This is a genomic window from Arthrobacter sp. Rue61a (genome assembly GCF_000294695.2).
GTDB classification, from domain to species: domain Bacteria; phylum Actinomycetota; class Actinomycetes; order Actinomycetales; family Micrococcaceae; genus Arthrobacter; species Arthrobacter aurescens_A.
Genome location: NC_018531.1, coordinates 906,850 through 1,022,192 on the forward strand (window position 1 = coordinate 906,850; position 115,343 = coordinate 1,022,192).

Here is a 115,343-nt window from a genome sequence, read left to right on the forward strand (position 1 = left end):
CCTCACAGTTACCCAAGGAAGCGCGCCAGACCCTTGCGCTGATTGCCCAAGGCGGCCCGTACCCGTACGACCGCGACGGTGTGAACTTCGGCAACTTCGAGGGATTGCTGCCTAAGAAGTCCGGTGGTTTCTACAAGGAGTACACCGTGCCCACACCGGGGGAGTCGGACCGCGGCGCGCGACGAGTCATCGTGGGCAAGGACTCGGCAAAGTACTACAGCCCGGACCATTACGAGTCGTTCAAATTCATTGTCGAAGACAAGTAGGAGCCCATGAAGATCTATTCCGCAGACACCTGGACGCTCGAAGAACTCCAGGAGCAGATCTCCGACGCGGGCCGGCGAACGCTTCTGGTCCCACCCGCAAGCACCAAGCAAGGGGTCCTTGAGGTCTTCGGCCAGGTCCTCGATTTCCCTGAGTACTATGGCGTGAACCTCGACGCCCTCAACGATTCCCTGCATGACTACGCCGATGCCCTCTCAGAGGACGACGGCAGCCCGGTCACCATGATCTGGCAGGTCCCCGCGGCCTACCGCACGGACCGTTCCTTCGGCGTGGTCTGCGAGATCCTCCAAGACGCAGAGCGCTACGCCGGCCGCGACCTCGCAGTCATTGCCGTCTTCCAAAACTAAATCGCGAACCGGCCACACCTAACGGCGCCCCAATGGGCCACCGTGACCCGGCAGCGCGCGTCAAAGCGACGAAGGAGCAGCGCGCAGAGGGTTACGGTCGCCCAGCGGGCGAAGCCAGGCTTAGGCGTTCGCGATCAACCCCAGTTCAGCTTTTGATGCCAGTGCGCTGTGCTTCGGGAACACCCGGACGGTGTAGCCGAAGGAGCCGGACCGGTTGATCACCAGTGAGCCGCTGAACAGGTGGCGTCCGCCGCCGAGGTCCTCCAGGGAATCCAGTTCGGCCACCACGATGTCTTCGAGCTCGTCGGATTCCTCGGCGCGGCCGAAGGCTACCTCCACGGAGACGTCGTCCGGGGTGAGGTTGTTGAGGGCCACGTAGGCGTTGACTTGGAGCGTGTCGCCCACTTGGGGTTCTTCGGAGACGCCAACGGAGTCTACGTGTTCCACTACAACCTCGGGCCACGCACTGCGAACCTTGGAGGTCCAAGCCGCGAGTTCCTTGGCTTCCTTGAACGACTCGGCAACAGCGCGGCGTCCGGACACAGCGGCCGGGCAGTAGAGGTTGTTGACGTAGTCGTGGAGCATGCGTTCTGCCGAAACGGCAGGGCCCAGGTTGGCAAGCGTGTGCTTGATCATGGACACCCAGTGTGTGGGTACGGTTTCACGGCTGGATTCGGACGGTCCTGCTGCTCCGGCGCCCTGGGCAACGGTGGTGCCGTAGAAGCGCGGGGCTACCTGGGTCTCCAGCAGCTCGTAGAGTGCTGAGGCCTCAATGTCGTCGCGTTCCTCGGAGGATGCGTTGTTGTTGGCTGTGGGGATTGCCCAGCCGTTTTCGCCGTCGTACATTTCGTCCCACCAGCCGTCCAGGACGGAGAGGTTGAGCGAGCCGTTGATGGCGGCCTTCATGCCGGAGGTGCCGCAGGCTTCCAGCGGGCGGAGCGGGTTGTTGAGCCAGACGTCGCAGCCGGGGAACAGTGTCCGTGCCATGGCGATGTCGTAGTTGGGCAGGAACACGATCCTGTGCCGGACTTGGGGGTCGTCCGTGAACTTGACCAGGTCCTGGATCATTTTCTTGCCGGCATCGTCTGCGGGGTGGGACTTGCCTGCGATGACCAGCTGGATGGGGTGTTTGGGGTCAAGCAGCAGGGCCTTCAAACGTGCAGGGTCGCGCAGCATGAGCGTGAGGCGCTTGTAGGTGGGCACGCGGCGTGCGAATCCGATGGTGAGGACGTCAGGGTCCAGGACGGAGTCGGTCCACCCGAGTTCGGCGTCGGCGGCGCCGCGTTTCTTCCACGAGGCCCGGAGCCGGCGTCGGACGTCGTCAATGAGTTGGGCGCGGAGTTCCCGCCGGAGGGCCCAGACGTCTTCGTCGCTGACGTTGTAGGCCAGGTCCCAGCGTCCGAGTGCTTCGGCCTCCGCGCCGAACTGGTTCCGGGCCAGGGACGAAATGCGGGGGTCCACCCAGGTGGGCACGTGGACGCCGTTGGTGACGGAGGTGATGGGGATTTCGGAATGGTCGAACCCTGGCCAGAGTCCGGCGAACATTTCGCGGGACACCACGCCGTGCAGCTTGGCCACACCGTTGGCACGTTGCGCCAGGCGCAGGCCCATCACCGCCATGTTGAACACGGAGGGGTTGCCGCCGTCGAAGTTTTCGCGGCCGAGTTCCAGGATGCGCTCGGTGGGCACAGCAGGTGCCAGCCCGGCTTCGAAGAAGTGCTTGATCTGCACGGTCTCGAAGCGGTCGATGCCGGCGGGGACGGGCGTGTGCGTGGTGAAGACGGTGGACGCGCGGCCGGCGGCGAGGGCCTCGTCCCAGCTGAGGGGCTCATGGGCGTCGGACATGGCTTCCTGGATGCGTTCGATCCCCAGGAACCCTGCGTGGCCTTCGTTGGTGTGGAACACTTCCGGCGCGGGTGTACCGGTGAGTTCCTGGTAGACGCGCAGCGCCTTGACGCCGCCCATGCCCAGGAGAAGTTCCTGCTGGAGCCGGTGGTCGCCGCCGCCTCCGTACAGGCGGTCGGTGATGCCGCGCGCGGCTTCGTCGTTGGAGGGGACGTTCGAGTCCAGCAGCAGCAGCGGAACGCGTCCGACGTCGGCACGCCACACGTGTGCGTGGAGCTCGCGGCCGTTGGGCAGCGGAAGGGAAATGTGGACCGGCTTGCCCTGGGCGCCATCCTTGGCAGGGTGGCGGAGCAGCGTGAGCGGCAGGCCGTCCGGATCCAGTACGGGGTAGGTTTCCTGCTGCCAGGCGTCGCGGGAGAGCGACTGCTTGAAGTATCCGGCCTGGTACAGAAGCCCGACGCCGATCAACGGCACGCCGAGGTCGGAGGCAGCCTTGAGGTGGTCACCGGCCAGGATGCCGAGGCCGCCGGAGTACTGCGGGAGTACTTCGGTGATACCGAATTCGGGCGAGAAGTACGCGATGCAGGCCGGAGCGTCTTCGCCGAGGCCTTGATACCAGCGCGGTTCGCTCAGGTATCGGTCCAGGTCTGCTGCGGCGCCCTGGACCCGGTTCACCAGCTCGCCGTCATTGGCCAGATCCTGTAACTGCTCGCGGCTGATCGACCCCAGCAGGGCTATGGGGTCGTGCTGCGATTCCTCCCAGAGAGCCGGGTTAAGGCTCGCAAAAAGTTCCCGTGTGGGCCGGTGCCAGGACCAGCGCAAATTGGTTGCCAGACGGGCCAGGGGCCTGATGGGCTCGGGGAGGACGGTACGGACTGTAAACCTTCGAATAGCCTTCACGAGCGCCACACTAACGGACTCGCATGGCAGCCGGAACTGGATTGGGTTTCTTTTAGGTAAAAGTCATCTTGCGTCAAGGAGATAGGTCGTGTGCTTAGCATTCTGTGATTTTTGTCGCTAACGTCGTGGTTGTGACGAAAACCGCGCGAACCATCACCGCTCTGAAATCCAAGACGACTACGGACATCACCGAGGGACTTCGCTTCGGCCGGTTCCCCATCACGGCCGTGCAGCCGGTGGTTGAGGGTGGCCGTTTCCCGGCGAAGGCTTTGCCAGGCGAGGACCTGGTTGTCGGCGCCACGGTCTTCCGTGAAGGCCATGACCAGCTGGGCGTCTCCGCTGTGCTGCTCGATCCCCGGGGCAAGGAGCGTCAGCGAGTACGCCTGACCCCGGCCCAGGGCGAGCAATGGAAGGGCCTGGATCGCTGGGAGGGCCTGATCACGCCCACCGGCACCGGTGCCTGGTCCTTCGTCATTGAGGCCTGGCATGACCGGTACGGCACTTGGCATCACAACGCCGAGGTCAAGGTAGGGGCCGGCATTGACGTCGAGCTGATGCTCGCCGAAGGCGCTGCCCTCCTCGCGGAAGCCGCTGACGACGACGCCGGGCGCAGCGCAGTGGAGAAGCGCACCTTGCGTGCCGCTTCCGTCGTGCTGGCCGACACCACCAAGACTGCCGAGGAGCGCCTTGGTGCCGGTTTCAGCCCCGAGGTGCTGGCCGCCGTCGGACGCGTTCCGATCCGTGAGTTGGTGACCGTTTCGGAACGTTTCCCGCTGCAGGTGGAACGCGACCTCGCAGGCCGCGGTTCTTGGTACGAGTTCTTCCCCCGTTCAGAGGGTGCCGTGTTGGATCACTCCACCGGCGTGTGGACCTCCGGCAACTTCCGCACGGCAGCCAGGAGGCTCGACGCCGTGGCGGACATGGGCTTCGACATCATTTACCTGCCGCCCATCCACCCGATCGGTTACCAGCACCGCAAGGGGCGCAACAACACGCTGACGCCGGGGCCGCAGGATCCAGGTTCGCCGTGGGCCATCGGTTCCAAGGACGGTGGACATGACGCCATCCATCCGGAACTGGGTACGTTTGAGGACTTTGATGCGTTCGTGGCGCGCGCTAACGAGCTGGGACTCGAAGTTGCCCTGGACCTGGCGTTGCAAGCAGCTCCGGACCACCCTTGGGTGACGTCCAACCCTGAATGGTTCACCACACGCGTGGACGGTTCCATCGCGTACGCAGAAAACCCGCCGAAGAAGTACCAGGATATTTATCCCCTGAACTTCGACAATGACCCGGCCGGCCTTTCCAAGGAAATCCTGCGGATCGTGCAACTGTGGATCAGCCACGGCGTCAAGGTCTTCCGCGTGGACAATCCCCACACCAAGCCTGTGTGGTTTTGGGAATGGCTGATCGGCAAGATCAACAAGAAGAACCCCGAGGTTGTCTTCCTGGCGGAGGCCTTCACACGCCCGCCAATGATGCATGCTTTGGGCCGCGCAGGATTCCAGCAGTCCTACACCTACTTCACCTGGCGGAACACCAAGACTGAGCTGGAGCAGTACTTCCACGAGGTCAGCCATGAGACCGCCGCGTTCTTCCGTCCGAACTTCTTCGTGAACACCCCGGACATCCTCACTGAGTACCTGCAGTACGGCGGCCCGGCAGCGTTCCGCATCCGGGCCGCGTTGGCCGCAACGGCCAGCCCGCTGTGGGGCGTCTACGCCGGTTATGAGTTGTACGAGCACGTGGCCCGTCCGGGAGCCGAGGAGTACATCGATAACGAGAAGTACGAGTACAAGGCGCGGGACTGGGAGGGCGCGGCTGAGTCGGGGCGGACCCTGGCGCCGTACATCACCAGGCTCAACACCATCCGGAAGAACCACCTGGCCCTGGGCGATCTGCAGAACCTGACGCTGCACAGCAGCACCGATGACGCCACGATCGTCTACTCCAAGCACAAAACGCTCCCGGACGGCACCAAGGACACCTTGATCATTGTGGTCAATCTGGATCCCCACAGCACCCGCGAAAGCACGGTGTCCCTGGACTTGGGGGCCCTGCAACTGGACCCCTCTGACTTCAACGAGGACGGCCGCTTCCGGGTGGACGATTTGATCAGTGGCCAGAGCTGGGAGTGGGGCGAGCACAACTACGTCAGGCTGGACGCCCACGTTGAACCGGCACACATACTGAGCATCCGGAGGCAGCCTTAGTGAGTTTTTCTCCGCAGAACCCCAGCCAGTACTTCACTCCGAAGAACACCTTCGAGTTGAACGCCCCAGGTCTCCAGCACGATCCGCACTGGTACCGCAAGGCAGTCTTCTATGAGGTACTGGTGCGGGCCTTTGCGGATGCCAACGGGGATGGTTCCGGCGACTTCCACGGCCTGATCGAGAAACTGGACTACCTCCAGTGGCTGGGTGTCGACTGCTTGTGGTTGCCCCCGTTCTTCCATTCCCCGTTGCGCGATGGCGGTTACGACATCGCGGACTACACGTCCGTGCTGGACGAGTTCGGCACCATCAGCGATTTCAAGCGACTGGTTGCCGAGGCCCACGCCCGTGGCGTCCGGGTGATCATCGATCTGCCGTTGAACCACACCTCGGACCAACATCCTTGGTTCCAGGAGTCGCGCAAGGATCCAACGGGTCCCTACGGCGATTTCTATGTGTGGAGCGATACGGATGAGAAGTACCAGGACGCGCGCATTATCTTCGTTGATACCGAGGAATCCAACTGGACGTTCGATCCCATCCGCCGCCAGTTCTTCTGGCACCGCTTTTTCAGTCACCAGCCAGACTTGAACTTCGAGAATCCCGCCGTCATCGAGGCGCTCTATGACGTAGTCCGCTTCTGGCTGGACCAAGGGATAGATGGCTTCCGCGCCGATGCCATCCCTTACCTGTTCGAAGAGGACGGCACCAACTGCGAGAACCTGCCGGCCACACACACCTTCCTTCAGGACCTTCGCCGGATGGTGGACTCCAACTATCCGGGCAGGGTGATCATTGCCGAGGCAAACCAACCTCCGCATGAGGTGGTGGAGTACTTTGGCACCGAGGAAGCCCCCGAATGCCACATGGCCTTCCACTTCCCCATCATGCCGCGGCTGTACTACGCCTTGCGGGACCAGAAGGCCGCCCCCATTATCGAGACGTTGCGGAACACCCCGGAGATCCCCAAGGGGGCGCAGTGGGGGACCTTCCTGAGGAACCACGACGAACTGACGCTGGAGATGGTGCCCGCGGAAGAGCGTGCCGCCATGCTCGGCTGGTACGCCCCGGATCCCCGGATGCGGGCCAACATTGGTATCCGACGACGTTTGGCGCCGCTGCTGGATAACTCCCGCTCCGAGATCGAGCTCATCAACGCCTTGCTGCTTTCCCTGCCGGGCAGTCCATTCCTGTACTACGGGGATGAGATCGGCATGGGAGACAACATCTGGCTCGATGACCGCGACGCCGTCCGTACCCCTATGCAGTGGAACCCCGATCGTAACGCGGGCTTCTCCGGGGCCGATCCGGGCAAGCTTTACCTTCCGGTCATACAGTCGCTGGTTTACAACTACAGCATGGCCAACGTTGAGGCCCAGGCCGCGCACTCAGGTTCGCTGCTGCGCTGGACCCGCCAGATCCTCAGCGTCCGGAAGAACCATCCGGTGTTTGGCCTGGGCGGCTTCCGGCACATCGAGGCGGACCATGAGGTGGTGCTGGCCTACGTCCGGGAACTGCCGACGGGCAACCCGGAAGGGGAGGACGCAGAAACCATTCTGTGCGTCTTCAACCTCTCACAGCACCCCGTGGCAGCCACGCTGGACGTACCTGAGTTTGCAGGCCGTGGCCTGCGCGATATTTTCGGCGGCCAGCCTTTCCCGGCGGTCGGCGACAACGGTCACTTGACCGTGATGCTGGGCAGCCACAGCTTCTATTGGCTGCGGGTCCGCTCGGCATTTTCCAACCCCTCGTCGCCTTTTACCCAGGCGATTCCCGTGGTGACCTCCAAAGGATGAGATGAGCAAGGCAAACTTGAACCCCTCCATTGAAGGACTTCTCCGGAACTGGCTGCCAGGCAAGCGCTGGTTCCCCGTCAAGAGCCCCGACTTCGCGCTCGAGCAGGTGGGCAGATTCAGCCTCCCGGGTACCGGCGCGGAGGCCGGATTGGAAGTTGTGCTGCTGGCGGTAACCCACCGAACTGCCGACGGCGGTTCGCGGACCGACGTCGTCCAGGTTCCGTTGAGTTACCGGAGCCAGCCGCTCACGGATGCTCCCAGTGCGTTGTTGGGCGAGTTCACGGATCCTGACCTTGGCCTGCGGCTGGTATACGACGCCGTCTACGATGCGGATTTTGTGACGGCGTGGCTGGAACTCATGCGCAGTGAAGGAACCGTGGCCGGCGCCCGGGGGCATCTCACCCGTGGCCGCGTCGCGCTTCCAAAAAATCCCACCTCGGTCAAGGTCCTGTCCGGCGAGCAGTCCAACACGTCCGTCATTATCGACGACGGCGATTCGGCAGCGATCGTCAAAATTTTCCGTGTGCTTGCGGCAGGTAAAAATCCCGAAGTCGAACTTGGTGCCGCCCTGACGGCGGCCGGGACTACCGAGGTTCCCGCGACGCTCGGTTGGATAACCGGCTCGTGGGACGGGCCGGCGTCGAACGGTTCCGCAGCGGCCACGGGTGAGCTGACCGTCGCCCACGAATTCCTTCTCGGAGGCCTCGATGCCTGGAGACGGGCAGTGGAGGCAGCCGCAGCCGGCAAGGATTTCACGGCAGAGGCCCGCGGGCTCGGGGCTGCTACTGCCACGGTTCACGCGAGGCTCGCGGAGACGTTCGGAACCCACGACGGCCAGGAACAGGGCCCGGACATCATCGCGACTGTGGCCCGGCGTGTCCGCGGCTCATGGGCCGAAGCCTCGGCCGCCGTCGGGCCCTACGACCACGAGCTCGATGAGCTGTTGTCGGCTCTGGATCCCCGGGACGTCGGCCAGTTGCAACGCGTTCACGGCGACCTCCACCTGGGACAGATCCTTCTGGTTCCCGGCGCTGAGGGGCAGCCGGGACGGTGGGCCATCCTCGACTTCGAGGGCGAGCCGCTCCGGACCATCGATGAACGTAACAGCCCCGATCTTCCCCTGCGGGATGTCACAGGCATGCTGCGGTCGTTCGACTATGCAGCGGGTGCCGCTACGCGCGAAAACGCCCACGCCAACGTGCCCGAGACCTGGGTGGATGATTGCGCCGCCGCGTTCCTTGAGGGTTACAGCGAAGTCACCCCGGGAACCATAGACCGCCGCTCGCCGCTCTTTGTGGCATTGTGGCTGGACAAGGCCTTATACGAGGTTGTTTACGAGTTGCGGAACCGGCCCGACTGGCTGTCAATTCCGGTGAATGCATCCCGACGAATCCTCGACAACACAAGCCGCGGCAAGCATGCGGCAGCTACAGCGGAAGGTAATGACATGACTGGCTCTGCACGCACCGAACGGCCCCGAGTACCCCTGCACGTGGACTCCGAGACCTTGGAACGCGTGGCGGCCGGCGCTTACCACGCGCCGCACTCAGTTCTTGGTGCCCACTTGGACGACCATGGCCACGTCACCATCCGCACCGTGAAGCACCTCGCGAAGTCCGTCGTTGTGGTGACGGAAGCCGGCCGTACTGACATGACCCATGAGGCCCACGGGGTCTGGGCAGCGGTCCTGGAACCGCTGCAGGCAGGCCATGTGCCGGACTACCGTTTGGAAGTGGTGTACGACGCCGAACCCGTCACCATCGATGACCCCTACCACTACCTGCCCACCGTGGGTGAGGTGGACCTGCACCTGATCGGCGAAGGACGCCACGAACGCCTCTGGGATGTCCTCGGCGCGCACGTCCAGCACTATCGCTCGGCCTTGAGCGAGGTGGACGGGGTCTCGTTCGCTGTTTGGGCTCCAAATGCTCAGGCTGTTCGCGTTAAGGGCGACTTCAACGGGTGGGATGGCCGCCAGCACGGGATGCGTTCCTTGGGCTCCTCCGGTGTGTGGGAACTCTTCATTCCCGGGGTTGTAGCAGGGGCGTGCTACAAATACGAGATCCTGACCAAGGCGGGTCAGTGGGTGGAGAAAGCCGACCCGATGGCCTTCGGCACCGAGGTCCCGCCGCTCACAGCCTCCCGTGTGGTGGACGCCAGTTACCGGTTCAAGGACGCGGAATGGATGAGTGCCCGTGCCCAGAGGGACCCGCACAACTCGCCCATGAGCGTTTACGAAGTCCATTTGGGCTCCTGGCGGTTGGGCCTTGGCTACAAGGAACTCGCCAAGGAACTTGTGGACTACGTGAAGTGGCTTGGGTTCTCCCATGTTGAGTTCATGCCGGTCGCGGAGCACCCCTTCGGTGGATCGTGGGGCTACCAAGTGACGTCCTACTTCGCCCCGACGTCGCGGTTCGGACACCCGGACGAGTTCCGGTTCCTGGTGGATTCACTGCACCAAGCGGGCATCGGCGTACTCCTCGACTGGGTCCCCGCACACTTCCCTAAGGATTCCTGGGCGCTGGCGCAGTTCGACGGCCAGCCTCTGTACGAGCACTCGGACCCCGCCCTGGGTGAGCACCCCGACTGGGGAACGCTGATCTTCGACTTCGGACGCAGCGAGGTCCGCAACTTCCTTGTTGCCAACGCGCTGTACTGGCTGGAGGAGTTCCACATCGATGGCCTGCGCGTGGATGCCGTGGCCTCCATGATCTACCTGGACTACTCCCGTGAGGAAGGACAGTGGAGGCCCAATAAGTTCGGCGGCCGCGAGAACCTTGAAGCCATCTCCTTCATGCAGGAAGTCAATGCCACCGTCTACAAGTCCCACCCCGGCGCCATCATCATCGCCGAGGAATCAACGGCATTCCCCGGTGTCACGGCGCCCACCAACCACGGCGGACTCGGCTTCGGTCTCAAGTGGAACATGGGCTGGATGCACGACTCGCTCAAGTACATCTCCGAAGACCCCATTAACCGCAAATGGCACCACGGCACCATCACGTTCTCCCTGGTCTACGCCTTCACGGAGAACTTCCTGCTGCCCATTAGCCACGACGAAGTAGTTCACGGCAAGGGATCCATGCTGCGCAAGATGCCCGGTGACCGCTGGCAGCAGCTGGCAAACCTGCGGGCGTTCTTTGCTTATCAGTGGGCGCATCCGGGCAAGCAGCTGATCTTCATGGGCACGGAGTTCGGTCAGGAAGCAGAGTGGTCCGAGCAATACGGACTGGACTGGTTCCTTGCTGAGATTCCTGCGCACCGCGGACTGCAACTCCTGGTCAAGGATCTTAACGAGCTATACACGTCGACGCCTGCCCTGTACCAGCGGGACAACGAGCCCGGCGGTTTCCAGTGGATCAATGGCGGAGATGCCGACCACAATGTTCTGACTTTCATCCGATGGGATGGCGATGGCAAGCCGTTGGTTTGCGCCGTGAACTTCTCGGGCGGTCCCCACAAGGACTACATCCTGGGTGTGCCCGCCGCAGGGGAGTGGACGGAAGTCCTGAACACCGATTCGGAGACATATGGCGGCTCGGGGGTCGGTAACCCGGGATCGTTGAAGGCTTCGACTCCCGGGACTGATGGCCAGCCTGCAGCGCTGACCGTCACGCTCCCTCCGCTCGGCGCTTCCTGGTTCGCGCCGGCTGAGTAACCACTGTGGACAGGAGGGTCCGGAGCCTTGGCTTCCGGGCCCTCTTCCCTTGGTTCCCGGGGATTTTGCCCGGGAGATGGACTGTGTCGCTGAAGGGTTTTGCCATCCCGGGGAAGTAGGGGTATAGTTAGTACCCGCGCTGCTCCACGAGTAGAGATCGCAAGCTGACAAGAAACCGCAAGGAAAAATCAAGTCACGCTTGCCGATTTGACTCGGAGGGAGACAGCCGGTAAGTTTGAAAAGTTGCTCCGGAGCGATCCTGGGCCCCTGTGTGGGGGCTTTGGTGGTGCCGGTTAGTGTCTGTTGTTTGAGAACTCAATAGTGTGCCAAGTTTGTTGATACCGATTGTTTTATCAATTGGTTGAATTTATGCCGGATTGTCATGCACCCCCGTGTGTGGTGGTCTGGTTTTCAGCTGGTTTCGAATTTTGTGCAGCCGTGTTCGCCGTTATTTCCGGTGGGTGTGGTTGTGTCTGTTTGATTTGTTTTTCTTCAACGGAGAGTTTGATCCTGGCTCAGGATGAACGCTGGCGGCGTGCTTAACACATGCAAGTCGAACGATGATCCCTGGCTTGCTGGGGGGATTAGTGGCGAACGGGTGAGTAACACGTGAGTAACCTGCCCTTGACTCTGGGATAAGCCTGGGAAACTGGGTCTAATACCGGATACGACCATCTGGCGCATGTCATGGTGGTGGAAAGCTTTTGTGGTTTTGGATGGACTCGCGGCCTATCAGCTTGTTGGTGGGGTAATGGCCTACCAAGGCGACGACGGGTAGCCGGCCTGAGAGGGTGACCGGCCACACTGGGACTGAGACACGGCCCAGACTCCTACGGGAGGCAGCAGTGGGGAATATTGCACAATGGGCGCAAGCCTGATGCAGCGACGCCGCGTGAGGGATGACGGCCTTCGGGTTGTAAACCTCTTTCAGTAGGGAAGAAGCGAAAGTGACGGTACCTGCAGAAGAAGCGCCGGCTAACTACGTGCCAGCAGCCGCGGTAATACGTAGGGCGCAAGCGTTATCCGGAATTATTGGGCGTAAAGAGCTCGTAGGCGGTTTGTCGCGTCTGCTGTGAAAGACCGGGGCTCAACTCCGGTTCTGCAGTGGGTACGGGCAGACTAGAGTGCAGTAGGGGAGACTGGAATTCCTGGTGTAGCGGTGAAATGCGCAGATATCAGGAGGAACACCGATGGCGAAGGCAGGTCTCTGGGCTGTAACTGACGCTGAGGAGCGAAAGCATGGGGAGCGAACAGGATTAGATACCCTGGTAGTCCATGCCGTAAACGTTGGGCACTAGGTGTGGGGGACATTCCACGTTTTCCGCGCCGTAGCTAACGCATTAAGTGCCCCGCCTGGGGAGTACGGCCGCAAGGCTAAAACTCAAAGGAATTGACGGGGGCCCGCACAAGCGGCGGAGCATGCGGATTAATTCGATGCAACGCGAAGAACCTTACCAAGGCTTGACATGAACCGGAAAGACCTGGAAACAGGTGCCCCGCTTGCGGTCGGTTTACAGGTGGTGCATGGTTGTCGTCAGCTCGTGTCGTGAGATGTTGGGTTAAGTCCCGCAACGAGCGCAACCCTCGTTCTATGTTGCCAGCGCGTTATGGCGGGGACTCATAGGAGACTGCCGGGGTCAACTCGGAGGAAGGTGGGGACGACGTCAAATCATCATGCCCCTTATGTCTTGGGCTTCACGCATGCTACAATGGCCGGTACAAAGGGTTGCGATACTGTGAGGTGGAGCTAATCCCAAAAAGCCGGTCTCAGTTCGGATTGGGGTCTGCAACTCGACCCCATGAAGTCGGAGTCGCTAGTAATCGCAGATCAGCAACGCTGCGGTGAATACGTTCCCGGGCCTTGTACACACCGCCCGTCAAGTCACGAAAGTTGGTAACACCCGAAGCCGGTGGCCTAACCCTTGTGGGGGGAGCCGTCGAAGGTGGGACCGGCGATTGGGACTAAGTCGTAACAAGGTAGCCGTACCGGAAGGTGCGGCTGGATCACCTCCTTTCTAAGGAGCTGCTAACAACTGGTTGCTGCGCCTGCATGGGTGTGGTGGTGGTTGTCAGTGTTGCCCATTGCGCAGGCGTCTGTTCTGCGGTGGGTGCTCATGGGTGGAATATCAACGAATCAAACTTGTTTGGCATGGCCTTCACCGGTTGTGTCCTGGTGCCAGTACGGCAACCTGTGCCCCTTGTGGGTGTGGTGTTGTTTGGAACGCTGCCGGGGTGCGGGTGTGTGGGGTTGTGTTTGGCGCACTGTTGGGTCCTGAGGCAACAGGACCTTTTTGCAGCAATGCATGGGGGCATCTTCTGGTGTTTCTTTTGTTCCTGCTTCCGGTAGCACTGTTCATCGTGCACGGCCCCGCTGTGGTGTGGGTTGTGGTGGGTGGTGGTCTGGTTGACGGGGTTGTTGTTTGAGAACTACATAGTGGACGCGAGCATCTAGAACACACACGCTTTGGTGTGTGTGTTCTTACAGCAATTTCTTATGAATGAACCTGGCCCTTGTGGTCATGGTTCTCTCGAATAGATGATGCATGATCGGATGAGAGTCCGGTCTGTGTGTGGTCAAGTTTTTAAGGGCACACGGTGGATGCCTTGGCATTAGGAGCCGAAGAAGGACGTAGGAATCTGCGATAAGCCTGGGGGAGTTGATAACCGAGCGTTGATCCCAGGATGTCCGAATGGGGAAACCCCGCACAACGCTGCAAGGTGATTGTGTGACCCGCATCTGAACACATAGGGTGCGTGGGGGGAACGCGGGGAAGTGAAACATCTCAGTACCCGCAGGAAGAGAAAACAATAGTGATTCCGTTAGTAGTGGCGAGCGAACGCGGATCAGGCTAAACCGTTTCCATGTGTGATAGCCGGCGGGCGTTGCATGGGCGGGGTTGTGGGACTTTCCGTTCTGGTTCTGCCGGACCAGTGAGGTGAGGTGCAGGCATAGGTGAACGGTCTTGAAAGGCCGGCCAGAGAGGGTGTGAGCCCCGTAACCGTAATGTTGTGCACGGCCTGGGGAGTTTCCCAAGTAGCACGGGGCCCGAGAAATCCCGTGCGAATCTGTCAGGACCACCTGATAAGCCTAAATACTTCCTAATGACCGATAGCGGACCAGTACCGTGAGGGAAAGGTGAAAAGTACCCCGGGAGGGGAGTGAAACAGTACCTGAAACCGTGTGCTTACAATCCGTCGGAGCCAGTCTGATTCTGGTGACGGCGTGCCTTTTGAAGAATGAGCCTGCGAGTTAGTGTTACGTCGCGAGGTTAACCCGTGTGGGGTAGCCGTAGCGAAAGCGAGTCTGAATAGGGCGAGTGTAGTGGCGTGATCTAGACCCGAAGCGGAGTGATCTACCCATGGCCAGGTTGAAGCGACGGTAAGACGTCGTGGAGGACCGAACCCACTTCAGTTGAAAATGGAGGGGATGAGCTGTGGGTAGGGGTGAAAGGCCAATCAAACTCCGTGATAGCTGGTTCTCCCCGAAATGCATTTAGGTGCAGCGTTGCGTGTTTCTTGCCGGAGGTAGAGCTACTGGATGGCCGATGGGCCCTACAAGGTTACTGACGTCAGCCAAACTCCGAATGCCGGTAAGTCAGAGCGCAGCAGTGAGACTGTGGGGGATAAGCTTCATAGTCGAGAGGGAAACAGCCCAGACCACCAACTAAGGCCCCTAAGCGTGTGCTAAGTGGGAAAGGATGTGGAGTTGCGAAGACAACCAGGAGGTTGGCTTAGAAGCAGCCATCCTTGAAAGAGTGCGTAATAGCTCACTGGTCAAGTGATTCCGCGCCGACAATGTAGCGGGGCTCAAGTACACCGCCGAAGTTGTGGATTTCACATAATGCCCTAGCCTTCGTGGTTCAGGGGTGTGGAGTGGTAGGGGAGCGTCGTGTGGGCAGTGAAGTCGCGGTGGAAACCAGCGGTGGAGCCTACACGAGTGAGAATGCAGGCATGAGTAGCGAAAGACGGGTGAGAAACCCGTCCGCCGAATGATCAAGGGTTCCAGGGTCAAGCTAATCTGCCCTGGGTAAGTCGGGACCTAAGGCGAGGCCGACAGGCGTAGTCGATGGACAACGGGTTGATATTCCCGTACCGGCGAAAAACCGCCCATGCCAAGCGGGGGATACTAACCGCCCGGAGCCTGCCCGCTCACCCTTGTGGTGTTGTGGGTTTTGGCCGAGCGCGGGACCTGATCCCGGGAGGTAAGCGTATTAACAGGTGTGACGCAGGAAGGTAGCCGGGCCGGGCGATGGTTGCCCCGGTCTAAGGATGTAGGGTCAGGGATAGGCAAATCCGTTCCTGTGTGCTTCGAGCACGATCCTGAGATCTGATGGGACCCCCGTTCGGGGGGATCCGGTGATCCTATGCTGCCAAGAAAAGCATCGACGCGAGGTTTTAGCCGCCCGTACCCCAAACCGACACAGGTGATCAGGTAGAGAATACCAAGGCGATCGAGAGAATTATGGTTAAGGAACTCGGCAAAATGCCCCCGTAACTTCGGGAGAAGGGGGGCCTGCCCCGTGATGGAGACTTGCTCTCCGTGAGCGGGTGTGGGCCGCAGAGACCAGGGGGAAGCGACTGTTTACTAAAAACACAGGTCCGTGCGAAGTCGCAAGACGATGTATACGGACTGACTCCTGCCCGGTGCTGGAAGGTTAAGAGGACCGGTTAGCCCTTACGGGCGAAGCTGAGAATTTAAGCCCCAGTAAACGGCGGTGGTAACTATAACCATCCTAAGGTAGCGAAATTCCTTGTCGGGTAAGTTCCGACCTGCACGAATGGAGTAACGACTTCCCCGCTGTCTCAACCATAAACTCGGCGAAATTGCAGTACGAGTAAAGATGCTCGTTACGCGCAGCAGGACGGAAAGACCCCGAGACCTTTACTATAGTTTGGTATTGGTGTTCGGAGTGGCTTGTGTAGGATAGGTGGGAGACGTTGAAACCCGGACGCCAGTTCGGGTGGAGTCATCGTTGAAATACCACTCTGGTCACTTTGGACATCTAACTTCGGCCCGTGATCCGGGTCAGGGACAGTGCCTGATGGGTAGTTTAACTGGGGCGGTTGCCTCCTAAAAAGTAACGGAGGCGCCCAAAGGTTCCCTCAGCCTGGTTGGCAATCAGGTGTCGAGTGTAAGTGCACAAGGGAGCTTGACTGTGAGAGAGACATCTCAAGCAGGGACGAAAGTCGGGACTAGTGATCCGGCGGTACATTGTGGAATGGCCGTCGCTCAACGGATAAAAGGTACCTCGGGGATAACAGGCTGATCTTGCCCAAGAGTCCATATCGACGGCATGGTTTGGCACCTCGATGTCGGCTCGTCGCATCCTGGGGCTGGAGTAGGTCCCAAGGGTTGGGCTGTTCGCCCATTAAAGCGGTACGCGAGCTGGGTTTAGAACGTCGTGAGACAGTTCGGTCCCTATCCGCTGCGCGCGCAGGAAATTTGAGAAGGGCTGTCCTTAGTACGAGAGGACCGGGACGGACGAACCTCTGGTGTGTCAGTTGTACTGCCAAGTGCATCGCTGATTAGCTACGTTCGGATGGGATAACCGCTGAAAGCATCTAAGCGGGAAGCTCGCTTCAAGATGAGATTTCCATACACATTATGTGTGAGAGGCCCCCAGCCAGACCACTGGGTTGATAGGCCGGATGTGGAAGCGAGGACTAAAGACTCGTGAAGCTGACCGGTACTAATAGGCCAACAACTTACACCACACAACACACTGCACGCGTCCACTATGTGGTTCCCGAACAACAACCGTTCCAGGAACCAACAACTAAATACACAACACCACAGTTGTAACCAAAGATTTCCCACCCCCACCCAGAACAACCTGGCACCGGGGGGACGGGTAACAGAGTTACGGCGGTCATAGCGTGGGGGAAACGCCCGGTCCCATTCCGAACCCGGAAGCTAAGACCCACAGCGCCGATGGTACTGCACCCGGGAGGGTGTGGGAGAGTAGGACACCGCCGGACACAAATTCAGAGGAGCCCCGACCACCAGGTCGGGGCTCTTCGCTTTTAACCCTGATTAACCCACGTGTGCGCCTGCTCCCGCCGGTAGAGTTGGTGGTCATGGAAAACCTCTTTAGCCACCCCGAGTCGGAGCCCGAGCCGTCCCAGCAGGACGGTGATGGTCTTGACCCCCTGATCATTACTGTCGTGGTTCCCACCAACGTGTCGCACGCCTTCCAGGGATTCACTGATCATCCACATCTGTGGTGGCCGCTGGAGCAAGAGAGCGTCTTCGGTGCGGGCTCGCATGTTGAGTTTGAAGAGAACCTGATCTTGGAGACCGCCGAGGACGGTCGTACCTCCGTGTGGGGAACCATCGACGATTGGCAGCCCCCGCTGTCCTTCCACGCCAGTTGGTACCCAGCGAGCACGCCCCTGTGGTCCACCGAGATCCGTGTGGCTTTCAGAGCCGTGGAGGAGGGCACTGAAGTTCGCTTGGTCCATGACGGCTGGGAGGGCGCCGAAGACCCTGCGGCTTCGCGCGCGTCCTACGCCGAAGGTTGGCCCCGTGTCTTGGAGCGCTACGTGAGGTTCATGGGCGGAGCAGTTGCCTAGGATCCGCAGGCTCCACGCGATTGACTGGCCCTTGTTGAGGGCCGTCCGCCTGGAGATGCTCACAGATACGCCCATGGCTTACGTGGAGAGCCTGGACGCCGCCCGCCGGCAAACAGACACCCAGTGGCAGGAACGTGCGGCAGCGATGTCCGGGGATGCCAGCATCACCTTGGTCGCTGACGCGGGTAGCGACGGCAGTAAGCTCTGCGGCCTGATGCGTGTGGTGGTCAAACACCCCCGGATCCCGGAGAAACCGCTGCAGGCCATGCTCATCAGCGTGTATGTCGCACCAGAGCACCGTGGGCTGGGATTAGCCGATGAACTCCTCCATGCAGCGTGCAAAGCCGCCGCTGGAGAACTCGCGGCCGAAAGCATCGAGCTTGGGGTGCACGAGGACAATTCAAGAGCACTTGCGTTCTACCGGCGCCACGGATTCGAGACCACCGGTGCCAGCCGGCCCTATCCGCAGGACACATCAAAACTTGAGCTCGTGATGGAACGGCGGCTGCCGTAGGCACACCTTAGGAGGTGCCGGCCCTCGGCACCGCGGTACTGGTGCGAACCACGAGCTTGGTGGGGTGTTGGGTATCGGCTGGTTCCAGGACCAACCCGTTGTTGATGGCGCCCAGCAGAGTCCGGACGGCCAACGCTCCCTGGCCCTTGGCATCCTGGTCGATGGTGGTCAGGCCAAGGACATTGCCAAGATCGTGCCCATCAATGCCCATGACGGACAGGTCGTCAGGGATGCGCAGGCCGAAGTCCCTGGCGGCGAGGATGGTGCCGATGGCCATTTCATCCGACGCCGCAAAAACAGCCGTGGGGCGCTCCGGTGCGCTGGCCAGGAGTTGCCGGGCCGACGCGTACGCGCCTTCTATGGTGAAGTCCGCGGACACGATCCATTCGGGCCTTACCGGGCAGCCAGCGTCGTTCATTGCTTTCTCGAAACCGCTGCGGCGGTTCCAGGCAGGTGGAAGTCTTGGTCATACGCCTCATGACCTGTGATGTGCGCGATCTTGGTATGCCCCAGGCCCAGCAGGTGGTTTGTGGCCTTCAATGCGATGCCGGCGTCATCGATCCTGATGGTTGAAGCTCCCGGCAACGGTCCGCCGATGCCCACGATGGGCCGGTGTACCGCGTGAAGCTGCTGGATCTCGTCTTCGCTGAGTTCCAGGGACACTGCAATGACTGCATCCACCCGTTTGCGCAGCAGGAAGTCGTTGAACACGCTCTGCCGGTGCGCGGGGTTTTCACCGATGTTGTAGAGGGTGAGGTCGTATCCGGCCTCGAGCAACGCCGCGGAGGCGCCCTCGATCACCGCTGAGAAGAACCAGCGGTGGACCGAGGGCACCACCAAACCAACGTTGTGCGTGCGCCCGGAGGCCAGGCTTGACGCATGGTAGGACAGCACGAATCCCAACTCGGCGGCTGCGGAGCGAGCACGTTCCCGGCTGCTGGGGGATACGTTGCCCTTTCCGCTCAGCGCCCGTGAGACCGTGGCAACGGACAGCCCTGCTCGCTCGGCTACGTCCTTGATGCCGGTCATGCTGCTCCTCGGAGGAAAAGTTAGCTGGCTGTTAGCCAGATTGTCTCCCCCGAGCCTAGTAGATCAGCGACCAGGAGATCTGCGCCGACTTCCGCCGCGGAGCTCCGCAGGATGGTTTCGCCTGCCGGGAGCGGCATTGCCTCGGCCCCGACGTTCAAAATCACCAGGGTGTTGCCGTTAAGGTAGGCGAGCGAGGTCTCGCTGCAGTAGTCCTCTACCCAGGCGAGGGAGCCTTCTCCGAGGCGGTGCGTGGTGCGGAGCTCGAGCATCCGGCGGTACAGGTTAAGGTGCGACGCCGGATCCGCCTCTTGCTTGTCCCTTGCCAAGGCGGGCCAGGACTCGGGCTGGGGCAGCCATGGGTCCAGGCCGCTGCCGAACCCTGAGTGGGGTTCGGACGAACGCCAGGGGAGCGGCACGCGGCAGCCGTCGCGGCCGATGCGGGCTCCGCCGGTGCGGGCGAACGTTGGATCTTGGCGCATGCTGCCGGGAATGCTGGAGGAATCCGGGAGCCCGAGCTCTTCGCCTTGGTAGAGGTAGGCGCCGCCGGGAAGGCCCAGCATGAACATGGTGGCCGCGGCAGCCCGTCGTCGCCCGAGGTGTTCGTTGGGTTGCACGTCGTCAGGGCCGATGCCGTCGCCGTCGCGGGGTCCTGGTCCGTCGTAGCCGAACCGTGAAACGTGCCGGACAACATCGTGGTTGGACAGCACCCAGGTGCTCGGGGCGCCCACGGCGTCCAAGGAGATCAGGGAGTCCGTGATGATGTGGCGCAGACGGTTCACGTCCAGTCCTGCGTGCAGGTAGGGGAAGTTGAAGGCCTGGTGCATTTCGTCGGGTCGGACCCACTGTGCCAGCCGGGGGAGCGGGTCCACATTGGCTTCAGCGCAGAGGATGCGGTCCGGTCCGTACTCTTCCAGAATGGAGCGCCAGCGACGGTAGATATCGTGCAGGGCGGGCTGGCCGAACATGGGAGCGTCCTGGCCCGGGAAGCCTTCGGAGCTGTTGCCATCTGCGCGGCCACCCCAGTCAGGGAGTCCGGCTGCCTTGACCAGGGCGTGCGCGACGTCCACCCGGAAGCCGGAGATGCCGCGGTCCAGCCAGAAGCGGAGGACGCGTTCAAACTCGGCATGGACGGCAGGGTTGTCCCAGTTGAAGTCCGGCTGCGAGGAATCGAAGAGGTGCAGGAACCATTGGCCGGGCTTGCCGCTCGGCTCGATGACGCGCGTCCATGCCGGTCCGCCGAAGTGCGATTGCCAGTTGTTGGGAGGCTCGTTGCCGTCGGGTCCTCGGCCGTCCCGGAAGATAAACATATCCCGCTCGGGGCTGTTGGCACCGGCAGTAAGCGCTGCTTGGAAGGCGACGTGCTGGTCGGAACAGTGGTTGGGGACGAGGTCCGCGATGACACGCAGGTTGAGCCTGTTGGCCTCTGCGATGAGGGCATCGAAGTCGGTCAGGGTGCCGAAGAGGGGATCGACGTCGCAGTAGTCGCTGACGTCGTATCCGGCGTCCCGCTGGGGTGAGCGGTAGAAGGGCGACAACCACACGGCGTCGACGCCCAACGTCGCCAACTGCGGAAGCTCGGCGGTGATACCCGCCAAGTCTCCGACGCCGTCGCCATTGAGGTCGCGGAAGGACCGCGGATAAATCTGGTAGATCACAGCGGACCGCCACCATCCGTGCGACGTCGAGGCGTCGTGGACGGGGGTCACGTGCGTGAAAGCTGCAGTGGGCTCGTGGGTCGCAACCGAGAGCAATGAGTCAACGGACATGAACACATCGTAGAAGAGATTCTGCAGAGTTGTAAACGCTTCCAGTCCTAAGGATGCTGTCTTTGCTTTGGTCACGAAGCGCGAGCTTTTCAAATTCGCATTCAGCACTGTAGTGTGTGGAAACGCTTGCAGTTTGTGAGCAATGTCACCGGCGATGCGACGGGTTTAGAGCCCTTGCCGTCGAAGCAAAGAAGAACGGAAGGGACACCAATGAAGGTGCACAATACCCTCGCGACTCAAACCACCCGGCGTGTTTTTGCCGCCGGGGCGATCTCCGTGGCCGCAGCCCTGGCGCTGACCGCCTGCGGTGGAAGCGCCTCCACCGCACCCAGTTCGGATGCTACAAAACCGGACCTCAAGGCTGCTGGAGCCGGTGCCATCACCATGTGGGTTGACGCCGAGCGCTCTCCGGCCCTGAAGGACATCACGGAGAAGTTCAAGTCCGATACCGGCATCGAAGTGAAGCTTGTGGTCAAGGACTTCGCCGCAGTGCGTGACGACTTCATCACCCAGGTACCCACCGGCCAGGGGCCGGACTTGATTGTTGGACCCCACGACTGGATTGGAAAGTTCGTCCAGAACGGTGTGATTGCTCCCGTCGAACTGGGCGACAAAGCCGCGCAGTTCCAGGATTCCTCCATCAAGGCCATGACCTACAACGGCGCCGTTTATGGTGTCCCGTACGCCATCGAGAACATCGCCTTGCTGCGCAACACCAGCATCGTGGACAGCAAGGCTGCCACGCTGGACGAAGTAGTGGCCAACGGCAAGAAGGCCGTTGCGGACGGCAAGGCCGCTTTCCCGTTCCTGGTGGGTATGGACCCGAAGCAGGGCGATCCGTACCACCTGTACCCGCTGCAGTCCTCCATGGGTTCACAGGTCTTCGGCAAGGGCGCCGATGGCGGATATGACGCAAAGCAGCTCCTCATCGGTGACGCTGCCGGCGTCGAATTCGCCAAGAAGCTGGCCGCTTGGGGCGACGCCGGTGAGAAGATCATCAACTCCAACATCACAGGTGACATTGCCAAGGAGAAGTTCCTGGCCGGGGAATCCCCGTACTTCCTGACGGGCCCATGGAACGTTCCTGACGTCCAGAAGAAGGGCATCAAGTTCGCCGTAGATGAGCTACCCACAGCCGGCGGCGAGCCTGCCCAGCCGTTCATCGGCGTCAACGGCTTCTTCATCAGCGCCAAGAGCGCCAACGCCTTGGCCACCAACGAGTTCGTCACCAACTACCTCACCTCCGAGTCGGCACAGGATTCCATGTATGCGGCAGGCGGACGCCCGCCGGCATTGAAAGCCTCGTTCGAGAAGGCCGCCAGCGATCCCGTTGTGGAGGCGTTCGGAAAGATCGGTGCCACGGGCATCCCCATGCCGGCAATCCCTGAAATGAGCGCGGTGTGGGCTGATTGGGGCGCCACCGAGTTGGCCATCATCAAGGGCCAGGGCGATCCGGCTGAGGCTTGGACCAAGATGGCCGACAGCATCAAGTCCAAGATCGGCGGCTAGCACCACAACCGGATAACTCCACCGGTCTGCCCCGGGCCGGGCGGCAATCCACCGCCCGGCCCTGCCTGCCGCCAACCGCTTCACCCAAGGATCCACAATGCCAAAACCAGACCTCCGCGAACTGCCAGCCACCCAAGGCCAACCGACCCCGGAACAGCCCGTCAGCAGCGGCGCCCGCCCCGGCAGCGGCGCCCGCCCCGCAGCCAAGCCCGCACGCCACCCGGATTCCCTCAAGGGCACCATCCTCAAGGTGGTCCTGCTGGGACTTGTGGACGCCTTTGCGGTGTACGTCCTGATGATGCTTTTCCTCAGCCAGTCCTGGGCCGCGCTGGCGGTATCGTCACTGGTGGTTCTGGCCATCAACTGGATCTACCTCCGCAAAGGTGGGCTACCGGCCAAGTACCTGGCTCCCGGTGTGCTGTTCCTGCTGGTGTTCCAGGTCCTGGTGGTGGTGTTTAGCGGTTACATCGCCTTCACCAACTACGGCGATGGGCACAACAGCACCAAAGACGATGCCATTTCGGCCATCCAGTTGACGGCCCAGAAGCGCGTCCCGGATTCGCCTGCATACAAGGCGTCCGTGCTCACCAAGGGCAACGGCTTCTATCTGCTGTTCACGGATCCGTCCGGTAAGGCGCAGCTCGGCAGCAGTGAGGATCCGCTCACCGAGGTCCCGGAGGCAGGCAAAGACTCAACGGGCAAGGCCAACTCCCTGCCGGGTTATGAGACGCTGAAGTTCCAGGAAATCGTGGCCAACCAGCAGGACATCCTGAAGATCACGGTCCCGGTTTCGGACGATCCCGCTGACGGCACCTTGCGCACAGCAGACGGAAGCACGGCGTACCAGTTCAAACCGGCGCTCGACTATGACGCCGCCACGGACACTTTCACGGATACCGAAACCGGCACGGAGTACCGCGATAACGGCAAGGGCGCTTTCGCCGACGCCAACGGCGAGACCCTGGCAACCGGCTGGAAGATCGACGTAGGCATGGACAACTTCGCCCGGGCCTTTACGGACCCCAGCCTTCGCGGGCCACTCCTGGGTGTGATCCTTTGGACGTTCACCTTCTCCATCGCATCCGTCGCGCTGACCTTCGTGATGGGCCTCTTCCTGGCCATCACCTTCAACCGTGAGGACCTCCGCGGCAAGAAGGCGTACAGGATCCTGATGATCCTGCCCTACGCGTTCCCCGCCTTCCTGTCCGGCTTGGTGTGGTCCGGCATCCTCAATCCCGAGTTCGGTTGGCTCAATCAAACACTGCTGGGCGGCGCGAACATCGGGTGGCTCACGGACCCTGTCCTGGCCAAGATCAGCGTGCTGGTGGTCAATGTGTGGCTCGGCTTCCCGTACATGTTCCTGGTCTGCACCGGCGCCCTGCAGTCGCTGCCGTCCGAAATCGATGAGGCCGCCCGCATGGATGGAGCCTCGGCGTGGCGGGTGTTCCGGTCCATCAAGTTGCCACTGCTCCTTGTGTCCGTGGCACCGCTGCTGATCTCTTCCTTTGCCTTCAACTTCAACAACTTCAACGTCATCTACATGCTGACCGGGGGCGGGCCGCGCTTTGCGGACACTGACCGCGATATCGGATCCACCGACATCCTGATCACGCTGGTGTACAAGGTGGCGTTCGGCCAAGGCACGGGGCGCGACTACGGCCTGGCCAGTGCGCTCGCCATCATCATTTTCATCATCGTGGCCACCATTTCGGCCATCAGCTTCAAGCAGACCAAAGCACTCGAGGACGTGAACTGATGAGCGTACGCACACTCGCCTCCAGCAAGGAAACAACGTTCGACGGCGGCCCATTGCCGCTGGCGCCTACACGACGTCCGTTCGGGGTCTGGTTCAAGGACAAAGGCTGGCGGCATGTGGTGGGCATCGTCACCACGATCTTCGCCGTGTTTCCGCTCCTGTATGTACTGTCCGCTGCCCTGGATTCCAACGGCACCCTGGTAGGTTCCAACGGCCTCTTCTCCAGGTTCGATACCGGCAACTTCGTGGCACTCTTCAGCGACCCCACCCGGCCTTTCGGCCGATGGTTCGTGAACACTTTGGTGATTGGTACGGTAACGTCCGCCGCCACCGTTTTCCTCGGCGCCATGGCCGCGTACGCGTTCTCCCGCATGCGCTTCAAAGGCCGCCGGATGGGACTGTTGACCCTCCTCTTGCTGCAGATGTTCCCGCAACTGTTGGCCGTCGTCGCGATCTTCCTGCTCCTGAGCGGCATCTCGCAAGTGATCCCCGCCCTGGGGTTGGGCAGCCAGCTGGGCCTCATCATGGTGTACCTCGGCGGTGCGCTGGGCGTGAACACGTATCTGATGTACGGGTTCTTCAATACAGTTCCTCAGTCCCTGGACGAAGCCGCGAAGATCGACGGTGCCAGCCACGTCCAGATCTTCTTCGGCATCATCCTGCGCCTGGTCACCCCGATCCTCGCTGTTGTGGGTCTCTTGGCGTTCATTGGCATCTCCAGCGAATTCGTCATCGCCAGCGTTGTCCTCACCGATCCTGACAGCCAGACACTCGCCGTCGGGCTCTACTCCTACGTAGCCCAGCAGCGCTCCGAAAATTGGGGCCTCTTCGCAGCAGGCGCCGTCATCGCGGCCATACCTGTCATGGCCTTGTTCCTCTTCCTGCAGAAGTACATCGTCAGCGGCCTCACCGCCGGCTCGGTGAAAGGCTGACCATGCCCATCGCCCTTCCGCACCATGACGGATCCGGACTTCATGCTCCCCACGCCGTGTCCCTTGGCGATACCGTCCGGCTCCGGGTGCGTGTCCCACGGGGGTGGGGTCCGGCGTCGAAGGTTTGGGTCCGGTCCGTCCAGGACGGCGAGCCGCGCTACGACGCTGCGATCCGGCTCGGTTCGGCTGATGGCTGGGACTGGTGGGAAGCGGCGATGCTCGTGGCAAACCCGGTGACCAAGTACCGCTTCTTGCTGGAAGTCACTGAAACGCACGACGACGATGCTGCCGCCACCGTGGCGAGTGGAAGCACCGTTGGGCGGCGCTACTGGAACCTCAACGCCCAAGGCCTGTTCCGACGGGACGTTTCCGACTCGGCGGACTTCAGGCTGACGGCGTTTGCCCCGGCTCCGGATTGGCTGCGTAAGGGCACCATGTACCAGGTGTTTCCTGACAGGTTTGCCCGTTCCGCCCAAGCGGGGGACCACCCCACGCCCGATTGGGCTATCGCATGTTCCTGGGACACTCCGGTGGTGGGGACGGGCGCGCAGGCACCCACCCAGTTCTATGGGGGAGACGTTCCCGGGATTACGGGCAAACTTGGCCACTTGCAGGACTTGGGCGTGGATATCCTCTACCTGACGCCTTTCTTCCCCGCACGCTCCAACCACCGCTACGATGCGTCCACCTTCGATTCCGTAGACCCGCTCCTGGGCGGAGACCAGGCCCTGGTGGACTTGGTAGAGGCCGCACACGCGCGCGGAATCAAAGTCATAGGGGACCTCACCGCGAACCACTCCGGCGACGCCCACGAGTGGTTCGTCAAGGCGCTCGTCGATCCCGGCTCGGAAGAAGCCGGCTACTACTACTTCAGCGCCGACCATTCCAGCTACGAGTCCTGGTGGGGCGTGCCGTCACTGCCCAAGTTCAACTGGTCCTCGGAGGCACTCCGCCGACGTTTCGTGACGGACGATGATTCCGTGGTGGCCCGCTGGCTTAAGCCGCCGTTCAACCTGGATGGCTGGAGGATCGACGTCGGCAACATGACCGGCCGTCTGGGCGCGGTGGACCTCAACCATGACGTGGCCCGGCTCATTGCGGACAGGGTGCGCGAGATAAACCCGAACGCTGCTTTGCTGGCGGAGTCCACCTCCGATGCCTCCCCGGACTTCACGGGCGAGCACTGGCAGGGAGCCATGACATACTCCCACCTGACCCGGCCGCTGTGGTCCTGGCTCGCGAAAGACGCGCCGAACGTCAACTTCTTTGGCTCACCCCAATCCGGTCCCAACAAGATCGATGCTGAGGACGTCCTCGCAACACATCAGGACCTCGCCGCGGGATTTAGCTGGGGTGTGCGACAAAACAACATGAACGCCCTCAACACGCACGACACTGCGCGGGCGGCAACGGTGATGATCGACGGCGGCCCTGCCGTGGGTGCCGCCTTCACCTTCTGCCTTCCAGGAGTTCCGGTCATGTTTGCCGGCGACGAGTTCGGATTCGAAGGCTTCAACGGCGAGGACTCCAGGACGCCCATGCCGTGGGCTGAGAGCAATCACGTGCTGACGGACATGCGATCCCTCTACGCCAACCTTGCGCGGCTGCGCAGGGAACTGCCGCCGCTGATCGAAGGCGGGGTGCGCTGGCTGCACGCCGAGGGCGACGCCATGGTTTTTGTCCGTGAAACGGCAGAGTCATCAGTGCTGGTGTTCGTCGCAAGGGACACGGCAGAGGTGGTCCTCGACAACTCAGTCCTCTCCAACGGGCAGCTGGAAGCGTTGCTTGCCTCGCCACTGCACCACTCCGGAACAGTGAGCTCCGCACCCGCCGGTCCATCCGGCGTCGACGGTGTTTGCCTACGAGCCGAAGGTACCTCCGCAGGAATCTGGGCGCTGCCGGGGACGGTGCTCCCCACCGGATAGCCGGCGGCTGTGGCCGTGCTCTGCCGTTCTGTGCTGGCTAGACTGTGAGCACTAAAACACTGCGAAGACTGCCGGTTTGGCGTGTCCGCGGTGCGTACGTGGAGGGACCACTGTGTCGGACGAAACGGCTATGGCCGGAACATCAGAGGAAAGCATCAACACCCGGACGGCGGGCCACCGTGAACCTTCACGGCCCTCGACAGGCCAACAAGTATTCCTGGCAGAGCTCGCGGCCGGACTTCGTGCCGGGCAGGTGGCCGACGATGAAGAAACCCTCACCGTGTACTCCGTGGATCAAGGACCGCTACTGGAGCGGCACCTGCCCCTCGCTGTGGTGTGGGCCGAGTCCGTGGAAGACGTGCAACACATCGTTCGGAGCTGCGCGGCCCACCAGGTGCCCATCGTCGCCCGGGGTGCCGGAACCGGCGTCTCCGGGGGAGCGCACGCCACCCAAGGCTGCATCGTCCTGGGCTTGGAACGGATGAACCGCATCCTGGACCTCAACCCCGACGACGAGACCGCCGTCGTCGAACCCGGCGTTATCAACGCCGACCTCAACACTGCCGCCGCCGAACACGGGCTCATGTACGCGCCCGACCCGGCCAGCTACAAAATGTCCACCATCGGCGGCAACGTGGCCACCAACGCCGGAGGACTTCGGTGCGCCAAATACGGCGTGACGCGCGACTCCGTGCTGGCCCTCGACGTCGTCATGGCCGACGGCTCACTGATGCACACGGGCCACCAAACCTTCAAAGGCGTCGCGGGCTACGACCTCACCGCGCTGCTGGTGGGCTCCGAAGGAACCCTGGGGATCGTGGTGGGAGTGACCGTTCGGCTCAAATACCTGCCGCGCGAAATTCACACGATTGCCGCGTTCTACCAAGACTTCCGCAGCGCCGCCGCCGGAGTGCTCGCAGTAGGCAAAGCCCGCGTTCAGCCCGCCATCATGGAACTCCTGGACAACGGCACCCTGGTGCAGCTCGACGAACTGAACGGCGGCGACCTCCAAAAGCGCGGCAAATCCCTGCTACTCATCCAGACCGACGGCTTCGGAGCGGCTGCAGAAGCCGACGTCGTCCGGCAAGTACTCGCCGACCGCGGCGCCACAGTCACCACGGAAGCCAGCGAAGAAGCCGAAATGCTGGTGGAACTCCGCAGAAACAGCCGCGGCGTCGAAGTGGACGACGAATTCCGGGTCGGCGAAGACATCGCCGTCCCACGCTCGCGCTTGGTGGACTTCGTGGCCGAACTCGAAGCCATGGCCGCCCGATTCCAGGTTCGGCTGAAAGTAGTGGCACACGCCGGCGACGGAAACCTGCACCCCACGTTCTGGATGGACCGCGTAGACCCCGCCACCGACGCCGACGCCCTCCAACGACTCAACGCAGCCCTGGACGAATCAATCCGCGTAGGCCTCGAAATGGGCGGCACCATCACAGGTGAGCACGGCGTGGGCCAATACAAGCTGCGTTGGCTCGGCCTGGAACAGCCCGGACCCGTGCGTGAGCTGCAGCGACGGATCAAGGAATTGTTCGACCCGCAGGGGATTCTGAACCCGGGGAAGGCTATCTAGATCCGTGGTCCGGCCACGCTCTCTCACATCCCTCGTGTTTGGCTGTGACGCTCTCTCACATCCAACCCTCCGGCGGACCACCTCAGCGCTTCTTGGTATTCCAGACGCGAAGTAGTCGTATTCCGACTCATAGCGCATCCAGCTTTTTGCCGCATTTACTTTCCACCGCTCTCCTCATAGTCTTACTTGGTATACCAAAGTTGCTATGAGGGGAATGACGTGCGCGAGAAGCGGCAGGCTGGATCTGGACTGAATCCGAGGCTGAGAGTGGGTTTGGTGTTGATCGCGCTTGTCATGGTGTCCGTCAATCTTCGGCCGGCCATTACTACCGTTGCCGGGGTGATGAATCAGGTGCCGGGGGTGTTGAGCCTGGATCCTGGGCTGCTTCCGCTGCTGGGGACGTTGCCGGTGTTGGCCTTCGGTATATCGGGACCTATTGGGCCATGGCTGGCTAGGCGACTCGGGACCGGTCGTGCCGTCGCGGTGGCGTTGCTGGTCCTGGCCGCGGCCTTGGTCGTTCGGGCGACCGTGCCTGCACTGCTGCTGCCCGGAACCTTCTTGGCGGGCATGGCGATCATGACAGCCAGCGTGCTGGTGCCCCAGATCGTCAAAGCAAACCGCGGCACCGGCTGGTGGACAGGACTGTGCACCATGGGATTCGGCCTCGGCGCTGCGCTGGGCGCCGGGCTGGTCCAGCCACTGCAGCAGGCCTTCGGCGGCAACCTGCCGTCAGCCCTGGCCGTGTGGGCGGTACCGGCGCTGATTGGCGCGTTCCTGATTCACCGATCCGGAGGACGCCCGACGGCGGCAGAGACTTCCGCGCGTGAAGCCGGGGCCGCGGCGGTTTCGTCGCTGACGCAGGACACGCCGTCGTCCTCTGTCTTACTGGCGCCCGTCAACCCGGGGGAAGTCACGCCGCTGCGCAAGCAGCGCACGGCGTGGGCGGTGACAGCCTTCTTCGGGCTTCAGGCCATGCTCTACTTTGCGATCACGTCATGGCTGGCTGTTTACCTCGTCTCCAAAGGGCTGTCATCGGCCGACGCTGCTGCGTTGCTGGCCTGGTTCAGCCTGGCCGGGCTCCCCGCAAGCCTGCTGGCTCCTGTGCTGGCCGGTCGTCCTGCCATTCTGCGGATCATGGCACCCGGCCTCGGACTGGCCGTGGCCCTCGCGCTTTTGGGAGTCCTCACGGCGCCAGCGGGTCTGCAGTTCGTCATGGTGGGGATCCTGGGAGTCGTCCAGAGTGCAGGCTTTGGCCTTGCCATGGCGTTGGTGGTGATCCGTTCGTTCGGTCCGCAGACAGCGGGAAAGCTCTCGGCCATGAGCCAAGGGCTGGGGTTCGCCCTTGCCTCGCTCGGTCCACTCATGGCCGGACTCCTCCATACCTGGACAGGAGGTTGGGAAGTTACGTTCTGGGCGCTCGCGGCCGAAGCGGTGATTCTGGCTGCTGCAGGCTTCCTGGCGATCCGTGGCCCCGTAGTCAACGTTGAGCCCGTGAGCCGAAATTCATCCCCCAACGGACTATTCACTCTCGCACGCGGGGGTGAATAGTCCGTTAGACGGTGTTCGGCCACTGTCGGCGGGCTATGCTCCGGCGTATCCTCGGCGATATGACGAACTCACCATCAGGGACTCAACAGCCGGAAACACCCGCCACGGAAATCCTGGAAACCAACGAATGCTGGGAGCTCCTCCGTGGCGTCTCGGTGGGCCGGCTTGCCGTGTGGGTGGACAATCACCCGGACATCTTTCCGGTGAATTACAAAGTGGATCACGGGACCATGGTGTTCCGGACGGGCGAAGGCACCAAACTTCACGCAGCCCTGGGCGACGCGCCCGTGGCCATCGAAGCCGACGGCGTCAACGCCGAAACAGGGGTGGCTTGGAGCGTGGTGGTCAAGGGCCAAGCGTCGGCCGTGAAGCTGACGCAGGACGTGCTGGATACCATCGGACTCCTGCTGTTCCCGTGGGAAGCCGGCCAGAAGGACCAGTTCATCCGTATCACGCCCAGCGAGGTGACGGGCCGTCGCTTCAAGGTAACGCCTCCTGTGACGTGGTGGTCGCCGCTGGATGACGCGCCCACGGCGCGAGGCGAGTAGCCCTCAGACCAGCTCCAACTGGTCAGCCACCACCTTGCCGGCATGGATGACGGTCCGGTCTTTACCACGGTCCATCACTGTGGAAGCCACAGTTTCGCCATCCACCAGCAACAGTTCCGCAGGATCGCCAACCTCGACGCCGGGACGATGGGCCGTGTCCTTCAGCCTGGTAGCGCTGGGGTCAAGGATGCTCGCACCACCGATCGTGGCGATGGCCAGGCAGTGCTCGATCAGCTCGTCCTTGCGGAAACCGTGGGTGAAGGCAAGCTGCCAGGTGCGGTCCAGCATGTCCGTGTTGCCGTACGGGGACCAGTAGTCACGTTGGCCGTCCTCGCCCAAGCCCAAACGAACGCCGGCTTCGGTGAGCAGGGGGATGGGCAGTTGGCCTGCAGCAGACGGAGCAACCGAGGCCAAGGACACGTCCAGTTCCGCGAAGGCATCAATGAGCCTGCGCGTTGTGGCCACATTAACGCTGCCCAATTGGTAGGCGTGGGACATGGTTACCTTTCCCTGCATCCCCAGCGCCCGGGTGCGCTCGAGCACCAGGTCGGTGCTGAAAACACCCAATTCGCCGGGCTCGTGGAGGTGGATGTCGATGGGAACCTGGTACTTCTCTGCCAGGGCAAACACGATGTCCAGGTGCTTGGCCGGATCGCGGTCAAGAGTGCAGGGATCGATGCCACCCATGACGTTGGCACCGGCTCTCAGTGCCTCCTCCATGAGCTCCACCGTCCCTTCCTCCAGCAACAATCCAGCCTGGGGGAAAGCGATGATGTCCACGGAAGCCTGGCCGGCGAATTTCTCCTTGGCGGCAGCAACGGCGTCGAAACGCTCGAGCCTGCAGTCCACGTCAACCTGCGCGTAGGAGCGGACCCGGGTGGTACCCCGGGCGATCATCCGGCCCAGGGTGTCGTTCACGCGATCCTGCAGGGGGACTTCCGCGTTGCGCCAGTTTTGACGGTCGTTCATCATCATGGTCCACACGCCCGGACCTCCGGTGTGCTCCCGGAACGGAAGGCCGATACGGGTGGAATCAAGGTGAACGTGGACGTCCGAGAAGGACGGGAGCAGCAAACGTCCGCGGCCATCCACCACCGTAACGCCATCTGGAAGCACACGGGCCGGATCATGCGGTTCGACGGCGACGATCTTGCCGCCTGCTTCGCCCGCCACCAGGGTGACGTCGCTGAGCGCTTGCCCCCAGGGGCGGACGGCGCGGATCAAGGTATTCAATGGTTACTCCTTCGATAGTGAATCTATTGCCTGCTTCTATTGCACGCCCGCCAGCACCGTCGCGGCTCTTCGACACGATGCGCAACGCCTACACGGTCCGGGATGCCCGGAACCGCCCGGCCGATGAGCTGTTTCCTCCCGTGTATGCTCGGTTGGAACGCTGACCGGCGCCGTCCGGCACTTGGAGCGGACGCTGGCATGAAGGGAAGTTTGACTGTGGCTGAAGCGATGCCGGAATCCGGTAATGGCCGCGATGAAGAGGCCCGCGCGGAGAACGTCTACCAACTGGTGTTGGAAGGCATCGTCACGGGAGCGTATGCCCAAGGAATGCGCCTGCGGGAACGTGAACTCTCGGAGCTTTACAACGTCTCCCGCATTCCCGTGCGCGAAGCCATTCAGCGCCTGGAGCAGGACGGGTTCGTGGCAACCTTCCCACGCCGCGGTGCCGTAGTACGGCAACTGACCCTCACGGATGTTAACGAGCTCTTCGATGTTCGCCTCTGCTTGGAGACGTTCGCCGCAAGGATGGCCGCTACCCGTGTAGCGGACGGCAGCGACGGCGGACGGCTGGAGGAACTCATGGAGGCCTCCAAGGCAGCCATTGACGAAGAACGGACCGACGACGTTGCTGTCATCAGCGCCGAGCTTCACGCCGAGATTGTGCGCCTGTCCGGCAACCGGCTGCTGATTGAATCGGTGAAACCGCTGTTCGGGCGGATGCGCTGGATCTTCGGGCTGGCCCATAACCGCAGCAACGAACTCCAGCGGGACGAACACACCGAGCTGTGCAACGCCATCCTGAGGGGTAAGCCGGACCTGGCCTACTCGCTGGCGTACTCGCACATCGAGTTGGGCCGCGAACCCGTCTTGGCAGGCCTCGCGGAAACGCTGGAACCCTAGGTTAAAGCTCGACGTCGGCACTCGCCTGAGTGCCGACGTCGAGTTCGTTTCAACGTGCGTTAGTCGTCCGCGTCCGGGTACTCGTCCTCGTCGTCGTACCGGCCGGATTCCTCCACTTCCACCTCAAGGATCTTGAGGAGCTCCGTATCCGGGTTCAGCATGATGGCGGCCTCGTCGCGGCGGTGCTGCAGCACCGTATCCAGGTAGGACTGCACGGTCTCCGCCAGGGGCACGTACCTGTCCTGCTTCTGGCTCATGTACCAGCGGTGCTCCAGAACCTCGTGCACCACTTCCGCGGGCTCCAGCTTTCCGGCCAAGTGGCGCGGAATGGAACGCACAATGGGCTCGAAGATCTGGCTGACCCAAATGTGGGCGCTGATTTCCTCGTCCAGATCAGGGTTGTTGTCCGCGCGGAACTGGTCCATGTCGTTGAGGAGCCTGCGGGCCTGGTTCTCCTGGGCGTCCAGGCCGGTGAGGCGCAGCAAACGACGCTGGTGGTGACCGGCGTCCACCACCTTGGGCTGGAGCTGGATGGTGGATCCGTCCGCCGTGGTCTTGATGGCGTACTCCTCCACATCGAAGCCCAGCTCGTTGAGGCGCCGGATTCGGGCGGCAACGCGCCACCGTTCGCCGAGCTCGAAGGACTCCTTCTCGGTCAGCTCGGTCCAGAGGCGTCGGTAGCTGTCCATGATCAGCTCACTGGTGGCTACGGGATCCACCTTCTCCTCGATGAGTCCGCCGTCCAGCAAATCCATCAGTTCGCCGGCGATGTTCACCCGGGCGATTTCGAGGTCGTATTCACGCTGGCCCATGGAGAGATCGGGGTAGAGCTCTCCCGTTTCAGCATCCACCAGGTACGCGGCAAAGGCGCCGGCGTCGCGGCGGAACAACGTGTTGGACAGTGAAACGTCACCCCAGTAGAAGCCCACAAGGTGCAGGCGTACCAGCAGCAGCGCCTGGGCGTCGATCAGGCGAGTCAAGGTGTCTTTGCGGAGCATCTGCGAGAACAGTGCGCGGTACGGCATGGAGAATTTCAGGTGCCGGGTGACCAGCACTGGATTCAGGGGCCTGCCGTCCGCTGTGGTCCTGCCCGTGATGACAGCCACCGGCTCCACGCAGGGCACGTCCAGCCGGGCCAGCTTCCGCAGCATGTGGTACTCGTGGCGGGCAACGTGCTCCGACGTTTCCTTGATGGCGATCACCGAGCCACCCAAGTGCGCGAAACGGACGATGTGCCGGGAAATGCCGCGGGGGAGAGCGGCCAGGTTCTCAGCCGGCCAGTCTTCCAAGGCAATATGCCAGGGGAGGTCCAGCAACTCCGGATCTGCCGCAGCGGCAGTAATGTTCAGGGAACCGATGACACTGGCCGGCGGTGCGGTGTCCTGCGCACTGGCGGCCTCGGTCCTGGGGAGCTTGCCGATCTGCCCGTAATCGGTGGGTTCGTCGTGCCACTGGGCTTCGTTTTGCTCGCTCATGCCTCAATTGTTCCGTACTTGGATGCGCTTCCGGCTATCGTGCCAGGAAAGGGATACTCCGGCTTCGCGGACCACTCGACGTCGGGCGCTTCTTGGAAGGCGACACCTTGCGTGGCGAGCCGCTCACCCAAGGCGCCCAAACGACGTCGGAAGTCACCCGGGTTGCGAACCTCCTGACCGGACCACGCGACTTCCGCCAAGGAGACCGCCCTCGGGTACAGGAGCCATTGGGCCTGCTGGTTGTTGCGAACGGTTTCGGTCCACAGCGGGCCTTCGACGCCGAGGATCTGCTGGTCCTGCAACCCGCCTTGGGCAGGGTCCCAGTTGTAGTACTCGGACCAGGTGAAAGGCCCGCCTTCCACCCATTCGAGGCCGACAGGGCTGTCCGACGCATACTTCTGGTCCAGGTAGGTGTTGGCCGCGGGGGACATGATCACCCGTGACCCGTTTTGTTCAGCCTGCCGCACAGTGGGTTCGAAATCGCCGTGCCAGTACTGAATGACGGAACCTTGCGGAAGCTCGACGGCGGCGAATTCGTTCCAGCCCACCACGGATTTGCCGGTCTCGGCGCCGATCCTCACGAACCGCTGCACCATGGAGACGTAGTCGTCATGTCTGGTGACGTGGGCTTCGTCTCCACCAATGTGAAGGTAAGGTCCCACGGTGATCGCGGCGAGCTGGCCGAGGACCTCGCGTACGAACTCGTAGGTTGCGGGCAAGTCTTCAGTGAGCGTTGACCAGCCCACCTCCGACGTAGTGCTCATCGGCTTGGCCTGGCCGTCGGGATTCAGCTGCGGGATCGCGGCGAGGGCGGCGTTGACGTGCCCGGGAAGATCGATCTCCGGTATGACCAGCACGTTCTTGGTGGCGGCGTAGGCCTGGATGTCCTTGAAATCCTGCTGGGTGTAGAAGCCGGAGTTGCCCCGGGGAGGCATTGCGGTGGAAACCTCCACCGCGCCCTGGCCGCCCACTTCGGTCAGCTTGGCGTAGGGCAAACCGGACGGGTTCTTTGCGGGCTCATGAAGCTCGATGCGCCATGCTTGATCGTCCGTGAGGTGCAGGTGCAGGGCATTGAACTTGAACTGCGTCATGACGTCGATCTGCTCCTTCACCTCCTGCACCGTGAAGAAGTTGCGGGCAACGTCCAGCATGAGGCCGCGGTACGCAAAGCGCGGAGCATCCGCAATCTCGACGGCGGGAATCACCCACGTGCCTGCCTGAGGATCAGTGCCCTCAATAGAAGCAGGAAAAAGCTGGCGGAGTGTCTGCACTCCGTTGAAGAGTCCCGCTGGAGTGGAGGCCGCGAGTACGACCCCACCCTCGGTGACGCTGAGCTCGTAAGCTTCCGGGCCGCCGTCGAATGTCTCCACCAACTCGAGGGAGATGTCACCGGGGCGGGTGTCCTCAACGGTGGGCAGGTCGAAACCAGTGCCGCGGCGCAGCAGCGAGGCAAGCTGCCTGGCTGCAGGGGTAGCTGCGCCGGAAGCGGCGATCCGTGCTGTGGGGGCGAGTGTGAAGGCCGGGCCGTTCAGGAGTGCGACGTGCGAGGGGCGGGGGATCAGGTTGTCCGTCGTGTTCATGCCGTTCTTTCGCAGGAGTTAGGTTAAAGCGAGAGCGGCCCGACCGGGTGGGGTCGGGCCGCTATCACAATGCGGATGTACTGGCCGGTGGGCGGACCCAGCCGGCGGTTGGCGGGATTAGTCGCCCAGGCGCAGGCCGGTCTTCGTGTCGAACAGGTGCACGTGGCCGGACTGCGGACGAACGAAGATGGACTCACCCTTCATCGGAGGGCGGCGACCGTCGACGCGAGCAACGATGTCGTGGCTCTTGCCGTCAAGGATGGTGTGGCCGTAGACGTAAGCGTCGGCGCCGAGTTCTTCCACGACGTCAACCTCAACCTGGAGGCCTTCGCCGTTGCCGACAGTCTCGAGGTCTTCCGGACGCGAACCAACGGTGACGGTCTGGCCGTGAGCCTCTTCGAGGATGTTGCGCGGCACGGGGTAAACCGTCCCACCGAACTGGACGCCGCCGTCGACGACCGGCAGTTCAAGCAGGTTCATGGCCGGGGAGCCGATGAATCCTGCAACGAAGACGTTCTGCGGGCGGTCGTAGAGGTTGCGCGGGGTGTCAACCTGCTGCAGGAGGCCGTCCTTCAGGACAGCAACGCGGTCACCCATGGTCATGGCCTCGACCTGGTCGTGCGTCACGTAAACCGTGGTGACGCCCAGGCGGCGGGTCAGGGATGCGATCTGCGTACGGGTCTGGACGCGGAGCTTGGCGTCAAGGTTGGAAAGCGGCTCATCCATGAGGAAGACCTGTGGGTTACGGACGATTGCACGGCCCATGGCAACACGCTGGCGCTGACCGCCGGAGAGTGCCTTCGGCTTTCGGTCCAGGTACTGCTCGAGGTCAAGAAGCTTGGCGGCTTCGCGGACACGCTCGGCGCGCTCTTCCTTGGAGATGCCGGCGATCTTCAGTGCGAAGCCCATGTTGTCCGCAACGGTCATGTGCGGGTAAAGGGCGTAGTTCTGGAAGACCATTGCAATGTCGCGGTCCTTCGGCGGAACGTCCGTGACGTCGCGGTCGCCGATCAGGATGCGGCCGGCGTTGACGTCCTCAAGGCCTGCGAGCATGCGCAGCGAGGTGGACTTACCGCAACCGGAGGGTCCAACGAGGACCAGGAATTCGCCATCGGCGATGTCGATGTTGAGCTTATCGACGGCGGGCTTATCTGTGCCCGGGTACAGACGCGTAGCGTTATCAAAAGTAACTGTAGCCACAGTTATCAATCCCTTCACCGGCAGGTACGTGCCGGACGATCCGTTGTGAATGGTTCATTTTCTTCAGTTGAACTCCCCGGCCAATGGCCGGGGAGGATCGTGTGACGTCGCACGGTACTGTGCGTCACATCACATCCAAGAGTATGTCAGACTTTTTGACTTACTACCTAAATGTTACGAACGTCACACGTTGCGCTCGTCACTCGCTAAGCATCGGTGGTGACCCTGCGCCGTTCCCGCAGCAACGCTTCCAGCAACTCCGCCACGTGCACAGGCGCCTCCACCCGATACTGGGCCTGGGTGAAATCCAAGCCCACCTTGATGCCGACGTCGTCGCCCATCAGCCGGCCCAACGCATCCTCATCGGTGACATCGTCACCAGCGAACAGGATGGCCGTCGCTCCGGTCGCCTGACGCAGGAACTCCACAGCCTCACCCTTGGAGGCATGGACCACGGACGTCTCCAGAACCCGCTTCCCCGTCTTCAGGTAGACACCGGGGTGCTCCCGGAGCACCCGCATCGCGGCCTCGACGGCGTCATCCGCAACGTCGTCGTCGGCCATCCTCGTGTGGAGGACGACGCCGGCGGGTTTGTCCTCGAGCAGCGTCCCCGGAGCGATGTTCACGATCTCCGAAAGAACCTCACGCACCGCGGCCAGCTTCAGGCGCTGATCTTCGTCCAGTTCCAGGCCCAAAGATCCCTCACCCAGCCAGACCTCGGCACCGTGGCTGCCGATCAGCAGCGTATCCGCCGGGGGCGAGGCGACCAGCCGCAGGCTGTCCAGTGCGCGGCCCGAGATGAGTGCCGTCGTCGTACGCGGAAGTTGGGCGAGGGCCTCCAGCGCCGCAGCGGACCGGGGCAGGGGGCGTGCGTCCTCCGCGCGGTCGACGATAGGGGACAGGGTGCCGTCGAAATCCAGGGCAACCAGAAGGTGCTCCGTGCCGGAAATGCGCCGGACGGCATCCAGCAGTTCCGGTGACAGGGAAAGGTTCTCAGCTGTCATCACGCACCACCTTTTCCTCCAAGGCAGCCAGGAACTCAGCTGACCAATGATCCACGTCGTGGTCCAGGATCTGCTTGCGCATCAGCTTCATGCGGCGGCGGGCTTCCTTGGGCGGGAGATTCACAGCGCGCAGGATGGCCGACTTCAGGCCGTCGATGTCGTGCGGGTTGATCAGGAGCGCTTGCTTGAGTTGGTCGGCGGCGCCGGCGAACTCGCTGAGAACCAACGCGCCATCGTCCTCCGAACGGGCCGTGACATACTCCTTAGCCACCAGGTTCATGCCATCACGCAGGGCCGTTACGAGCATAACATCCGCGGCGAGGTACAGCGCCACCATTTCCTCCACCGGATAGCTGTGGTGCAGGTAGCGGACGGCCGTGTTCTGGATGGTGTCGTACGTGCCGTTGATATGGCCAACAGTGCCTTCGATCTCCTCGCGCAGGAGCCTGTACTGTTCCACGCGTTCGCGGCTGGGGCTCGCCACCTGAATCAGGGTGGCGTCCTCTACCTTGATGCTGCCCTCGCGAAGAAGTTCCTCGAAGGCCTTGAGACGGTGGCCGATGCCCTTGGTGTAATCCAGTCGGTCAACACCCAGCAGGATGGTCTTGGGATCTCCCAGGTCCTTGCGGATCTGCTTGGCCCGCTCGATGATGTCCGGCCTGGCGGCCAGCTCGCGGATCTGGTCAACGTCGATGGAAATGGGAAAGGCCTGCGCCCGCGCGATGTGCGTAACTTCGCCATCCGGGCCCTTCACGTGAACCTGCTGCTGCTTGACGCTGGCACCCAGGAAGCGCCGGGCAGAGCGCATGAAGTTGCCGGCGTCGCTGGGGCGCTGGAAGCCCAGAAGGTCAGCGCCCAGCAAACCGTCAATGATCTCCCGGCGCCAAGGGAGCTGCGCGAAGATCTCCGGGGGAGGGAAGGGAATGTGGTTGAAGAAGCCGATCTTCAGGTCCGGTCTGGCCTCGCGGAGCATTCGCGGAACCAACTGGAGCTGGTAGTCCTGGACCCACACAGTGGCGCCTTCGGCGGCATGGCGAATGATGGCGTCGGCAAACTTCTTATTGACCTGGCGGTACGAATCCCACCACGTACGGTGGAACTCCGGCGGTGCGATCACGTCGTGGTAAAGCGGCCAGATGGTCGCGTTGGAGAAGCCCTCGTAGTACAGCTCCACTTCGTGGCTGCTGAGCTGGACCGGGACCAGGTCCATGCCTTCGTGGCTGAAGGGACGCACCGTCTCGTCGGGCGCTCCATGCCAACCCACCCACGCGCCGTCGGACTTTGTCATCATCGGCGCGAGCGCCGTGACCAGGCCCCCGGGTGAACGACGCCAGCCGTCGCCGCCGTCGTCGTTTCCGTCGCTGCTGCACCTGTCAACGGGCAGCCTGTTGGAAACCACCATGAAATCGAACTTGCTCGCCGTGGGCTTCTTTGTTGGAGAAGCCTTGGTGCCCTGTCCGGTACTGAGTTTTTCGCTTGCCGGTTCCTGCATTAACGCTCCCTGGGGTTGCTGTGACTCAACTCCCAGCCTACTAGCGGAATCTTCCTCGGCAGTTGATCGTTCAACAACCGGGTCAATGGGTATGGGAAAACCTTCAAGTTTGCTCCCGTAAACTGGGCCCGTTGCCCTAGCTATGCACTATGACGTCGAATACCCCGAGGAACTGATGAGCCCCGCAAACGAACCACGCCTGTCCAAGGCCGAAAAGACCGCCCAGGCGCGGGAGAAAGCGCGCGCAATCCGCGAAGAGCAGCTGAAGAAGGAGAAGCGCAACAAGCTTCTTGTCGGCTGGGGCATCGTGGTGGCCGTGGTGGTCATCATCGGGATAATCGCGGCTGTGGTTATTGGCAATCGTGAGGTCTCCGTGGCCGATCAGGGTCCGACGCCGGCCAACGGCAACGTGCACGGTGGCATAACGCTGCTGGCCAACACTGAAGTCCTGAAAACGGAACCTGCCACCGTCAACGTGGCTGACGTTCCGGCTCCTCCCGCCACCAAGCCGGCTACGGTAACGGTTCCGGCCGGCGAAGCCGAGGCCGGCAAGCCCGTCAAGGTTGTTGCCTACATCGACTTCATTTGCCCGGTCTGCAAGCAGTTCGAGAGCACTTACGGGGAGTCCCTCACCAGCCTCCGCAACGAAGGCAAGATTTCCGTCGAGTACCGCGCCCTGGGCTTCCTGGACCGCCAGTCCACCACCAACTACTCTTCCCGCGCAGCCAACGCTGCTGCCTGCGTAGTGAACTCATCCCCCGAGAAGTACGCGGAATTCTTCAACCTGCTCTTCGAACGCCAGCCGGCTGAAGGCGGAGCGGGCATCTCCGACAACGACCTCAAGAAAATGGCCACCGAAATCGGTGCGGCCAACATCGACTCCTGCATCGACAGCAAGCAGTTCCGTCCGTGGGTGAAGGTTGCCACGCAGGAAGCTGCAGCGATCGGCGTCACCGGTACGCCCACCGTGTTCATCGACGGCAAGCAGTGGGACGGCCGGACCGACCTGAACGCCGAGATCCAGACGGCAATTGACGCCAAGGGCTAACCTTCGCGGAATGCACGACGGCGGCCGGTCACCCCTGCGGGTGGCCGGCCGCTGTTGCTTTGGAGCGGCTAATTTCGTTGACGGGGATGGTCTGGGCTAACCTTATCTAGCGCTCTTTCGCGCTTTGCTTCGGGTAACCGGAGCGCGCCTCCTTAGCTCAGTTGGCCAGAGCACCGCTCTTGTAAAGCGGGGGTCGTCGGTTCGAATCCGACAGGGGGCTCCACCACCCCTCCCTTCCGGCGATTTTGTCCGGAGCGGAGGGGTTTTTCGTGTCGGAAATGCAGGGCACTACACGTTGACAACACGCTTTCAAGAAGCCAGACGACACCAGCGGGCTCCTGGGCTGCATAGAGGGAGCCATGCAGCCAGGCAACAAGACCTTGGGACTGCCATTGACCGGAACAACCCTGCCATGGGCACAACCGTGGTCGTTGTGACGATTCTCTGGCTTGTTCTGGGGCAGTTCATCGGACCAAAACTCCTGGCCCGGAGGACCGAGGTCCAGAACCCCGAAGCTTGAGCGCCTCTAACCGGCAATGGCTTCTGACTGGTCTTGCTCTCTCAGACGTCGATAATCAGCCTGCCATCCCGTTAGTGGGTCACTTTGCGGCGCTCCAAGCCCTTTGCCGCTTCGGCGACGTCGGCCAGCGCCCGATACCCGAGATTTGCTGCGTTGGACATGGAGATGACGTTGATGGTCTTCATCGAGCAGCTCTCGCCACGATGACTTTGCGGAGCTGGTCAGCTGCCTCTTGGATGTCGACAGCGTCCCCGGCCATGACGTCCCGGAGCGTGATCAGCGGGTCGGCCAAGGGGATCCCATCCGAGTGGTGCACCAGGGACGCGGTGGCCCACAGGGTGAAGTCTTCAGGGACGGTGGTGATAAGCGTTGCTTCCTCCGGAGTCGCGGGGGCGAAGCCGGCATCGGTGAAATCCACAGCTTCATGGACGTAGACGACGGCGCTGTCCGGCAACCGCCAGGGCGCGTAAAAGTCCGCCGCAGCGTCCCCGGAGACCAGAGGGGATGCGCCCAGCGCAGTGGCGTATTCGGCGGCCTTCTTGGCTTGCTCGGCAGCGGAATCCAGCCCATACCAATAAGACGTCACGCCCCGGGGCCCGGGGTAGCTGGCCAGCAACGATGTGATGATGGCGTCAACGTCGTGGGCGTGCCAGCCCCACTGATCGCGGTCGACAAAAGCCCCCAGCGTTTTCAGGTGCTTGTTCACCGCCGGCTGGCTAATGCCGGCCGCTGCTGCGAGCTCCTGCTGCGTTTGCGGCCCATCTGCGAGGGCCAAGGCGCGCAGCAATGCCCACCGGCCCCACGGCGCCCGCCCGTGGGTCTTCTCAACGGCTTCGGGCTTATGGCGTGGTTCCAGGCGCTGAACACCGCCAATGATGACTGAGACCGGAGCGATGGTAATCAGGTCAACCTTGTCCTGGAGAGCCGCTTCGGTGAGTCGCTGGGTTGGGCGGAACGTGACAATCAGCGTCCGAGTCTCCCGTTCAAGGATGGCCCGCAGCTTACTGGGCGTCGGGGGAGTGGCCGCCAGCTGCACCTTCACTTCCCGGACGCTGCTGTCCGGGAGCGTCAAAGACAGTGCATCGAGGTTGCCGCCCGTGATCCGCACGTCCGCTTCGCGCAACAGCAACATCGCCTGCGAGAGGATCAGGTCCCGTTCCATTTCGTTCATCCATAACCTAGGTTGCGTTGTCAAATAACAACAGCCGGGAAAACCTAACTTAGGTTATAAGCGTTCAAACAAAGCACGGCAATGCTGGCCTCTCTGGCCAGAGCATGGCGGGGCCGGCCACATGCAGCTCTTTTACCGGCACAACGTTCGGAACTACGCATGGTCAATGGTGAAGGGCTTGATGTGGCAGCATGCTGTCGGGGCGTTTAGCCTCGCCCGTTCAGAAGGGGCCCCATAATGTCACCGCATCAGACGCCGGCCCGAGTTCCCGATGCTGACCGCTATCAGGGGCGGGACAGCCATGCGCCGTACTGTGGGAGTCTCGCTCATGAGCTCAGCCTTGCTTGCCGTTCCCGAGGTAGCTGTGAGTTCAGGATGAACGAATGGGTTGGAGTTGCCACCCTTACTTGGGCGGCCCGGGCAACAATCGCCCCGTTTTGATCTGCCAATTCTGACGGCAATCCTGAAGCCAGGTCGCGCTGCATCGATGACGTCGTCGAAGGGTCGAAGACGTCAGTGTAGACCGAGAAGACTTCCTCCACGTCCTCCCTCGTAAACGTGACGCCGTAGGCATGAGCTACCGAGGCGACCTCAACGATGCCATCACGGACCATTGACCGGGTCTCGGGATGCGTGCGGGTCACCCCGACGGGGACTCCTGAGACGGCGCCTACCCCGCCATAGGAAGCGATCAGGGCGATCTTCTTCCAGAGCGCGCGTTGGACGTCCTGGGCAAGGGTCGCCGTGACGGAGCTTTCGTTGATGGCATCGACCACCCTCTCGGCGATGCCGGTGTCTGCGCCGACCTCATCGAAGAGTCCGGCGCTGAGGATGGCTTCTCCGCCGATAAGCTCAACAGCCAGTGGGGCCGTGCGCTTGACGATGACAACGCAGGTTGTGGCGATGACCGGGGAGGCAGGGAAGATGCGCCGGGCGACTTCGGGGGCCTCTATGCCGTTTTGAAGTGTGACCAGCGGGGTCCCGTTGCTGATCTTGCCCTGCAGCTCAAGAAGGGCGTCCTCGACCTGCCAGGCTTTGGTGGCAATCAGGACAACGTCGACATCCACCGGGTCTATCTCAGAAACCACACTTACCCCGGATATGGTTTCTGTTCGACCTCCGGTGAACAGGTGCAGTTTGGCGTCCTGGGTGGATGACCGGGCTTTCAGCACTACGCTGTGGCCGGCCTGGGCCAGGCGTGCGGAGAAGTACAAACCCATGCCTCCGGCGCCGTAAACGAGGATGTTCACGGCCTCAACCTCTCATGCTGGCCGGAGCGGATTTCAGTAGCTCCAGCCCCCTTCATGCAAAGCTCAAGCTTGTCGTCATTGCTGGCGCTGAAGGGGGCGCGTTCGCCGGCATCACGGATGGTTTCGTAGGAGCTGGCCTTGATCGAGAAGTCGTTGTACCGGGGTTTATGTGTGCTCGGAAACTGGAGCATGGGTCGCCTATCGCTCGAAGGAGAAAGGTGTGGCCTCGAGAGAAATCCGGCTATTTCGAAGCCCATGCCGATGTTTGCACGGCCCTCGTGGCTTATCAAGCCGGACGACCGGTTCTTGGACAGCTTTCGTGACTTCCTGCGGATTGCACGTCGGTCACAATCCGGCGGATGTCCAGGTGCCGTTCTTGCGCCTTCCGATTCCGCCTCTGGATCAAGGGGCGGGCAGCTTGCTATCGGACTCGAATGCCCACATGGGTTGCCTGCGGTCTGCCACTGACCGGTGGTGTGCTCGGCCCAGTGCGTGGCCCTGCGGACGGCTTCGGTCCCGAGCAGCCAGCACAGCACGGCGGCGGTCAGACAAATCACCACGACGCCAGCTCCGGTGATGCCCCGGAAGGTGTTGCGGGGCCGGGCGAGCACCGAGTAATCGGACACCAAGGCTGCCAATGCCGGCACGGCGACTGACACAGCCATGACCGTTCGGCGGAACGGGATCTGGTCCCTGTAGTACGCAGCGGAGTGCTGGCCGGCAGCAAGATAGCCGCCTAAGCACGGGTTAGTACCAGCACGATTATGGCGGCACCGATCAGAATGGCGCCGGCGCCAACTACCGCCAGCATTCCTTGGCTCGGTCGGGCCGCAACCCTGTGTCCTACCTTGCCGAAGGTGGATCGCTGCGCTCCGGACATGAACTTGGTCAGGGAGGCACGGTTGATGATCATCAGGACCCCGATGATCACTCCAATGCCTCCGACTACCCCAATCAGAATTTTCTCCACAGATCCTCTTACTCCCAGGGCGCACCAAGTGAAACACCACGAACCAACGAGCCTACGCAACAACTACCGCTGCTATGGCCTCCGTGCTATTTGCCAGCGAGTTCGGTGGGCCGGTGCGGTGGGTGTTGGTGATGGAGAGCTTGCTGTTTTCTACCCCCCCGGAGTCTCACGTTTCCCCTTGAAAGTTACGTTGTGATGGGCGACATTGCCCTCAGGCATCACGACGGTAGCCCGGGGAATTGACCAAGGACTTGAATTGAGATGAACAGGACGAATCGAAGCTGTCAGGGGGACAAATGATGCTGCGTGGCGGCCTCGTGCGCGATGAGTTCCGGCGTCGTCCATTGGTGGCGCTGACTGCGTTGATAGGTGTTGCTTGCATCATCGTGGCGCTGGTTTTGCCGTTTATTTGACGGACAGTTTTCCCTTCAGGCCGCTTTCGGTCAGCTTGGCGCTGGCCGGTGCGGGGGTCTTAGCGGACGACCTCTGCGCCAGCTGTTTTCTGGCAAGGGGAACGAGGCGTCGGGAGTTCACCTTCATCGGGTCCGGGATGCTGGGAATGGCCCATGTTGGTCATTGGAGCTCTGACGCTAATGGAGACCAACACTCCTGTGTAAACGCCCGCGACGGGTACATCACGCCACCGCGCGTCACGACTTGTCAGAGTAGCCAGAAGGACTGCACTGCCCCATGAGTGACGACCGCGAGGCGGAGGTGGCGCGGGGACAACGGCTCCGCAGATCCAAGACAAAGCAGTCCAGCTTGTGTTTTGCTTCTTGCGGACTTCGGCTCAGAGACCAGGAGAAGAGAAGATGGCAGAACCACAACCACTGAACATCGCCTTCGTCGCCCAGCTCGGCAAAGTCCGGCCTGGTGACACGTGGACTTGTGTCCAGCTACCCGATTCAGCGACGATCTTTGGAACCCGTGGACTGGTCAAAGTGTCCGGCACCGTAGACGGGCACCCGTTTACTGGAGCCTTCATGGCGCTGGGAGACGGCACGCACAAACTCCCGGTGGCTGCTCCTGTCCGCAAAGCCATCGGGAAGGACGACGGTGACACAGTAGAAGTTCACCTCACTCGGCGCCTGAACTGACAAGGTCATCCCGCGCAGATCAACTTCGGCAGACTCAACACAGACCATGCCGACCCTCGGCGACCGTACCTCTCTCTTAGAGATCCTTCAGCGGTCGCAGCTCCTTGTCCTTGAAGGTCTCAGGACGATCGCGCGGATTCGAGTCGGCGTCGAGGAACAGCCGGTAGTAACATACCCGAGCGCTGCCGTTGGCTTGGATGATGTTGATTCCGGCGAGGACCGCAGCGGCCGGTGCGACGTTCAGCAGAGCGCCGTGCGCGCGGCTATCCGCGGGGCACCACCCCGGCCTTCCGGCGCAGTTGCATCAGCCCGGCGACGGTCAGCCCGGCAGTGAGTGCAAGGGCGGCCACCCAGAGGGTGAGGCCTGCGAGGTCGTGGATGGCCATTTGGGGGAGCCTCCGATCAGGCACGGCCACGACGCCGATGAACGCGCCGACGAGTCCGAAGTAGCTGCCGGTCATGAAGCGCTGGTGGGCCTGGATGTTGCCCTTACTGACGGCCCACAAGCCCATCGTCAGGGTGCAGAACGTCAGAACGGAAAGCGCGTGGAGCCAATTGAACCCGCCATCGATGGTCCGGATCCCGAACGAGGTGACCACGACGACGTACATGGCAACCGCCCAGATGCGGCCCAGAATCTTGTGCGCTGCGCTCCCTTTATTGCGGCGGAGCAGGTTCACGGCGCCGAAGATCAGGGCGTAGCCCGCTGCGATGGCGTGCAGAGCGATGAGGAAGGTCCACGGCGAAGGCATACGGCCAGCGTACTGGGCGGTGGCTGCTTGTTTCCGTATGTGTCAGCTCCGGAACTGTGGCAGCAGCGACGAAGCGCTGATTTATTGCGGCGAGGAGTCAGCCTGCCTGGTTGACCTTGGATGCGGCAGCATTCGCTTTGACGTACATGCGCATCAGAAGTCCCACCAACATCGCCGTAAAGCCAAGGCCAATGAGGAAGATCCACGGCACGCTGGCACCTCGAATCTTCTCGTAGCACTCCTTAACCGCGGCGAATACGATCCCGTTTCAGAGCTTTTGGAAGAAATTAAGGTAGACAGAACAGCGGTGCGGACCCGACGGCTCTGAACCGACCGCACAATGACGCCGGACGTGGGTGGGCTAGCGGGTACTTTCCTTGCGCTTTTTGACCCTTCGAATGATGAGCCACACTAAGAGCGCAGCTAGTCCTGCATAAACGGCGTAGTTGAGAAATCGGGAGTACTGGTCCACCAAATGATATTGCTTGCCGAGCAGTGCGCCCGCTCCAATGAGCAGTGCGTTCCACAGACCGGTTCCCGCGACAGTGAAGACGCTGAAGGTCGCCAGGTTCATGCGTTCGGCACCTGCCGGGAGGGAAATGAGGCTGCGCACGCCGGGTAGCAGCCGACCGAAGAAGATCGCTGATTTGCCGTGACGTTCAAACCATTCGGCGGCCTTCTCGAAATCTTCCCGATCGACCAGCGGCAGCTTTGACAGTAGCTTTATTGACCGTTCCAAACCCACCTTGTATCCCAGCCAGTACAGGAGCATCGCTCCGGCGTAAGCCCCGAGCGTGCTGGTGACAAACACCAGGATCAGGTTCATGCTTCCCTGCTGGGTAAGGAATCCAGCCAGTGGGAGGATCACCTCGCTGGGTATGGGTGGGAATACAGTCTCCAGAAGCGTCAGCAAGCCCACGCCCCATTCACCGAGGGCTTCGATTACCTGCGCGGCGATACCGACAATCCCGGTCAATTCATCGGCTGCAGCAGTCGCCTTAAGAAAACGGATCAGGTCGATCTCCTTTCTTAAGCGACGCCCCACAGAGGCCTGAAGCGCAAGCTGCCGGTTCCAAAGGGAAGCCCAGTGATGGGGGACCACTGGGCTTCCACCTCAACGCTATTCCTATCCAAGCCCTCGGGCAACAAGCAATGACAACAGGTCTCTAGGCGGGCGAATGAACGGCAACGGAGCCGCGCTCAACCGCCGGGCAAGCGATCTTCACAGCGGACTCGAGAGGCGCGGCATCCAGGCCCAACAGCATCCGAACACCCGCAGCGCCTAGTTCGTAGTGGGGCAGTGACACTGTTGAAAGCGGCGGCCGGAGGTGGGCGGCGATGACTTCCTGGTTGTCGAAACCCACCACGGCCATGTCCTCCGGGATGGAGAGGCCGTTTTCCCGCAGGCCGTCGTAAAGCCCCATGGCCATACGGTCGTTGTAGCAGTACACGGCGCCAACCCCAAGCTCGAGCAAATCCTGCGTGGCGCCGTAGCCGCCTTCCTGATCCGGGTACGCTTCGAGCACCAAATCGGGATCAAAAGGTATTCCAGCGGCTTCGAGTGCGTCCTTATAGCCCTGGAGTCGACCGTCCTTGGCGGGTGCGGGGGTTGTGGTGTTGATGAACGCGATGCGCCGGTGGCCGCCGCGGAGCAGGATGTCCGTGGCGGACTGTCCACCTTGCGCTTCGTCCGGCACCACGGCGCGTGCCGTCCCGGCCTCGGGGGAGAAACAGTTCACCAGGACGAAATCCGCCTCGCGAAGGGTTTCCGGGACATCGGTGGGTCGGTGGAACCACGTTGAGTACAGGATGCCGCGGACCTTGTATTCCAGCATCATGGCGATCGCATCTTTTTCGAGGTCCTGATTGCCTTCGGTATTGGCGATCAGCAAGGCGTAACCGTGTTTCCACGCTTCGTCTTGCGCGCCATGGATGATCTGGCCTGCGAAGGGCGTGGTGGCGACGCCGTCGGCCACCAACCCGATGAACTTCGAGGTTCCACTGACCAGTGTTTTGGCCATGGCATTTGGACGGTAGCCCAGTTGAGCAATTGCCTCAGTGACCCGCTGACGTGTCTCGTCTGCAATGCGCGCGTTCTTCTTTTTGTTGATGACCAGGGAGACCGTGGCAGTGGAAACCCCCGCTAGTTCAGCGACTTCGCGGAGGGTCACCGGATGGGCGCGGCCCACTGCGGCATGAACGATGGGGGCGGCCGCGTTGCCCGAATTTTTCTCCTGCGAAATCATCTGTCCTCCTTCTGGAGTATATCCGCCTGCCATGGCGGTCATCCCTTCGTCGCCCCGCTTTCCAAGCCCTGGATCATGGCCTTGTTCAGAACCAGGAAGACCAGGAGCAGCGGAGTGATGGTCACGCACACGGCCGCAAAGGTGGCTGTCCAATCCACTTTGCCCATGGCCCCGATGTAGTTCTGCAGGCCCAAGGGAATCGTCTTCAAGTCCTCGGAGAGAACAAAAGTGTTGGCGAAGATGAAGTCGTTCCAAATGAAGATGCTGTTCACCAGGACAACGGTGACCACGGTGTTGAGTGAGAGCGGCAGGGTGATCAGACCAAAAATCCTGTAAGGTCCGGCGCCGTCCAAGGATGCGGCTTCGTAGGTTTCCCGCGGAATGTATTCGAAGAAGGAGGAGAACAGGTAAATGGACATGGGCAGGGCGAAACCGGCCAAGGGGATAATCATTGACTGATAGGTGTCCAGCAGGTTCACGGCGGAGTAGTCGATGAACAGCGGGACCAAAGCGATCTGAACCGGAACAATGATCCCGATCAGGAACAGGGCACGGACGAAGCGGCTCAGCCGGAATCCCAGAACCTGTATGGCGTATGCAGCCATCATGCCGAACAACACTATGAGGATGTTGGCCCCCATGGTGACAATGAAACTGTTCAGGATATTCCGGCCCAGGTCTCCCGTTTCGAAGGCTCTGGCATAGTTTTCCCACGTCAGCGAGCTCGGAAGAGCGAACGGATCGCCGGTTGCGAAGTCGTGTTCTGTCCGCAGGCTGGTAAGGAACAGCCAGGCGAGCGGGTAGACCTGGACGATGACGATGAGCATGATCAGTACCCGCGAGAGTGTCCGGTACAGGCTTGGCTTGCGCCGCCGTCGCTGACGAACCGGCGAGGGCGGAGTCGAAGCGCGCGGGGTAGACGGGGCTGTCTGGGTGATCATGAATCTGCCTTCCGCTTGAGCATGAACAAGATGAGGCCGACGGCGACGAGGCACTCGATCACGATGAAGACGGAGATGGTACTTGCGTAGCCGAAGTCCGTGCTGGTGAAGGCTGTCTTGTACATGTAGGTGGTGAGCAGCTCGGAGGACTGCCCAGGGCCACCGTTGGTCATGAGGTACGGGATATCGAAACCGCGCAAGCCGTAGGTGGTGGCCATGATGGTGGTAGTAATCCACACGGGACGTATATAAGGGAACCGGATCTTGGTGAAGAGGGTCCACTTCGAGGCGCCGTCCAGGACAGCTGCTTCTTCGAGTTCCTTGGGAACCGCGATCAGGGCGGCGTAAATGATGAGCATGTACAGCCCTGTAAACCGCCAGCCTTCGGGGGCGGATACGGCGGCCAGCACCGTGTTCACATCGGAGAGCCAGGCCCGTTCGAAGGAACCCAAACCTATCCAATGCAGCAGCTGGTTCAACAGGCCCACTGGGTCAATGGAGTAGATACGGACAAAGAGGAAAGCAATTGCCACGGTGGAGATCACAGCTGGCAGCAAGTAGAGGGTTTTGATGAGTTCCCGGCCCCGGCGAAGTGACGTGAGGAGACTGGCTACAACCAGTGCTCCGCCGAGCTGCAGCACCAGGCAGATGGCCAGGTAGAGGAGCGCGTTGAAGAAGGACCTCCAGAAAATGTCGTCCGCGGTGAGCATCCGGACATAGTTGGCGAGCCCTACGAACTCCATCTCGCTGATGCCGTTCCAGGAGAAGAAGCTCAGGAACAACGACTGAAGAATCGGGAAGAGTACGGCTGCGCAGTAGAGCAGCAGGGGTGGAAGCAGGAAAACCAGGACCGAGGTTCTTGACCTGTTGGGTAGCATGGTGGGCCTTTCGGGCGGGGGCCTTGGGAGCCCCCGCCGCTTCGGTTTACTTGAAGAACTTGGGGGCGTTCTGCTTGATGGCGTCGTCCATGGTCTTGGTGAACTGTTCGGGCGTAATGTTGCCCTGGACCAGTAGGACGAGTTCCTGTTGCAGCCGGCCGTTGGTGGTGGGGTCCAGCTGGGTATCCCACGGCATGGCTTGCTTGCCCCCAAGGGTGTTGGCCGTTTCGAGAGCCTTCTTGTACAGCGGAGTCGCGTTCGCCGGGATGGCCGTTTGTACGTTGGTGGTGGGAGAAAGGGCCCCGGTGGCAGCGTATTCAGCCGGGTACTTCTCCAAGGCGAACTTCAGGAAGTCGCTCACCAACGGATCGTAAGTCTTCGAATTCACTGCCATGCCAATGCCGGAGGGTGAGACGAACTCGTTGGCAGATGTCACCGAACCTTCAGTGGTGGGCAAGGTGAAGAAATCGATGTCGTCGCGGACGTCAGGATTGAGTTTGTCGGTGGCGAGGCTGGGAAGTTCCCACGTGCCGATGTTGTACATGGCGGCCTGTCCCGAGGTGAACTGGTTCTGCGCGTCAGAATATCCTTGGGCGGAGAAGCCCTCTTGGAAGCACTTCGCCTTGCCAAGGTCAGCCATCCAGTTCACAGTCTTCTGGCCGGCTTCATCCGAGAAGGATGCCTCGCCCTTCTTTAGCTTCTGGACGAAGTCGGGCCCCGCTTCACGGAACGGCTGGTACGCGACGTAGCGTTCCAGCGGCCACTGGTCCTGTCCGTCGATGGCGATCGGGGTGATCCCGGCATTCCGCAAGGCAGTGCACATGGCGGGGATGTCATCGAGAGACTTTGGCACGGAAACGCCGGCCTTTTCCATCAGGGCCTTGTTGTACCAGATGAACTCGAGTTCGAACTGGAACGGGATCATGTACAGGGAGCCGTCGTCGAAGCGCTGGTAGTCAAGTGCGCCGGGCCGGTAGTCGTCGTAGACGTTTAGTGATTTCAGGAGCTTGTCGGCGTCCACCATTTTGCCTTGCTTGGCCAGCTCCTGGGCGAAGGGGGTGGCATCCGTATCGAACAGTTCCGGCAACTTGTTGGCCGCGGCCAGGGTTTCGAGTTTTTGAATGTAGGAGGGCCGGTCCGGGGTGGTGATGAGATTCAGTGCGAAGCCAGGGTGGTCCTTGGCGTAGTCGTCTGCGAGCTTCTTCATGATGTTGATGACAGCTCCGTCGGCGGGCCTGGAGAGCAACCAGGAAATTTCGCGGGGCTTGATCTCTCCGGTGGGGCTGACGTTGGAGGGGTCGCTGGCGGCTCCTCCGCCGCCGCATGCTGTCAAAGCCAGGGCAGCTACGGCTGCGACGGCGGCAGCACGGAATAGTTTGTTCATTGCGGCAATCTCCCTTGATTGGAACAGAGGTTGGGGATGGGATGAATATTCAGTGGTCGGTGCGTTGACGTACTTCAAGTTCGGTGACAGTGGCTGATCCTTCGCCCGCGAAGAGGCCGATCCTCCCAGCTGTCAGGTCGTAGATCCTGGTGCTGAGCGCAACCTGACGGTCGACGACGGCGACGCAAATGTCGCCGTCGACGATGACCTCAAGCGTGTGCTCACCAGGGGTGAGGTCGCAGGGCCGCTCGAGTTCGACGTCGAACGGGACGTCCCCGGAGACGTGCCACTGCGCGTCGCCGGTGATGGTACGAGGCCAGCGGTCAAAGACGAGCCGTCCCCGCTTGGGTTCCAGGCGCAGGACGTAAGAATGGTCGCCGTCGTGGCTGGAGCGCAGCAGCAGCCCGCATTCGGTGGTGTCAGGGGCGATGTCCAGCACCGCTTTGGCGTAGAACTGCTGAGGCAACTCCTCGTCCGACACCAGCGCCGTGTACCCGTCCGGGACGTGGAGCCGAGCCGGCAACGAACCGGTCAGGGGCACGGAGACGTCGTCCCAGAAGCTCTCCACGAGCTCGTCTGCGAACGAGAACCCCAGCGTCCCGTCCGGATTTTGGCGCGCTTCCAGCACGGACATGGTTCCTGCCCATTGCCAAGCGCCCTGATCGGCGTTGCCTTCCTTGCTGGCAATCCATCCGAAGAAGAAGCGCCGCCCGTCACGTTCGGCGGTTTTTGAGGCATAGAAGGCGCGGCCGTCGATGCTGTCCAACGCCGGCACAGTCCAAGGCCCGTCGGGACTCTTGGCCATGCGGTATCGGGTGGTGAACGATTCCGAGAATTCGGAGTACACCATGTACCACCAGTCGCCCCATTGGAAGACGTCCGGGCATTCGTGGGTGATGTAGCGGCGTGGATCCCAGAAGGGTTCGGTGTGCTGCCAGGTCATCAGGTCAGTGGACACGCACTGTGCGATGACGCCGCGGCGCCGTTCCGGTCCTTCGGAGTGCCTGGCCGCGAGGAGCATTCTCCACTGGTTCTTGCTGTCATCCCAGAACACGAAGGGGTCGCGCCAGTCGCCGGATTCGTAGCCGTCCGGGGCGCCGAACGTGAGCTCCGGGTGTTTTTGCCAGGTTCGCATGCCATCCGTGCTCGTGGCATGCATGACCAATTGCCGGGGCATGCCGTCGGGGCCGACGTTTCGCGGGTTCTGGCCGGTGTAGAACAGGTGATGGACGCCGGCTGCGTCCGCAAGGACGCTGCCCGTGTAGGCGTTGAAGTCCAGGTCGCTTTCACTGCCGTGGCTCAACGAAACGCCGTGGTCCTCAAACTGCGTGAGGTCTTTTGTGGTGACGAGATTCCAGGAGGTGCCTGGTTTCGGGTCTGAGCGGTCTTCGTGAAGGTAGAAGAGCCAGAACTCCCCGTCCTTCTCGAAAGGGATAAGGTCGCCAACCCATCCGTGGGTGGGTTGGAAGAAGACTGAGCGTTTCATCGGCGCTGATGTCCATTCTGCTAAAGCGTTTGATCACTGAAAGTTAGCGTGTATTTCCGATTCATTCAAGCGTTTTAGCAAAATCTATTCCTCGTAATTTTGATGATGCTAAAACGCTTGACCAGCAAGACTTCGTGCCGCTAGGGTCCTGCATAGCTTCGGCTTCCCCCACTGAATGACCCTCGGCGCGCTGTTGCGCCGAACCTTGAGAGGAACGAATCAATGACGTACGACATCTCTCGACGCACTGCACTACAAGGTGCAAGCGCTGGCGCCATCGCGCTGTTCTTGTGCAACGCCGCTCCCGTAGCCGCGCACGCCCAGACATCACTTCGGGCCGTTTACCACATGACTCCGCCTTCCGGCTGGCTGTGTGATCCGCAACGTCCAGTCCATACCAACGGCGCGTACCAGCTCTACTACCTCCACTCCAGCCAGAACAACGGGCCGGGTGGATGGGATCACGCAACTACCGGTGACGGCGTCGCCTTCACTCATCACGGTGAGGTCATGCCCTTGCAGCCCGACTTCCCGGTGTGGTCGGGATCGGCGGTAGTGGACATCGCGAACACCGCTGGTTTCGGTGCCGGGACCGTAGTCGCACTGGCTACTCAGCCAACTGGCGGCATTCGAAAGTTCCAGGAGCAGTACCTGTACTGGTCAACCGACGGCGGTTACACGTTCTCCGCCCTCCCGGACCCGGTAATCGTGAACACAGACGGACGATCTGCCGCCACCCAGGCTGAGATTGAGAACGCAGAGTGGTTCCGAGACCCGAAGATCCACTGGGACGGAGCGCGTAATGAGTGGGTGTGTGTGATCGGACGGGCTCGGTACGCAGCGTTTTACACCTCCGCAAACCTGCGGGACTGGAACTGGAAATCCAACTTCGATTACCCGAACCACGCCCTGGGAGGCATTGAATGTCCTGATCTTTTTGAGATGACCGCAGGCGACGGCACGCGGCATTGGGTGTTTGGTGCGAGCATGGATGCATACGGCGTCGATCTGCCTATGACCTTTGCCTATTGGACGGGTACTTGGAACGGCGCGGCGTTCATTGCTGATGACTTAACTCCGCAGTGGCTCGATTGGGGATGGGACTGGTACGCCGCCGTGACTTGGCCCTCCGTCGAGGCCCCCGAAACGAAGCGTCTGGCGATCGCTTGGATGAACAACTGGAAGTACGCCGCCCGCGACGTACCCACAGATGCCTCCGACGGTTACAACGGGCAGAACTCCATGACGCGTGAACTTCGGTTGGAGCGTCAATCCGGAGGTTGGTACAGCTTGCTGAGCTCCCCGGTCGGCGCGCTGCAGGGTTATGTCACCGCCACTACGACCCTGCCCGACCGCACGGTTAACGGCAGTCTGGTACTGCCATGGAACGGGCGCGCTTACGAACTGGAGGTCCACATTTCATGGAACCTGGCCGCTAACGTCGGGGTATCTGTTGGCCGTTCCCCGGACGGATCCCGACATACCAATATCGGCAAATACGGCGATGAGTTATACGTCGACCGTGCGCCTTCAGACCAAGATGGGTACACCCTGGTGCCGTACACTCGGGCCGCAGCCCCTATCGACGCCAACGCGCGGTCAGTCCATCTACGCATCTTCGTGGACACGCAGAGCGTTGAGGTGTTTGTGAACTCGGGGCACACTGTGCTTTCACAGCAGGTTCACTTCGCGGACGGCGATAGCGGCATCTCACTCTATGCGGACGGTGGCCCTGCGAACTTCTCCGGAATCACCATCCGGGAGTTTGGCAATCCGCTGTAGCCGGGCTGTAGCCTGCGGCCGCATGGCTAAGCGCCGTGTGGCCGCGCGTGGGCGTGGTGCCCCGAGCGGACCTTCAGTGAGGATGGCCGAAACCGGTGGACGGCGCGCGGCTCACGCCTGGGGCGGCGGGGGTGGTGTGCTCTGGGCTTGTGCTCGTCCTCGGCGCGCGACGAGGGAAGGAGGGCCAAGGGCAGGATGGTGGCACCGAGCCAGACGACCACACCGATGAGCACTAAAAGGATGGCTGACGTGGGCTCCATGGAATAAGCATAGGCACAACTGCCACCGTTTATAAGTAGCCTGATTACCTTCTCTGGGGGCAGTATTCTTGACAACCCGGGCGTTGCCACCACACTGATCTCATGTACAGGAACAGCCGCGTTTCCGCCCAGTTTTCGGTGTCCCTCGATGGATTTATCGCCCGGGAAGACGACGGAATCGGGCCGTTGTTCGATTGGTATGAAGCCGGAAATGTTGAAACCTGGATGCCCGGCCATCCCGTGCCCTTTCACCTCAGCGAAGCTGATGCCGCCTACTGGAACTCGCTTCCAAGGGAGGGTGCATTCATCTCCGGCAGGCGTATCTTCGATATGACTAAGGGATGGGGCGGACATCCGCCCAATGAGTCACCCACCGTTGTCCTGACGCACCGGGAACCCCCGGCGGATTGGCCACCGGTCCGGCGGGACGGCAAGCCGGTGCCGTTCGAATTCGTCGGAGACCTGGACTCAGCTCTGGAACGCGCGGCCGACCTCGCGGAGGGCAAGGAGATAGGCGTCGCGGGCGCGGACGTTGTGCAGCAGTGCTTGCGCCGCGGTGTGATTGACGAACTCCGTGTAGACCTGGTGCCTGTCCTCCTCGGAAGCGGTATTCGCTGGTTCGAGCACCTGGAAACGGTCATCGTGCTGGACGATCCCGTGATCGTTCCGGGAACACGCGTCACCCACCTGAGCTATCAGGTGCGGTCCCGGGATCCGCGCTAACTTCACCCGGGGTTATCCACAACCGGGCAAACAGCGTACGACGGCGGAGCCTCGCCCGCGCTAGGCTGGTCACCTCGGCTGATGCAAGTGGCCGCAGGAACCACAACGCGGAGCCACACTTTAATGTCCGATGACCTTGCCCTGACCGCCCTGGCGGCCTCTTCCTTTTCCTTGCCTGAGCTACGAGAGGGCCAACTCGCTGGCATGACCGCCCTCGTCGAGAGGCGTGATGTCCTGGCCGTTATGCCCACCGGTTACGGAAAATCTGCTACCTACCAAGTCGCAGCGCTGTACCTTCACAACAAAACGGGCCGACCCGCCGTCGTGGTTTCTCCTCTTATTGCCTTGCAGGAAGATCAACTGGACGGGTTGGCAGAGCACCTGGGTGAGGGAGCCGCCGTCGCCATCAATTCTTCCCGCAGCGATGCGGAGGTGGAGGCAGCCTGGCAGGCCGTAGAGTCCGGCCAAGCAGCTTTCCTGTTCCTCGCCCCCGAGCAACTGTCCAAGCGGGAAACAGTGGAGCGCATCGCCAAGCTGGACATCACCATGTTCGTAGTGGACGAGGCACATTGCGTATCTTCCTGGGGCCATGACTTCCGCCCGGATTACCTCGAGCTGGGCCACGTCCGCGAACACCTGGGTAACCCGCCGGTCATAGCCCTGACCGCAACCGCGTCCCCACCAGTGCGTGACGAAATCGTGAAGCGGCTGGGCATGACGGAACCGGTGGTTCTGGTTCGTGGCTTCGATCGCCCGAACATCAGCCTCGATGTTGTCCGGCATCAGGAGGACAAAGGCAAGCGAAAAGCTGTGATGGAACAGGTAGTCGCGCTTGCCAAGGCGGAGGGACTGGGGCTGCTGTATGCCGCTACCCGCAAGGACACCGAAAAATACGCGGCCAAACTGACCGAGCATGGTCTCCGAGCCGAGGCCTACCACGCGGGGCGGGCGGACTCTGACCGGGAAAGTATCCACGAGAGATTCCTGGACGATCAACTGGACGTCGTGGTTGCCACTACAGCCTTTGGTATGGGCATAGACAAGCCCAATGTCCGCTTCGTGGTGCATGCGGATATCCCGGAGTCATTGGACTCCTACTATCAGGAAATCGGCCGCGCGGGCCGCGACGGCGAACCGGCCACTGCGATACTCCATTACCGTGCCGAAGACCTGGGGTTGCGTAAGTTCTTCGCCACCCATTCCCCGGACGCGGAGGCGCTCACAGCGGTGCTGAAAGTCATCAAGAACGCGGGCGCACCCGTCCCGAAAACCGCTTTGGTGGAGCTCACCGGCTTCCCCGCCCGCCGCGTCACCGCGCTGGTGAACCAGTTGGAGGAAGCCGGTGCCGTCACAACAGGCAAGCGCGGCACCCGGCTCAGTTCCAAAGCCAAGCTGACCACGCTGGTGGACCGCGCCGTCGAGCTGGCTGAGGCCCGGCAACGCGTTGACCAGTCCCGGCTCACCATGATGCGCGCGTACGCCGAGACGGATGCTTGCCGCCGTCAGTTCCTGCTTGGCTACTTTGGGGAGGACCTGCCGGAACCTTGCGGAAACTGTGATGCGTGCGCTGAAAATCACGACGACGCGGGGTCGGGTTCCGCCGGTCACCTCACCTCAACTGCCGAGAACCTGTTCCCGTTGCAGTCCACCGTGATCCACAAAGAGTGGGGTCCGGGTCTGGTGATGCGGCACGAGGACGACGTCATGACTGTTCTGTTCGAACAGGAGGGCTATAAGACGCTGTCCCGTGCCGCCGTCGTGGAGCATGAATTGCTGAAGCCCGCTTAGGTTCCCGTCGCGAACCGCGCCCGTCAGGTATTGAGTTCCAGCATGAGGGCGGGCAGTTCGTCGGCGAGCTCGCGGGCCAGGAATCCGAGCGGGCCGAGCTTGCTGGCCAGGCGGTCGGCAGCGGCGGCGTGAAGGTGCGTGCCCCAGCAAGCAGCTTGAGCGTCGCTGGTACCGCGCGCGCGGAGCCCCGCAATGGCGCCTGCCAAAACATCGCCGCTGCCGGACGTTCCCAGCCCGCCATAGCCGGTGGTGATCTTCCACAGCGTCGAGTCGTCTGCTGTTTCGGCGCCGGGTCCGGCGATGTATCCCTGACAACTCACCACCGCATCGAACCTGCGAGCGACCTCAGCTACATCAGCTCCAAGATCCCCTACATCCCTGCCCAGGAGTATTCCGGTCTCTGTGGGGTTCGGCGTGAGGATCAGCCGGCCACGCCACGGTTCCAGTACATCCTCAACCTTAACCAGTCCGCCCAAGGCAAAAGCGTCAAGAACGACGGCGGGACCTCCTTCAGTGCCGGGGGCAGCGTGGGACTCCTCCCGCTCCAACAGCGTTCGCAGCAGCGATTCCGCCAGTTCCAGATCGTCCAAGCCTGGCCCGATCAGCATGGCATCGGCGCGCTCCAGGTAGGACGAGATCCGGTCCAACCCCTCACCGGTTAGGGACCCGCTGGCGTTCTCGGGCAGTCCAAGTGCGCCGCACTCCGGCAACGCGACTCCCACCTGCACTGCCACGGATTCGGCAACGGCCAAGGTAATTTTCCCGGCTCCTGCGCGAAGGGCTGAGATTCCGGCCAGCAAAGCCGCGCCAGGGGTCACACGTGCTCCACCGATGACCAGCACGGCACCGCGCGAGTACTTGTCATCTCCCGGTGCCGGCAGCGGCCAGTCACGCAGAAGCGACGGTGTCACCAGCGTGGGTGTGGTGGAGTCACTGGGGGTGGACACTGGCGTCCCCGGCGTGCTCGGTGACAGTGACACCTTGTTCGGTGAGGTGGTCAGCCACGTTGAAGCTTTCCAGTTCCCAAGGCCCCGCACCCGAAGGGCGCACGTACCTTGTGATCGATGCATTCAGCACAGACGTTGTGGCTGCCAAGTCAAGAATTTCCTCCTCGGACATTCCTTCCAAGACGTAACGGACCAGCAGGATGACGGCGTCGTGGCAGACCAGCATCACCCGCTGCCCTGTTCCCAAAGTGTTGAGCTCATCCAGGATTGAGCGTATGCGGAGTGCAACATCGGCCCACGATTCGCCGCCAGGTGGCCGGTAGTACAGCTTGCCCAGCCATAGCCGCCTCTCGGCCTCGTCCGGATATCGGGTCTCCACACCCAAGCGTGTCAACCGGTCCAAGATGCCCAGTTCGCGGTCGCGGAGACGCTCATCGGTGAGAACCTTCACGGGCCAGCCTGCCGTCTCAACTGCGATTTCCGCCGTCTGCAGGGCCCTCGCATAGGGGGAGGAAACAACAGCATCCGGCCGGAGTTCATCGGCGATCCGGGCCAGCGCCGTCCCCAATGCTTTGGCTTGGTCCTGTCCAGTGCCGGAGAGATTTACGTCAGGATCCCTGGCCGGAACATCTATGACCTCGGCTCCAGCCAAACGTGCCTCCGTTGCGGCCACGTTGCCTTCGCTCTCGCCGTGCCGGATCAGGAGCAGCTCGACGGCTCCCGCTTCCTGCACTGCGTCCGTCAGCCCGTCCTCGTTCACAAAGATCACCCTTCCGCGTGCGTTGCCGAATGCAGAACACTACCCACTGCGTACCCACAGGGCCAGAGGATAAACACTCGACGGCAATCGCGAACCCCTGTTGCCCGGACTTGGAGTGAAGTAAGTTGCTCGCATGGAGGACTCATACCCAGTCATCATTGTCGGTGCCGGTTTCGCAGGCGTGGCAGCAGCCAAGGAGCTCGGGCGCAAGGGCGTTCGCGTCTTGCTGATCGATGCGAACAACTACCACCAGTTCCAGCCGCTCCTCTATCAAGTAGCAACATCGCAAATCGGAGTGTCAGCCATTGCCCGGCCACTGCGTTCCGTTTTCCGCCGCTTCAAAACGGTCAAGGTTCTGACGTCGAAGGTGGACTCCGTCAGCGCCGCCGAGCGAGCGGTCAGGACTGCTGATGGGCGAACCTTGCGGGCGGATATCCTGGTCATCGCGGTTGGGGCGGTCCCGAACTTCTTCAACACACCCGGTGCGGAAGATCATGCGTTCCCGCTGTATTCCGTCACGGATGCGACGAGGCTTGGGACCGGCCTCACACGGTTGTTGGACCAGGCCGACAGAAACCCCGACGGGTCAGTGGATGTCGTGGTGGTAGGCGGCGGACCTACCGGAGTTGAAACGGCTGGAGCGATGGCCGAAAACGTCAAATACGTTGTGAGTAAGTACTTCTCGCGCGAGCTGGCAGCACGCTGCCGTGTGCATCTGGTGGATATGGTTCCCAGCGTCCTCAACATGTTTTCCAAGAAGTCCCAGAGCTATGCCACTGAGCACTTGAAGAAGGTGGGAGTTCAACTGCACATGGGTGTGGGCGTGACTGAGGTCCGGCACAACGGAGTGACTTTGGCCGACGGGAGCTCCGTGCCCGGACATATCGTGGTGTGGGCCGGGGGACTCAAAGCGGGCGACCTCATTTCCGGATCCGGCCTTGCCCAGGGGAGAGGCGGACGAATAGATGTCCGTCCGGACCTGACTGCCCCGGACGCGGATGGCGTCTACGTCATTGGAGATGCAGCCAACATCACGGATTCAACGGGGGCAAAACTACCGCAGCTGGGTTCGGTGGCCCAACAGGCCGGGAAATGGGCGGCGAAGAACATTCTTGCGGACCTCAGCGGGGGCAGTCGAACGCCCTTCCGTTATGTGGACAAGGGCTACATGGCGATGGTGGGGCGTGGTGCCGCGGTGGCAGAGTTGGGTCGCAAGAGAATCCAGTTGCAGGGCATCCTTGCCTTCCTGTCCTGGCTGTTGGTACACCTCGCTCTATTGTCAGGGCTCCAGCAAAAAATCCGTGCCCTGTTCTCCTGGCTTAACGGCTACCTCCTCCACAGCCCTGCGCAGGTAGTGGTCAGCGGGCCGATGGAGAGGGAACCGACGGAACAGGAACCGCCGGGGGCGTTGCCTTCAAAGGAGTCTTGACGAGGACTCGTTTTTGTATTTCCTGTGAGCCAACAATGCGTGTGCAACAAGAAGCATGCCGGCGAGGGCAAACGGAAATACGTTGAAGGGGATGGCTAGCAGGATCAACAGCACTCCGACGGCGGCAGTCACGACGTCGCGGATACGGGGGTGAACAGGACCGCGTACAGGAACTCCGGATTCCAGTTGCCGAGCCAAGTCAGGGTCTTGGATGAAGAGCTCGCGCTCAAGCTGCTGAAGTACCTTGCGCTCCCTTTCTGAAAGTGGCATGGGAGTTCCTCCTAAGCGCTGCGGCTCCTTGATGCGGTTAGCGGGTCAACTGGTTCTCAGATGAACCTGATGTCCAGCGACTCGATAAGCTAAGCATGCTTAGTATTCAGGTCGCAAGGAGAATTTTTGCTGCAGCAATGAGCTTCGTATTGCCGTCAGCTTGGATTCCTTCTGGGAGCACGAGCGTGTCCTCAAGGCCGATTCTGGTGTCCAATCCCCACCGGGCCGCAAGCTGCAGCGCAGCCCAGGCTGATCGGTCCTCACCATGGAGCAGGGCGGGCGGCTGGACGGCATGCTGGCTATCGGATTGTGCCTGGTCAGTCACCAGATCCAGGAGGCTCTTGGCTTCCGTTTCCACATTCTCGGCCGGAATGTCTTGAATTTCCACCAGCACCCTCAAACATTTGCCCCGCAGCGGAGAGGAGGCCCACTCACGTGCCGCGTCGGCGTGCCAAATTCCGGCCTCTACGCCGATGCCGCGGGCGTGAAGGGCTTCAGCGACTTCCTCTGCGCCCTCCTCGTGCCAATTTACGGATGCGAAATCAGGAAGCTCGTGCCAGGACTCAATCATCCTCAACCGGGTTGGTGCATCCGGGGAGCTCCAAGCACCTGTTGTCACGCCCAATGGAGTGGCTGGGCAGGCCTTACGGAGAGCAGTCAGCCATGAGGCCAGGCAGTGAGGTTCCAGGGTGTCCTCACCCAGCGGATTCTTGGGGTGGAAGTGCAGAGTGTGGGCGCCGGCAGCCACCGACGCCGCTGCCTCTCGGGCAATGGCGGCCGGATTAGCTGTCAACCGATGGTGCTGTGAGACCTCTCGAGCCCCGTTGATACAAGCCTGTAGCATCACACGGCCCATGTTATGGCTTGCTCCCGGTGCGGCGGGAGACCCGGGGTGACTACCCAAGCTGGGAAGATAGCAGGAAGACCCCGAACAAGGAGCAACATCATGACACTCAAAGAACGCTTGAAAGCCGACGTCGTAGACCACATGAAAGCCGGCAACAAGATTGCCCTCACCACTGTCCGCAACGTGTTGGGCGAGATAACTACCCGCGAGAAGTCCGGAAAGACTCCCGTTGAGCTGGACGACGCCCAGGTGACATCGCTGCTCCAAAAGGAAGCTGCGAAGCGCCGGGACACAGCCCGCATTTACACGGAGGCCGGAGAAACAGACCGTGCAGCGGCCGAAGTCGCTGAGGCGGAGATCATCGAGGCCTACCTGCCAAAGGCCCTCACCCGCGAAGAAGTAGAGGCAATCGTGGACGAGGCAATTGAGGCCCTGAAGGCTGACGGGCAGGAACTTTCCATGCGCTCCATCGGAGCGGTCATGAAGCCCGTCACGGCCAGGGTTGCAGGACGTTTTGACGGCAAGACCGTCAGTGAGATCGTGCGCGGACGCCTGGCCTAGAGGCGCCCGCCATCCAAGCTTGGGGATCAGCGAGCTCAGCTGACCCCAAGCAGCCACCGCAAAGTGTCAGCATTCCGCACGGCGTTACCGCCGCCGTCGTTGTTGAAGTAGGCATAGACATCCTTGCCGGAATCGTCCCACTCCCGAATCCTGTCCGCCCACCATCGGAGATCGTCATCGGAGTATGAGCCACCGTAGAGGTGCTCGTGGTCCGGGCCGTGCAGGCGAATGTACACGAACGGTGCGGTGGCCCGGAGGATGCACGGCAGGTTGGCGCCACTCATAATGCAGTAGGCGGCTCCGTGGCGTTCAAGCAAGGCGTAGACGCCCGGGTGGTCCCAACTGTCGTGCCGAAACTCGACGGCTATGCGGATCCACTGCGGAAACGCGGACAGGAAATAGTCGAGTCGGGCGTCGTCCCGTTCAAATCCTGGTGGCAGCTGGACCAACAGGACCGCTCTTTTGTCGCCTAGTTCGTGCCAGCACCGGACGATCCGTTCCACCCAAACTTCCGGACCGTAGAGTTTCTTGCCGTGCGTGAGGCCCCGCGGTGCTTTCACCGACATGGCAAAGCCAGCCGGAAGCCGTACCCTCCAACTCGCGAACGACGTGTCGCGAGGCCAACGGTAGAAACTCGCATTCAGTTCCACCGTATTGAATCGTGCCGTGTAATGGGCCAGGCGCTTGGACGCCGGAAGGCCCGGGGGATACAGCACGTTCTCCCAATGGTCGTAGCTCCAGCCCGAGGTGCCGATGTGGATGCCCATGGTGTGGATACTAACGGGTTCCGGCGTGGGCTCTACGCCGGCTCCTCGAAGAATTCAGAATTTAATGAAAGAGCTGTGCCTTATATCTGTTTCACTTTCAGTGAGTAAGTGATGGCCCCTCTACTGCCCATATCGTGTACTTGAGCGAGCATGCCGTTGGCGGTCTTTCGTACGGTTACATCGCTCGATGCCGGCAGTGGGCGTTTGATGCTGTCTGCCCAGTACGAAATAATTCCAATTTCCGGTTCGCCGAATGGTTGTTCAATAGCATCAATAATTTCTTCCGTTAACGCGGCAAACCATGTAGCATTCCAGAGTTCTCCGATTTCCTCGACGAGGTAGGACAAGCCGGAACTCGAAGGCATGAAGTCGTCATCCCGAGGGAGAAAGCAATTTCCAACGAGTTCCCTAGGCGAGTATCGGCACCAACTGTGCCAGTCACGGATACCTGCTTGGCGTCGTCCTTCTGAAGAAACGGCTTCAAGCCTGGTCAGGAGGGTGACGAGGCTTCCGAGTGGCGGGAGTTGGCCGAACACCATTGACTGCTATCGGTAGGCTATGCTCCGAACAGTTTCTTGCTGATCCTGGCAAAGACGCCTGGTTCGTCCGAAGAAACGATGACTGCAGGATCCCTGGAAAAATCCGTACCGGAGTCGCTAACTGGTAGGCGCTTGTTGTTCCATTCAACGGTACCCTGCTCCCGGTTATAGAGCGGTGGAGACATGTGGGCGGTCTCTAGAATAGACAGCATCCAAGCGGGGATGTTTTCTAGCGTCCGCGGAAATGCCAATAACTCGGAGGAGATGACTTCCGCCGTACCTTTGCGTCCTGAAGTTGCCGTTGGCGGTTGAACTTCTTCATCAAAGACTCGAATGGAGCCGGAAGCTTGGGGGAATAGATGTACTTGAGCAGTCACCCAGCTTCCGAGTCCTGGCTGGTAAGCATCCTTCTTTAGCTCTTTCAACCACATCAGGGCAGATCGGCTAATGCGCTGGTTCGTAGTAAACGTCCATTGTCCAGCAATACGTACATCAACATACCGGTGTGAATAACCAGCAAAGATATACTGGGTAATTAGCACTTCGTCAACATCAGTAAAGTCACCGCCTGAACCCATGCAAACTTTATGAAGATTCAGCAAAGCTTCCTGAACTTTGGTGCTGTTAGTCGAGTTGCTGAAATCAGGCACTTACATATCTCCCTGGACGAGGTTGTCGAATTCTGCAAACTCCGCTCGCCCACCGGCGAATCTGTAATCGACCGTCAGCGAGCTCGGAAGCCCTGGCTTGGGACCCGGGACGGCTTCCACTTCCATATGCAAGTCTATGGTTTGTCCGGCATTGAAGCGTTCTTGGGCCTGGGAGAACAGATCTCTCTCGAGTTGGTAGAACGCCAAGGCGTTGGCATCACTGTTCGGATTGCCGTGGCCTCTGTTCTGGAACATGTGCTGAGCGAGTAGATTGGCGCTCTCACCCGGACCACCAAAAAGCGACGCGATCAAGTGTCCGCCATCATAGGCGGAACCGCCAACCCTCCTGCCCGCTAACAGCTGCTGCCAGGCATTACGATTCATGTCACCCTTGAGGGTTCCAGTGATATGTGCCCCAATGAATTTTGGCTTTGCGAAATCGTCCGTGATAAGCGTGAACGTGTTCTGTAGTCCGCCGTCGACTTGGGCGATGACGTTGTAGGTGACGTTGGGCATGGGTTTGTTCAGTTCGGGGGGGCCACGCGCCCTTGACGCCTGCGTATGTGTCTACGCGCGTGACTGTGCCGGTGTCGTCGGTGTAGTACTTCTCTACCGTGTTTTCCGTGAGCGCACCTGTGCTGTCCCCCATCACGCTGCGGTGTTCGATGATGTATTCGGTGTTTGGTTTGAGAGTGGTGCGTGCGGCGAAGTTCTCTTTGCGGTGGATCGGGAACGCGCTGTCGCCGTGCCGATAGACGACGGTGTTGGTGACGTTGTCCGGTTTCGCGAAGCACGTTACTTCCAGGGTGCCGGGAGAGGGCTCGGTGACTGGCGTCTGCAGGCGGAAGCGGGCGTAGCTTTCGACGGCGCGGCGGTGGTCCTCGATCATGCCGCCCGCAACAGCCTCCATGAGCCGCATCTGGAAAGTAAGGGCCGATGGCGGCCCCAACTCCAGACTGCCGTGGTGGTAGGCGACTACGGCCATGGAGCCCCCGCCGATATAGGCCTGGCGTCAGACAAGTTCACAAGTCACCTGAGAGCGGCTGTGGACAAGTCAGAGTTCCCTCGAAATCAGTGCCTGCCGATGGTCCTCGCCATCAAAGCTTGGAGGTCTTCGGCCACCTTGGCTACCTCGCGCTGCCTGGCGGACCGGCTTGGCTTTGAACCATGAGTGGCTTGGCGGGGCGGCCGGTTGGTGGTGCGGGCTTGGCGGTGGATCTGGGGATCACGCACGGGGGCGTCGGCAGTGACGGCACCCTGCAGGGGATCGTGGAAAAGTGGGAAGTTCATAGTTTCCGATCCTGACAGAAGCGCCCGCATGCCGATATGGACAGGTGCATACGCTAGTCGGGCGCTGCTGTGCAGATGTCCATCGCTGGCTAGGACCGGGCTGGCGCCGAGCCTAGCCCCACAACGCCTTCTTGAGCAGCGTCCTCAATTGCACGTTCTCTTCCTCACTCAGCGCCGCGAGCTGGGTCTGCTCGCATACTTCCAGCGCCGCCCGCGCCTTGTTGTGGATCCGCCGGCCCTCAGTTGTGGAGACGATGATCTTGGCCCGACGGTCCTGCTTGCCTTGGGCTCGTTTGACGAGCCCGCGGTGCTCGAGGTCGTCCACAAGGCTGACCACTTGGCTGGGGTCCAGGCTGAGGAAATCGGCGAGCTCACGTTGCGTGGGTTCCAAGCCGCTGCACGCGAGGGTTAGCACGGAAAATGACCGTTCCCGGAGTCCATAATCAGCCAAGGCCTTGTTGTTGAGGAGTGAACCTGTGGCGTGAAGTTTGGCCAGTAACAGGCCCATATCGCTGCCGATTTTTGCTGCCGCCAGGCGCGGGGTTTCCACTTCGGTGCTTTGCGGGCCCATGACAACTCCAATAGTAATGAAAAACAATCGTTGACTTTTTCAATGATCCGTATTCTCATTGATCATGACAAGGATCTCACGATGCAGTGGGATCGGCCTCACCGGCTCCAGCCGGTTACTGCATGCGAAGGAGCACGCCATGAGCTTGAACGGCAAGGTTGCAATCGTCACCGGGAGTGGACAGGGTCTTGGACTCGCTTACGCGAAGGAACTCGCCCGGTGGGGTGCCGCCGTCGTGATCAACGACGTGAACGCTGAGACCGCTGCGGAAGCCGTTGCGCAGATTGAGGCCGACGGCGGCCGGGCCACCGCCGTGGTGGTTCCAGTGGGCACCACGGACGCCGCCAAAGCGCTGGTTGCGGGCGCTGTTGAAGCCTTCGGCCGGCTGGACATCCTGGTCACCAACGCCGGGATCCTGCGGGACAAGAGCCTGTTGAAGATGACGGACGAGGATTTTGACCTGGTGATCAACGTGCACCTCAAGGGTACGTTCACCTGTGTGCGTGAGGCGTTCGCGTACTTCAAGGAAAACAACATCGCGGGTCGGATCATCACCATCGGGTCACCGACGGGCCAGCGCGGAAACTTCGGGCAGAGCAACTACGCAGCGGCGAAGGCCGGCATCGTGGGCATGGTCCGAACCTGGGCGCTGGAGATGAAGAAGGCCGGCGTGACGGTCAATTCGGTGATTCCGGTGGCGGCGACAGCGATGACCAAGACGGTCCCGTACTTCCAGAAGGCCGTAGAAGCCGAGGAACGCGGCGAGGCCATGCCGTCCTTCTTCCGCCACGACCTCGGCTTCGGAACGGCCGACGACGTTGCCGGGCTAATCGCGTTCCTTGCCTCTGACGCGGCTGCGGGAGTGACCGGCCAAGCGATCGGTGCCGGCGGTGACCGGCTTCAGGTCTGGACGCACCCGACGGCGGCCACCACCGAATACCGCGACGGCGGCTGGAGCTATGAAGCACTGCAGGAAAGCGCCGGCTCGCTCTTTGGCGCGGAGGCGCTGCAGAGCTTCGGCGAGGAATTCCTGCCGCTTCCCGAGGAACTCCGGCCCGAGCCAGCCAAATCTGAAGCGGTACAGGCGCGCTGATCATGGCCGACCATTATGAACTGGGCATCGACGCATCGGCGTTGGATGCGATCGACATGCACGTCCACCTCGAAGTGGACAGCTGCGGGCACGGCTCGCTCCCGGACGCGCTGACGGAAGCCTCGGCGAAGTACTTCAAGTCCGAGGACCGCACCCCGTCCCTGGACAGGATCGCCGAGGTGTACCGGGAACTGAACATGGCCGCCGTCGTCTTTACTGTCGATGCCCGCACGCAGCTCAAGCATGAGCCCAACAGCATCCCTGAGCTGATTGCCGGAGCTGCGCGAAACAATGATGTGCTCATTCCGTTCGGCAGTGTTGACCCCAGGACCGGGGAGGACGCGATCGCCGGGGCCAAGCACCAGGCTGTTGAGCTCGGCGCCCGGGGTTTCAAGTTCCACCCCTCGCTGCAGGGCTTCGACCCGTCCAACGAGCAGTTCTACCCGCTCTGGGAAACGCTCCAGGAACTCGGGCTGCCGTGTATTTTCCACACGGGCCAGAACGGTATGGGTGCCGGGCTTCCCGGCGGGTACGGCATCAAGCTGGCGTACTCGAACCCGCTCCTGCTCGACGCCGTGGCGGCTGATTTCCCGGGGCTGCAGATCATCATGGCCCACCCGTCAGTGCCGTGGCAGGACGAAGCGAACTCCATCGCGACCCACAAATCCAACGTATTCATCGACCTGTCAGGCTGGTCGCCCAAGTACTTCCCGGAATCGCTGGTTCGGCTGTCCAACTCCGTGCTGCAGGACAAGGTGTTGTTCGGCACCGACTTCCCGCTGATTACCCCGCAGAAGTGGTTGGGTGCGTTCGCGGACCTGCCGCTGAAGGACGAGGTTCGGCCGAAGATCCTCAAGGACAACGCCGTCCGGCTGCTGGGACTGGGCGGTTGAGATGAGCACGACTGCGACACCGGGGACGGATCAGAGGCTGTATTCCGTGGCGGATTGGTACGACGCTGAGGCGCTGCTGAGCACCGAAGAACGCCAGGTGTTGGGCCGCTTGAGGGCCTTCCTGGAGACCGAAGCGAAACCTCTGTTGGCCGAATACTGGGAGAGGGGCGAATTCCCCGAGCAGCTCGCGAGGCCGCTGATCGACCTTGACGTGATGGAACCGGCCGATCTCACCTTTGAGGCCCCCGCGCGGGGAATCTTCCACGGTTTCCGAATCTTCGAACTTGCCCGCACGGACGCTTCCCTGGCTACTTGGTACACCGCTCAAGCTGGACTGTTCCGCACCGCAATCCGGGTGGGTGCCTCCGAAGATCAGCAAAAGGAGTGGATGCCCAAGGTCATCGATTTCTCCCTCAAGGGCGTCTTCTCGTTGACAGAACCGGAGCACGGTTCGGACATCGCGGGAGGGCTTTCCACCACGGCCCGGTTCGAAGCAAACCTCGACGGCGGAACTTGGGTTTTGGATGGCGCGAAGCGGTGGATCGGGGGAGCCTCAACGGCGGATGTGCTGTGCGTTTTCGCCCGCGACGTCGCCGACGGACAGGTCAAATCATTCCTCGTGGACCGCACCGCCGCCGGAGTAACCTTGGAGAAAATCCACGGGAAGACCTCGCTGCGGATGATGCAGAACGCCCACATCACCCTGGACAATGTGCGGGTCCCCGAGGCCATGCGGCTGCACAACGTGAACTCGTTCAAGGACGTTGCCGCGATGCTCAGGGCCATGCGCTCGGATGTTGCCTGGATCGCCACCGGTATCCAGGCCGGCGCCTTCGAAGCCGGCCTGGCCTACGTCAAGGAACGTCAACAGTTCGGCCGGTCCCTGGGCTCTTATCAGCTGGTCCAGGAAAAGCTGGCACGGATGCTCGGCAACATCACGGCATCCCTCTCTCTGGTGGTCCGGCTCACCGAACAGCAGGCATGGGGTATCTACCGGGACCAGGATTCTGCCCTGGCCAAGATGCAGACCAGCCTCATGATGCGCGAAACCGTCGCCCTGGCCCGCGAAGTGGTGGGCGGCAACGGCATAACGCTCGCGGCCGACGTCGCGCGTTTCCATGCCGACGCGGAAGCCGTCTATTCCTACGAAGGCACCCACGAAATCAACGCCCTCATCGTCGGGCGCGTCCTGACGGGCGAGAGTGCTTTCATCCACTGAACAACGCACACCAAAACACAACAACCAGGAGGCAAAGATGCCCAATCTCCTCGTCGATTTCGACACCCTGCTCACCATGTCCGGCAAGGACCTCGGGACCACCGACTACCGCGAAATCACCCAGCAGCAGATCAACCTGTTCGCCGACGCCACCGATGACCAGCAGTGGATCCACACGGACCCCGAGCGCGCCAAGGACGGCCCCTTCGGCGCCCCCATCGCACACGGATTCCTCACCCTGTCCCTGATCATCCCGTTCTGGGGCGAACTGTTCGACGTCGAAGGCGTCACCACCAAGGTCAACTACGGCCTGGACAAAGTCCGTTTCACCTCCCCGGTCAAAGTCGGCTCCAAGGTCCGCATGCACGGCACCATTGCCGAGGTCACCGAGGTCAAAGGCGGAGCCCAGATCAAGGTCAACGCCACCATCGAGATCGAAGGCCAGGAACGCCCCGCCGTCGTGGCCGAATTCCTCGCCCGTTTCTACAAGTAAGAAGCGTTTTTACAAGTAAAGATCCCACCCCTTTTCCCTCCTCTCCCAAGGAACAGCCATGTCAGGACACACTGCGCTCGCACAGTCGAGCACGGCCGCTAAGCGCAAAGAGGCGCGCACGGTCATCATGTCCAGCTATCTGGGCAGCACCATCGAGTTCTACGACTTCCTGCTGTACGCAACGGCCGCCGCGGTTGCCTTCCCCAAGGTGTTCTTCGCCGGTACTGACGAGTGGGTCGGCGTGGTCGCCGCGTATGCCACCTTCGCGGCGGGCTATGTTGCCCGGCCTTTGGGCGGCATCATCTTCGGGCACTTCGGTGACCGCATCGGCCGAAAGGGCATGCTGATCGTCTCCATGGCGATGATGGGCATCGCCTCCACGTTGATTGGACTGATTCCTGGCGCCAACATCATCGGACCGTGGGGTGCCGTGATTCTGGTGGTCCTGCGTGTATGCCAGGGCATCGCCGTCGGCGGTGAATGGGGTGGGGCCGCCCTCATGGCTTTGGAGCATTCGGACCCCAAGAGGCGCGGGTTTGCGGCGTCGTTCGTGAACGCCGGTGCCCCAACGGGCGCAGTTCTGGGCACCGTGGTCATGGGCATCTTCTCTGCCCTTCCCCAGGACGCGTTCCTGGCCTGGGGTTGGCGTGTGCCGTTCCTTTTGTCCTTCGTCCTCTTGATCGTAGGGATGTTCGTCCGGCTCCGGGTCTCCGAGAGCCCGATCTTCGCCGAAGCCGTGGCCAAGGAAAGCGCCCAGGGCTACAAACGCAAGATCCCGCTGCTGGAAGTTCTGAAGCGTCCCAAAGCGCTGATCATGATCATGTTTGCCGGTGCTGCCGGCTTCGGCCTCCAAGTAGTACTGCCCACGTTCTCCGTAACCTATGCAGTATCCAAGGGCGCACCACAGCAGGGCGTACTGTATGCCTTCGCAGGTGCCTCGGCCATCTCCATCCTGTTCGTGCTCCTGGGCGGCCGGTTGTCCGATCGCTTCGGCCGACGTCCGGTCATGGTCACGGGCCTGGCCCTGTTCATCCTGTACCTGTTCCCGATGTTCGGGATGCTCAGCTCCGGCAACATCGCCTTGGTCTTCCTGGCCTTCACGGTGGCGCTGATTCTGCATTCGTCCCTCTACGGGCCCCTTGCAGCGTTCGTTTCCGAGCAGTTCGGCACCACTAACCGCTATACCGGCGCGGCCGTCGGCTACCAGCTGGCAACCTTGATCGGCGCTGGTTTCACCCCGGGAATCGTCGCCGGACTCTACAAGGACGCCGGCCAGAGTATCGTCCCCGTGGTGGTGTTCCTGTCCGTCATGTCGCTGGTATCGATTGTCTTCATCCTGCTGACGCGGGAGTCTAAGAACAACGACCTCTCTACGGTCAGTTAGGAGTACCGGACCATGGACAACAACGGAGTTGGATCCTGGCTGCACCGGCGCCGGATCAAGTCCGGGACCAAAGCGGCCGTTATTTCCGGCGGGCACACTGTGACCTACGCGGAACTCTCAGACAGGACCGACCGCCTGGCCGACGCGCTCAAGGGCAGGGGAGTGGCCAAGGGGGACAGGGTGGCTTACCTCGGTGAGAATCACCCGTCTTTCGTGGAGACATTCTTCGCCTGTGGGCTTCTGGGCGCGATCTTCGTCCCGCTGAATACCCGCCTGGCGGCCCCGGAACTGCAGTTTCAACTACAGGATTCGGGGGCACGGCTCTTGATCGGCGCAGCAACTTTGGAGGTCATAGCCGCCGCCGCAGTGGCGGATACGGAAGTATCCCACCGGCTTGTAGTGGCGCCCGACGACGGCACTGACGGTTCCGTTGTTAAGCTGCCATCCGGCGTCGAGCACTATGGTGAAGTGCTTGACGCGGCACCGGCGACGCCGCTGGACGAGTCCGTGACCTTGGACGATGCCGCCATGATCCTTTACACGTCCGGCACTACCGGCAAGCCCAAAGGGGCGCTGCTGACGCACGGCAACATCACATGGAACTGCATCAACACGGTGGTGGACATGGACCTGAGCCGCAACGACGTAGCCCTCATGATCTCACCGCTGTTCCATGTGGCGTCCCTGGACATGGGATTGCTGCCCATGCTGCTCAAAGGCGCCACGGTGGTGCTTGAATCCAAGTTCGACGCCGGTCGTGCACTGCAGCTGGTGGCACAGCACAAGGTCACCACGCTCAACGGCGTCCCCACCACTTTTCAAATGCTCTGTGACCACCCCGGATGGTCGACGGCGGACCTCACGTCCCTGGAAAAGCTCACCTGCGGAGGTTCCGCGGTTCCGGGCCGGGTTTTGGAGGCGTATGAGCAGCGCGGCATTGGATTCACCAGCTGCTACGGCATGACCGAAACCGCTCCCGGCACCACGATGCTGCCGGTATCGAGGTCCAAAGAGAAGGCCGGGTCTGCGGGATTGCCGCACTTCTTCACGGACGTGCGGATTGCGGATCCACTGGGCGGGATCGCTGCCCTTGGCGAGGTGGGGGAAATCCAGATCTCCGGGCCCAACGTGATCAAGGAATACTGGAACCGGCCGGAGGCCACCGCGGAAAGCTACTCTGATTCGTCGTGGTTCCGCTCCGGCGACATGGGCTACCAAGACGGCGACGGTTTCCTGTTCGTCTCGGACCGCATCAAGGACATGATCATTTCCGGCGGCGAAAACATCTACCCGGCCGAAGTGGAAGCTGCCATTGCGGAGTTGCCGGCGGTGGGGAGCGTGGCCGTGATCGGAGTCGATGACCAGAAGTGGGGTGAGGTGCCCCGGGCGATCGTTACGTTGCGGGAGAACGCTTCTCTCACCGAAGAACAACTGCGCTCGCATCTTGAGGGCCGGTTGGCGCGGTACAAGATTCCCAAGTCCGTAGTGTTCGTGGAGGAAATGCCTCGGACGGCCAGCGGCAAAATCCGGAAGATGGATCTCCGAAAGCAATACGCACAGTGACCGCATTTCCGGAGTCGCCTGCGTTGACGTTCCTCGCGACGTTGAGCGTTGACGTGGGCTCGCCGGTTGACGTGGGGCCAACGCCCGAGGGGCACCGCCGGATCATTCCAATTGTTGGTGGGACTGTCGCCGGCCCCGGACTCAACGGGCGGGGGCTTTCCTGCGACATATTCCGTTATCAGGCTAAATCCGGGTTAATTTCGTCCATCGAACTGCGTAATTCGCTGCTGGGGCATTACGATAGGCACGACTCATCACTGAGTACGACTCATCGCAATGATTCACACCTAGCCCGGGGGAAATACCAATGACCAGCTACCCGCAACAACCTCAGCAAACCGAGCAGTACGGCGTCCAGGCCGGCGAGCCCCCGCTGTGGGCTCCCTACTACGGCGCTCCCATCGGCGCAGCTATAAGGCGTTTCTTCAAGAAGTACACCGCATTCAGTGGCCGCGCGAGCCGCAGTGAGTACTGGTGGGTCGCCCTCGCATTGGGCGTCATCGGGATCGTCCTACAGATCCTCACCGGCATTCTCGGTGCAGCTGGATCCACGACTACCAGCAGCGGAACGGTTCCCGGTCCGGGGGCCGTCGTCGGCCTCATCCTGATTTTCGTTTTCTACCTGGCGGTCCTTATCCCCTCCATCGCACTGCTGGTTCGTCGTCTTCACGATGGCAACTTCAGTGGCTGGCTGGCCCTCCTCGGACTTATCCCGTTCGTGGGTGGACTTGCCATCCTGGTCTTCGCGCTCCTGCCGTCCAACCCGGCCGGCCAGCGTTTTGACCAGCCGACTGCATAGTTTTTCCGCATCAAGTAAAGGGGCGGCACGCAATGTGCCGCCCCTTTTGCGTGCCGTTGTGCTGTTTCGCCTTGGTTGCCGTGAAATGCTGTGACTGACACGGGCCGACCCCAAAGACGAGGAGTGCCATGCCCCACCCTCCACACACGAGAACCATCAAGCGGTGCGCCGTGGTCGGCGGCGGGATCATCGGCATTGCGGTGGCCAGGGAACTCACCAACAGACTCCACGACGTCCAAGTCACCGTGTACGAAAAGGAAGACCGGCTCGCAGCCCACCAGACCGGGCATAACTCAGGTGTGGTCCACGCAGGCCTTTACTACGAACCCGGCGGCCTGAAGGCAAAGCTGTGCCGCAGGGGTGTGGAGTTGCTGCAGGAGTTCTGCACCGCGAAGAACCTTCCCTATGAAGCGTGCGGCAAGTTGGTCATCGCCCAGACACCCGAGGAATCCCAGCGCTTGGACAATATCTTCGCCCGCGCCACAGCTAACGGCGTCCCGGGCGTAAGGATGCTTCGGGGCGAGCAGATACGCGAGGTGGAGCCGAACGCCGTCGGGCTTTCTGCTTTGCATTCGCCGGAAACGGCGATCGTTGACTACACGGCCATCACCAACGCGCTTGCCGACGACGTTCGCGGCTCGGGCGGGGCCATCCGCCTTGGGCAGGAGGTCACGTCTCTCGCGCAGCAGGGCAGTGGAGTAGTGGTCACCACCAAGGACGGAGGCGAACACTATGACCTGGTTGTGGTTTGCGCGGGGCTCCAATCTGACCGGGTGGCCGAGGCGACCGGCGAGCCGGCAACGCCACGGATCGTGCCGTTCTTCGGGCAGTACTTCCTGTTGGGCAAGGAAGCCCGGGACCACGTGCGTGGCCTCATTTACCCCGTCCCGGACCCTAAACACCCGTTCCTTGGCGTCCATCTCACCAAACGTATTGACGGCGAGATGATGCTCGGCCCGAATGCGTTTATCTCATTCGGCCGTGAGTCTTACGCATGGAACGAAGTGAATGTTCGCGACATCCTGAACTACACGCTCTTTCCGGGCTTCTGGAATTTTGCCCGTCAGAATGTGCCGTCAGCTGTTCGCGAATTTCAAACCGTCGTGAGCAAGAAGAGGTTCATCCGCGAGGCTGTTCGTTTTGTGCCGTCATTGGAGGGCGCCACGGTACTTCCCGGGACCCGTGGCGTGCGCGCCCAGGCCATGAACGGTGACGGTTCACTGGTGGACGACTTTGTGATCGCACGACGCCGGGACGCGGTCCTGGTGCGCAACGCCCCCTCTCCGGGGGCTACTTCGTCTATGGCCATCGCGGAGTACATCGTGGAACGGGCTTTGCGGGAGTAGCTAATTTCGCGCAGCCGACAAGATGATAAGCAGCACCAGAGCGTTGTTGACGGAGTGTAAGAGTACGGGCGCCCAGAGGTTCTGATGGAATCTTTTCAGCAGCGCCAACGCGACGCCCAGCACCAAGAGATAGGCAAAGCTCAACGGGACAAGGTGGACAGCTGCAAAGATTGCCGCTGAGATCGCCACGGCGGCAAACGGTCCGCAACGTCGCGACAATCCGCTGAGAAAGGCTCCTCTAAAGAGGACTTCTTCCCAGAGGGGAGTCAACACAGCAACTATCAGGACGGTCAGAGCAATCAGCGGCGCCGGGAGTGTGGCAACCCGGCCCAACGCGCCGTTTGAGGAGTTTTCCGCAGCACCATCTACTCCCAAGAGGCCGAGACCTGCCAAGAAGAGACCTTGGGCGCAGGCGGAAGCCACTATCGCAGCCGGGATCTGCCAGAGTAAGTGCAGCGTGCGCGCGTCCGCCTGTCGGAACCCGAGCATGACGGGAGTGAGCTGGTTTCTGCGAATCAAATGTACGTATGTTGCCAGCATTGCGGCTGCAGTTGCCCCTCCGAGGATAACTGGAACAGCCACTTCGGCGGTGACATGAACCAGGCCGGACAACCCCGCTGCAACTGCTGCCAAGGCCACTGCGGCAACGTAGACAACAACCCACATCAGGGCCCATAAAGCCTGTTTCAGTGACACCGCCGGGGGCGGTTGGGACGTTGCTCCCGCATGGTTAATAGCGTCAGTTGCCAACAGCATCCCCCGAGTTTTCATCATGTGAGCCTAGCGGAGTAGTTAACAAGCTCGTGACGCGGCGGAAACGGCCCCCAAACCCGGGGTGGATACGGTTGCGGCATGATCGCTTCACTGGCCACGCTGGCAACCCGTATCGGCTCCACTCTGGGAGCATGGATTGAGGCAGCCTACGTCCTGGACTGCAGTGTCCCTGAGGAGGACGCAGGGCACGGAACCGTGAGCGAAGTGCTGTGGCTTCCTGCCCTCAGCGGCGTCACGGTCGCCAGTGCGCGGGCCATGCAATCGCATGCTGTGAAGGTGCGTAAAGAGCCTTAGAGCCCGCCCGGATTGCTGCCAAATGTTGCGTTGGGCACACTATTCGTTTATCGCGTGTGATATGCCCTAAACTGCTTCACTGAGGTGCCGGAATGGGCACTATGCAGCAACGAAAGCGAACCTCAATGGCTACTGATTACGATGCCCCGCGCAAGACAGAAGAAGAGTCTCCCGCCGAATCGCTTGAGGCCCTTCAGGCATCCCGTGGGAACACTGCGCAGACTGCGGTCATCGACGTCGAGGAAAACGATACGGCCGAAGGAATCGACCTTCCCGGCGCGGATCTTTCCGGTGAAGAACTGACCGTCATTGTGGTCCCTGAGCAGTCCGACGAATTCACGTGTGGCTCCTGCTTCCTGGTCCGCCACAGGTCCCAGATTGCGCTGGAAAAGAACGGTCTTAAGTACTGCAAGGACTGCGAAGGCTAAATAACGCCCCGGTCACGTTATCTTCGATCACGAACATGTGCGCGAAGACCTTAAAAACGACCGGAAAATGCGGTTGGAAGGGGTCTCCGATGACCCTCCCGTGACCACCCGGCGGCCCTTTTAACGGTTATGTGCCGAAGCGGCCACAACCCACCCAAAGCCCCTGCTGCGCTCCTACTGTTGAAGTATCAACTTCGCCTGAAGGGGGCACAAAAAATGAGGAAATTTGGAGCGGGTTTGGCAGCTGTCCTTGCGGCTGCCGGGCTCGGTCTGGTGGCACCGGGGCCAGCCTCGGCAGCAACTTATTGCGGCATCTCGTGGGGTTCGATGGCCAAAGCCGACCTCGACTGGAGCGCCGCCAATGTCACCAACGTTCGCACGGGCCAACAGCCCTGCTACGACCGTCTGGTGATTGATATGACCGGCAAGGTGGCCGGCTATGTGGTTCAGTATGTTCCGGTGGTGACCCAGGATGCCACCGGCTACCCCATCCCTGTGCTGGGGGATGCTGATCTGCAAGTGATGGTCACGGCGCCGTCGTACAACCAGTACAGCCAGCCGACCTACGAGCCGGCGGCCAAGGCGGAACTGTCCAACGTCTCCGGGTACCAGACGTTCCGGCAAGTCGTTTACGCGGGCAGCTTTGAGGGCACCACGAGCATCGGTCTGGGAGTCCGGGCGCGGCTTCCGTTCCGGGTCTTCACCTTGGACGGACCCGGCGGCGGTTCCCGCCTTGTGGTGGATGTAGCCCACCGCTGGTAGGGGCTTCCCGGAAACGCGGGATTGCGGCCAGAACATACGAAAGCTGCCAGTTCGCCGGAAGAAATCGGGCGAACTGGCAGCTTTCCAGCGTTTTCGAGGCTCTATGGCGAGTTACTCAGGTACCACCAAGGCCGGCGTATCCTTCCGGATGGTCTCGCCGCGGAAGAACCCGGGCCGAACACGGGACATGATCAGCATGACCACAGCGCCCAAGGCCAGGATCCCGATGCCCAGAACGAACACGAGGCCCACTCCGAAGATCTCCGAGCCGCTGCCAAACTCCGGAGCCCAGCTGTCCACGGCGGTCTGCAGGAACACCACGAACAGGCCTACACCACCGAACAGCGGGCATACGAGCCGCAGGAAGAAGTTCCTGGCGCTGGAGAACACGCTGTTACGGAAGTACCAGACGCAGGCGATGGCCGTGAGTCCGTAGTAGAAGCAGATCATCAGGCCCAGGGCCAGGATGGTGTCGTTCAGGACGTTCTCGCTGATCACGTGCATCACCGCGTAGAAGCCCGCGGACAGCACACCCGCCGCAATGGTGGCGAAGCCCGGCGTCGAGAATTTCTTGCTCATGTGGCTGAAGCGCTCAGGCAGGGCGCCGTAGTGCGCCATGGCAAGCAGGCTGCGCGACGGCGAGGTGAACGTGGACTGCAAGGATGCCGCAGAGCTGGACAGCACTGCCAGGGACATGAGGATGGCGAACGGTCCCATCACGGGTGATGCAAGGGCCGTGAACACGTTGGCGTGGTTGTCGGCGTTGTTCAGGCCGATTCCGGTGTCTCCCACGCCGGCGAACATCATGGTGGCGATGGTGACCAGCAGGTAGATGCCCAACACGATGACCGCTGTCAGCGTGCCTGCGAGGCCTGCGGTCTTCTTGCCGTTGGCGGTCTCCTCGTTGACTGTGAGGCAGACGTCCCAGCCCCAGTAGACGAAGATCGACAACGAGATGCCGGCCGCGATCTGCCCGAAGGTTTCGATCTTGGTGACGTCGAACCAATCCCAGCTGAAAGGAACGGCGGTTTCGGACGTGGACCAGTTGGCGAACGCCATACCTACGAACAAACCCAGTACCAACAGCTGGAATCCCACCAGGCCGTACTGGACGATCTTGGTGGTGTGCAGGCCGCGGTAGCTGATCCACACGGCCAGCGCCACGAAGACGAAGCAGGTGGCAACGTTGAGCAGCTTGTTCGAGGCAAGGTCGGCGAGCTCGGGTGAGCCCGTGGCCTGCGCCAGGAACAAGTAGAAGAAGTCCACTGCGACGCCTGCCAGGTTGGACAAGACGATGATGTTGGCCGCGAGCAAGCCCCAGCCACCCATCCAGCCCACCCACGGTCCGAACGCTTTAGTGACCCAGGTGAATGTGGTGCCGCTGTCCGGTGAGTCTGCGTTGAGCTCCCGGTAGGCCAGCGATACCAGAATCATCGGGATGAAACCGATCAGGAAAATGACGGGCAATTGCAGCCCGACTTCGTTGACGGTTGGACCGAGCGCACCGGTGAGTGTGTACGCCGGGGCGATGGTTGAGATGCCAAGAACGACGACGGCGAGGAGCCCCAGCTGCCCCGTCTTCAGTCCCTTGCCGCTGATGTCATGCGACTCTGCAGCTTCATTGCCGCTGCGGCGGATTGTCTGGCTCATGTAAGGCCCTTTCTAGATGGCCGAAGGCTGCTGCTGCGTGATGCAGTGGATACCGCCGCCCCGTGCGAAAAGTTCGCGTGCGTCAACACCGATCACGCGGCGTCCGGGGTAGGCGTCGGCGAGAATGCGGAGTGCTTTCTCGTCCATGGGGTCGTTGAAAGTGCAGGCGATAACCCCGCCGTTGACCACAAGGTGGTTGATGTAGCTGTAGTCCACAAACCCCTCATCGTCGGTAAGAGTTTCCGGGGCGGGAACTTCGATGATGTTCCAGTCCCGGCCAGCTGCGTCATGGGTGGTGCGCAGGAAGTCGATGACCTCGCGGGAGACCGTGTAGTCGGGGTGCTCGGGGTTTTGCTGGGAGTGGACCAGCAGAGTGCCCGGGCTGGGAATCACGGCCACGATGTCCACGTGTCCGCGGGTGCCGAACTTTTCGGAGTCGCGAGTGAGGCCGCGAGGAAGCCACACCACGTGGGTGGCGCCGATGGTGCGGGCAAGTTCCTGCTCGATGTCAGCCTTGGTCAGGCCTGGATTGCGACCCTGATCGAGCTGCACAGTCTCGGTGACCAGGACGGTACCTTCGCCATCAACGTGTATGCCTCCGCCCTCGTTGACGATTCCCGAGGGGAGGTGCCGGGCGTTGGCGCGGCCGCTGACGTACTCGGCAATGAGCGAGTCCTTGTCCCATGCAGCCCAGTCCTGACCGCCCCAGCCGTTGAAGATCCAGTCCACGGCGCCCAGTTGCTTATTGGAATCCAGAACGAACGATGGTCCGATGTCCCGCATCCAGGCATCGTTGAGGTCAGCTGTAATGACCTCAACGCGCGGATCCAGATAGCGCGCGGCGGTCTCGACGTCGTCGGGCGCTACCACCATGGTGACCGGCTCAAAATCAAGGATGGCGTTAGCGACGGCGGCCCATGTGGAACGTGCTGCGTGCGCCTCCTGTTCGGTGTCACCCAAGGTGTAGCCGCCGGTGGGGAATGCCATCCACACGCGGTCCTGCGGGGCCGTCTCGGACGGCATGCGCCAGGCGCTCACGCGGTGACTGCCTGGAGTGACTGGGCGTCGAGGTCCGGGTGGTCGGGTTCCGGGCTCGGTGCGAGCCAACTGGTTTCAATCATGGGGCTTGTACTCCGTGAGACGACGATCACTAAATGAATTGCGTTCATTTAGTATGGCGGGAGTCACCTCCTGATGCAAGGGGTGAAACAGGTGCCCCGTATTTGTGACCGTTATGGGGGACCGCGATGGGTGGGTCGGGCAGGGCTAATGAGGGGCGACGTCTCGGCTCTTTGCGAAGCGACCTGGCGCTCGCAGACGCTCCTCTGGGGCCCGGTTTTCCACATAGAAAGGTTGGGGTCTGATAGTGCTCCGTGATGGCTGGAAGGGTTGAGTCATGGAGCAGATTCGGGGCAGCCAAGCGGGCGCGGGGGTCGTGCCTGCCCCCGTTCCGGGGCCTCGGTCGCGTGATACAACGCCCCGGGTTTCGGATCTCATCACGCTCCTGAGCGCGGTCCGGCTGGGCACGGAGAGTGGAGAGCTGATCGATCAGATCCGCGGGTTGGAGAATCTGAAGTCCGCCATCACCGGCCTCCAGGCCCGGATCGCTGTGGCCTTTGACCTTATGCAGAGACAGGAACAGGCAGAGGCTGGCGTTCCCGCGTCCGAACGCGGCCAGGGTGTTGGGACCCAGATAGCGTTGGCCAGGCGTGAGTCCCCGAACCGCGGGTCCCTGTTCCTCGGCTTTGCGAAGGCTTTGGTGACGGAGATGCCGCGGACCTTGACCGCGTTGGAGTCGGGCCAGCTCAATGAGTGGCGTGCCTCCCTGCTGGTGAAGGAGACTGCGTGTTTGTCTGTGGAAGACCGGTGCGCGGTGGATGAAGAACTTGCAGCCGATACCGGGACGTTCGAGGGGAAACGCGACCGGGCGGTCATCGCCGCAGCGAAAGCCGCTGCATATCGGCGGGATCCCCGTTCGGTTGCCAGACGTGCCAGCCGTGCAGTCGCCGAGCGGACCGTGAGCCTGCGTCCTGCCCCGGATGCCATGACCTACCTGACCGCCCTGCTGCCCGTCGCCCAAGGTGTGGCCGCCTATGCTGCACTCACCAGGGCTGCTGATTCGGCCCGTGCCCGTGAAGACGCGGGGTCGGGCGGCGATGCCCGGAACCGGGGCCAGGTCATGGCCGACACCTTGGTCGAACGCATCACCGGCAAGCGTGGCGGGGTCAGTGGCGTCGATCTTCAACTGGTCATGGCCGACCGAGCTCTTCTTCAGGGCGACAGCGAGCCGGCCCGGCTCGCGGGCTACGGAATCGTCCCTGCGGAATGGGCCAGGAAGATGCTGGCTGAGGGGCATGATCGGATCGAAGATCAGGAGCGGCGGGAGGAATCGTCGGATCGCTTCGACTTCAAGGTACTACTCCGCCGGCTCTACACCGCACCGGGCACCGGTGAGCTGCTGGCCATGGACTCCAAAGCCCGGTTCTTCCCGCCACGGCTCAGACGGTTCATTGAAACCCGGGACGACACCTGCCGCACCCCGTACTGCGACGCGCCCATCCGGCATATCGACCACATCATCCCCTGGCATGCCGGCGGGGCCACCACTCTGGAGAACGGTGCCGGGCTCTGCGAAGCCTGCAACCACACCAAAGAAAAACCCGGCTGGAACAGCAAAACCGTGCAAACGGACGGGCAGGGTATGCACACAGTGGAAATCAGCACACCCACAGGGCACACGTACAGTTCCACCGCACCGGCGCCGCCGGGGTATGTCCGGGCCAAGCCGTCACCACCCACGCCGTCTGTAGCTACGTCGAGTGAGTCTGCTGCGGATGTGGCTAACTCGTCGGTTCAGCTGCCGGAGCCTTACCCTCCGGAAGATGCGGAGTTTCGGCCCGGGGACCAGCATCAACGGCGCATGGCGGAGGTTTAACCTTGGTCCGCGTCTAGCCAGCCAGCGTGGGCAGGGTCAGAATTTCGGCGCCGTCATTGGTGATGGCAATGGTGTGCTCACTGTGGGCCGTCCGGCAACCTGTGACGCTACGGAGCGTCCAGCCGTCGGCGTCGGTGACAAGCTGGGCGGTATCGGCCATGACCCAGGGCTCCAAGGCGAGCAGCAATCCCGGGCGCAGCTTGTAACCGCGGCCGGGGCGTCCCATGTTCGGGACGTGCGGATCCTGATGCATGGTGGAGCCGATACCGTGGCCTCCGAACTCGGTGTTGACGGGGTAGCCGGCATCGCTGAGGACCGAGCCGATGGCGTAGGAGAGGTCGCCGATGCGGGCGCCGGGCCGGGCGGCCTCTATGCCTGCGCGCAATGCTCGTTCGGTCGCATCGATCATCGCGACACTCTCCGCCGGCTTAGACTCGCCCACGATGAAGCTGATGGCCGAGTCTGCTGCGATTCCGTCTTTCAAGACGGCCAGGTCCAGGGTCAGCAGATCGCCGTCGGCCAAGGTGTAGTCCCTGGGCAATCCGTGCAGGACGGCGTCGTTGACGCCGGTGCAGATGTAGTGGCCGAATGGCCCGCGTCCGAAGGAAGGGGCGTAGTCGACGTAACAGGAGACACCGCCGGCTTCGAGGATCATGCTCTTTGCCCACCGGTCTATGTCCAGAAGGTTTGTGCCCACAGTTACGCGGCCCTTCAGGGTGTGCAGAATGTTGGCGACCAGGGCGCCAGCTTCCTTGGCACGGCCGAGTTCTGCGCGGCTCAGGATCTCAATCATGCGGGGCCTTTCTAGTGACAACCAATAACTATCCCGGCCATATTATCCCGGTATTACAATTGGAGCCATGGTCAGGTTGCCACTTACACCCGCAGAGGCCGAGCGCGGACAGCGTCTCGGTGCTCTGTTGCGTCGTGCCCGGGGTGACCGCTCCATGCTGGAGACCGCCCTCGACGCCCGGGTCTCACCCGAAACGCTTCGTAAGATCGAGTCCGGCCGGGTGGCGACGCCCGCTTTCCCTACTGTTGCTGCAATTGCCGATGTACTTGGACTTTCCCTCGATGAGGTGTGGGCCGAGATCAACCTGCCTGACCCTGGTGTTGAGTCAGGCGGCTCGCGTCGGAACGCGCGTGAATGGTTGGCTTCGTAGCGTCAGCGCTTGGGCCGTGCCCGCACGTGGAGGCGTTCGCCCTGCTGCCCGAAGAGGGTTAGAAGCTCCACCGGGTCTGACGTGGCACTCGCGAACCAGTGGGGCGTCCGGGTATCAAACTCCGCCACCTCGCCCGGTTTCAGGACAAAGTCATTCTCGCCCAGGACCAGCCGCAGCTTGCCGTTGAGGACATACACCCAGTCGTAGCCCTCGTGTGATTGCGGCGTTGGAGTCTGCCTGCCTGAGCCGCCCTTGAGGACCATTTTGAAGGCCTGGATTCCGCCGGGGCGGCGCGTCAGGGGAACGGCAGTTCCCCATTCGTGGATGTGTGGCTTGAGGTGGATTCGCGGGTCGCCGGTTTCCGGGGCATCGATCAACTCTTCGAGCGGGACTTGGTGCAGCCGGGCTATGGGGAGGAGTAGCTCGAGCGTTGGTTTGCGCTGACCTGATTCCAGCCTTGAGAGCGTGCTGACGGAAATCCCTGTCGCTTCCGAGGCCTCTGCAAGGGTCACGTTGCGTTGGGTTCGCATGGCACGGAGCCTTGGCCCCACGGCGTCAAGCATTGTGCTGAAGTCGGTTGTCATGTATCCAGCTTGCCATATTGGCAAACTTCCTTGCTGATCTGCTGGACTCTGCCCAACCATGGAATGAGCGGCGCAACGCCGCCAGATATGCGTGGAGGTACAGTGAGTCAAGAATCAGTGAACAACCGGATGGGCGCGGAATACGACGTCGTTGTTGTCGGTGGTGGCGCAGCTGGGTTAAGTGCTGCGGTCACGCTGGGACGGGCCTTGAGATCCGTCCTGGTCATCGATGCCGGGGAGCCGCGGAATGCTCCTGCCGCAGGCGTGCATGGCTTCCTGTCGCGGGACGGGATCAATCCCAAGGAACTGCTGGCACTCGGACGCGCGGAGGCGAACCAGTATGGGGCAGCCATCGTGGAGGGCGTCGCCGTTACGGCGCGTTCGACGACGGGCCTCACGGAGGGTTCCGTGCTCGCCTTTGAGGTGGACCTGGCCGACGGCCAAACGGCGAGAGCGCGGCGCTTGCTGGTCACCACCGGACTGGTGGACCTGCTGCCGGACGTTCAAGGTCTTGGTGAACGGTGGGGCAAAGACGTCCTGCACTGCCCCTATTGCCACGGCTGGGAAGTGCGGAGAAAGCAGATCGGCATCATAGGCTCGGGACCAATGGCGTTGCATCAGGCGATGCTGTTCCGCCAATGGAGCTCCGACATCACGTTGTTCCTGAATGACGTGGTGGAACCGACGGACGAACAGTGGGAGCAGTTGGCTGCCCGTTCCATCACCGTCGTGGACGGGCGTGTCCAAGCATTGGAAGTCACTCATGACGTCCTGACCGGTGTTGTGCTGGCCTCCGGCACTGTGATTCCTGTGGAAGCCGTCGTCACTGGCTCCCGCATGGAGGCACGGAGCGGCGTGCTGGAATCCCTGGGCGTTCCCTCGGTGGAGCACCCTATGGGGGTTGGAAGCCACGTTGAAGTCAATCCCATGGGCGGTGCAACGTCAGTGCCGGGTGTCTACGCTGCCGGAAACGTCACCGACCTCATGGGACAGGTCATGGCCTCCGCAGCCGCAGGTGTCATGGCCGGGGCAGCTATCAATGCCGACCTCATCGCCGAGGAGACGAGGCTTGCCGTGGAAGCAGCGCGGTCTTCAACCGTGTCACGTTAGGGGCTCGCCGGACCGCAGCTCAGCGCCGTGAGGCGACGCATGGGCTGCCGTCCAGCTGGCCAGGAACCCGGTGAGTTCGATTTCTCCCGCCAACGCGTTTCGCAACGTCTTCCTGGCGGTCCTGTGGAAATGGACGTTATGGCGTGCCCAGCGGGTGGACTCGACCTCCATCTTCGCGTTGCGGACATACGCAGGAGTGCCGGTCATGCCGGAGAGTATTCGTTCGATGAGCTCGTTGGGCGCGCGCCAGTACAACTCAGCGCCGATACAGCTGAAGGCTGGCGAAAACAGTCGACTTGTCGCTTTGACGGGAGGACGATTAAGGGACAGCCACTAAGGAGGTTGGTCATGTGCTACGCGCACTATGACGACTTCGAGCGGCGCACGAAGAAGGACTCCGTGCGCAAGCCTGAAGCACGCACGTCTGAGGCACCCAAGGACCAGGAACCTGCACAGAGCCGTCCACGGACGGAAGGAACGCTATTTACCTTCCTGGCCCGCCGTCGCAGGGAATCCGAGGTTTCCGAACCGAGGATCCACCGCATCCACGAGAAAGTCTAGGGATCCCTTGACCCGATCGAAGAAGCTGGACTGATTTAAGAATTAAGCAAAGGTAAGGCGCTGCGCTCGCAGCGCCTTACCTTTTGCGGCCTTGCTGCAGAAGGCTGGGCCTTACGACTCAGCGGCCAAGAATTCCCGCGCAGCCGTCACCAGAGCTTCAGTTCCGCGTGCCAGCGTCGGCTGGATTATGGGCGCAAAGTAGGGCGAGTGATTCGACGGAATGTCCTCGGGAAGGCGACCCGTTGTTGCCCACTCCTTGAACAAGGAAGGCTCGGCCCCTCCTAGGAACCAGAAAACCAGGGGAGCGCCGGCAGCTTTCGCCAAGGCTCCAACGTCTTCGCTGCCGGACACGGGACCGGGGTCGATGATCTGCGTTTCGCCAAATTTTGCCGTGAAAGCTGCCGACACCCTCGCAGTGGCAGCTGCATCGTTGACGGTCAGCGGGAAGTGCTCTTCGAAATGAATCTCCGGTTCCTTGGGAGCACCTGATGCTGTGGCTTCGCCCTGGGCAATGCGCTCAATTGAACCGAGGATCTTATCCCTGGTGGCATCGCTGAATGACCGGACGCTGAGGCCCAACGTTGCCGTTTCCGGAATGATGTTGTTCTTGGTCCCGGAGTGAATCTGCCCAACTGTCACCACCGCGGAGTCACTGGCGGCGAGCTCACGCGACACAATTCCCTGGAGCCGGACAGTGGTTGCAGCCGCCATCAGCACCGGATCAACAGTGGTCTCGGGGCGTGATCCGTGCCCGCCCCGACCATGCAAGGTGATGTTGAGCGAATCGGCGGACGCCATGGTGACGCCGGGACGGACACCGAACCATCCGGCGGGGAAGGGGGCCACATGTTGGCCCAGGACGACGTCCGGTTTCGGCACAGTGTCGTACAAGCCATCGGCCACCATGGTTTCCGCCCCGCCGCCCCATTCCTCGGCCGGCTGGAACACGGCGATCAGTGTGCCTTGCCACTCATCACGTTGCGCGGCCAGAACCTCCACCGCGCCAACAAGGCAGGTCACGTGCACGTCATGGCCGCAAGCGTGCATGACCGGCATGTCCTTGCCTTCGTGATCAACACCCATCGCCGTGCTTGCGTACTCCAGGCCCGTTGCTTCCTTTACGGGCAAGCCGTCCAAGTCTGCCCTGAGCATCACCGCCGGTCCGGGCCCATTGTCCAGAACGCCAACAACCCCGGTCTTTCCGATGTTGCGATGAACGGTGAAGCCAAGTTCTTCGAGGTAACCCGCGGCGATCCCGGCAGTTCGGGTCTCTTGGAAGGACAACTCAGGATGGGAGTGCAGGTCCTTGTAAAGCTCTTCGAGGTCAATGGTCATGAGTCTGCCCTTTTCATTCGACGCCTAGGTCTGGCCAGTGTATCCAGCCCGAAGCTGCAAAGGCGGGGAAGCCCCGGCACACTGGATGGCATGAACGATTCTGAATCAGTCACGACGCAGATATCCACAGTTGATGAGTGGACCAAAGCCTTGGCGGAGTCCACCGGATCGCCGGGCGGGGGTGCAGGGACGGGGTCATGCTCTCCATCGCGGCCTCGTTGACGTCCATGGTGGCCGGATATACCGAGGCGGAGGAGGCCCAGCGCGAACAGCTGAACGGCATCCACTCCCGGGCGCACGAACTCCGACGAATTGCCCTTCAACTAGCCGACGACGACGCGTCCGCCTCCAACGCCTTCGGCGCTGCCTTCCGTCTCGACCCCGGTCCGGAACGCGACGAAGCAATACATCAAGCGTCCGTCCATGCTGCCAAGGCATCAGCGGTTCTGGGGGAGCGGGCCATCGACGCCATTGAAGATCTCGGCTGGCTCGCTTCCAACGGCAATCCTGCGCTTATTGCAGATGTCGTGGTCGGGTTCGGAGCCCTCCGCGCAGCCATAGCCGGAGCACGAACCAACGTGAGCTTCGACCTCGCATCCCTGACCTCCGCGGGCACCGCACTGGAGGAAATTAGGAAACAGCATCCAGAACTATGGAATACAGTCACCCGACTCAGCGACGCCCTCGACAGAATTGATGGACTGACGGCCGGCGTAGACAAAAAAGCAGCGCCGACCGAAGCTGTCTAGCTTCAGTCGATGTGCGTCTTTGCATCACGATCCGTCTTTCCCCGCTACTTAACTACCGACTAAGAACACGAAGTGAGGAAAGGACAGGTTGACGTGATCTTCAGGAAAAGGGCAGCACCTTTGACGCCGATTCCGGAGCCGCCGTCGGGTCTCTCCACATTCAGGGTGCAGGTTGGTGCGATCACGGTGGAAGGTCTGGCCCGGGAGGACTGCGGTTCTGCCGTGGAGGTCATTCTAGGAGCGGTTTCCATGGCTGATCCAAAGGATCTGGTCGATGGTCTCCGGTATTCACACGGCTCCTGGTACTTCAATCTGCACCAGACCGCCCGAAAGAGTTTCCGTGTCAGCGCTGTGGACCTTTCCGGCCCGGGTCTTGAGTCTTCTACCTGGGATCTGAGCTACGCCGCTACGTTGTTGGCAGTTCAGTCGACGTGGAGCAAGTCCGTGAGTGAGACGGCCTGGTCGCCTGTGAAGTTGGGGCAGACGTTACGTGTGTCCCCGTCGGCATTGGACATGCCGCGAGTCACCCTAAGGCGGGAGGAACCCACAGAGCCAAATGATTCGGGCTGGGTAGTGGGACCAGGGGCAGCTGCAGATCAGGAAGTGTTGCCCGTGCACGACGTTATCAGGCGCAGGGGAAATTTGGCTCGAGCCTTGACGTTGCCGGTAGGTGCCCGAGTAGAGACATCAGGGAAGAAGCTTGTCAGTATTTACGCCGCCTCTGACCGATTCTGCTGGGGAGTTCGCGATGGGTTGATCGGCATGGAAATCCCTACCCCGAAATCGTTGGCCCGTCGGTGGGCAGTAGTGTCGGCCGTTAAGACGGCCCTTGGGTACGGTGACTCCTGCAACGGCTCCCAGAACCATATGTATCATGACGACGGCGGAGGCAACTGGGTGGCCATGGACGTCCTCGATGACCAAAGGGCATTGCTCTACGGCCACGACCACGAGGCCAGCGAAAACGTGCTCAGCGGCACCGGCGGGGACTCGGACGTTGAAATGAACTTGCTGGCCAAAACCCCGGACTGGTGGAACGCTGGCCTTCCGCGGGAGGGCGTTCCGATCGGTTTCGTCTTTGGGTTTGAAGGAGGATCCTGGGCCCGCGCCGAATACGACCACGCGGACGGCTTCCTTTCAGTCGGCTTCCCGATGAAATCCGACGAGGCCCTTGCCGAGGAGATTGTTGACTGGATCGGTGACGCCAGCCGAAGGTCAGGCACGCGTCACATTCCCGCACCCGCGGACCTGATGGCAGCCATCAGTGAAGGGGCCAACATCACTGTGGAAGTACTCGGGGCCATTTGTGGTCCGGGTATCGGGGACCTCGAAGCCGGGGTGGCCGCAGCCCGGAACTTCTTGGAGCCGAAGAACAGCAGTGCGGACTGACAGCCGGCGTAGACAAAAAGCAGCGCCGACCGAAGCTGTCTAGCTTCAGTCGGCGCTGTGCCTTTACTGCGCCTTCGGCACACGCCGGAGCACGACGGCGGCGAGCACTGCCGCGCCAGCCATCAGTACCAGCCCAATCGCCGCAGTGATGTGAACACCGGACTCGAAAGCTGTCCGGGCGGCATGTGTCAATGCCTCTGACAACGGGGCCGGAAGTGCGGCCGCCGCATCAACAGCGCCGGCCAGCGTTTCCGTGGAATTCCCGGCAGCCTGCTCCGAGATGCCGTCCGGAATGATCAGGTTGTGCTGGTAGGACGCCGTGAGGATGGAGCCGAGTACAGCGGTTCCCAGGAGCGATCCCAGCTCGTAGCCGGTCTCGGAGATGGCCGAGGCCGCTCCGGATTTGTCGGCCGGCACTGAGGCCAGGATCAGGTCGTTGGAGATGGTCTCCGCGGCACCCACACCAACTGCGAGGACAGTCAGGGCTGACAACAGGAACACGGGTCCGCTGCCGTGGTCGCCCACAACCACAATCAAGTAGCCCACGGCGCTGAGCGTCAGGCCCGCGGCCACAACGAATCCAGGCCGCACGCGCTTGACCAGCGGCACCACCAGCAAGCCGGCGACAACCGTAGCCAGGAGGGCGGGGATCATCGCGATGCCTGCCTCCATGGGGGACTGGCCCTCAACAAGTTGCAAGTGCTGGGCGAAGAAGTAGATGAAGCCCGTCATGGAGAACAGGGACAGGACATTCGCCACGATTGCCGTGCTGAACACCTTGTTCTTGAACAAGGCAACGTCCAACATGGGGTTCTCGATCCGCTGCTGACGACGGACGAAAAGAATGCCCATCACCACGCCGAGGCCCATGAAAGCAGCTGCGGACGCCCCAAAACCGTGAACCGCGAATTCCTTGATGCCGTAAACGAACGGCGCCATGGTGACTACGGACAGGAAGATGCTGGGCACGTCAACACGGCCGGGATTGGCGTCCCTGGACTCGGGAATCAGGACCCGGCCGAAAGCCAGGAGCGGGAGGAGCAGGAAAGCTGCCACAAGGAAGACGGCACCCCACCAGAAGTGTTCAACCAGCCAACCGCCGAAGATCGGACCGAGGGCGGCACCGCCGGAGAAGCCGGCAGCCCAGACAGCGATCGCTAGCCGGCGACGGTTCGGGTCGGTAAAGATGTTCCGGATCAGGGAGAGCGTGGAGGGCATCAGCATGGCGCCGAAGACGCCAAGGCCGGCGCGTCCGGCAATCAGCCATTCCGCGGTCGGTGCGAATGCCGTAGCAGCCGACACCGCAGCGAAGCCTGTGCTGCCGATCAGCAGCAACCGGCGTCGTCCGATCCTGTCGCCCAAGTTGCCCATGGACACCAACAACGCGGCCAGGACCAGGGGATAGGCGTCCACGATCCAGAGAAGTTGGACGCCGCCAACCTCCAGGGATCGGGCAATCTCGGGCAGGGCAAAGGTGAGCGCGGTGTTGTCGACGGCCACCAGCAGTACCGGGAACATCAGGAGCGCCAGAGCCGTCCAATCGCGCCACGGTGCTGCCTGGCCCTTAACGGGACGAGCGGAACGGGGTGCTTGGGTTGAGGACGGCGAGTACATGTCACTTACTGTACCGTCCAGACGGTACAGTTTCAAATGGAACCCCCCAAGCCTTTAGGGAATGATGTACCTATGCCACGAAAACCAGTTGCCCGGGATGCCGTCCTGGATGCCTACGAAGCCCTCCTTATTGAGGTAGGGGAGCGGGCTGCCACTCTCGATGCGGTTGCCAAGCGCGCAGGGGTGTCCAAAGGTGGGCTGCTGTACCACTTTCCCAATAAGGAAGCGCTGACCACGGCCCTTTTGGAGCGCCTGGACCTGCTCGCCGATGAAGATACCGAACTGATGAAGGCAGCACCGGATGGTTCGGCTGCCTACTTCATCAGGTCCTCGCTCTGGGCAGATACGCCCATGGATCGGGCCTTCGTCGCCGCTACCAGGCTGGCTGAGGTGGCTCACGAGGAAACCCGCCGCAGGTTTGCTGCTATCCAGCAACGGTGGCTGGACGTGCTGGCGGAGGATGTTGGACCCGAGGTTGCCAAAGCTGTGAGTTACATGGGCGACGGCCTCTATTTCAATGCGATTTTTGAAGGCGGGCAGGAGGGCGGAAACGCCGGGCGGGAGGCCGACGTTGAAATCCTGCTGGGAGTCCTCGAACGGCTACGGAAGTAGCGATTCATCCATTTGCTGCAGCGCCCCGGACGTAGGACAATTAACCCTTGTGGCGTGCCCAACGCGGTGCCCACACACAACTGAACATGCCTTTGATCTGCGGCGGGAGAGTCCTGCAAGCAAGTGATGCAGGCGCCGTAGGAGCAAACCCTCCCCAGGAATCTCTCAGGCCCACGCACCGCCGCGGCGAGGCAACTCTGGAAAGCAGCAGGCACGGAACCCACCTCAGGGTGAAAGTGCTGTGCTCACCGACGGTGCAAGCGATGGTTGTTCACGCAACGCGCGGAAACTCTCAGGTCCAATACAGAGCGGGGAGGAACCCAGCCGCTGTGGCGTACCCAAACGCTGCCCAAGTAATGGAGTTCCTTCGTGACGGTTAGTTCTGCCTCCACCACCTTCGTCGATCGGCATATCGGCGCCCGCCGCCAGGCCGACATTGAGACCATGCTCAAGTCCGTCGGCTACGACACCGTCGATTCGCTGGTCGACACCGCCGTCCCGAACGACATCCGCCAGGATGTCGCCCTCACCCTTCAGGACGCACTGAGTGAAGTTGAAGTTCTGGCTGAGCTGCGCAAGCTCGCTTCCAAGAACAAGACCGCCGTTCAGATGATCGGCCAGGGCTACTACGACACCGTGACGCCCCCGGTGATCCGCCGCAACATCCTCGAGTCCCCAGCCTGGTACACCGCCTACACCCCCTACCAGCCGGAAATCTCGCAGGGCCGCCTCGAAGCGCTGCTCAATTTCCAGACCATGGTCCAGGACCTGGTGGGCCTGCCGATCGCCAACGCCTCCCTCCTGGACGAAGCAACGGCTGTGGCCGAGGCCGTCCTCATGATGCGCCGCGCCAACAAGAACAAGGCCGTTCAGGATGGCAAGACCGTCCTCGACGCAGACTGCCTCCCGCAGACCATCGCCATCGTCAAGGGCCGCGCCGAAGCGCTCGGCTTCGAGGTTGAGGTCGCTGACCTTTCCCTTGGCCTCCCGGAAGGTGCCATCAACGGCGTCGTCCTCCAGCAGCCCGGCGTGTCCGGCCGCGTGTTCGACCACTCCGCCGTGATCGCTGACGCCAAGGAACGCGGCGCGCTGGTGACCGTCGCTGCCGACCTCCTCTCACTGACCCTCATCACCCCTCCAGGTGAGCAGGGCGCCGACATCGCCGTTGGTTCCGCACAGCGCCTGGGCGTTCCGCTCTTCTTCGGCGGCCCGCACGCCGCGTACATGGCCGTCCAAAAGGGCCTGGAGCGTTCCATGCCCGGCCGTCTGGTGGGCGTTTCCAAGGACGACGCCGGTGTCCCCGCCTACCGCTTGGCGCTGCAGACCCGCGAGCAGCACATCCGCCGCGAGAAGGCCACGTCCAACATCTGTACCGCGCAAGCGCTGCTCGCCATCGTGGCCTCAATGTATGCCGTCTACCACGGCCCCGAGGGCTTGAAGGCGATCGCCGAAACCGCTCACGGTCACGCCCGTACCCTTGCAGCGTCCCTGAAGGCTGCCGGCGTCGAGGTCCTTCACGGTTCCTTCTTCGACACCATCACCGTCCGCGTCCCCGGTAAGGCTGCCGAGATCATCGCCGCAGCGGAGGCCAAGGGCATCAACCTGCGCGGCATCGACGCTGACACTCTGGGAATTTCCGTCGATGAGACCACTACATCTGAAATTGTCGGCGGTCTCCTTGATGTCTTCGGCGCTTCGGTCACTGAAGCCGCTGAAGGCTTTGCGCTTGAAGGTTCCGTTGAGCGTACGAGCGACTTCATGCAGCACCCCGTGTTCAACACGCACCGCTCCGAAACCCAGCTCCTGCGCTACATCCGCAAGCTCTCGGACCGCGACCTCGCGCTGGATCGCACCATGATCCCGCTGGGATCGTGCACCATGAAGCTGAACGCCACAGCCGAGATGGAAGCCATCTCCTGGCCGGAGTTCGCCTCCATCCACCCGTTCGCTCCGGATTCCCAGACTGAGGGCTGGCGTGAACTCATCACCGACCTCGAAGCACAGCTGACCGAAATCACCGGCTACGACCAAGTCTCCATCCAGCCGAACGCCGGTTCCCAAGGTGAGCTCGCCGGACTGCTGGCCATCCGCGGCTATCACCTGTCCCGTGGCGACGAACAGCGCAACGTCTGCCTCATCCCCGCCTCAGCCCACGGCACCAACGCAGCGTCGGCAGTCCTGGCCGGCATGAAGGTGGTTGTGGTTGCCACGGCACCCGATGGCACCATCGATCACGTTGACCTCAAGAACAAGATCGAAGCTAACCGGGACGCCCTCTCGGCCATCATGATCACCTACCCGTCCACGCACGGTGTGTACGACGCCGACGTCCGGGAAGTCTGCGACGCCATCCACGAGGCCGGCGGCCAGGTGTACATCGACGGCGCCAACCTCAACGCACTGGTTGGCTTGGCCCAGCCGGGCAAGTTCGGCGGCGACGTGTCCCACCTGAACCTGCACAAGACCTTCTGCATCCCCCACGGCGGCGGCGGACCCGGCGTTGGCCCCGTAGCTGCAAAGGCACACCTCGCACCGTTCATGCCCGGCGATGCAGCCTCCTGGACCGAAGGCAACGACGTCCCGATTTCGGCTTCCCGTTTCGGTTCCGCCGGTGTCCTTCCAATCTCCTGGGCTTACGTGAAGCTCATGGGCGGCCAGGGACTCACCGAGGCAACCAAGTCCGCGCTGCTTGCCGCGAACTACATCGCATCCCGCCTCAACGACCACTTCCCGGTCCTGTACACCGGCGAAGGCGGACTCGTGGCCCACGAGTGCATCCTGGACCTGCGTGAACTGACGGCAAAGACCGGGGTCACCGCTGAGGACGTTGCCAAGCGCCTCATCGACTTCGGCTTCCACGCGCCTACCCTGGCCTTCCCGGTGGCGGGCACGCTCATGGTGGAGCCCACCGAATCGGAAGACCTCGTGGAGATCGACCGCTTCATCGAAGCCATGATCACCATCCGCAAGGAAATCGACCAGGTTGCTGCCGGTGACTTCTCCGTGCAGGATTCCCCGCTTCGCCGCGCGCCGCACACAGCCGCCGCCGTCGTAAGTTCTGACTGGGACCGTGCGTACCCGCGCGAGCAGGCCGCCTTCCCGGTCCACCACCTCAAGCAGGACAAGTACTTCCCGCCCGTTGGCCGCATTGACGGCGCAGCCGGAGACCGCAACCTGGTCTGCTCCTGCCCGCCGATCGAAGACTTCGAGAACTAGGACGGTCCCACAAAATGACTGAGAACTACACAGCTCTCTACGAAGAGCACAAGAAGCTCGGCGCGTCCTTCACCGACTTCGGCGGCTGGCAGATGCCGCTCAAGTACTCGTCCGAGTTGGCCGAGCACCACGCAGTCCGCAAGTCCGCCGGCCTGTTCGACCTCTCCCACATGGGTGAAGTCTGGGTCACCGGTCCCGAGGCAGCCGCGTTCCTCGACTACGCCTTGGTGGGCAAGATCTCCGCCATGGCCGACGGTAAAGCAAAGTACTCGCTGATCTGCCAGGAAGACGGCGGCATCATCGATGACCTCATCACCTACCGCCGCGGCTCCGAGAAGTTCCTGGTGGTCCCGAACGCGGGCAACGCGAAGGTTGTGGCCACGGCGTTACTGGAGCGGGCGGCCGGGTTCGACGTCGAGGTCCAGGACGCATCCGCTGAAACCTCGCTGATCGCGGTGCAGGGTCCCCTCGCCGAAGCGATCCTCCTCCGCTTGGTGCCCGTCGAGCAGCATGCGCTGGTCACCGAACTCAAGTACTACGCGGCGGTCGAAGTACCGTTCACGTTCGACGGCGGCACGCAAGACTTGCTGCTCGCCCGCACCGGTTACACCGGGGAAGACGGCTTCGAGATCTTCGTAGCCAACGACTCCGCTGCAGCCCTCTGGCAGGCCATCGCCGGCGCCGCTGAAGAAGGCGAACTGACCCCCGCCGGCCTGGCTTCACGCGACTCCCTGCGTCTCGAAGCCGGGATGCCCCTCTACGGCAACGAACTCTCCCGTGAAGGCAACCCCTTCGCGGCAGGACTCGGACCCGTAGTGGCACTGTCCAAGGAAGGTGACTTCGTCGGCAAGGACGCACTCGCTGCCCTCAAAGCTGACGGTGCCGGCTCCACCAGCGGACGCAAGCTCGTTGGCCTCAAAGGCCTGGGCCGCAGGGCCGGTCGCGGCCACTACCCGGTCCTCAAAGACGGCGCCGTGGTTGGCGAAGTCACCTCCGGTCAGCCCAGCCCCACGCTCGGCTACCCGGTAGCGTTGGCGTATGTCGACGTCGAACACTCAGAGCTTGGTACCGCACTGGACATCGACCTGCGCGGTAAGAGTGAGCCGTTCGAAGTCGTCGCACTGCCGTTCTACAAGCGGGTTCGCTGAGTCAGTCGCCTTCGGCCGGCGGGTCCGACCTCCTCTGCATGCTCGGTCGCATGTGCGCCCGCCGAGGAATTCGGTGCCCCACCATCCCAGCCATAGTTTTTGACCAACCATAGTAAGGAATCAGAATGCCCAAAGTAGCGCCCGAACTTCAGTACTCCGACGAGCACGAGTGGGTTTCTCGCGGGGACGGGAACTCAGTGTCCGTTGGTATCTCCGAGGTCGCCACCGACGCACTGGGTGACATTGTGTACGTTGACCTTCCCGAGGTCGGTTCGACTGTTACTGCAGGCGAGACCTGTGGCGAGGTTGAATCCACCAAGTCGGTATCGGACCTGTACTCGCCGGTCACCGGTGAGGTCACCGAGATCAACGACGCCGTTGTATCCGACCCCGCCCTGATCAACAACGATCCTTACGGCGCCGGTTGGTTGTTCAAGGTCGCCGCTGAGTCCGACGGCCCCCTGCTCTCAGCCGAGGAGTACGCCTCCAAGAACGGCGGAGACCTCTCCTAACTTCCCATCGCCAGTCCGATTCGGGGGTTGGCTGCGGGATGTGCCGTGCGCCCGGCATGTTCGGCAGCTTAGCCCCGTATTGGACGACCGAGCCCGCGGAGGACGTCGTCCCCGACGGGCCACCACCACCGGCCCACTGTGGCGTAGCGTGGGATTGTAGAACTGAATAAAATTGCGACGCCGGGTTGCCGCCTTTGGGGGCCATCCGGCGTCGTGCTTCGGTCGTCTGCCGCCACAAGTGGGGGCGACCCTCCGGCAGGACCATCTGCCGGACCGTTTTCAAGCTTTGTTAAGGGATCCCAGCCATGGCTGTTGGTGTTTTTGATTTGTTCTCTGTGGGTATTGGCCCGTCGAGTTCTCATACTGTGGGGCCGATGCGGGCTGGGGCGGTGTTCGCTGGCGAACTCAAGGACGCCGGTGTCCTGGGCTCGGTGGCGTCGCTGCGGGTTGATCTGTATGGTTCGTTGGCTGCGACGGGTCGTGGGCACGGCACTATGACGGCCACGCTGCTGGGCTTGGAGGGCTTTCACCCCGAGTTGATCCTGCCTGACGAGGTGGAGGAGCGGCTGGCGACGATCGCGGAGACGGGTGTGCTGAATCTGGGTGGTGCGTCCGGGGGCGGTGTGGAGCTGCCGTATGCGGTGGAGGATATGGTGTTGCATCCGTTGACGGTGTTGCCGCGGCATACGAATGGGATGAAGTTCCAGGTGTCTGATGCCCAGGGCAATGTGCTGCGGGAGGCGACGTTCTTTTCGGTGGGTGGCGGGTTCATTGTCCGTGAGGGTGAGGAGGACGCTGCCCGGGCCGAGTTGGAGGAGACGAAGGCGGAGTTGCCGTTGCCGTTCAGGACGGCGGCGGAGTTGATGGGCCGGTGTTCGTCCAAGGGGTTGGGGATCAGCGACATCATGTTCATCAATGAGCGTGCGTCCCGGAGTGAGGAGGAGATCCGGGAGGGTCTTTTGCATATCTGGTCCGTGATGGAGGCGTGTGTTGAAACGTCGTTGAAGCGTGAGGGTGTGCTGCCCGGGGGGTTGAAGGTCCGGCGTCGGTCTCCTGACTGGTTGGAGCGGCTGCTGAAGGAGGACAAGGACCGGAATGATCCGAAGTATTGGCAGGAGTGGGTGAACCTGATCGCCTTGGCGGTGAACGAGGAGAACGCTTCGGGTGGCCGGGTGGTGACGGCGCCGACCAATGGTGCGGCGGGGATCATTCCGGCGGTGTTGTATTACGCGTTGAATTACGCGCCGGGCATGGACAAGGCCAGCCAGGCCGATAAGGACGATGTGGTGGTGAAGTTCCTGCTCGCCGCGGGTGCGGTGGGTGTGTTGTATAAGGAGCAGGCGTCCATTTCGGGGGCTGAGGTGGGGTGCCAGGGTGAGGTGGGCTCGGCGTCGTCGATGGCTGCTGCGGGGTTGGCTGAGGTGATGGGTGGTTCGCCGGGTCAGGTGGAGAACGCTGCGGAGATCGCGATGGAACATAATCTGGGGTTGACGTGTGATCCGATCGGGGGTTTGGTGCAGATCCCGTGTATTGAGCGGAACGCGATCGCGGCGGCGAAGGCGATCAACGCCGCGAAGATGGCGTTGTGGGGGGACGGGACGCACCGGGTGTCTTTGGATGAGGTGATCGTGACCATGCGTGAAACGGGCAAGGACATGTCCTCCAAGTACAAGGAAACAGCGATGGGCGGCCTCGCCGTCAACGTCGTCGAATGCTGATTCTGTAGGCTGTGACTTCACAACCGTCTCTGGGGGGACCGTATGAATGATCAACTAAATCCCATTGTTCCCACGGCGTGGGAGGCCGCGGTAGCGGGGGCCGGGGCAGTGTCACTGCTTCTGTTTGTGGCTGCCCTGATCCTGGTACTTCGCACTGGGTCCTTCTCGCCGGGAGTTCGGTTCGCGTTGGCGCTATTGGCGTTTGCAGTCCCTGTCGCCGGCCCAGTGGCGGGCATCGTGGTGGCACTTCTTGAGCAGCGAAGGGCTCGGCGCCGCATTACTGTCAGCCCCTGATGCAATGCTGTATCCATGACCGGGGGATACAGCAGGGACTTTTTGCGGACACGGCTTGAACTGCCCAGTCCGTCGGCTACTACGACACTTTTGGACTACACCCACTTTTCTGTTCGCTTCCGGGCTGCCCGGAAGCTCGCAGCGATTGTGGGTGTGAACATCAACGGCAAGGAACTGGTACCCCTGGCCCGCGAGGGTTCGTGGCATTTCGATGACAGGATCCCCCGGGAGCAGCAGGCCGGCCAGGATCTGTACAAGGGCAACGCCTTTGATCGCGGGCACTTGGTCCGCCGCTTGGATCCGGTGTGGGGTGATGCAACGACGGCGAAGAAAGCCAACCAGGACACCTTTAGCTATACCAACGCGGCACCACAGATTGATGACTTCAATCAGGGCAAGGAGCTGTGGGTGGGGCTGGAAGATCACGTTCTGGGTCACGCAGACGCCCACGAAGCAAAACTGAGCGTCTTCACGGGACCTGTGTTCAGGGATGACGATCCTGTGTATAGGGGAGTTCAGATCCCTCGAAAGTTCTGGAAGATCGCGGCATGGACCAACGATGCCAAGCTGGCCGCTGTCGGCTTTGTCCTGGATCAGTCGCCGATGCTGGGGAAAGTGGAGCTAAAGAAGGCCATCAGCCAACGGCTCCTTGAAGGTGAGCCACCGCCGCTTGGACCATTCCGGACGTTCCAAGTACCCATCGGTCAGATCGCGGACCTCACCGGGCTCAGCCTCGGCAGACTCATCAATGCTGACCGCCTTGTCAGGGGTCAACGGGAATCCGGCATTGAACCGCGGGCGATCAGGCTGGAGAAGGCAGAACAGATCAGGCTCTGAGCCCTTGTAACCAGCAGAATCGGGGGATATCCACATACCCCGATAGACTTGGGGCTGCATGTCCGCATGCGCACTACGCTTTTGAACACTGCACCAAAACCCTGAGATTGGACACGGCCACCTTGCGAGAATTTACCGCCCGCTTTGCCACCGCCGAGGAAATCGATAACTGGGACAAGCACGTCACAGCGAATCCGAACGGCGGCAACATGCTGCAGTCGGACGCCTACGCGGCAGTCAAGGACGGCAACGGCTGGCTGGTCCGCCGTCTTGTGGTGGAGACCGCTGATTACTCCAGCTACAACCTGCTCTTGGAGAAGAAGTTCCCTGTGATGGGGCGGCTCTGGTACCTGATCAAGGGACCGGACGTCGTAGATGTCAGCGACGTCCAGCCCGCCCTGAAAGCAGTAGCCGCCTTGGCCCGTGAGAAGAAGATGAACGTCTTCACCATCAAGATCGAGCCGGATGTGGTGGAGTCCGCCGAGGCGACTACCCAGCTCAAGGCTGCGGGTCTGGTGAAAGCTCCAAATATCCAATCCAACGACTCCACAGCGCTGCTGGACATATCAGCACCCGCAAATGAAGTCCTCCGCAGCATTTCCTCGCGTGCCCGCAACGCGGTCCGCAGGGCGGAGCGCGAGGGGTGCGAGGTCCTGCCGGCCGAGCCGGGCGAGGATACCTACCGCAAGCTCTACGCCCTGATGCAGAACACCGTAAACGCTAAAGGTGCCATGCCGCTGCGGAGCTACGAGTACTACTCCAGGTTCTGGGAAGAATTCTGCAGCCGCGGCCAGGGGCATTTCTTCTTCGTGTACGAGGACGGCGCACCCAGTGTTGGTGCTTTCGTCATCAATTACGGCTCCAAAGCGACGTACAAGGACGGCGGCTCCACCCAGAACCGCAAGCAGTATGGCGACTCCCATCTGGCACAGTGGGCGGCGATCCAGCGCATGCAGGAACTCGGGTGTGTGGAGTACGACTTCTGTGGCACGCCCCCTGCTGCGAGGATCAAGGACAAGACCCACCCTCTCTACGGCATGGGATTGTTCAAGACCAGCTTCACCAAGACGGTCACGGACTTCGTGGGTTGCTATGACCTCGTCCTGGGGCCTGTCCGCCACAAGCTGTGGCTCAAGGGTGCAGAACGCATCTTCCGTCGACTCGAAACCATGCGTACCGGTGGCCAGTTCTACTGACGGCCACTCGCAGCCAGCACGCCAACTTCAGGCCCGCCCCGGCCACCAACGGGTGCAAATCTACTTTTAGGTGAGGTAATTTCTTTGACTCCGATTGAGGCTGGAACCGACATGGAATTCGTGATTCTCAGTGACGCTGATTTCGAGACGTTCGCCAAGGGACACCCTCAAGGCAGCTTTATCCAGTCCATGGACCTCACGCGCTTCCAGCGTGCCCGTGGCCAGGAGGTTGAACTCTTCGGTGTGACGCGCGGCGGAAGCCTGATCGCGGCCGGAAAGCTCGTGTACACGTCCAACCGTGTGGGGTACAAAACCGCCGACTGCGCCAAGGGACCCCTGATGGACTACAGCGACCCCACCGTGGTGAGCTTCGTCGTCGAGCAGTTGAAAAAGCATGCGGCCTCGAAGAAGGCCGCCGAGCTGTGCATCTCACCCAACATCCGGTACATCGCGCGGGACGAAGAAGGCGCTGAGCACCCCGAAGTTGAGGACAACCGTCCGTTGCTGAAGGAGCTCGAAGGCTTGGGCTTCAAGCACCAGGGCTTCGACATGAACTTCGCCAACATCAACTGGATGTTCATCAAGCAGCTCAACGGGATCGCTGACTCCGAAGAACTGATCATGGGGATGAACTACCGCACCCGCAAGGCCATCCGGAAAGCCGAAAAGAACGGCGTCTACCTGGAACAGGCCACGCTGGAGACACTGGACGAGTTCTACAACGCGCTGAGCACCGCTGGCGATGAGAAGGGCTTCACGTACCGCGAACGCGAGTACTACGAGCAACTCCTCCGGAACACCTCCGATGAGTTCACCAAGCTCATGATGGCCAAGATCAACATTCCCGAATACCGGGCCTCCATTACGGAGCGCTTGGATGCCGAATCCAAGACCCTGGCAGAGCTCAAGCGCGAGGTCGAGGAGACCGGCAGCAAGAAGAAGGCCAACCGCGTCAAAGTGGTCCAGGACCTCGTGGACAGCTACGAGCGCAGCCTCAAGGACATTGAACGCTTCCCCGATTCCGTGGGCGTGGCTACGGTGGCGGCCATCCACTTTGCGTGCTCCGGCGACGAACTGGTGTGCGTCATCGGCGGTACGGTGCAGGACTACATCTACTTCAACGGCGCGACCTCCCTCTACTGGGGAATGATGCTGCACGCCCTGAACAATGGGTACTCCCGCTACAACTTCTACGGCACGTTCGGAATCCAGGGCCAAGATGAGACCGGCCACGGCGGGTACGAATTCAAGAAGGGCTTCGGTGGCGAGGTAGTCCAGTTGGTGGGCGACTTCGTAGCGCCGGTGAACCCGCTCATCTTCCATGGCTACCGCGCGGTCAGGAAGCTCGCAGGGGCCGCCCAGACAGTTCTGGGACGATTGCCACTTGAGAAATTGCCGGTAGTAGGAAAATTCCGGAGGAATCGCTAATCACACAAGCCAAGGGAGGATCACCGCGTGACTGAACGCCCCGACGGGTCCGCCAACAGGCCCCATACCGACGGGCTGCCCAAAACCCAGCCGTTGCGGCCGTCCCAGGTCCGGCAGAACGTCAACGCCAAGCGCATGCTGATGCGTTTGGTTCAAGGCGACAGCCCGCCTACCGCACCCATGAACATCGTGGACCGCTTGGCCGGAAGTCCTTACGCCAACCCCACCATCCAAGTGGTGGGTGTTGATGCGTCGGCGCGGAAGACCATCGACTTCGCCCTTCATCTCGCTGAGGTCATGTTCCGTTACGGTGCAGGTGCCCTTGAGGTGGAGACCAGCATGATTGCGGTCACGGCGGCCCTTGGCTTGAAGAACGTTGAAGTGGACATCACCAATCAGTCGGTGGCCATCAACTACGCGCCGAAGGATCAGACGCCCATCACGCTGCTCCGCGTGGTGCGCTCCTGGACCAATAACTACGCCGGCCTGGCGCAGGTGCACCAGCTGGTCACGGACATCGTGGCCGGGGGAGTGGGCCGCGACGAAGCCGTGCGCAGGTTGAACGAGATCATCCGCAGCGCCAAGCCCTTCCCCAGGTGGATGGTCACCATGGCCTTCGGTATCTTCGCCGCAGTGTTCGTGGGCGTCCTGGGTGGTGGCATCGGTGCGTCCGCGGTGGCTTTTGCTTCGAACATCCTCATCAGCTTGCTCTCGCGTCAGCTTGCCAGATGGCGGACTGCTGACTTCTTCAACACCATGGCGTGCTCGTTCCTGGTCACCTTCATCGCGCTGATGCTGCGTTGGGCGGGTGTGGAAATCGCTCCATCCATTGTGGTGGCAGGTGGAATCCTGCTGCTGCTCCCAACAGGCCGGCTCGTATCCTCGGTGCAGGACGCAATCAACGGCTTCCCGGTGACCGCAGCCGGCCGATTCCTCTCCACGCTGCTCACTTTCGGTGCCATCGTGGCGGGTATCGGCGTGGCCGTCGTGGTCGGAACGCTCATGGGAAGCGCCGTTCTGGACGTTACCCAAACATTCCCCGACGCGTATCCCTTGTGGATTCAAGCAGTCCTTATTGCTATTGCGGTAGTCGCCATCGGCGTCACCGAGCAGACGCAAATGCGGCTGTTACTCCCGACGGCGGCAGTTGGCATAGTGGGCTTCTTCGTCTTGTGGGGGGTGGGCCAAGCCGGCCTCGGGGACCGCTTGTCGCCCGCCGTCGCGGCCGTGGTTATCGGCTTGTTGGGCCGGGTGGTGGCGCTCAAACTGGGTGCTCCCCAGCTTGTAGTGGCCGTTCCCGCCGCTCTGATTCTGTTGCCCGGTCTGACGATCTTCCGTTCCATGTATGCCCTCACCGTTGAAGGCGGCGACATCCTGCTCGGTGCAGGTGGCATGCTCAACGCCGGTGCCATTGTCCTGGGAGTGGCCGCGGGCATCGTGCTTGGCGACAACCTGGCCAGGCCGCTGACGAAGGGCCTGTCCAGCAACGAACGGCGCAGGGTACGCAGGCGCTAATGACAAAAGCGAACGGCGCCGCCATGAGGCGGCGCCGTTCGGCTTTGAGGACTGAGAGGCTAGATCTGTCCCACTGGGAGCTTCTTCTCTGCCTGGAAGACTTCCTCCACACGACCTTGCGCCCAGTAGCCGGACAGTGAGACCTGCGAACGCTCCAAACCGCGCTGCACGAAAAAGATCTCGCGGAGTCCCTTCATGTAGCCTCGCTCGCCGTGGGCGAAGACGTCCACGCGGCCGGGCAACCATTCGGTGGTGCGGAGTGCTTCGAGAAGCAGTTCGCTGGACCCGGCTTGAACGCCCTTGCGCAGGAGCCAATGCAGCTCCACACCGGCGGGCGCGGATATCGGAAGAATGTCGGCCTCGTTATCCACCTCGAGGAAGACGGTTCCCCGGGCTTCAGGAGCGAGGGCCTCAACGCAGGCCGCAATGGCCGGTATCGCGGCGTCGTCGCCGGCGAACAGGTACCAATCGGCCGCGGGGGCGGGGTTATACGCGCCGCCCGGGCCCGTGAAGATCAGCGAGTCACCTGGTTTGGCAGCGGCTGCCCAAGGGCCCGCCAGTCCTTCGTCGCCGTGCACCACAAAGTCGATGGCCAGTTCCTGCGCTTCCAAGTCCACCCAGCGGATGGTGTACGTGCGGGTGTGGGGCCACTGCTCGCGGGGCATGGTGTCGCGGATGGCCCATAGGTCCAGTGGGAGTTCGTACTCGACGCCCGGTTGCGGAAAGACGATCTTGACGTAGCGGTCCACGTAGTCGTTGTTCTCGTAGTCGCTGAATCCGGGTCCGCCAGCCACAATCCGCACCATATGCGGTGAGAGGCGTTCATTTCGCAGGACGGTCAGGTTGACCTGCGGACGGGTTATGCGTGAGGCGGACGAAGTGACGGGGAGAGCAGTCATGAAGGTAAGCCTAAGCTAATTGCCTGCACACCAGCTGGGTATGAGTCGAAGGTTACAGTTCGTCGCAAGCTACAGAACAGGTAACTCCCAATTGATGGGGTCCGCGCCCAATCCCACCAGGAGATCGTTGGTCCGGCTAAAAGGCTTTGAGCCGAAGAAGCCCCTCGAGGCCGAAAGCGGACTCGGGTGGACGGACACGATGGACGGTGCCCCGCCGAGCAATGGCACGACGCCCTCGGCATCCTTGCCCCACAGGATCGCGACCAGCGGACTTTGCCGCCCCGCGCCGTCCGTACGGTTTACGACGGCGGTGACGGCCGCCGTCGTGATGGCCTCCCAGCCCTTGCCGCGGTGGGAGCCTGCGTTCCCCGCTTCGACGCTGAGGACACGGTTCAGCAGCAGGACGCCTTGCTCCGACCAAGCACTGAGGTCGCCGTGGACCCGTGGCGGCAGGCCGAGGTCGTCATGGAGTTCACGGTAGATGTTGGCGAGGCTTCGGGGGATGGGCCGGGTTGGGCGGGAAACGGCGAAGGAAAGCCCGACGGCGTGACCCGGGGTTGGGTACGGATCCTGGCCGAGAATCAAGACTTTGACGTCGGCCAGAGGCTGATTGAAGGCGCGCAACAGGTTCTTGGCAGCAGGTAGAACCTGGGTGCCGCTGGATGCTTGGCCGGCTACATAACCCAAGGCTTCCCGGAGTTGGCCCTCAACAGGACGCAGTGCATCTGCCCAGTCGGGAGCCATCAGCTCCTCGAGGGGCAGCTCAAGGAGGGCGGTGAAGCCCGGGTCAGCTGCGTCGGCAGGTTCAAGATCAAAGAGTGCATCCTCACCAGTCACCACGCCATTGTCTCCCGCGCGGCGCCGCGCCTGCGAATGACACCGTTGTTATTCGCCCGTAACATGGGGGTAGGACATTTTCCCCATCAAGCGTCGAAGGAGTGTGCCGTGGCAGAATCAGTACCGGAACCGATGGCGTCGCAGAGCACCGGCTTTGCCCTTGAGGACCTCGCGGCCGAGACCCGTAGTGACTCTCCGTTGAGTGAACGGGACCAGCAGATGCTGGCGCTGGAGCGGCAATGGTGGAAGTACGCCGGGGCCAAGGAACAGGCTATCCGGGAGCTGTTCGATCTCTCCGCCACACACTATTACCAGATCCTGAACGCGCTCATTGATACCGAGGACGCGTTGGCCCACGATCCCATGCTCGTCAAGAGATTGCGTAGACTACGTACGTCCCGCCAGCGCGCGAGGACTGCACGTCGCTTGGGGTCCGACGCGTAAATCGCCAGGCTGATCTGTCAGCAGCAACCAGCAAGGACACAGCTTCACCATGACCAAATATGCCAAGGACGAATTCGACCGGGTTCCGCAGAACACGTCCCGTCAAGGCGTTCACCGCGACGCCCAAGAGACCGCACGCCCCACTCTGTGGCCGGTCCTGACCGTTGGGGCAGTGGCCTTGGTGCTTGGGCTGGTGGCCTTCCTGATCCTCCCCAACCTTGGGCTGGTAGCACCCAGCGCTTCGTCGAACACCACGACGCCGGCACCCCAGCAGACATCTACGGCGCCGTCCGCTGAACCCACCGAATCCAGCAGCGCACCTACCGCTTCCAGCGAACCCAGCAGCGAACCGACGCCGTCGGAATCTCCTTCTGCTACCCCGTCGTCCGCTCCGGTGGATAAGAGCACTCCGGTGGCTGTGTACAACGGCGCGGGGACTGCGGGCTTGGCAGGGCGTGTGGCAGGCCTCGTCCAGGGCGACGGTTGGGCGCTGAGCACGGTAGGAAACTGGGGCGGACTGCCGCAGCAGACGTCCGTAATCTTCTACAACGCGCCCGAGCAGAAGGCCAACGCGGAGGCCTTGGGTACGCTACTGGGCATCCAGACCATCGTGGAAACGCCCGAGGTTCAACAGCCGCTGGTGGTTGTGGCCGGGCCCGGTTACCAATAAGCTCCAGGCCCCTTCCGCAGCTGAAATTCCCCAACTCGGTTAAGCCTCAATAACAAAAGCGGTGCCTTGGCCATCCACAGCAGCGCGGTGCCAGTGACAATGGTTACAGTGGATTAATTCCGGTACGGAGATCCCGGCTACCGGTCTTGGCTACTGCGAAAGTGTGGGCATCATGGCTTTGGGAACCGTCAAATGGTTCAACGCCGAAAAAGGATACGGCTTCATCACTGTGGATGAATCCGGCGACGACGTCTTTGTGCACTGGTCCGCCATCCAGATGGATGGCTTCCGCGCCCTCGAAGAAGGTCAGCGGGTTGAGTTCGAATTGGGGGAGGGGCAGAAAGGCCCACAAGCCGAAGGTGTTCGCGTCGCGTAGTTCCGCTCCTGGATCCGTGCCCGTCACGTCAGCCCTCGGCTGAAATCCCTTTGTATGTAGAGCAAAGTGGCATCTCTGCTTGCACTCTCCCCGGTCGAGTGCTAATTATTGATTTAGCACTCCTATGGTTCGACTGCTAAACCCGGCCCGGCTAACCCCGGCGGCGGACAGGCATTGGACCGGCGGAGGATCAAGAAACACCTTGGTGGGGTGAGGTCTGGAGCGCGGGGCATACAGAGGCCGCAAGCAAAGGACCGTCCGTCGCGGGCACCCCATCTGACAGGTACCTTCTTAACGACTGTCCCGAAAGGACTACCGCCGTTATGGCCAAGATCATTGCATTTGATGAAGAGGCTCGCCGCGGCCTCGAGCGGGGCCTGAACATCCTCGCAGACGCCGTCAAGGTCACCCTCGGCCCGCGTGGACGCAACGTCGTCCTCGAAAAGAAGTGGGGCGCCCCCACGATCACCAACGATGGTGTTTCCATCGCCAAGGAGATCGAACTGGACGATCCTTACGAGAAGATCGGTGCAGAACTGGTCAAGGAAGTTGCCAAGAAGACGGATGACGTCGCTGGCGACGGTACCACCACTGCAACCGTACTGGCCCAGGCACTGGTGAAGGAAGGCCTGCGCAACGTTGCCGCCGGCGCCGACCCGCTGTCCCTCAAGCGCGGTATCGAGAAGGCTGTTGAGGCAGTCATCAGCGAACTGCTGGCCTCCGCTAAGGAAATCGAAACCAAGGAAGAGATCGCAGCTACGGCTTCCATCTCCGCCGGCGACCCGGAAATCGGCAGCCTCATCGCCGAAGCCCTGGACAAGGTGGGCAAGGAAGGCGTCATCACGGTCGAGGAATCCAACACCTTCGGCCTGGAGCTCGAACTCACCGAAGGCATGCGCTTCGACAAGGGCTACATCTCGGCTTACTTCGTCACCGACGCAGAGCGCCAGGAAACGGTCCTCGAAGACCCGTACATCCTGATCGTCAACTCCAAGATCTCCAACGTGAAGGAACTCGTCACGGTTCTGGAGAAGGTCATGCAGTCCAACAAGCCGCTGCTGATCATCGCCGAAGACATCGAGGGCGAGGCCCTGGCCACCCTGATCGTCAACAAGATCCGTGGCACCTTCAAGTCCGTTGCCGTCAAGGCTCCGGGCTTCGGTGACCGCCGCAAGGCACAGCTTGCCGACATCGCCATCCTCACCGGTGGTCAGGTCATCTCCGAAGAAGTTGGCCTCAAGCTCGAAAACGCTGGCCTGGAACTCCTCGGCACCGCCCGCAAGGTTGTTGTCACCAAGGACGAGACCACCATCGTTGAAGGTGCCGGCGACGCCGAGCAGATCGCAGGCCGCGTGGCCCAGATCCGCGCCGAGATCGAGAACTCCGACTCCGACTACGACCGCGAGAAGCTGCAGGAACGCCTGGCCAAGCTGGCCGGCGGCGTTGCAGTCATCAAGGCCGGTGCCGCAACCGAAGTTGAGCTCAAGGAACGCAAGCACCGCATTGAGGACGCAGTCCGCAACGCAAAGGCTGCTGTTGAAGAAGGCATCGTTGCCGGTGGTGGCGTTGCCCTCATCCAGGCTGGCGCCAAGGCATTCGCCAACCTCACCCTCCAGGGTGACGAGGCAACCGGTGCCAACATCGTCAAGGTTGCCATCGACGCACCGCTGAAGCAGATCGCCTTCAACGCCGGCCTCGAGCCGGGCGTTGTGGTGGACAAGGTTCGCGGCCTGCCTTCCGGCCACGGCCTGAACGCTGCCACGGGTGTCTACGAAGACCTTCTGGCTGCCGGCGTTAACGACCCCGTAAAGGTCACCCGCTCGGCTCTCCAGAACGCTGCTTCCATCGCTGGTCTCTTCCTGACCACCGAGGCCGTAGTTGCCGACAAGCCCGAGAAGAACGCTCCGGCTCCCGGCGGCGACGACATGGGCGGCATGGGCGGCTTCTAAGCCTCCCTGCTGTAGCGATACAGCGCCCAGCCTCACGCTGAACAGCATGACGACGGCGGTCCTCACCATGTGGTGGGGACCGCCGTTCTGCGTCGGCACCCCTGGCTGCGTCACCCAAGTAGGTAGCAGCAGATGCCCTATTGAGTGTTCAAAACGGCATCTACTACGACTCACTTGGGTACTATCACGGTTTCAGTGTCGGTGTGGTCTGGCAGGATTAACCCATGACGATTATTGCTGCCGCCGATGGTTCCGCCCTCGGTAATCCTGGGCCGGCCGGTTGGGCCTGGTACGTTGATGACTCCTGTTGGCGAGCAGGAGGTTGGCCGCACGGTACCAACAACCAGGGTGAACTGATGGCCGTCCTGGACCTGTTCCGGTCCACGGCCCACGTGCCGCAGGAAGAGCTGCTGATCCTTTGCGACAGCCAATACGTCATCAACTGCATCACCAAGTGGATGCCGGGTTGGAAACGGAAGGGCTGGCGGAAGGCAGACGGCAAGCCCGTGCTGAACGTGGACCTTCTCAAGGACATTGACCAAGCGATCGTTGGCCGCAAATACACCTTTGAATGGGTCAAGGGCCACGCGGGCCACGACCTCAACGAGGCCGCAGACGAGCGTGCTCGCGCAGTTGCCACGGCCTACCAGCAGGGCGTAGCGCACAGGGCCGGCCCTGGGTTCCCCGGTGCGCAGGGGGAGGGTACGGCACAGGCACAGGCACAGGCACAGGCACAGGCCCAGACCAAGGCTCAGGTGCAAGGCAAGGCACAGACGGATGTTGAGTCTCAGCCGCGTGCGGAAGAGCGCGTACAGGCCCGTTCGTCCATGCCCGTCCCGGCAACCGCTGCCGCCGGAGTCTCCCCGGCAGCCGTCGGTTCTGCACCCCCGAAGGCTGACCGCAGCTCCCGGCCGCACTTTGAGCCGACACTCTTTGGCGAGTCCGGCATGTTTGGCCAAGCTGATCTTTTCAGTGAACTGGATGTTGACGCTTCCACGCAGCAACTGTCGGCTGAGGACACGGTCCTGGCTTTGGAGCGGGAACTGCTCAAGCCTGACGTGAGGGCTGATATTGGCAGGATCGGCGTGCTGCTCCACCCGGACTTCGCGGAGATTGGCAGCTCGGGCAGGTTCTGGACACGGGACGCCATGATGATGGCATTGGAAGAGGACCCCGGCGAACCCACCGAACTGGAACTACTCAGCGCGGACCGGCTCAGCGACAACACCATTTTGCTGAATTACCGCAGCTTCGCGCACACCGGCTCGGCGCTCCGCAGTTCTGTCTGGTTGCTGGACCGCGGTCAATGGCGGCTGCGGTTCCATCAAGGGACTGTTGAGAATTAAGCCGGAGAATTAGCGCCGGATGCGAGTTGTTCCTGACCTGCGGGGCGGCTGCACAGGGGGAAGACAGCCGTCCCGCAGGAGTTCATGGAGCGGGAGAACCGCGCACGGTTCAGCTAGTACGTGAAGCGCTGGGTGTTACCTTGCTCCACTTCCACATAGCTTGCGGCAGCTGAGGACAAGGCCATGTTGATGGAAGCCAAGGAGGCTTCAACCTTGCTCTGCGTCAGCGACCATTCAAGGACAAGCGCCTGAAAATTCGTGGCAGCTGTTCCCCGCCAGGTCGCCTCAAGTTCCTCCAAGCCTCGCCTCATGGTCTGGACATCAGAACTGATCCGATCAACAGTTCCTTTGACGTTGGCCGACTTGAGCTGGAGCAGTTCGGTATCGACGGAGATGACGCTCATGGGTGATGCCTTTCGACGAAGATGTTCCGCGTGTTGCGGTGGGAAGCGTGGGCCACAACATCGAGCCTAAGCAGCCACCCGCAACCGCAGAACAACGGTTCGTCGCTATGTGGACAACGGGGCTATGTGGATAACAGCGCCGCAGATTCCTCATGGTACGGAAGGCTGACCACCAAAGTGGCGCCGCCGCCGTCGGTCTCTCCCACGTCGACCGTTCCGCCGTGGGAGGCGACAATCGCTGCAACAATCGCAAGGCCGAGGCCGCTGCCGCCCGTCTCCCTGGTGCGTGAGGTATCCGCACGGTAGAAACGTTCAAAGATCTTGTTGGTTTCCGTCTCCGGAATGCCCGGCCCGTGATCGCGGATCTCGATGACGGAAACTGAACCCGTCGGGGTCTTTCGAACACCGACAGCGAGTTCTATGGGGCTTCCCTCGGGTGTGTACCGCAGCGCATTTCCCACCAAGTTCCCGATGACTTGCCGAAGTTTGGCTTCGTCACCCTGGACCGGCGCAGCAGTGGGGGAGCTGCCGTCCAGTCCGGTGAGCGTGATGGTCCGGTCTCCGGAGGAGGCCTTGGTATCCACCACAGCATCGTGTGCAAGGAGCTGCAGGTCCACGGGCTTGAGCTGAAGGGGGCGCTGCTCATCGAGGCGGGCCAGCATCAAGAGGTCTTCCACCATGGAACCCATGCGCTTGGCTTCGCTTTCGATCCTGCCCATCGCCATGGCCACGTCCTCCTTGGTGGCCAAGGCTCCGTGACGATACAGCTCCGAGAAGCCGCGAATGGTGACCAACGGCGTGCGCAGCTCATGGGAGGCATCGGCCGCGAAGCGGCGCATGCGCCCTTCGGACGCGGCACGGGCAGCGAAAGAGGCCTCGATGTGGGCAAGCATGGCATTCAAAGAGCCGCCCAGCCGTCCGACCTCGGTGTGAGGGTTATCCACTTCAACGCGGCGGGACAGGTCACCGGCAGCAATGGCCGCAGCCGTCTTTTCCACCTTGGCGAGCGGACGGAAGGACCGTGCCACAGTCCAGGTGGCGATGAAGAAAGCCAGCACCAGGGTCAACAGGCCCACGCCCACTACCACCAGGACTGCGTGCTCCATCACTTTGTCCACTGGCGTGAGCGGCAGCCCAATGATCACTACGCCGTTCTGGCCGTTGGCAGTGACGCCAATGGCCACCACGCGCCAGTTGCTACCGGCGGTGCCCCTGACCTGGAAGGGGGAGTTACCGCGGAGCTTGGCTTCAGCTGCGGTGATGTTCGCGATCGCGGGACGGTCACTCTGGCTACCGCCGAAGGGATAGGGCTCCAGCCCGGGTACGTACAGCGTCAGCGAGTAGTCCGTGGGAACTGTGGAGTCAGTGGGAGCCGTAGGGTTGGGCTGCGCCAGCTTGTCAAAGGACTGCTGGTCCTGCGCCAAGGCGACGGCGGCCTTGAGTTTGTCGTCCACCTGGCCTTGCAGGTAACTCTTGACGAGCGTCAGCGTTCCCGCACCCGTGGCAGCCAAGGCGAGCAGGAGCAAGCCCATAATGATGGCGACGAGTTGCGACCGGAGGGACGCCGATTTCCAGCGAAGCAGCAAGGGTCAGCGCTTCTCTGCCGTTCGCAGCACGTAGCCCACGCCGCGCTTGGTCTGGATGAGGGCCGCGGCATCGGGATCGATGTCCACCTTGCGTCGCAGATAGGAAATGTACGACTCCACGATCGAGGCGTCACCGTTGAAGTCGTACTCCCAGACGTGGTCCAGGATCTGGGCCTTGGACAGCACGCGGTTGGGATTCAACATGAGGTAGCGCAGGAGCTTGAACTCGGTGGGGGACAGCTCGATCACCGTGCCTCCACGGCGGACCTCATGGGCGTCGTCGTCGAGTTCAAGGTCGTCAACGCGGATCACGGCATCGTCGTCCTCAAGTGGCTGCGTACGGCGAAGGACGGCGCGGATGCGGGCCACCACTTCGTCCAGGCTGAAGGGTTTGGTGACGTAGTCGTCGCCACCGACTGTGAGGCCGGTGACTTTGTCCTCGGTATCGTCCTTCGCCGTGAGGAACAGGACGGGGAAGTGCTTGCCGGCAGCACGGAGGCGGCGCGTCACCGTGAAGCCATCCATGTCAGGCAGCATGACATCGAGGACTGCCAGGTCCGGTGAGTGGAGGTCGGCCGCTGCGAGGGCTTCGCGACCATTGGCGGCCGCGACGACCTCGAAGCCTGCAAACCGCAGCGACGTGGACAGCAGCTCGCGGATGTTGGGCTCGTCGTCGACAACAAGAAGCTTGGCTTCAGGACCGTTCTTTTTCATGACATCCATGATGCTCCCAGAAACTGGGAGTTTTCTGGATGCCGCATGGGAGCGGGCTGCGTGGCCACGGCGGTGTGCTTGTGCCACTTCAGGCCCCCAGCACCAACCCCGCTCCCAACGCCACCATGGTCACGGCGATCCCGCCGTCCAGGAATCGCCAGGACATGGGCCGGGCAAAGAAGTTTCGGAGGAATCGTGCGCCAAATCCCAGTGATGAGAACCAGACGATGCTGCCCAGCATGGCGCCGGCCCCGAACCACCACTGCAATTGAGCTCCTTGGGCACTGGCTATGGAGCCGAGAAGGGCAATATCCAGGTATACGTGCGGGTTGAGCCACGTCAGGGCGAGGACGGTGGTGACGGCCGCGGCGAGACCGCGCTTCGCGCCGCCGTCGTTCGCTGCTCCTTCACTCGTTGTCAGCGACTGCGGACGCAACGCCCGGCGGCCTGCCATGAGGCCGTATGTCACCAGGAACGCGGCCCCCACGTAGCGAAGAATCACGACGGCGGCCGGAGCTGCCGTAATAAGGGCGCCGGTGCCAAGGACTCCGGCCGCGATAAGGACGGCGTCGGACAACGCGCATACAGCCACAATAGGGACGATGTGCTCGCCCCGGATTCCCTGGCGGAGCACAAAGGCGTTCTGTGCTCCGATGGCGACGATGAGGGCGAGCCCGGTGGCCAGGCCGAGGCCTGCTGAGTGGAAGAAATCAATAGAGTTCACCCTTCGAAATTACGTTTCCACAGTTATTTAGAACAGCTAAATATTCTCAGGCCACGTAAGATCTCCTTATGTCCCATTTCCCCTCCGAACAGCTGCTGACCTTTGCCACGGTCCTCTCCGAGGGCACACTGGATGCTGCCGCCCGCCTGCTGCACATCACGCCGTCGGCGGTCTCCCAACGGCTGAAGGCGCTCGAACAGTCCGCCGGCAGGGTCCTGCTGCAACGCAGCAACCCTGCCAAGGCCACCGAAGCCGGCGAGGTTGTGCTGCGTCTGGCCAGGCAGGTGGCGCAACTCGAAGCCGATGCCGGGCGGGAACTGGGGTTGGGTGCCGACGCAGCGCAACTTGCCGTACCGATCGTGGTCAACGCGGATTCCCTGGCGGTGTGGTTCCTTAAGGCGCTGGCCCAGGTGCCCGGAGACCTCAACGTCACCTTCGACCTCCACCGCGACGACGAACAACACTCCACTTCCTTGCTTCGCTCAGGCACGGTCATGGCCGCCGTCACCGCCACGCCCGAACCCGTGCAGGGGTGCCGCGTAGAAAGCCTCGGGGTCATGCGGTACCGCGCCGTCGCGGCCCCGCACTTTGTGGAGCGCTGGTTCGCGGGGCTGGATAAGGGCTTTGATGGGGCAACACTCAACGCGGCCACCACCGTGGACTTCGACCGCAAGGACACCTACCAGTGGGCCTTCGTGCAGTGGGCGTTCACGGCTGAGGGTCGCCCGGTTCCGGGCCGGAAAGGACCGCGCCATTACGTCCCCGCTTCCCAGGACTTCGGCGACGCGATCCGGTTAGGCCTCGGCTGGGGGCTGATTCCGGAAGTTCAATGCGGGCCGGATATAGCGGACGGCCGGCTGATCGAACTCGCCCCGGACCGGCCTTTCGATGTGCAGCTCTACTGGCAGCGGTGGAGGACGGCATCCCGGGTGTTGGACGTGCTCAGTGAAACCGTCCGCGACGTTTCGGCCCGGTATCTGCGGAGGCCCGGGACCGTCGGGACCCCTTGAAATCCGAACACGCCCACGGATGCTTCAAAAAATGTCAGTGCCCCGATCCACACTTAAAACATGGCAAACACAGCAGCTCCAGTAAGCATCCACCAGCACCGTAACAGCGACGTCGAATTCCATGTGACGTATCTGGATACCGATTCAGGCCGCGTTCGCCGCGAGGACTTTGATGACCTGGCCGCAGCCGAACGGTTCGCCAGTGCCCAACTCCGCGATGACGACGGCTGGGCCGTAGTGGACCACGTCACCATCGAAGTCACCAGCCGGATGGTCGCCTGAGGCGCAAGCCTCAGCTGTCCATCACTCCGGCCATCACTCCGGCCGGTTGTGGGAATGGCCGCCGTGCACGAACGGCGACGACACGCCTTGGTACTTCAGCAGCATCATCATCCCCTCTGCCGCGTGGTCCAGGTTGTGGCAGTGGTCCATCCAGATGCCAGGGTTGTCGGCGTGGAGCAGCAGTTCCCAAACTTCGCCCGGCAACACATCCACGGTGTCCAGGATGAGCGGTGATCCGCTTGGGGTCACGCCGTTCCTGCTCAGTACTTGCACATGATGACCGTGGGGGTGCATCGGATGAGGTTCGGAGGTGCGGTTTACTACCGTCACTTTCACGGTGTCGCCCTTAGCTACCTCAATGGACGGAACCAGCGGATAAGCAGCCCCGTTCACAGTAAAGGCGTACCGGGGAATGCCGTCCACAAAGCGGAACTGCCGGTCCAACACCATCACCTCCTCACGGGTGATGGGCCGCTTTGCCGCCTTCCCGCCACCATCCTTTTCCCCACCATCCAATTCCTCGGGCCTGGGTTTGCCATACTCCAACAGGTCGAGCACGGGTGTGGTGGTGAAGACGCCTGCCGGCGCTTTGTCCGGGACCACGTCTTCAGGCGTGGCAGCCTCATCTGCGGCAGGTGAACCGGGCGGGGCAATGACCACTACAGCACTGGCCGCGGTGTCCGAGCGCACGGTCACTGGTGTGGCTGGCATGGTGAAGGCGATGTCCACCCGGCCGCCGGCTCCGAGTCGCAGCAGTTTGCCGGTTACGTCCTGGGGCTGGTTCACTTCGGTCCCATCAACCGCCACGGCTTTGAAGGCGGAGCCTTGGATCAGGTACCGCTGCTGCACGGAATCGGTGTTGATAAGCCGCACCCGCACGTTTGAGCCAGGGGCGGCCGTGTGGGCACTGCCACGGTCTGAGGAGCCCAGCAACCCCAGACCGCTCAGGTCGTGCCC

At 61.9% G+C, this 115,343-nt stretch carries 102 protein-coding genes, 1 tRNA gene, 3 rRNA genes, 2 pseudogenes and 1 riboswitch (2 of these 109 only partly in view); of the genes and pseudogenes, 61 read left to right on the plus strand and 47 right to left on the minus strand.

All coding sequences use genetic code 11. The annotated features are described in order from the left end of the window. Together ARUE_RS04335 and ARUE_RS04340 are read left to right on the plus strand one after the other, a co-directional pair. Positions 1-266: the 3' portion of a guanyl-specific ribonuclease gene (locus tag ARUE_RS04335; protein ID WP_014920844.1), read on the plus strand. Its footprint begins 208 nt before the window's first position; 266 of the gene's 474 nt are visible here — the last part of the coding sequence; its start codon lies off the left edge, out of view; its stop codon occupies positions 264-266. Positions 267-272: 6 nt separating this feature from the next. Continuing rightward, a complete protein-coding gene (locus ARUE_RS04340) occupies positions 273-632 on the plus strand; it encodes a barstar family protein (protein ID WP_011773647.1) in 360 nt (119 codons plus the stop codon). A gap of 120 nt (positions 633-752) precedes the next feature. Here the strand turns inward: ARUE_RS04340 and glgP are convergent, their stop codons facing one another. Further along, a complete protein-coding gene (gene glgP, locus ARUE_RS04345; RefSeq protein ID WP_187329920.1) occupies positions 753-3,377 on the minus strand; it encodes an alpha-glucan family phosphorylase in 2,625 nt (874 codons plus the stop codon). Between the two features lie 125 nt (positions 3,378-3,502). On the opposite strand from glgP, the gene ARUE_RS04350 reads away from it, so the two are divergent. The 8 genes from ARUE_RS04350 to ARUE_RS04385 all read left to right on the plus strand — a co-directional run bounded on the left by ARUE_RS04350 (position 3,503) and on the right by ARUE_RS04385 (position 18,131). Further along, positions 3,503-5,590, plus strand: coding sequence for an alpha-1,4-glucan--maltose-1-phosphate maltosyltransferase (locus ARUE_RS04350; protein ID WP_187329948.1), 2,088 nt, complete (start codon positions 3,503-3,505; stop codon positions 5,588-5,590). Continuing rightward, positions 5,590-7,386 carry a maltose alpha-D-glucosyltransferase gene (gene treS / locus ARUE_RS04355; RefSeq protein WP_011773650.1) on the plus strand — a complete coding sequence of 599 codons (1,797 nt, stop codon included), beginning with the start codon at positions 5,590-5,592 and terminating at the stop codon, positions 7,384-7,386. The genes ARUE_RS04350 and treS overlap by 1 nt, the downstream gene beginning before the upstream one ends. 1 nt (position 7,387) lies before the next feature. Beyond that, positions 7,388-11,044, plus strand: a complete 3,657-nt coding sequence (locus ARUE_RS04360; RefSeq protein ID WP_014920847.1) for a 1,4-alpha-glucan branching enzyme — start codon at positions 7,388-7,390, stop codon at positions 11,042-11,044. A 492-nt stretch (positions 11,045-11,536) separates the two neighbouring features. Beyond that, positions 11,537-13,059: ribosomal RNA gene (locus tag ARUE_RS04365) — 16S ribosomal RNA — on the plus strand. Positions 13,060-13,616: 557 nt separating this feature from the next. Next, positions 13,617-16,759 (plus strand): 23S ribosomal RNA (locus tag ARUE_RS04370). Positions 16,760-16,906: 147 nt separating this feature from the next. Beyond that, positions 16,907-17,023, plus strand: a 5S ribosomal RNA gene (gene rrf / locus ARUE_RS04375). The 16S, 23S and 5S rRNA genes sit together here, the layout of an rRNA operon. A gap of 99 nt (positions 17,024-17,122) precedes the next feature. Next, positions 17,123-17,617 carry an SRPBCC domain-containing protein gene (locus ARUE_RS04380; RefSeq protein ID WP_043471025.1) on the plus strand — a complete coding sequence of 165 codons (495 nt, stop codon included), beginning with the start codon at positions 17,123-17,125 and terminating at the stop codon, positions 17,615-17,617. A gap of 73 nt (positions 17,618-17,690) precedes the next feature. Continuing rightward, entirely contained in the window at positions 17,691-18,131 is a 441-nt protein-coding gene (locus ARUE_RS04385; protein ID WP_238324515.1) for a GNAT family N-acetyltransferase, read from the plus strand. 7 nt (positions 18,132-18,138) lie between these two features. Here ARUE_RS04385 and ARUE_RS04390 read toward each other — a convergent pair. Together ARUE_RS04390 and ARUE_RS04395 are read right to left on the minus strand one after the other, a co-directional pair. After that, positions 18,139-19,160, minus strand: a pseudogene (locus tag ARUE_RS04390) (LacI family DNA-binding transcriptional regulator). Between the two features lie 20 nt (positions 19,161-19,180). After that, positions 19,181-21,034 carry a glycoside hydrolase family 13 protein gene (locus ARUE_RS04395; RefSeq protein ID WP_014920850.1) on the minus strand — a complete coding sequence of 618 codons (1,854 nt, stop codon included), beginning with the start codon at positions 21,032-21,034 and terminating at the stop codon, positions 19,181-19,183. A 102-nt stretch (positions 21,035-21,136) separates the two neighbouring features. On the opposite strand from ARUE_RS04395, the gene ARUE_RS04400 reads away from it, so the two are divergent. The 7 genes from ARUE_RS04400 (at position 21,137) to ARUE_RS04430 (ending at position 30,720) form a co-directional block, all read left to right on the plus strand. Beyond that, on the plus strand, positions 21,137-22,435 hold the full coding sequence (locus tag ARUE_RS04400) for a sugar ABC transporter substrate-binding protein (RefSeq protein ID WP_011773656.1): 1,299 nt from the start codon (positions 21,137-21,139) through the stop codon (positions 22,433-22,435). A gap of 97 nt (positions 22,436-22,532) precedes the next feature. Next, positions 22,533-24,191: an ABC transporter permease subunit gene (locus tag ARUE_RS04405; RefSeq protein ID WP_014920851.1), complete on the plus strand. Its 1,659-nt coding sequence runs from the start codon at positions 22,533-22,535 to the stop codon at positions 24,189-24,191. Beyond that, entirely contained in the window at positions 24,191-25,123 is a 933-nt protein-coding gene (locus ARUE_RS04410; RefSeq protein WP_014920852.1) for a sugar ABC transporter permease, read from the plus strand. Before ARUE_RS04405 ends, ARUE_RS04410 begins: the two co-directional genes overlap by 1 nt. A 2-nt stretch (positions 25,124-25,125) precedes the next feature. Next, positions 25,126-27,048, plus strand: a complete 1,923-nt coding sequence (locus ARUE_RS04415) for a glycoside hydrolase family 13 protein (protein ID WP_014920853.1) — start codon at positions 25,126-25,128, stop codon at positions 27,046-27,048. A 130-nt stretch (positions 27,049-27,178) separates the two neighbouring features. Further along, entirely contained in the window at positions 27,179-28,624 is a 1,446-nt protein-coding gene (locus tag ARUE_RS04420; RefSeq protein WP_014920854.1) for an FAD-binding oxidoreductase, read from the plus strand. A gap of 276 nt (positions 28,625-28,900) precedes the next feature. After that, a complete protein-coding gene (locus tag ARUE_RS04425) occupies positions 28,901-30,172 on the plus strand; it encodes an MFS transporter (RefSeq protein WP_286140258.1) in 1,272 nt (423 codons plus the stop codon). Positions 30,173-30,207: 35 nt separating this feature from the next. Beyond that, positions 30,208-30,720 (plus strand): pyridoxamine 5'-phosphate oxidase family protein, encoded by a 513-nt coding sequence (locus tag ARUE_RS04430; RefSeq protein ID WP_011773662.1) that lies wholly within the window; start codon positions 30,208-30,210, stop codon positions 30,718-30,720. Between the two features lie 3 nt (positions 30,721-30,723). On the opposite strand, the gene ARUE_RS04435 is transcribed toward ARUE_RS04430, so the two are convergent. Beyond that, a complete protein-coding gene (locus tag ARUE_RS04435) occupies positions 30,724-31,953 on the minus strand; it encodes an amidohydrolase family protein (RefSeq protein ID WP_011773663.1) in 1,230 nt (409 codons plus the stop codon). A 198-nt stretch (positions 31,954-32,151) separates the two neighbouring features. On the opposite strand from ARUE_RS04435, the gene ARUE_RS04440 reads away from it, so the two are divergent. Continuing rightward, a complete protein-coding gene (locus ARUE_RS04440) occupies positions 32,152-32,853 on the plus strand; it encodes a GntR family transcriptional regulator (RefSeq protein WP_286140259.1) in 702 nt (233 codons plus the stop codon). Positions 32,854-32,912: 59 nt separating this feature from the next. Here the strand turns inward: ARUE_RS04440 and ARUE_RS04445 are convergent, their stop codons facing one another. From ARUE_RS04445 to ARUE_RS04465, 5 genes are all read right to left on the minus strand, one after another. Next, complete coding sequence (locus ARUE_RS04445) at positions 32,913-34,328, minus strand: DUF4032 domain-containing protein (protein ID WP_011773665.1); 1,416 nt, start codon at positions 34,326-34,328, stop codon at positions 32,913-32,915. After that, positions 34,325-35,908 (minus strand): beta-N-acetylhexosaminidase, encoded by a 1,584-nt coding sequence (locus ARUE_RS04450; protein WP_014920858.1) that lies wholly within the window; start codon positions 35,906-35,908, stop codon positions 34,325-34,327. Before ARUE_RS04450 ends, ARUE_RS04445 begins: the two co-directional genes overlap by 4 nt. A gap of 117 nt (positions 35,909-36,025) precedes the next feature. Then, positions 36,026-37,108: an ABC transporter ATP-binding protein gene (locus tag ARUE_RS04455; RefSeq protein ID WP_011773667.1), complete on the minus strand. Its 1,083-nt coding sequence runs from the start codon at positions 37,106-37,108 to the stop codon at positions 36,026-36,028. Between the two features lie 206 nt (positions 37,109-37,314). After that, a complete protein-coding gene (otsB, locus tag ARUE_RS04460) occupies positions 37,315-38,112 on the minus strand; it encodes a trehalose-phosphatase (protein WP_014920859.1) in 798 nt (265 codons plus the stop codon). After that, positions 38,102-39,604 (minus strand): alpha,alpha-trehalose-phosphate synthase (UDP-forming), encoded by a 1,503-nt coding sequence (locus ARUE_RS04465; protein WP_011773669.1) that lies wholly within the window; start codon positions 39,602-39,604, stop codon positions 38,102-38,104. Before ARUE_RS04465 ends, otsB begins: the two co-directional genes overlap by 11 nt. 175 nt (positions 39,605-39,779) lie before the next feature. Here ARUE_RS04465 and ARUE_RS04470 point away from each other — a divergent pair, with 175 nt between their 5' ends. Continuing rightward, a complete protein-coding gene (locus tag ARUE_RS04470) occupies positions 39,780-40,652 on the plus strand; it encodes a DsbA family protein (protein ID WP_043469807.1) in 873 nt (290 codons plus the stop codon). Positions 40,653-40,798: 146 nt separating this feature from the next. Next, positions 40,799-40,875, plus strand: a tRNA-Thr gene (locus ARUE_RS04475). A gap of 478 nt (positions 40,876-41,353) precedes the next feature. Here the strand turns inward: ARUE_RS04475 and ARUE_RS04480 are convergent. The 4 genes from ARUE_RS04480 to ARUE_RS24450 form a co-directional block, all read right to left on the minus strand. Next, positions 41,354-42,343 carry an ArsR family transcriptional regulator gene (locus tag ARUE_RS04480; protein ID WP_014920860.1) on the minus strand — a complete coding sequence of 330 codons (990 nt, stop codon included), beginning with the start codon at positions 42,341-42,343 and terminating at the stop codon, positions 41,354-41,356. Positions 42,344-42,669: 326 nt separating this feature from the next. Next, positions 42,670-43,593 carry a ketopantoate reductase family protein gene (locus tag ARUE_RS04485; RefSeq protein WP_014920861.1) on the minus strand — a complete coding sequence of 308 codons (924 nt, stop codon included), beginning with the start codon at positions 43,591-43,593 and terminating at the stop codon, positions 42,670-42,672. Further along, positions 43,590-44,252, minus strand: a complete 663-nt coding sequence (locus tag ARUE_RS24445) for a hypothetical protein (protein WP_187329921.1) — start codon at positions 44,250-44,252, stop codon at positions 43,590-43,592. Before ARUE_RS24445 ends, ARUE_RS04485 begins: the two co-directional genes overlap by 4 nt. Before the next feature lie 77 nt (positions 44,253-44,329). Beyond that, complete coding sequence (locus tag ARUE_RS24450) at positions 44,330-44,563, minus strand: hypothetical protein (protein ID WP_143711608.1); 234 nt, start codon at positions 44,561-44,563, stop codon at positions 44,330-44,332. An 812-nt stretch (positions 44,564-45,375) separates the two neighbouring features. On the opposite strand from ARUE_RS24450, the gene ARUE_RS04495 reads away from it, so the two are divergent. Next, positions 45,376-45,660, plus strand: a complete 285-nt coding sequence (locus ARUE_RS04495) for a DUF1905 domain-containing protein (protein WP_011773676.1) — start codon at positions 45,376-45,378, stop codon at positions 45,658-45,660. 263 nt (positions 45,661-45,923) lie between these two features. On the opposite strand, the gene ARUE_RS04500 is transcribed toward ARUE_RS04495, so the two are convergent. From ARUE_RS04500 to ARUE_RS04530, 7 genes are all read right to left on the minus strand, one after another. Beyond that, positions 45,924-46,412, minus strand: coding sequence for a DUF2306 domain-containing protein (locus ARUE_RS04500; RefSeq protein WP_011773677.1), 489 nt, complete (start codon positions 46,410-46,412; stop codon positions 45,924-45,926). A 361-nt stretch (positions 46,413-46,773) separates the two neighbouring features. Then, the gene (locus ARUE_RS04505; RefSeq protein ID WP_014920865.1) at positions 46,774-47,514 is read right to left on the minus strand and encodes a DedA family protein; all 741 of its coding nucleotides are present in this window, start codon (positions 47,512-47,514) and stop codon (positions 46,774-46,776) included. A gap of 64 nt (positions 47,515-47,578) precedes the next feature. Next, entirely contained in the window at positions 47,579-48,658 is a 1,080-nt protein-coding gene (locus ARUE_RS04510; RefSeq protein WP_187329922.1) for a LacI family DNA-binding transcriptional regulator, read from the minus strand. 38 nt (positions 48,659-48,696) lie between these two features. Continuing rightward, positions 48,697-49,599 carry a carbohydrate ABC transporter permease gene (locus ARUE_RS04515; protein WP_014920867.1) on the minus strand — a complete coding sequence of 301 codons (903 nt, stop codon included), beginning with the start codon at positions 49,597-49,599 and terminating at the stop codon, positions 48,697-48,699. Beyond that, complete coding sequence (locus ARUE_RS04520; RefSeq protein WP_011773682.1) at positions 49,596-50,477, minus strand: carbohydrate ABC transporter permease; 882 nt, start codon at positions 50,475-50,477, stop codon at positions 49,596-49,598. The genes ARUE_RS04515 and ARUE_RS04520 overlap by 4 nt, the downstream gene beginning before the upstream one ends. A 46-nt stretch (positions 50,478-50,523) precedes the next feature. Then, positions 50,524-51,861: an ABC transporter substrate-binding protein gene (locus ARUE_RS04525; protein ID WP_014920868.1), complete on the minus strand. Its 1,338-nt coding sequence runs from the start codon at positions 51,859-51,861 to the stop codon at positions 50,524-50,526. Positions 51,862-51,910: 49 nt separating this feature from the next. Continuing rightward, a complete protein-coding gene (locus tag ARUE_RS04530; protein ID WP_014920869.1) occupies positions 51,911-53,347 on the minus strand; it encodes a family 43 glycosylhydrolase in 1,437 nt (478 codons plus the stop codon). 222 nt (positions 53,348-53,569) lie between these two features. Here ARUE_RS04530 and ARUE_RS04535 point away from each other — a divergent pair, with 222 nt between their 5' ends. Continuing rightward, the gene (locus ARUE_RS04535) at positions 53,570-55,129 is read left to right on the plus strand and encodes a glycoside hydrolase family 32 protein (protein ID WP_014920870.1); all 1,560 of its coding nucleotides are present in this window, start codon (positions 53,570-53,572) and stop codon (positions 55,127-55,129) included. Between the two features lie 26 nt (positions 55,130-55,155). Here the strand turns inward: ARUE_RS04535 and ARUE_RS24035 are convergent, their stop codons facing one another. Next, complete coding sequence (locus ARUE_RS24035; protein ID WP_143711609.1) at positions 55,156-55,389, minus strand: hypothetical protein; 234 nt, start codon at positions 55,387-55,389, stop codon at positions 55,156-55,158. A gap of 102 nt (positions 55,390-55,491) precedes the next feature. Between ARUE_RS24035 and ARUE_RS04540 the strand changes: the two genes are divergently transcribed. Both ARUE_RS04540 and ARUE_RS04545 read left to right on the plus strand, forming a co-directional pair. Next, the gene (locus ARUE_RS04540; RefSeq protein WP_014920871.1) at positions 55,492-56,112 is read left to right on the plus strand and encodes a dihydrofolate reductase family protein; all 621 of its coding nucleotides are present in this window, start codon (positions 55,492-55,494) and stop codon (positions 56,110-56,112) included. Between the two features lie 123 nt (positions 56,113-56,235). Further along, entirely contained in the window at positions 56,236-57,900 is a 1,665-nt protein-coding gene (locus ARUE_RS04545; RefSeq protein ID WP_187329923.1) for a RecQ family ATP-dependent DNA helicase, read from the plus strand. 23 nt (positions 57,901-57,923) lie between these two features. On the opposite strand, the gene ARUE_RS04550 is transcribed toward ARUE_RS04545, so the two are convergent. Together ARUE_RS04550 and ARUE_RS04555 are read right to left on the minus strand one after the other, a co-directional pair. Further along, positions 57,924-58,847: an NAD(P)H-hydrate dehydratase gene (locus ARUE_RS04550; protein WP_187329924.1), complete on the minus strand. Its 924-nt coding sequence runs from the start codon at positions 58,845-58,847 to the stop codon at positions 57,924-57,926. After that, positions 58,831-59,616 (minus strand): histidine phosphatase family protein, encoded by a 786-nt coding sequence (locus tag ARUE_RS04555; RefSeq protein WP_014920873.1) that lies wholly within the window; start codon positions 59,614-59,616, stop codon positions 58,831-58,833. The genes ARUE_RS04550 and ARUE_RS04555 overlap by 17 nt, the downstream gene beginning before the upstream one ends. Positions 59,617-59,740: 124 nt before the next feature. Between ARUE_RS04555 and ARUE_RS04560 the strand changes: the two genes are divergently transcribed. Beyond that, a complete protein-coding gene (locus ARUE_RS04560; RefSeq protein ID WP_014920874.1) occupies positions 59,741-61,036 on the plus strand; it encodes an NAD(P)/FAD-dependent oxidoreductase in 1,296 nt (431 codons plus the stop codon). On the opposite strand, the gene ARUE_RS04565 is transcribed toward ARUE_RS04560, so the two are convergent. After that, positions 61,022-61,306: a DUF3040 domain-containing protein gene (locus ARUE_RS04565; protein ID WP_011773691.1), complete on the minus strand. Its 285-nt coding sequence runs from the start codon at positions 61,304-61,306 to the stop codon at positions 61,022-61,024. The genes ARUE_RS04560 and ARUE_RS04565 overlap by 15 nt on opposite strands. Before the next feature lie 106 nt (positions 61,307-61,412). Next, positions 61,413-62,162 carry a 3-keto-5-aminohexanoate cleavage protein gene (locus tag ARUE_RS24455; RefSeq protein ID WP_043469812.1) on the minus strand — a complete coding sequence of 250 codons (750 nt, stop codon included), beginning with the start codon at positions 62,160-62,162 and terminating at the stop codon, positions 61,413-61,415. 90 nt (positions 62,163-62,252) lie between these two features. On the opposite strand from ARUE_RS24455, the gene ARUE_RS24460 reads away from it, so the two are divergent. Beyond that, complete coding sequence (locus ARUE_RS24460) at positions 62,253-62,714, plus strand: GatB/YqeY domain-containing protein (protein WP_043469814.1); 462 nt, start codon at positions 62,253-62,255, stop codon at positions 62,712-62,714. Positions 62,715-62,749: 35 nt separating this feature from the next. Here ARUE_RS24460 and ARUE_RS04580 read toward each other — a convergent pair whose 3' ends face one another. The 7 genes from ARUE_RS04580 to ARUE_RS04600 form a co-directional block, all read right to left on the minus strand. Beyond that, positions 62,750-63,481, minus strand: a complete 732-nt coding sequence (locus ARUE_RS04580; protein WP_014920876.1) for a DUF72 domain-containing protein — start codon at positions 63,479-63,481, stop codon at positions 62,750-62,752. 80 nt (positions 63,482-63,561) lie between these two features. Further along, complete coding sequence (locus tag ARUE_RS04585; protein WP_162486113.1) at positions 63,562-63,828, minus strand: hypothetical protein; 267 nt, start codon at positions 63,826-63,828, stop codon at positions 63,562-63,564. Positions 63,829-64,037: 209 nt separating this feature from the next. Beyond that, positions 64,038-64,670 (minus strand): hypothetical protein, encoded by a 633-nt coding sequence (locus ARUE_RS24040; protein ID WP_162486114.1) that lies wholly within the window; start codon positions 64,668-64,670, stop codon positions 64,038-64,040. Then, positions 64,671-65,162 carry a DNA/RNA non-specific endonuclease gene (locus tag ARUE_RS23345; protein WP_502691471.1) on the minus strand — a complete coding sequence of 164 codons (492 nt, stop codon included), beginning with the start codon at positions 65,160-65,162 and terminating at the stop codon, positions 64,671-64,673. Continuing rightward, on the minus strand, positions 65,056-65,655 hold the full coding sequence (locus ARUE_RS24045) for a hypothetical protein (RefSeq protein ID WP_162486115.1): 600 nt from the start codon (positions 65,653-65,655) through the stop codon (positions 65,056-65,058). Before ARUE_RS24045 ends, ARUE_RS23345 begins: the two co-directional genes overlap by 107 nt. A gap of 86 nt (positions 65,656-65,741) precedes the next feature. Further along, a complete protein-coding gene (locus ARUE_RS04595) occupies positions 65,742-65,960 on the minus strand; it encodes a hypothetical protein (protein ID WP_014920880.1) in 219 nt (72 codons plus the stop codon). 112 nt (positions 65,961-66,072) lie between these two features. Next, a complete protein-coding gene (locus tag ARUE_RS04600; RefSeq protein WP_014920881.1) occupies positions 66,073-66,531 on the minus strand; it encodes a MarR family winged helix-turn-helix transcriptional regulator in 459 nt (152 codons plus the stop codon). Between the two features lie 139 nt (positions 66,532-66,670). Between ARUE_RS04600 and ARUE_RS04605 the strand changes: the two genes are divergently transcribed. From ARUE_RS04605 to lhgD, 9 genes are all read left to right on the plus strand, one after another. Beyond that, positions 66,671-67,624, plus strand: a complete 954-nt coding sequence (locus ARUE_RS04605) for an SDR family NAD(P)-dependent oxidoreductase (protein ID WP_043469818.1) — start codon at positions 66,671-66,673, stop codon at positions 67,622-67,624. Positions 67,625-67,626: 2 nt separating this feature from the next. After that, positions 67,627-68,517: a 4-hydroxyphenyl-beta-ketoacyl-CoA hydrolase gene (locus tag ARUE_RS04610; RefSeq protein ID WP_014920883.1), complete on the plus strand. Its 891-nt coding sequence runs from the start codon at positions 67,627-67,629 to the stop codon at positions 68,515-68,517. 1 nt (position 68,518) lies between these two features. Beyond that, the gene (locus tag ARUE_RS04615) at positions 68,519-69,736 is read left to right on the plus strand and encodes an acyl-CoA dehydrogenase family protein (RefSeq protein WP_014920884.1); all 1,218 of its coding nucleotides are present in this window, start codon (positions 68,519-68,521) and stop codon (positions 69,734-69,736) included. A 37-nt stretch (positions 69,737-69,773) separates the two neighbouring features. Beyond that, entirely contained in the window at positions 69,774-70,229 is a 456-nt protein-coding gene (locus ARUE_RS04620) for a MaoC family dehydratase (RefSeq protein WP_014920885.1), read from the plus strand. Positions 70,230-70,287: 58 nt separating this feature from the next. Next, positions 70,288-71,613, plus strand: a complete 1,326-nt coding sequence (locus ARUE_RS04625) for an MFS transporter (protein ID WP_011773702.1) — start codon at positions 70,288-70,290, stop codon at positions 71,611-71,613. 12 nt (positions 71,614-71,625) lie between these two features. Next, positions 71,626-73,176, plus strand: a complete 1,551-nt coding sequence (gene menE / locus ARUE_RS04630; RefSeq protein ID WP_014920886.1) for an o-succinylbenzoate--CoA ligase — start codon at positions 71,626-71,628, stop codon at positions 73,174-73,176. Further along, positions 73,173-73,487 (plus strand): DUF3237 family protein, encoded by a 315-nt coding sequence (locus ARUE_RS23640; protein ID WP_081589115.1) that lies wholly within the window; start codon positions 73,173-73,175, stop codon positions 73,485-73,487. The genes menE and ARUE_RS23640 overlap by 4 nt, the downstream gene beginning before the upstream one ends. Further along, complete coding sequence (locus ARUE_RS04635) at positions 73,484-73,975, plus strand: DUF805 domain-containing protein (protein ID WP_011773704.1); 492 nt, start codon at positions 73,484-73,486, stop codon at positions 73,973-73,975. Before ARUE_RS23640 ends, ARUE_RS04635 begins: the two co-directional genes overlap by 4 nt. Positions 73,976-74,103: 128 nt before the next feature. Continuing rightward, a complete protein-coding gene (lhgD, locus tag ARUE_RS04640; protein ID WP_014920887.1) occupies positions 74,104-75,321 on the plus strand; it encodes an L-2-hydroxyglutarate dehydrogenase in 1,218 nt (405 codons plus the stop codon). Here the strand turns inward: lhgD and ARUE_RS04645 are convergent, their stop codons facing one another. Further along, positions 75,322-76,077, minus strand: a complete 756-nt coding sequence (locus tag ARUE_RS04645) for a CPBP family intramembrane glutamic endopeptidase (RefSeq protein WP_014920888.1) — start codon at positions 76,075-76,077, stop codon at positions 75,322-75,324. A gap of 96 nt (positions 76,078-76,173) precedes the next feature. On the opposite strand from ARUE_RS04645, the gene ARUE_RS04650 reads away from it, so the two are divergent. From ARUE_RS04650 to ARUE_RS04660, 3 genes are all read left to right on the plus strand, one after another. After that, the gene (locus ARUE_RS04650) at positions 76,174-76,389 is read left to right on the plus strand and encodes a hypothetical protein (RefSeq protein WP_011773707.1); all 216 of its coding nucleotides are present in this window, start codon (positions 76,174-76,176) and stop codon (positions 76,387-76,389) included. Between the two features lie 125 nt (positions 76,390-76,514). Then, positions 76,515-76,817 (plus strand): DUF4193 domain-containing protein, encoded by a 303-nt coding sequence (locus ARUE_RS04655; RefSeq protein WP_017199882.1) that lies wholly within the window; start codon positions 76,515-76,517, stop codon positions 76,815-76,817. A gap of 216 nt (positions 76,818-77,033) precedes the next feature. Continuing rightward, the gene (locus ARUE_RS04660) at positions 77,034-77,579 is read left to right on the plus strand and encodes an AMIN-like domain-containing (lipo)protein (protein WP_011773709.1); all 546 of its coding nucleotides are present in this window, start codon (positions 77,034-77,036) and stop codon (positions 77,577-77,579) included. Positions 77,580-77,690: 111 nt separating this feature from the next. On the opposite strand, the gene ARUE_RS04665 is transcribed toward ARUE_RS04660, so the two are convergent. After that, positions 77,691-79,229, minus strand: coding sequence for an APC family permease (locus ARUE_RS04665; RefSeq protein WP_011773710.1), 1,539 nt, complete (start codon positions 79,227-79,229; stop codon positions 77,691-77,693). Between the two features lie 12 nt (positions 79,230-79,241). Next, positions 79,242-80,267, minus strand: coding sequence for an agmatine deiminase family protein (locus ARUE_RS04670; protein WP_043469821.1), 1,026 nt, complete (start codon positions 80,265-80,267; stop codon positions 79,242-79,244). A gap of 358 nt (positions 80,268-80,625) precedes the next feature. Here ARUE_RS04670 and ARUE_RS04675 point away from each other — a divergent pair, with 358 nt between their 5' ends. Then, the gene (locus tag ARUE_RS04675) at positions 80,626-82,164 is read left to right on the plus strand and encodes an HNH endonuclease (protein WP_014920891.1); all 1,539 of its coding nucleotides are present in this window, start codon (positions 80,626-80,628) and stop codon (positions 82,162-82,164) included. Positions 82,165-82,177: 13 nt separating this feature from the next. Here the strand turns inward: ARUE_RS04675 and map are convergent, their stop codons facing one another. Then, a complete protein-coding gene (gene map / locus ARUE_RS04680) occupies positions 82,178-82,957 on the minus strand; it encodes a type I methionyl aminopeptidase (RefSeq protein WP_014920892.1) in 780 nt (259 codons plus the stop codon). A 67-nt stretch (positions 82,958-83,024) separates the two neighbouring features. Here map and ARUE_RS04685 point away from each other — a divergent pair, with 67 nt between their 5' ends. Next, the gene (locus ARUE_RS04685) at positions 83,025-83,327 is read left to right on the plus strand and encodes a helix-turn-helix domain-containing protein (RefSeq protein WP_014920893.1); all 303 of its coding nucleotides are present in this window, start codon (positions 83,025-83,027) and stop codon (positions 83,325-83,327) included. 2 nt (positions 83,328-83,329) lie between these two features. Here ARUE_RS04685 and ARUE_RS04690 read toward each other — a convergent pair whose 3' ends face one another. Continuing rightward, positions 83,330-83,911 carry a helix-turn-helix domain-containing protein gene (locus tag ARUE_RS04690; RefSeq protein ID WP_043469824.1) on the minus strand — a complete coding sequence of 194 codons (582 nt, stop codon included), beginning with the start codon at positions 83,909-83,911 and terminating at the stop codon, positions 83,330-83,332. Between the two features lie 87 nt (positions 83,912-83,998). Here ARUE_RS04690 and ARUE_RS04695 point away from each other — a divergent pair, with 87 nt between their 5' ends. Further along, entirely contained in the window at positions 83,999-85,021 is a 1,023-nt protein-coding gene (locus ARUE_RS04695; protein ID WP_051024901.1) for an NAD(P)/FAD-dependent oxidoreductase, read from the plus strand. Here the strand turns inward: ARUE_RS04695 and ARUE_RS24615 are convergent. Next, positions 85,013-85,228, minus strand: a complete 216-nt coding sequence (locus ARUE_RS24615; protein ID WP_043469830.1) for a hypothetical protein — start codon at positions 85,226-85,228, stop codon at positions 85,013-85,015. The two genes, ARUE_RS04695 and ARUE_RS24615, sit on opposite strands and share 9 nt — an antisense overlap. 141 nt (positions 85,229-85,369) lie before the next feature. Here ARUE_RS24615 and ARUE_RS24620 point away from each other — a divergent pair, with 141 nt between their 5' ends. Next, positions 85,370-85,582, plus strand: a complete 213-nt coding sequence (locus tag ARUE_RS24620; protein WP_043469833.1) for a hypothetical protein — start codon at positions 85,370-85,372, stop codon at positions 85,580-85,582. Positions 85,583-85,693: 111 nt separating this feature from the next. On the opposite strand, the gene ARUE_RS04710 is transcribed toward ARUE_RS24620, so the two are convergent. After that, positions 85,694-86,917 (minus strand): amidohydrolase, encoded by a 1,224-nt coding sequence (locus ARUE_RS04710; protein WP_014920896.1) that lies wholly within the window; start codon positions 86,915-86,917, stop codon positions 85,694-85,696. Positions 86,918-87,007: 90 nt separating this feature from the next. On the opposite strand from ARUE_RS04710, the pseudogene ARUE_RS04715 reads away from it, so the two are divergent. Next, positions 87,008-87,666, plus strand: a pseudogene (locus ARUE_RS04715) (cyclodeaminase/cyclohydrolase family protein). A gap of 249 nt (positions 87,667-87,915) precedes the next feature. Continuing rightward, positions 87,916-89,055, plus strand: a complete 1,140-nt coding sequence (locus ARUE_RS23650; protein WP_162486118.1) for a hypothetical protein — start codon at positions 87,916-87,918, stop codon at positions 89,053-89,055. Between the two features lie 63 nt (positions 89,056-89,118). On the opposite strand, the gene ARUE_RS04725 is transcribed toward ARUE_RS23650, so the two are convergent. Next, positions 89,119-90,669: an MFS transporter gene (locus tag ARUE_RS04725; RefSeq protein ID WP_014920899.1), complete on the minus strand. Its 1,551-nt coding sequence runs from the start codon at positions 90,667-90,669 to the stop codon at positions 89,119-89,121. Between the two features lie 72 nt (positions 90,670-90,741). On the opposite strand from ARUE_RS04725, the gene ARUE_RS04730 reads away from it, so the two are divergent. The 10 genes from ARUE_RS04730 (at position 90,742) to ARUE_RS04775 (ending at position 103,145) form a co-directional block, all read left to right on the plus strand. Then, entirely contained in the window at positions 90,742-91,281 is a 540-nt protein-coding gene (locus ARUE_RS04730; RefSeq protein WP_014920900.1) for a TetR/AcrR family transcriptional regulator, read from the plus strand. Between the two features lie 93 nt (positions 91,282-91,374). After that, positions 91,375-91,472: riboswitch (glycine riboswitch) on the plus strand. Between the two features lie 178 nt (positions 91,473-91,650). Further along, the gene (gene gcvP / locus ARUE_RS04735) at positions 91,651-94,497 is read left to right on the plus strand and encodes an aminomethyl-transferring glycine dehydrogenase (protein ID WP_014920901.1); all 2,847 of its coding nucleotides are present in this window, start codon (positions 91,651-91,653) and stop codon (positions 94,495-94,497) included. 14 nt (positions 94,498-94,511) lie between these two features. Further along, positions 94,512-95,645: a glycine cleavage system aminomethyltransferase GcvT gene (gene gcvT, locus ARUE_RS04740; RefSeq protein ID WP_011773725.1), complete on the plus strand. Its 1,134-nt coding sequence runs from the start codon at positions 94,512-94,514 to the stop codon at positions 95,643-95,645. Between the two features lie 125 nt (positions 95,646-95,770). Then, on the plus strand, positions 95,771-96,157 hold the full coding sequence (gene gcvH / locus ARUE_RS04745) for a glycine cleavage system protein GcvH (RefSeq protein ID WP_011773726.1): 387 nt from the start codon (positions 95,771-95,773) through the stop codon (positions 96,155-96,157). 305 nt (positions 96,158-96,462) lie between these two features. Further along, positions 96,463-97,875, plus strand: a complete 1,413-nt coding sequence (locus ARUE_RS04750) for an L-serine ammonia-lyase (protein ID WP_011776599.1) — start codon at positions 96,463-96,465, stop codon at positions 97,873-97,875. 42 nt (positions 97,876-97,917) lie between these two features. Beyond that, the gene (locus ARUE_RS04755) at positions 97,918-98,169 is read left to right on the plus strand and encodes a hypothetical protein (protein ID WP_011773728.1); all 252 of its coding nucleotides are present in this window, start codon (positions 97,918-97,920) and stop codon (positions 98,167-98,169) included. A gap of 15 nt (positions 98,170-98,184) precedes the next feature. After that, positions 98,185-99,006, plus strand: coding sequence for a DNA/RNA non-specific endonuclease (locus tag ARUE_RS04760; protein WP_014920903.1), 822 nt, complete (start codon positions 98,185-98,187; stop codon positions 99,004-99,006). Between the two features lie 107 nt (positions 99,007-99,113). Continuing rightward, positions 99,114-100,202, plus strand: a complete 1,089-nt coding sequence (locus ARUE_RS04765) for a lipid II:glycine glycyltransferase FemX (protein ID WP_014920904.1) — start codon at positions 99,114-99,116, stop codon at positions 100,200-100,202. 111 nt (positions 100,203-100,313) lie between these two features. Further along, on the plus strand, positions 100,314-101,630 hold the full coding sequence (locus ARUE_RS04770) for a peptidoglycan bridge formation glycyltransferase FemA/FemB family protein (protein ID WP_011773731.1): 1,317 nt from the start codon (positions 100,314-100,316) through the stop codon (positions 101,628-101,630). A 27-nt stretch (positions 101,631-101,657) separates the two neighbouring features. Beyond that, a complete protein-coding gene (locus ARUE_RS04775; protein ID WP_011773732.1) occupies positions 101,658-103,145 on the plus strand; it encodes a threonine/serine exporter family protein in 1,488 nt (495 codons plus the stop codon). 59 nt (positions 103,146-103,204) lie between these two features. Here the strand turns inward: ARUE_RS04775 and ARUE_RS04780 are convergent, their stop codons facing one another. Further along, complete coding sequence (locus tag ARUE_RS04780; protein ID WP_011773733.1) at positions 103,205-104,044, minus strand: siderophore-interacting protein; 840 nt, start codon at positions 104,042-104,044, stop codon at positions 103,205-103,207. 69 nt (positions 104,045-104,113) lie between these two features. Then, positions 104,114-104,884, minus strand: coding sequence for a uracil-DNA glycosylase (locus ARUE_RS04785; protein WP_014920906.1), 771 nt, complete (start codon positions 104,882-104,884; stop codon positions 104,114-104,116). A gap of 129 nt (positions 104,885-105,013) precedes the next feature. Here ARUE_RS04785 and ARUE_RS04790 point away from each other — a divergent pair, with 129 nt between their 5' ends. From ARUE_RS04790 to ARUE_RS04810, 5 genes are all read left to right on the plus strand, one after another. Then, on the plus strand, positions 105,014-105,325 hold the full coding sequence (locus tag ARUE_RS04790; RefSeq protein WP_051024911.1) for a DUF3263 domain-containing protein: 312 nt from the start codon (positions 105,014-105,016) through the stop codon (positions 105,323-105,325). Between the two features lie 49 nt (positions 105,326-105,374). Then, positions 105,375-105,995 (plus strand): LytR C-terminal domain-containing protein, encoded by a 621-nt coding sequence (locus ARUE_RS04795; RefSeq protein WP_011773736.1) that lies wholly within the window; start codon positions 105,375-105,377, stop codon positions 105,993-105,995. Between the two features lie 172 nt (positions 105,996-106,167). Beyond that, positions 106,168-106,371 (plus strand): cold-shock protein, encoded by a 204-nt coding sequence (locus ARUE_RS04800; protein ID WP_011773737.1) that lies wholly within the window; start codon positions 106,168-106,170, stop codon positions 106,369-106,371. A 323-nt stretch (positions 106,372-106,694) separates the two neighbouring features. Continuing rightward, complete coding sequence (gene groL, locus ARUE_RS04805; protein WP_011773738.1) at positions 106,695-108,320, plus strand: chaperonin GroEL; 1,626 nt, start codon at positions 106,695-106,697, stop codon at positions 108,318-108,320. Between the two features lie 224 nt (positions 108,321-108,544). Beyond that, positions 108,545-109,666: an RNase H family protein gene (locus ARUE_RS04810; RefSeq protein WP_014920909.1), complete on the plus strand. Its 1,122-nt coding sequence runs from the start codon at positions 108,545-108,547 to the stop codon at positions 109,664-109,666. A 113-nt stretch (positions 109,667-109,779) separates the two neighbouring features. Here the strand turns inward: ARUE_RS04810 and ARUE_RS04815 are convergent, their stop codons facing one another. The 4 genes from ARUE_RS04815 to ARUE_RS04830 form a co-directional block, all read right to left on the minus strand. Next, positions 109,780-110,070 carry a WXG100 family type VII secretion target gene (locus ARUE_RS04815; protein WP_011773740.1) on the minus strand — a complete coding sequence of 97 codons (291 nt, stop codon included), beginning with the start codon at positions 110,068-110,070 and terminating at the stop codon, positions 109,780-109,782. A gap of 122 nt (positions 110,071-110,192) precedes the next feature. Beyond that, positions 110,193-111,656: a sensor histidine kinase gene (locus ARUE_RS04820; RefSeq protein ID WP_043469838.1), complete on the minus strand. Its 1,464-nt coding sequence runs from the start codon at positions 111,654-111,656 to the stop codon at positions 110,193-110,195. A gap of 3 nt (positions 111,657-111,659) precedes the next feature. Beyond that, positions 111,660-112,370: a response regulator transcription factor gene (locus ARUE_RS04825; RefSeq protein ID WP_024819794.1), complete on the minus strand. Its 711-nt coding sequence runs from the start codon at positions 112,368-112,370 to the stop codon at positions 111,660-111,662. Between the two features lie 88 nt (positions 112,371-112,458). Next, entirely contained in the window at positions 112,459-113,094 is a 636-nt protein-coding gene (locus ARUE_RS04830) for a LysE/ArgO family amino acid transporter (protein WP_014920911.1), read from the minus strand. Positions 113,095-113,162: 68 nt separating this feature from the next. On the opposite strand from ARUE_RS04830, the gene ARUE_RS04835 reads away from it, so the two are divergent. Continuing rightward, positions 113,163-114,104 (plus strand): LysR family transcriptional regulator ArgP, encoded by a 942-nt coding sequence (locus ARUE_RS04835; protein ID WP_014920912.1) that lies wholly within the window; start codon positions 113,163-113,165, stop codon positions 114,102-114,104. Positions 114,105-114,164: 60 nt separating this feature from the next. Next, positions 114,165-114,386 (plus strand): hypothetical protein, encoded by a 222-nt coding sequence (locus ARUE_RS04840; RefSeq protein WP_014920913.1) that lies wholly within the window; start codon positions 114,165-114,167, stop codon positions 114,384-114,386. 33 nt (positions 114,387-114,419) lie between these two features. On the opposite strand, the gene ARUE_RS04845 is transcribed toward ARUE_RS04840, so the two are convergent. Further along, on the minus strand, positions 114,420-115,343 hold the 3' end of the coding sequence (locus tag ARUE_RS04845) for a multicopper oxidase family protein (protein ID WP_014920914.1). It continues 1,269 nt past the right edge of the window; only the last 924 of its 2,193 coding nucleotides appear in the window; its start codon lies beyond the right edge, outside the window; its stop codon occupies positions 114,420-114,422.

Excerpts from the sequence above, each read along its gene's own strand:
- ARUE_RS04340 (WP_011773647.1), top strand. The coding sequence starts at position 273 with ATGAAGATCTATTCCGCAGACACCTGGACGCTCGAAGAACTCCAGGAG.
- ARUE_RS04360 (WP_014920847.1), top strand. The coding sequence starts at position 7,388 with ATGAGCAAGGCAAACTTGAACCCCTCCATTGAAGGACTTCTCCGGAAC.
- ARUE_RS04380 (WP_043471025.1), top strand. The coding sequence starts at position 17,123 with ATGGAAAACCTCTTTAGCCACCCCGAGTCGGAGCCCGAGCCGTCCCAG.
- ARUE_RS04385 (WP_238324515.1), top strand. The coding sequence starts at position 17,691 with ATGGCTTACGTGGAGAGCCTGGACGCCGCCCGCCGGCAAACAGACACC.
- ARUE_RS04400 (WP_011773656.1), top strand. The coding sequence starts at position 21,137 with ATGAAGGTGCACAATACCCTCGCGACTCAAACCACCCGGCGTGTTTTT.
- ARUE_RS04405 (WP_014920851.1), top strand. The coding sequence starts at position 22,533 with ATGCCAAAACCAGACCTCCGCGAACTGCCAGCCACCCAAGGCCAACCG.
- ARUE_RS04410 (WP_014920852.1), top strand. The coding sequence starts at position 24,191 with ATGAGCGTACGCACACTCGCCTCCAGCAAGGAAACAACGTTCGACGGC.
- ARUE_RS04415 (WP_014920853.1), top strand. The coding sequence starts at position 25,126 with ATGCCCATCGCCCTTCCGCACCATGACGGATCCGGACTTCATGCTCCC.
- ARUE_RS04420 (WP_014920854.1), top strand. The coding sequence starts at position 27,179 with ATGGCCGGAACATCAGAGGAAAGCATCAACACCCGGACGGCGGGCCAC.
- ARUE_RS04430 (WP_011773662.1), top strand. The coding sequence starts at position 30,208 with ATGCTCCGGCGTATCCTCGGCGATATGACGAACTCACCATCAGGGACT.
- ARUE_RS04440 (WP_286140259.1), top strand. The coding sequence starts at position 32,152 with ATGAAGGGAAGTTTGACTGTGGCTGAAGCGATGCCGGAATCCGGTAAT.
- ARUE_RS04445 (WP_011773665.1), bottom strand. The coding sequence starts at position 34,328 with ATGAGCGAGCAAAACGAAGCCCAGTGGCACGACGAACCCACCGATTAC.
- ARUE_RS04450 (WP_014920858.1), bottom strand. The coding sequence starts at position 35,908 with ATGAACACGACGGACAACCTGATCCCCCGCCCCTCGCACGTCGCACTC.
- otsB (WP_014920859.1), bottom strand. The coding sequence starts at position 38,112 with ATGACAGCTGAGAACCTTTCCCTGTCACCGGAACTGCTGGATGCCGTC.
- ARUE_RS04465 (WP_011773669.1), bottom strand. The coding sequence starts at position 39,604 with ATGCAGGAACCGGCAAGCGAAAAACTCAGTACCGGACAGGGCACCAAG.
- ARUE_RS04470 (WP_043469807.1), top strand. The coding sequence starts at position 39,780 with ATGAGCCCCGCAAACGAACCACGCCTGTCCAAGGCCGAAAAGACCGCC.
- ARUE_RS04480 (WP_014920860.1), bottom strand. The coding sequence starts at position 42,343 with ATGAACGAAATGGAACGGGACCTGATCCTCTCGCAGGCGATGTTGCTG.
- ARUE_RS04495 (WP_011773676.1), top strand. The coding sequence starts at position 45,376 with ATGGCAGAACCACAACCACTGAACATCGCCTTCGTCGCCCAGCTCGGC.
- ARUE_RS04500 (WP_011773677.1), bottom strand. The coding sequence starts at position 46,412 with ATGCCTTCGCCGTGGACCTTCCTCATCGCTCTGCACGCCATCGCAGCG.
- ARUE_RS04510 (WP_187329922.1), bottom strand. The coding sequence starts at position 48,658 with ATGATTTCGCAGGAGAAAAATTCGGGCAACGCGGCCGCCCCCATCGTT.
- ARUE_RS04515 (WP_014920867.1), bottom strand. The coding sequence starts at position 49,599 with ATGATCACCCAGACAGCCCCGTCTACCCCGCGCGCTTCGACTCCGCCC.
- ARUE_RS04520 (WP_011773682.1), bottom strand. The coding sequence starts at position 50,477 with ATGCTACCCAACAGGTCAAGAACCTCGGTCCTGGTTTTCCTGCTTCCA.
- ARUE_RS04525 (WP_014920868.1), bottom strand. The coding sequence starts at position 51,861 with ATGAACAAACTATTCCGTGCTGCCGCCGTCGCAGCCGTAGCTGCCCTG.
- ARUE_RS04530 (WP_014920869.1), bottom strand. The coding sequence starts at position 53,347 with ATGAAACGCTCAGTCTTCTTCCAACCCACCCACGGATGGGTTGGCGAC.
- ARUE_RS04535 (WP_014920870.1), top strand. The coding sequence starts at position 53,570 with ATGACGTACGACATCTCTCGACGCACTGCACTACAAGGTGCAAGCGCT.
- ARUE_RS24035 (WP_143711609.1), bottom strand. The coding sequence starts at position 55,389 with ATGGAGCCCACGTCAGCCATCCTTTTAGTGCTCATCGGTGTGGTCGTC.
- ARUE_RS04540 (WP_014920871.1), top strand. The coding sequence starts at position 55,492 with ATGTACAGGAACAGCCGCGTTTCCGCCCAGTTTTCGGTGTCCCTCGAT.
- ARUE_RS04545 (WP_187329923.1), top strand. The coding sequence starts at position 56,236 with ATGTCCGATGACCTTGCCCTGACCGCCCTGGCGGCCTCTTCCTTTTCC.
- ARUE_RS04560 (WP_014920874.1), top strand. The coding sequence starts at position 59,741 with ATGGAGGACTCATACCCAGTCATCATTGTCGGTGCCGGTTTCGCAGGC.
- ARUE_RS04565 (WP_011773691.1), bottom strand. The coding sequence starts at position 61,306 with ATGCCACTTTCAGAAAGGGAGCGCAAGGTACTTCAGCAGCTTGAGCGC.
- ARUE_RS24455 (WP_043469812.1), bottom strand. The coding sequence starts at position 62,162 with ATGGGCCGTGTGATGCTACAGGCTTGTATCAACGGGGCTCGAGAGGTC.
- ARUE_RS24460 (WP_043469814.1), top strand. The coding sequence starts at position 62,253 with ATGACACTCAAAGAACGCTTGAAAGCCGACGTCGTAGACCACATGAAA.
- ARUE_RS04580 (WP_014920876.1), bottom strand. The coding sequence starts at position 63,481 with ATGGGCATCCACATCGGCACCTCGGGCTGGAGCTACGACCATTGGGAG.
- ARUE_RS24045 (WP_162486115.1), bottom strand. The coding sequence starts at position 65,655 with ATGGCCGTAGTCGCCTACCACCACGGCAGTCTGGAGTTGGGGCCGCCA.
- ARUE_RS04595 (WP_014920880.1), bottom strand. The coding sequence starts at position 65,960 with ATGAACTTCCCACTTTTCCACGATCCCCTGCAGGGTGCCGTCACTGCC.
- ARUE_RS04600 (WP_014920881.1), bottom strand. The coding sequence starts at position 66,531 with ATGGGCCCGCAAAGCACCGAAGTGGAAACCCCGCGCCTGGCGGCAGCA.
- ARUE_RS04605 (WP_043469818.1), top strand. The coding sequence starts at position 66,671 with ATGAGCTTGAACGGCAAGGTTGCAATCGTCACCGGGAGTGGACAGGGT.
- ARUE_RS04610 (WP_014920883.1), top strand. The coding sequence starts at position 67,627 with ATGGCCGACCATTATGAACTGGGCATCGACGCATCGGCGTTGGATGCG.
- ARUE_RS04615 (WP_014920884.1), top strand. The coding sequence starts at position 68,519 with ATGAGCACGACTGCGACACCGGGGACGGATCAGAGGCTGTATTCCGTG.
- ARUE_RS04620 (WP_014920885.1), top strand. The coding sequence starts at position 69,774 with ATGCCCAATCTCCTCGTCGATTTCGACACCCTGCTCACCATGTCCGGC.
- ARUE_RS04625 (WP_011773702.1), top strand. The coding sequence starts at position 70,288 with ATGTCAGGACACACTGCGCTCGCACAGTCGAGCACGGCCGCTAAGCGC.
- menE (WP_014920886.1), top strand. The coding sequence starts at position 71,626 with ATGGACAACAACGGAGTTGGATCCTGGCTGCACCGGCGCCGGATCAAG.
- ARUE_RS04635 (WP_011773704.1), top strand. The coding sequence starts at position 73,484 with ATGACCAGCTACCCGCAACAACCTCAGCAAACCGAGCAGTACGGCGTC.
- lhgD (WP_014920887.1), top strand. The coding sequence starts at position 74,104 with ATGCCCCACCCTCCACACACGAGAACCATCAAGCGGTGCGCCGTGGTC.
- ARUE_RS04645 (WP_014920888.1), bottom strand. The coding sequence starts at position 76,077 with ATGCTGTTGGCAACTGACGCTATTAACCATGCGGGAGCAACGTCCCAA.
- ARUE_RS04650 (WP_011773707.1), top strand. The coding sequence starts at position 76,174 with ATGATCGCTTCACTGGCCACGCTGGCAACCCGTATCGGCTCCACTCTG.
- ARUE_RS04655 (WP_017199882.1), top strand. The coding sequence starts at position 76,515 with ATGGCTACTGATTACGATGCCCCGCGCAAGACAGAAGAAGAGTCTCCC.
- ARUE_RS04660 (WP_011773709.1), top strand. The coding sequence starts at position 77,034 with ATGAGGAAATTTGGAGCGGGTTTGGCAGCTGTCCTTGCGGCTGCCGGG.
- ARUE_RS04665 (WP_011773710.1), bottom strand. The coding sequence starts at position 79,229 with ATGAGCCAGACAATCCGCCGCAGCGGCAATGAAGCTGCAGAGTCGCAT.
- ARUE_RS04675 (WP_014920891.1), top strand. The coding sequence starts at position 80,626 with ATGGAGCAGATTCGGGGCAGCCAAGCGGGCGCGGGGGTCGTGCCTGCC.
- map (WP_014920892.1), bottom strand. The coding sequence starts at position 82,957 with ATGATTGAGATCCTGAGCCGCGCAGAACTCGGCCGTGCCAAGGAAGCT.
- ARUE_RS04685 (WP_014920893.1), top strand. The coding sequence starts at position 83,025 with ATGGTCAGGTTGCCACTTACACCCGCAGAGGCCGAGCGCGGACAGCGT.
- ARUE_RS04690 (WP_043469824.1), bottom strand. The coding sequence starts at position 83,911 with ATGACAACCGACTTCAGCACAATGCTTGACGCCGTGGGGCCAAGGCTC.
- ARUE_RS04695 (WP_051024901.1), top strand. The coding sequence starts at position 83,999 with ATGCGTGGAGGTACAGTGAGTCAAGAATCAGTGAACAACCGGATGGGC.
- ARUE_RS24615 (WP_043469830.1), bottom strand. The coding sequence starts at position 85,228 with ATGACCGGCACTCCTGCGTATGTCCGCAACGCGAAGATGGAGGTCGAG.
- ARUE_RS24620 (WP_043469833.1), top strand. The coding sequence starts at position 85,370 with ATGTGCTACGCGCACTATGACGACTTCGAGCGGCGCACGAAGAAGGAC.
- ARUE_RS04710 (WP_014920896.1), bottom strand. The coding sequence starts at position 86,917 with ATGACCATTGACCTCGAAGAGCTTTACAAGGACCTGCACTCCCATCCT.
- ARUE_RS23650 (WP_162486118.1), top strand. The coding sequence starts at position 87,916 with ATGGCTGATCCAAAGGATCTGGTCGATGGTCTCCGGTATTCACACGGC.
- ARUE_RS04725 (WP_014920899.1), bottom strand. The coding sequence starts at position 90,669 with ATGTACTCGCCGTCCTCAACCCAAGCACCCCGTTCCGCTCGTCCCGTT.
- ARUE_RS04730 (WP_014920900.1), top strand. The coding sequence starts at position 90,742 with ATGCCACGAAAACCAGTTGCCCGGGATGCCGTCCTGGATGCCTACGAA.
- gcvT (WP_011773725.1), top strand. The coding sequence starts at position 94,512 with ATGACTGAGAACTACACAGCTCTCTACGAAGAGCACAAGAAGCTCGGC.
- gcvH (WP_011773726.1), top strand. The coding sequence starts at position 95,771 with ATGCCCAAAGTAGCGCCCGAACTTCAGTACTCCGACGAGCACGAGTGG.
- ARUE_RS04750 (WP_011776599.1), top strand. The coding sequence starts at position 96,463 with ATGGCTGTTGGTGTTTTTGATTTGTTCTCTGTGGGTATTGGCCCGTCG.
- ARUE_RS04755 (WP_011773728.1), top strand. The coding sequence starts at position 97,918 with ATGAATGATCAACTAAATCCCATTGTTCCCACGGCGTGGGAGGCCGCG.
- ARUE_RS04760 (WP_014920903.1), top strand. The coding sequence starts at position 98,185 with ATGACCGGGGGATACAGCAGGGACTTTTTGCGGACACGGCTTGAACTG.
- ARUE_RS04770 (WP_011773731.1), top strand. The coding sequence starts at position 100,314 with ATGGAATTCGTGATTCTCAGTGACGCTGATTTCGAGACGTTCGCCAAG.
- ARUE_RS04780 (WP_011773733.1), bottom strand. The coding sequence starts at position 104,044 with ATGACTGCTCTCCCCGTCACTTCGTCCGCCTCACGCATAACCCGTCCG.
- ARUE_RS04790 (WP_051024911.1), top strand. The coding sequence starts at position 105,014 with ATGGCGTCGCAGAGCACCGGCTTTGCCCTTGAGGACCTCGCGGCCGAG.
- ARUE_RS04795 (WP_011773736.1), top strand. The coding sequence starts at position 105,375 with ATGACCAAATATGCCAAGGACGAATTCGACCGGGTTCCGCAGAACACG.
- ARUE_RS04800 (WP_011773737.1), top strand. The coding sequence starts at position 106,168 with ATGGCTTTGGGAACCGTCAAATGGTTCAACGCCGAAAAAGGATACGGC.
- groL (WP_011773738.1), top strand. The coding sequence starts at position 106,695 with ATGGCCAAGATCATTGCATTTGATGAAGAGGCTCGCCGCGGCCTCGAG.
- ARUE_RS04810 (WP_014920909.1), top strand. The coding sequence starts at position 108,545 with ATGACGATTATTGCTGCCGCCGATGGTTCCGCCCTCGGTAATCCTGGG.
- ARUE_RS04815 (WP_011773740.1), bottom strand. The coding sequence starts at position 110,070 with ATGAGCGTCATCTCCGTCGATACCGAACTGCTCCAGCTCAAGTCGGCC.
- ARUE_RS04825 (WP_024819794.1), bottom strand. The coding sequence starts at position 112,370 with ATGAAAAAGAACGGTCCTGAAGCCAAGCTTCTTGTTGTCGACGACGAG.
- ARUE_RS04835 (WP_014920912.1), top strand. The coding sequence starts at position 113,163 with ATGTCCCATTTCCCCTCCGAACAGCTGCTGACCTTTGCCACGGTCCTC.
- ARUE_RS04840 (WP_014920913.1), top strand. The coding sequence starts at position 114,165 with ATGGCAAACACAGCAGCTCCAGTAAGCATCCACCAGCACCGTAACAGC.